The organism is Frankiales bacterium, from assembly GCA_016125335.1.
In the GTDB taxonomy this organism is placed as follows: Bacteria; Actinomycetota; Actinomycetes; order S36-B12; family CAIYMF01; genus Longivirga.
On the sequence record WGLY01000021.1, the window covers coordinates 1 to 113,133 of the forward strand.

Genomic DNA, 113,133 nt, shown 5'->3' on the forward strand with positions numbered 1-113,133 from the left:
CGCTCGCCGCGGAGGCTGTCGAGGTCCATCACGACGTGCAGCTCGGTCTGGGTGCGCGAGGCGTCGTAGACCAGCTCGCCCTCCTCGTCGCGGTCGCCGAGCACAAGAGCAGCCAGGGCATCGGCGCGGCAGGCACCGGAGGCGGCGTCCTCGTTCCCCGCCCGCAGCGCCTCGGCGCCGCCGCGCTGGGCGCGCAGCGACTTGCCCGCAGCCTCGATCGCGTCGAACACCGCGTCGATCACGGGCGCCTGGTGGGTCACGCCGAGGAACGCCAGCCCGTCACCCAGGGGCTGCCGGTACACGTCCCGCGTGGCCACAGCGCGGTTCGCGCGGGCTGTCGCGTCAGGGTCGTGCCGGGCGATGAGCTTGTCGAGGTGCTTCCGCAGCTCGGACGGTGTGAGGGTGCGGGCCTTGTTCAGCGCCGCGGCCTCGATGGTGGCCAGCACGTCGGGGTCGGTGATGTACCGGGCCTGGTCGACGAGGACGGCGCAGTGCCGCTCGGTGATCTCCCCCGCAGCCAGCGCCGCCCCGAACCCCGGGAAGATCTCCTTGAGCGCGCGGCCGCGGTCGATCTCCTTCGACGCGCCGTAGACGCTGTTGTGGGTGGCGTACGCGACCTCCTGCTCGGCCGCGGCGTCCGCGAACGACGCGTGCGCGCTCGTCGAGTCCGGGCACGCCTTGGCCGCGAACGCCGCCTGCGCCGCGAGCCGAAGTGACGCCAGCCGGGCCTCGAGCCGAGCCGCGACCGAGAGATAGTCGATCAGTTCGGCCGGCTCGGTGATCGCCTCGACGTCGATCCGCTCGAGCAGGATCAGGTCGGTGGCGTCGACGGGCTGGTCGATCAGCGGCAGCAGTGCACGGGGGTCTCCGGTCAGCCACGCGATCGGGTCGTGCACGTCCCAGTCCGGGTGGAAACCCAGCTCCACCGGACGGAAGCCCAGGGCGGTGTCCCGGTCGTCGACGGCGGTCATCGGGCACCTCCCACGGAGTCGGCTGGGGTTCGAACGAATGTAGGAATGCTACCGGGGGCCACCGACAGGCACAACCCCCAAACCCCAGCAATCCCAACGGATTTCGCCGTTCCGTCATCCACAGCCTGTGGACCGCGCCCCAGTGACGATCGGCAGGACGGAGCGGCGCTGCGGGACGTCGCGTCGACCACGGAAGCCGGCGCGGTTACGGTCACCGCGACGAGGGAGTGGGTCGAGTGGATCTGGCAGGGGCGCAGCGGGTGCTCGACGCAGCCGTCGCCCACGCGTCCGGGATCGGCGTGCGGGTGTCGGTCGCCGTCGTCGACGAGCGGGGGCACGAGGTGCTGTGCGCGCGCATGGACGGCGCGCCCTGGTTCACCCCGCACGTCGCGCGGACCAAGGCGCGCAGCTGCGTGGCGCTCGGCATGGACTCCGCCGACGTCGCGTCGCTCGACGCCGCCTACCCGGGGCTCGTGCGCCTGATCGAGGAGCAGGTCGGCCACGCCGTGACCGGGCTCGGCGGCGGTGTGCTCGTCACGACGACCGATGACGGCAGCGGCACCGTGCTCGGTGCGGTCGCCGCCAGCGGTGCCACTCCCGAGCAGGACGCCGAGGTGGCCCGCGCCGCAGCCGCCGCCTGGCTCACCCGACCCGCCTGAGCGCGGGGCCGGGCCCGGAGGGACGCGATGTCGCGCACCTCCGGGCGGCGGGTGCGGTCAGCGCCCGCGCGAGCGTCCGGCGGAGAAGTCGGCGGCGGACATCGTGCGGGTGGTCTCGGACCCGCGTCGGCCCGATGCGGGTCGACGGGTCGACGTCCGGTCGGCGCCCGAGCGGGCACCGGGCCGACGTCCCGGCTTGCTGCCCGAGCGCGGCGCGGTGCGGGGCGATGCGGGTCGCTGCGAGCGCGAGGGCTCGGACACGACCGGCGGCGCCACGAGCTCCACGCGCGGACCGGTGAGCGCGAGCAGCGTCTCGGACCCGGGCGCCACGTCCGTCACCGTGGGTGCGATCCGGGCGCGTCGGGTCATCGCCGTGACGTCGCGCCGCTCGGCGTGGGTCTGGAGGGTCACCACGACGCCGCTGGCACCGGCGCGCGCGGTGCGCCCCGAGCGGTGCAGGTACGCCTTGTGCTCCGTCGGCGGGTCGACGTGGACGACGAGCGCGACGTCGTCGACGTGGATGCCGCGGGCGGCCACGTCGGTCGCGACCAGCACGCGCACCGAGCCGTCGCGGAACTGGGCGAGGTTGCGGTCGCGCGCGTTCTGGCTCAGGTTCCCGTGCAGGTCCACGGCGGGCAGGCCGGCCTGGGTGAGGTCCTTCGCCAGCTTGCGGGCGCCGTGCTTCGTGCGCATGAACAGCACCGCCCGGCCGTGGCCGGAGGCCAGCTCGCGCACGACCGCCGGCTTGTCCGACGGCGTCACCGTGAGCACGTGGTGGTCGATGTCCGGCTCGGTGCGCGCGTCGTCGTCGACCGAGTGCGACACCGGCGTGGTGAGGTAGCGGCGCACGAGGACGTCGACCCCGTTGTCGAGGGTGGCGGAGAACAGCAGGCGCTGCCCGTCGCGGTCGGTCGTGTCGAGGATGCGGCGCACACAGGGCAGGAAGCCGAGGTCGGCCATGTGGTCGGCCTCGTCGAGCACCGTGACGGCGACGTCGCCGAGGTGCACGTGGCGCTGCCGCATGAGGTCCTCGAGCCGGCCGGGGCAGGCGATGACGATGTCCACGCCACGCGTGAGCGCGGTGACCTGCGGGCGCTGGCTCACCCCGCCGAAGATCGTCATCGTCGACAGGCCGGCGGCGGTCGCGAGCGGCGTGAGCGCCGTCTGCACCTGGGTGGCGAGCTCGCGGGTGGGGACCAGCACGAGGCCGCGCGGGCGGCCGGGCCGGGAGCGGGGACCCGACGCGAGGCGCGCCACCAGCGGGACGGCGAAGGCCAGCGTCTTGCCGCTGCCCGTGCGGCCGCGGCCGAGCACGTCGCGGCCGCCGAGGGAGTCGGGCAGGGTCGCGACCTGGATGGGGAAGGGGTCGGTGATGCCCTCGCTCGCCAGGGCGGCGACGAGGGTGGCGGGGACGCCCAGCGCGGCGAAGCCCGCGGCAGGGTCGATGCGGCCAGAGGCCATGGTGGTGTGCCTTTCGGAGTGTCTCGGCTCCGCCGGCGCCGGCGCGCAGTGTCACCACTGCCGTTCGCGGCTGCGCCGAGGCGGAGTCCTGGTGCGCGTCCCGTTCGGGGGCACCGCGTCCGGTCACTGCGCCGGAGGCTCGAAGCCGCGCGCCTGGTGCGCGCTCCTCGATAGTCGATGTTCGCCGAGGGCCCAGTGGTGCCCGTCAGCCGGCGACCCCGTCATCCTAGCCTGCTTCGCGGGCTCCTCCGACCAACGGCCCCGCGCACCCGGCTCGAGCAGGCCCGGTGCCGCCGGATGGGGTGAGCCGGCGCGACCTCAGCTGCGCTGTGGCGCGCGTCCGGGGCGCACGGCGAGAGCGGAGAGCACGCTCGCGTAGGTGAGCCAGCCGATCACCGCGCCGTCCGCGTCGGTGACGGCGGAACCCGTGGTGCCGGACGACGCGAGCACCTCGGCCGCGACGTGCAGCGGGGTGTCCGACGACACGACCGGGGCCTCCTCGAGGATCGCCGCGACGGTGAGGTCCTCGGCGTCCTCGTCCTCGGCGAGCGAGGCGGAGAGCGCGCTCGCGGTGACGACGCCGAGCACCACGCCGTCCTCGGAGGTGACCGGCAGGATCAGCCCGCCGGAGGCCAGGATCCGCTGAGCCGCGGCCTCGAGCGGCAGGTCGATCGGGATCGCGCGCGGCATGGGGCGCATGACCGACGCGACGGTGGGCAGCGGCGCGCCCGGTGGGGCGCCGCCGGGGCGGGAGAGATCGACGCCGCGCCGCACCAGCTTGGCGGTGTAGATGGTCTCCTTCATCAGCACGCGCGAGACACCGGTCGCGATCACGATCGCGAGCATCAGCGGCAGGATGAGGGTGTACTCGCCGGTGAGCTCGAACATGATGAGCACTGCCGTGATCGGCGCCCGCGCCGCGCCCGCGAACACCGCGCCCATGCCCACCAGGGCGTAGGCGGCCTGCGCACCGGCCTGGTCCGGGAAGATCATGTTGGCGATGTCGCCGTACGCCGAGCCCAGCATCGCGCCGATGAACAGCGAGGGCGCGAACACGCCGCCGGAGCCGCCGATGCTGATGGTGAGGCTCGTCGCGAGGATCTTCCCGAACATCAGGATGACGAGGAAGCCGAGGGCGTAGTAGCCCGCGACCCCCTTCTCCAGCACGGGATATCCGACGCCGTACATCTGCGGCAGCGCCAGCAGCAGCAGGCCGAGCAGCAGGCCGCCGACCGCGGGACGCGCCCACTCGGGCTTGCCCTTCCAGATGCGGTCCGCGACGTCCTCGAAGAGGTAGAGCACGCGGGTGAACAGCACGCCCATGCCCGCGGCGAGCACGCCGAGGAGCGCGAACAGCCCGTACTCGAGCGGCGACACGATCGTGAACGACGACAGCTCGAGGAACGGGTAGTTGCCGAAGGCGGCCCGGCCGATCACCGACGCCGTCACGGCGGCGAGCACGACGGCGCCGAACGCCGAGGCCGCGAAGTCCGCGAGGATGAGCTCGAGGGCGAAGAACACCCCGGCGACCGGGGTGTTGAACGTGGCGGCGATGCCGCCGGCGGCGCCGCACGCGACGAGGGTGCGCAGCCGCGACTCCGGCATCCGCACCAGGCGGCCGAGCGAGGAGCCGAGCGCCGAGCCGATCTGCACGATCGGCCCCTCGCGGCCGACCGAGCCGCCCGAGCCGATGGTGATCGCCGAGGCGAGGGCCTTGACGCCGGCGACCTTCGCCGGGATCCGGCCGCCGCGCTGGGCGACGGCGTACATGACCTCGGGGACGCCGTGCCCGCGCGCCTCGCGCGCGAACCGGTCGACGAGCGGGCCGTAGAGCAGACCGCCGACGACGGGGGCGAGGACCACGAAGTAGATGCCCAGCCACGGCACCCAGTGGTTGGCGACGCGGCCGGCGGCGGAGTAGTCGTCGGTGCCGGTGAACAGGCGCGTGGCCTGGAGGATCAGCCAGCGGAAGACCACCGCGCCGAGGCCGGCGCCGACGCCGACGACGACCGCGAGGGCGACGAGCCCGCCGGAGCTGCCGCGCAGCCACTTGGTGACCGATGTCCGCAGGCCCCCGGTCGGCATCCGGGGGACCAGCACGCTCGCCATGGGGACACTGCCTCGCATGTGTGTAGAGATACAACTGATGCAGAGTAGCACCGTTGTTAGGGTGTCCTTGTGACGCCCCCCTCCGCAGCCCGCCCGGACGACGAGGACCGTCGTGGCGACCGGTCCGCGCCCACCCCGCGCCAGCGCTCCGCGGCCGACGCGTCAGCGGTGCTGACGGCGTCGCGCGGGCTGCTCGGAGTGGTGGCCCGCTCGCTGGCGCCGGCGCTCGAGCAGGTGTCGCTCCCGCAGTTCCGCGCCCTCGTGGTGCTCTCGTCCCACGGCGAGCCCATGCGCAGCGGTGCGCTCGCCAGCGCGCTCGGAGTGCACCCGTCGACCTTCAGCCGCAACGCCGACCGGCTCGAGGCCGGCGGCTGGGTGCGCCGGGTCGAGAACCCGGACAGCCGCCGCGAGGTGCTCGTCGAGCTCACGCCCGAGGGGACGCACCTGGTGGACCTGGTCACGCGACGCCGGCGCACCGAGATCGCGGCGGTGCTGCGCAGGCTCGACGACGACGAGCGCCGGCTGGTGGTGGACGCCTTCGAGCTGTTCACGCGGGCCGCGGGCGAGCCGACGGTGGAGGAGCTCGCCGCCCTCGGCATGTGAGCGGCCGGGGGGCCGTCGTGCCGCCGGGGGGCCGTCGTGCCGCCGGGCGGTCAGACGACGACGGCCGCGGTGGGCGACGGCGTGGGGGTGGGCGACTTCCCGTTGCCCTTGCCCTTGCCGTTGCCGCCCGCGTTGCCCTTGCCGTTGCCGCTCGACGAGGCGCTCGGGCTCGGAGCCGGCGTGGTGCTCGGACCACCGCTGGGCGCCGCGCTCGGAGACGGGTCGGGGCTCGTGGTGGGACGGCCCCCCGACGGGCTCGGCAGGTCCGTCGGGACCGGCACATCGGTCGCGGTCGGGCCGGGCGGCCCGGCGGCGCCCGAGGGCACGGCGCCGGTCGGCGTCGGAGAGGTGCTGGCGGACGCCGACGGGGGCGGGAGGGCGATGCTGGACGGCCCGCCCGCCGAGGCGCCGCTCGTCCCGCTGCCGGAGGACCCCGCGCCGGACGAGCCGGCACCCGCCGAACCGCTGCCGAGGGTCGCCGGGACGACGGACACCGCGGCCGGAGGGGCCACGAAGGGATCGGGCGCCGAGGCGACCGCGAGGCTCACGGGCGCGGCCGCCACGGCCACCGCCGCCCCCGCCTGCACGACCACCGTGGCGCTCGGCGTCACCAGCGCGAGCGGGCCGGAGGCGAGCCAGGCCAGCGGACCCATCGCCAGGCGCAGCCGCGGCACCGAGACGGAGAGCATCGCCCGCACGACGACGGGGTCGAAGTGGGTGCCGGCGCACTCGCCGAGCTCGCGCAGCGCCTTCTCGCGCGACATCGGGCGCTTGTAGGAGCGCGGCGCCGTCATCACCTCGAAGGCGTCGGACACGGCGAGGATCCGTCCGCCGAGGGTGATCCGCTGGCCGCTGAGCCCGAGCGGATAGCCGGTGCCGTCCCACTTCTCGTGGTGCTCCCCCACCGCGCCGACCCACTCGCCGAGCCAGCCCGCGATCGGCGCGATGAGGCGCACGCCGGCGGTGGGGTGCGCGCGGACGGAGGTCCACTCGGCCGGGCTCAGGCCGCCCGGCTTGTTGAGGATGGATGCCGGCACCTCGATCTTGCCGACGTCGTGCAGCAGCGCCGCCCAGCGCAGCCGCTCGCGGTCCTCGGGGCGCAGGTGCAGCTGCTCGGCGATGAGGTCGGTGAACACGCGCACCCGCTCGCTGTGCCCGCGGGTGCGCGCGTCGTGGGCGCGCAGCGCGGCGACGAGCGCGAGGATCTCGCGGGCGGCGTCGATGCTGGAGTCGCCCACCACCGTCTCGCCGCGCTGCGCGCGCAGCACGATGTCGCGCAGCTTCTCCGTGTTCCCGGCGTCGCGGGCGACGGCGAAGCGCGACGGCGCGTCGCCGGGGAACGCCACGCTCATCTCGAGCAGCGCCGCCAGGGGAAGCAGGCGGCGCAGCGCGCGGTGCGCGGCGACCAGGGCCACCGTGGCCACGGCGAGCACGGTCACGAGCCGGAGCGCGACGTCCCACCCGGCCACCAGCGGCAGCCGCGTGACGAGCCACGACGCCGCGAACGACGCCGTCAGAGGGCCGACCACATAGGCGAGCCGGACCAGGCCGGCCACCACGGGCCGGCCCTTCCACCCCTCGTGCGCGCCTCGTGCGGCCACCTCGACCTGATCGGTGCCGGGCGGACGCCCCGGATCACCCGTCCGGGTGAGCGGCCGTGCCCGGCGCCCGGACCAGCTCGTCGCGGCGGTGCTCGAGCAGCCGCCGTTCGACGCCGTTGCCGGTCAGCGCGAGAGCCTCGTCGTAGGCCGACCGGGCCTCCGCGGTGCGCCCGAGCCGGGCCAGCAGGTCCGCCCGCACCGCCGGCACGAGGTGGTAGCCGGGCAGGTCGAGGGAGTCGACGAGGTCGAGCGCCGCCTGCGGGCCGTCGAGCTCACCCACGGCGACGGCCCGGTTGAGGGCCACCACCGGCGACGGCGCGAGCACGAGCAGGCGGTCGTAGAGGGCCACCACCTGCGCCCAGTCGGTGTCCTGGGCGCGGGCCGCGTCGCTGTGCACCGCGGCGATCGCCGCCTGCACCTGGTAGGGCCCGGGGGCGTTGCGGCGCAGGCACTCGCGCACCAGCGCCTGCCCCTCGGCCACGAGGGCGCGGTCCCACAGCGAGCGGTCCTGGTCGGGGAGCCGCACGAGCGAGCCGTCCGGCGCCGAGCGCGCCGGGCGGCGCGACTGGGCGAGCAGCATGAGCGCGAGCAGCCCGCGCACCTCGGGCTCGTCCGGCATGAGCGAGAGCAGCAGGCGGCCGAGGCGCACCGCCTCGTCGGCGAGGTCGGCGCGGTCGAGCCGGTCGCCCGTGCTCGCGACGTACCCCTCGTTGAACACGAGGTAGACGACGGCGAGCACGGAGGCGAGCCGGTCGGGCAGCTCGGCGTCCTCGGGCACGCGGTAGGGGATGTGCGCGTCGCGGATCTTGTTCTTGGCGCGCACGATGCGCTGGGCCATCGTCGGCTCCGGCACCAGGAACGCGTGCGCGATCTCGGGGGTCGCCAGGCCGGCGACGAGCTTGAGCGTCAGCGCCACCTGGGCGGGCTGGGCGAGGGCGGGGTGGCAGCAGGTGAACACCAGGCGCAGCACGTCGTCGTCGAGCACCTCGGCCTCCTCCGGCTCGCCGGTCGTGCCCGTGGCGCCCTGGAGCAGGGCGGCCTGACGGTGGCGCTGGTCGCGCGTGGCCTCGCGGCGCGCCCGGTCGATGGCACGCCGGCGCGCGGTGGTGACGATCCATCCCGTCGGGCTCGGGGGGACGCCGGTGCGCGGCCACGTCTCGAGCGCCACCGCGAACGCCTCCTGCACGGCCTCCTCGGCCAGGCCGATGTCGCCGACGAGGCGGGCGAGGGTGGCGACCGCGCGGCCGTAGTCCGCGCGGAAGACGCGCTCCACCTCGTCGGCGCTCGACATCGGCGTCGCGATCAGGCGATGCCCTGGAACGCGCGCACCTCGACGTCGCCGCGGCAGGCGATCGAGCCGCGGGCCGCCAAGGCGAGCGCGGCGTCCTCGTCGGGCGCCTCGACGATCCAGAAGCCGCCGATGTGCTCCTTGCCCTCGAGGTAGGGGCCGTCGGTGGTCACGACGCTGCCGCCCTTGGTGCGCACGACCTTGGCCGTGGTGTGCGGCTCGAGGCCGCCGGCGAACACCCACGCCCCCTCGGCCTGGAGCTCGTCGTTGAAGACGCCGGTCGCGGCGAAGGCGGCCTGCATCTCCTCCTCGGTCGCGTAGGGGCTGGTGCCGTCGTTGTGGACGGAGAGCAGGTACTGGGGCATCTGCGTGGTCCTCTCGCTGCGCAGGCCGGTCGTTCCGGCCTCTCGCTCAGTGCACGAACGCGTGCCGGCGCGATCGACATTTTCTCCGACGCCGGCCCCGGCGGTCAGGCCCAGGCGTGCTCGAACGGCCGCACCTCGATCGGGACGCCGATCGCGTGCGACATGCGCCGGCCCCACTCGAGCGCGGCGTCGAGGTCCGGGAGCTCGAGGATGGTGAGGCCGCCGACCTGCTCCTTGGCCTCGATGAACGGGCCGTCGGTGAGCAGCGGGTCGCCGTCGCGGTCGACCACGACCGTGGCCGACGACGGGTCGTGCAGGCCGCCGCTGAACACCCACACGCCGGCGTCCCTCATCTGCCGGTGCAGGGCGTCGACGTCGGCGAAGATCCGCGCGAGTCGCTCGTCGTCGGGGCGGACGGCGTCGGCCGGGTAGCAGACCGACATGAGGTAGTGGGGCATCGCGAGGTCCTCTCGTCGTGGCCGCGGGCGCAGCCTCTCACCCCCTGTACGAACGGCGGTGCCGCGGATCGACAGTGCGGTCGCCGGGGGACCGGCGCCGGACCTCAGGCGACCGTGGAGGTGCTCACGAGGTCGGCCTTGTCGCCGTTGAGGCGCACGTGCGCCTCGGCCGCCAGGCGCAGCGCCTGCACCGTGGCGACCACCGCCGCCGACGTCGCGCCCGATGGGCGGGTGACCACCCACACGTGGCGCGGCTCGGGCGCGTGGCGCAGCGGACGGACGACCAAGCCGCGGTGCACCGCGCCCAGGGCCAGCACGGGCACCAGCCCCACGCCGATGCCGGCCGCGACATAGGCCTGCGCGGCCGAGAACTCCACGGCGTGGGCGACGAACGTGGGCGAGAAGCCGGCCCGCCGGCACAGCTCGACGGTGTCGTCGCGGCAGAAGCCGTTGCCGCCCAGCGCCGCGACCCAGTCCTCGTGGGCGAGGTCGGTGAGCTCGACCGTCTCGTGGTCGGCCAGCGGGTGCCCGTCCGGCAGCATCGCGCGGTAGGGGTCGTCGAGCAGGTGCACGCGCACGAGGTCGTCGTCGGGCGCCTCCCGGACCCCGAACGGCTCGAGCACGAGCGCGACGTCGATGCGGCTCGAGCGCAGCGCCTCGTAGGCGTCCTCGGTCTCGCCGACCGTGGTGGCGACGTGCAGGCCGGGCCGGGTGCGGCGCAGGTGCGCCACGGCGGCGGGCAGCAGCGAGTCGCCGGCGGAGACGAACGACATCACGCGCACCCGGCCGGCGCGCCCGGCGCGCAGGTCCTCCATGGCGAGCTCGGCGTCCTCCACCGCGCGCAGCACCTGGGTGGCGTGCTCGGCGAGCAGGCGGCCGGCCTCGGTGGGCCGGATGCCGCGGCCGTTCTTCTCCAGCAGGGCCAGCCCGGTGTCGCGCTCGAGGGCGGAGACCTGCTGGCTCACCGACGACGGCGTGTAGCCGAGGCGGGTGGCGGCACCGGTGACGGACCCGGTGTCGACGACGGCGGCGAGGACCTGGAGGCGGCGGATGTCGAGCACCCCGTCATTGTTCACCATTCCTGAAGGGAAGTGAAGTGATTGTTGCTTGTCCTTTCATAGTTGAGCGCTCACCCTGGTATCGGGTCCCCGTCAGGGGGACCCTGGACCGAACGAAGGAAGTGAGTCGGATGGCTCCCCTCATCCTGCTGATCGTGCTCGTCGCCGTCGCCACCCTGGCGCCGTTCCTGGGCCGCGACACCTCGACCGGTGGCCACTACGAGGACTACCCGGACGAGCGCGGCTGGTGGCCGGCCGCCCCGGACGCGATGCCGCGGCCCCGCTACTGAGCGTGCCCGTCCCCGCAGCGCCGCTGCGGCCGCGCCCGACCGTGGCGTGCACCCTGCCGACCTGGCAGGGTGACCGCCCATGAGCGAGCAGGCCACGAGCACCCACGTCTACGGAGTCCGCTCCTCGGTGGCCCGGCTGCGCCGGGTGGCGGTGCGCCGCCCGCTCACCGGCGGGCCCGACGTCGTCGCGCAGTACGAGGCGGCGCACTGGCAGGCCCCCGACCTCGACGCCCTGGCCGCGCAGCACGCGGCGTTCGTCGCCACGCTGCGCGGCCTCGGCGCGGAGGTCGTCGAGCTCGACCCGGTGCCGGGGCTCCCGGACGCGGTGTTCGTCTACGACCCGGCGTTCGTGATCCCGTCCGGCACGGTGGCCTTCCGCTCGGCCAAGGCCGCGCGGGTGGGCGAGGCCGAGCACCTCGTGGCCGGCCTCGAGCTGGCCGGCGTCCCCACGGTGGGGCGCCTGGTGGGCGAGGCGACCGCCGACGCCGGCGACATGTTCTGGCTCGACGACGACACCGTCGCCATCGGCCGCAGCTACCGCACCAACGAGGCCGCGGTCGACCAGCTGCGCGGGATCCTCGCCGCCGACGGCGTCGGCGTCGAGGTGTTCGACGTCCCGCACGACCAGGGGCCGGAGTACTGCCTGCACCTGATGTCGCTCATCTCGCCCGTGCGCGAGGACCTCGCCGTCGTCTACGAGCGCCTCGCCCCGGTCGCCCTGCTGCGCGCCCTCTCGCGCCGCGGCATCGACTGGGTGCCGGTCGACGACGAGGAGTACGCCACCCTCGGCTGCAACGTGCTCGCCGTGGCGCCCGGCGTCGTCGTCATGGGCGAGCGCAACGTGCGCACGGCCGCGGCGCTGCGCGAGCGCGGCGTCGAGGTCCACACCTTCGACTCCGAGCAGAGCGACAAGGGCGAGGGCGGGCCCACGTGCATGACCCGCCCGATCCTGCGCGGCTGAGCGCTCGCCGCCCCGCGGTCAGACGGCGTCGTCCGGGTCGTCCGGCGCGTCGACCGGCTCGTCCATGACGTCGGCGAGGTGCGCCCGCGCACGGCGGTGCACCCACCAGCCCACGACCACCCCGGTGCCGTTGCCGGCCCAGTGCAGCGCGGACGGCGGGAACAGGCTCGCGGTGTAGAGCCGGAAGAACGCGAACACCGATCCGGCCAGGGCCGTGACCACTACGGTGGAGAGCACGGTGGTCCAGGCCGGGCCGCTGGTGCTGCGGTGCGCGTCGTGCATCTCCAGCGCCGGGCTGATGTGCCACACGCCGAACAGCAGCGACGTCACCACCACCGCCCACGCCGTGCCGGAGATCGAGGTGACGAGCGCGAGCATCACGCCACGGAACGCGAACTCCTCGATGAGCACCGTGCCGAAGGGGATGTCGAGCAGCACGCGACGGGCGGTGACCGCGCCGGCGACCTCGGTGACCCGGTCGTCGGCGAAGAGGTGGTGCAGCCGCGGGATGCTGCCCGCGATGCCGATCACGCTGCCGACGACGAGCACGATCCCCAGCGACCACAGGATGCCGGTGACCCAGGTGGATCGCCCGACGCCGAGGTCGGTCCACGATAGGGAGTGACGCCAGGCGATGACGGCCAGCCCGGCGGTGGTGACGATGCCGGTGACGACGTACGCCGTGCCCTCGACGCCGCGGGTGAGGGCCTGGAAGCCCATCATCGTGATGAGCACGCCCACGATGGCGCCCGGGACCCCGAGCACGAGGGTGCCGACGATGACGCCGGCGACGAGGGCGGTCGCGCCGAGAGAACGACTGATCGTCCTGACCATCGACCCACCCTTCGGCGCCCTCGATGGCCTACGGTCCCAGATGTCAGTCGTCGGCGTCGCACCGGGAGTCCCCATGGTCAGGCCGGACATCGTCGCACCGAGCCAGCAGGTGGCGCTCGGCGTCGCGTCGGGGGTGGTCCCCGGCACCTTCACCCGCTCGCTGTCCGAGCGCAGCTGGATGGACCAGGGGCTGATCACCGGCCTCGCGACCGGCACGCACTTCCTGCTCACCGTCGTGTCGCAGGACGCGATCGAGGCCGCCGGCACCGCGATGTCGACGGCGCTGCCGCTGCCCGAGTCGTGGTCGGACGACCAGCGCCAGAAGTTCGCCACGCTGCTGGTCGACCTCGCGGTGGTGCCGCTGGGGTTCGGGCTGGTCGCCGTCGTTGGGCTGCGGGCGCACGAGAGCACGCTGCGCAGCGCGCTGCGCCAGGCCGGGTGGCGGCTGGGCGTCACGGGGTTCGCCGCGTCGCTGCTCGCCGGCGCGATGTTCGTGACCCACGAGATCGACGACGCGATCGGCGCCGACGGCCGGCTCGAGCGGCTGCCGATCGCGGTGCCGGTCGGGCTCGCCACGGCAGCCGTGCTCGAGAGCATCCGCCAGCGCGAGACGCCGCCCGAGCACTTCGCCGACCCGGCGCGGTCCAACCCGCTGCTCGGTCTGGCCGCCGGGGCCGGTGTGGTGCTCGCGCTCGCCGGCCTCGCGGCCGGCGAGAACCTCCTCGCCCGCGAGCTGGGCTCGGTGGGCAGCCGGGTGCTCCCCGGCTCGGAGGCCACCTGGCGCCGGGCGGGCCACGCCGTCGCGCTGACCGGGCTCGTGGTGGGCACCCAGCAGCTGTGGAACCAGGCGATGCACCGCATCGAGAGCGGCACGTCGGCGTACGACCCCGGGATCGACGAGGAGGCGGCGGGGCTGTTCACCACCCCGTTCGTCAGCGGCAACCCCGAGAGCGCGGTGCCGTGGTCGACGCTGGGGCGCGAGGGCCGGCGGCACGTGATCACCTACGTGCGCCCCGAGCCCGTCGTGGACGGCCCGACCTTCCCGGGCGACGCCGTGCGACCCGAGCTCTCGATCAGGACCGTGATGCAGGAGGAGGCCGCGGCCACCCCGATCCAGATCTTCGTGGGGCTCGACAGCGCCCCCACGCCGCAGGAGCGCGTGGCCCTCGCGCTCGCCGAGATGGACCGCACCGACGCGTGGTCGCGCCGGCTCATCATGCTGGTCTCGCCCACCGGCACCGGCTACGTCAACTACGTCGCGACGGCGGCCACGCAGTACATGACGCGCGGCGACATGGCGTCGGTGACGCTGCAGTACTCCAAGCGGCCCTCGCCGCTCTCGCTGGGCAAGGTGGGCCAGGCCAAGGAGCAGAACCGCCTGCTGTGGCTGCGCGTGCTCGAGCGCATCCGCGGCATGGAGCCGGAGATGCGCCCGCGCGTGGTGGTGTTCGGCGAGTCGCTCGGCGCGCACACGAGCCAGGCCGCGTTCGAGGGCTGGGGCACCCTCGGTCCCGAGGCGCTCGGCATCGACCGCGCGCTGTGGATCGGCACGCCCGAGGCCAGCGGGTGGCGGCACGAGCTGGTGGGCCCGGACCGGCCCGACGTCGACAAGAGCATCGTCGCGGTGGTCAACGACTACGAGCAGTTCCTGGCGCTGGGCACCGCGCGCAACAAGGTGCGCTACGTGCTGCTCAGCCACGACAACGACGGCGTCACCAAGTTCGGCGTGCCGCTGCTGGCCCGTCGCCCGGACTGGCTCGGGCCCGAGCGCCCGCGGATGCAGGAGGTGGCCGGCCGCTCGCCGCGCGGCATCCCGTCGTCGATGCGCTGGCGCCCGGTGACCACGTTCTTCCAGCTGCTGGTGGACATGAAGAACGCCCAGCTGCCCGGCTCCTACAAGGCCTGGGCGCACGACTACCGGCCCGACCTGCCCGAGTTCGTGCGCGACGTGTTCGGCCTCGAGTGCAGCGACGAGCAGCTCGAGCGGATCAAGGCCGCGTGCCAGGAGCGCGAGGCCTACCGCGAGTCGATCTTCGACTGACGTCCCGGCTGCCGGCCGTCGCCGCGGTCAGCCGACGTCGACCACGCGGTGCTCGGCGGCGCTGGTCGCCACGGCGTCGAGCACGCGCAGCACGCCCAGGGCCTCGGCCGGGTCGACCGGCAGCGGCCCCTGCCCGCGCACGGCGGCGGCGAACGCGGGGTAGAAGAGGTCCCACCGGCCGCGCTCGGTGGGGATCGTCGTCACCTCGTTGCCGCGCACCACCCGGCCCCACGACGTCTGCGGCTCGCGGCCCCACAGGCTGCCCTCGGACGCCGGGGTGCGGCCCTGCCGCAGCGCCTCCTCCTGCCCGTCGACGCCGCCGACGACGTAGGCGCCCTCGGTGCCGAGCAGGCGCATCCGCCGGCTGGGGTCGCCGGACATGGTGTTGGCGTAGAGCTCGGAGCTGGTGCCGTCGGCGTGGGTGAGCAGCGCGACGACGTCGTCGTCCGCGGTGCTGGCCGAGCGGCGCGTGGCGATCTCGGCGTACACGCGCGTGACGGGGCCGAACAGCTGCACGGCCTGGTCGGCGAGGTGGGTCATGAGGTCGAGGCGCACTCCCCCGCCCTCCTCGGGCGGCAGCTCGGCCCGCCACCAGGCACGGGGTGCTCCCGGCGACCACCGCTCGAACCGGGACTCGAAGCGGTAGACGCGTCCGAGCGCGCCCTCGTCGAGGATGCGTCGCGCGGTGAGGAAGTCGGAGTCCCAGCGCCGGTTCTGGAAGGCGGTGAGGATGCGCCCGGCGTCCGCCGCCTTCGCGATGCTCGCGGCCGCGCTCGGGGCGTCGAGCGCGAGCGGCTTGTCGCACACCACGTGCAGTCCGAGGGCGAGAGCCTCGTCGGTAAGGCGGGTGTGGGTGCCGCTGGGCGAGGAGATCGCCACCGCCTCGGCGCCGGCGTCGGCCAGGGCGCGCAGGTCGTCGTAGGCCGCCAGCCCGGGGTGGTCGGCCTCGAGCTGGCCGCGGCGGTCGGCGTCGCGGGTGACGACGCCGACGAGCTCGAGCTCGGGCGCCGAGGCGATCAGCGGCGTGTGGAACACGCGGCCCCCCAGCCCGTACCCGACGACCCCGATGCGGACTGGCTCCACGGCTCCCCTCCCCGACTCGCTCCCGTGCCCGGTGTGACCGCTCCCACTCTGCCGCGCCGCGGGCCGGCGCGGAACGGGGATCTGTCGCATTCCGGTCGCGACCGGCCGGGCCGACGGGGTCGGCGGCGCGTCCGTCCGGCCCTGCCGCCGGGGTGGGCGACGCGTCCTTCGGGCCGGCGCGCCGCCACCGCGCGACGCCGGCGTCGGCCCTGGTGGGACGTCGTCGGACCGCCTGCCCGGGCGTGCAGGAGGGGCCTGCGGGGTCCGGTACCCTGTGCGGGCCGGTGACGGCGCCGACAGGCGCGGTTCCGGTGCCTGGAGGCGTCGCCTAGTCCGGTCGATGGCGCCCGCCTGCTAAGCGGGTTGGGGTCTCAAAGCCCCTCGCGGGTTCAAATCCCGCCGCCTCCGCGCTCACGAAGGGCAGGTCCGTGAGGGCCTGCCCTTCGGCGTCCCCGGGGCTCGCGAACGCCGCCGAACGCGATTTCCGGAACGCCCGAGGCTGCGGCTAGACTCCCCCACGGCCTTGTGGCCATGCGCCCGTAGCTCAATGGATAGAGCATCTGACTACGGATCAGAAGGTTAGAGGTTCGAGTCCTCTCGGGCGCGCGTTGTGAAGTCCCGGGACGTCCTTATCGGATGTCCCGGGACTTCCTTATGTGCCGGGGTAGCGGTACGGGCGCGGCTCGAGGGCCTCCCAGCCCCCAGCACGCCAGGCTGCGACCAGTTGCGACACCCGCGGCTGCGAGACGCCGTACAGGGCCGCGACCGCGCGCTGGGACTTGCCGGACAGGACCGCTTCGACGATCACCCGCTGCTTGGACACACGCCCAGACGCTGCCGATCAGCGATAACCAGGACGTGGGACACCCGATAAATAGGTCGTGAAACAGGGCACTCTCGGGCGCGCCATTGTGAAGTCCCGGGACGTCCTTATCGGATGTCCCGGGACTTCTCTGTTCCAGGAGCTCGCGACAGATGAGGTGAGGGGCGGAGCGATCAGGAGGTCGTGAGGCAGCGAAGGTTCGCGCGCCGACAGGGGCGACCGGATCGCGACGGGCTCCGCCTTCACGGCGTGCGTCGGAGCGGCGGGCGGCGGGACCATGGGGGCAGGGCGGGGACCGCCCGCAGGCGTCGTGCCCAGGGCGTGCCGAGCCCCGTCCGCGTGGCCGTCAGGCGGGAGGTCGCCATGTCCAGCGGCAGCGTTCCCTACGTTCCCCCGAGCGCTCCGACTCCGGAGCAGCGCGCGCACGAGCTGGCCCTCAAGAGGCTCAAGGCCAAGCGCGACTTCCAGGGCCACCTCGTGGTCTACGTGGTGGTGAACGCGTTCCTCACCCTCGTGTGGTGGTGGTCCGGCGCAGGCTACTTCTGGCCGGGCTGGGTCATGGCCGGGTGGGGCATCGCCATCGCGATCGGGTTCTGGGAGAACTTCGTGCGCCGTCCCATCACCGAGGCCGACGTCGAGCGGGAGATGCGCCGCGGCAACGTGGCCTGAGCCCTGGCGGCCGAGGGTTGCGGCTGTTCCCTCCGGCTCAAGTGAGGCGGGTGAAACCGGTCTGCGCCACGGGTCCGCGCAGCCGCTGGGTGACCGTGCCGGAGGCCAGGCTGGCGGCGAGGGTCTCGAACACGTCGTCGACGGCGTCGAGGTAGGCGTCGATGTCCTCGTCGGTGTGCGCGAACGACGCGTAGAAAGACCGTCCGGCGAGGAACCCGCGGTCGAGGAGCTCCTGGGTGAACAGGGTGGCCGTCGCCTGTGGCTCGTCGTGGAACGCCAGGTGCGACAACGGTGGGATCCCGCTGACGGAGACTCCGATCCCGGCCCGGGCGGCTGCATCGAGCCACCCCTGCTGGACGCGGTCGCCCAGCTCCGCCAGCCGGCGGCCGACGTCGAGCTGCCGGTGGAGCGTGAGCGTGGCGATCGCCGCGACCGGCCCCACGAGCTCGGTCCAGTAGGAGCTGCTCACGAAGGAGCGCTGGGCGGTCTCCATCACGCTCTCGACGCCGATGATCGCGGCCATGGGGAAGCCGTTGGCGAGGGCCTTCGCGAACACCGCGACGTCAGGATCGACGCCATAGGTCAGGTGCACACCGCCGGTGTTGAGCCGCAGACCGCTGGTCACCTCGTCGAACACCAGCACGGCCCCGGCACTGTGGGCGAGATCGCGCACACCTTCGAGGAAGCCGGGCTCCGGCGCGCTCCCGCGCACCGGCTCCATGACGACGGCAGCCAGCTCGCTCCCCCTCGAGCGCACGATCTCCTCGAGGTCCTCGAGCCGGTTGTACCGGAAGGGCACGGCCGTGCCCACGAGCTCCCGCGGGACGCCGAGGGGCTCGAGGCCCGGAAGGAGGTGGCCGTCGAGCTCCGCCGAGCCGGCGAGGTTGGCCGCGAGGTACCAGTCGTGCCAGCCGTGGTAGCCGCAGAAGGCGACCAGGGACCGGCCCGTCGCCGCCCGGGCCAGGCGGACCGCGACGGTCATCGCCTCGCCGCCCGTGCGTGCGTAGCGGACCATGTCCGCCCAGGGGTGCAGCTCGATGAGCAGCTCGGCCAGCTCGAGGTCCTCGGCGCAGTTGAGCGTGGTCATCGAGCCGCGGTCGACCGCCTGGTGCACGGCGGCGTCGACCTCGTCGTTGGCGAAGCCGAGCGTGCACGTGCCGATGCCGCTGGTGCTCATGTCGAGGAACTCGCGGCCGACCACGTCCCAGACCCGCGCGCCCTTCGCCCGCTGGTAGAAGCGCGGCCACTGGCCGGGGGCGAACTGCTCCGGCCGCTTGGACAGCAGCTGGGTCCCCCCGGGGACCAGCTCGAGGAGGCGCCGTTCGGCCCGCTCCAGTTCGTCGCTGCTGAGCGTGATCATCTACTACCCTCTCCACCGGCTGGGTGCCCGGGCTACAGTAGCGACGGGTTCCATTGATTGGAAGTGCCGTGCCAACTGTCGGCACGGGTGGATCTAGTCGAGGAAGAGCAGTCAGCATGGGCGCGAGCGAGAGCCAGAGTGGCGGCGCCATGTACCCCATCCGCGCGGTCGAGCGCGTGTGCGACATCCTCGACCTGCTGCAGACGGAGCCGGACGGGGTCTCGCTCGTCGACGTGACCGCAGCGACCGATCTGCCCAAGAGCTCGGCCTACCGCTACCTGTTGGCGCTCGAGGCCCGTCGCTACGCCGAGCGCGACGCCGAGACCGGGCTGTTCAGGCTGGGCCTGGCGTTCCGCCCGCAGCGCACCCGGCAGATGGAGCTGTTCCTCGAGCGGGCTCAGCCGGTGCTCGAGCAGCTGCGCGACCGGCTGAACGAGACGGTCAACATCGGGACGTTGGACGGCGGGCAGGTCGTGCACGTCGCCGTCGTCGAGTGCCAGCAGATGATGCGGCTGGCCGCCCGCGTCGGCGACCGTGGGCCGCTGCACGCCACCGCTCTCGGGAAGGTGATCGCCGCCGGCCTTCCGCAGGACAGGGTGCTCGCCATCCTTGCGGGCGAAGGGATGCCGTCGTTCACCCCGCGCACCATCACGACCCCCACGGCCTACCTGAGCGAGATCGCGAAGGTGACCGAGCAGGGGTTCGCGCTCGACGACCTGGAGGCGCAGTCGGACGGCAGGTGCGTCGCCGTGCCCCTGCGCGGCCTGCCCTTCCTCGCCGGCCTGAGCGTGAGCGCCCCGTCCAACCGGCTGTCCGAGGCTGCCGTCCCCGCGGTCGTCCGCCAGCTCCAGAAGACCGCCACCACCCTGGTCAAGAGCTACCAGGGCTTCCCCGCCTGATCATCGTCGTCTCGTCCCGGTCGGCCCCTCGGGCTTCTTGACCGGAGCGCCCGGTCGCGGCTACCGTCCACGATGTTTCATCTAGTGATGAGCGCTGTTCCATCTACTAGAACAGACTGGTCCTCGCAGCCGGCTCCCGGCACGGTGCCCGGGCCTCGAAGGGAGAGCCCCGCGTGGCTGACAGCCCCATCCGGAACCAGTCGGTGCTCCTGCGGGAGCGGGCCCTGCGCTCCATCCCCGGCGGGGTCAACTCGAACGTCCGGCTCTCGGCGCCGCAGGTGTTCTTCGACCGTGCGGCCGGGCCGCGGATGTGGGACGTCGACGGCAACGAGTACGTCGACTACGTCCTCGGCCAGGGGCCGTGCTTCCTCGGCCACGCCCACGCGGGGGTCGGTCGCGCGGTGGCCTCGGCCTGCGAGCGCGGCATGGTGTACGGCGCCCAGCACGAGCTCGAGGTGGACGCCGTCGAGCGCCTGCTCGCCGCGGTGGGGTGGGCCGATCAGGGACGCCTCGGGGCGACCGGGACCGAGTGCGTCCAGGCCGCACTCCGCGTGGCACGGGCGGCGACGGGGCGGACGCACTTCGTGCACTTCGAAGGTCACTACCACGGGTGGCTGGACAACGTGCTCATGGGTCTCGACGGCGGTCGGGCAGTCCCGGCCAGCGAGGGGCAGCTCGCCTCGAGCCTGGCCGAGTCCTACGTGCTGCCGTGGAACGACGCCGCGGCGCTGGAGCAGCTCCTCACCTCGGTGGGCGACACCGTCGCTGCGGTGATCATGGAGCCCGTCATGATCAACGCCGGGTCGATCGAGCCCCGTCCCGGCTACCTCGAGCGCGTGCGCGAGCTGTGCGACGCGCACGGAGTGGTCCTCGTCTTCGACGAGGTCATCACCGGCTTCCGGCTCGCGCGCGGCGGTGCCGCCGCGCGCTACGGCGTCACGCCGGACCTGGCCACCTACGGCAAGGCGATGGCGGGCGGCTGGCCGGTGGGCGCACTGCTGGGCCGTGCCGACCTGCTCGAGCCTCTGGGCACAGGGCGGGTGAACCACTCCGGCACCTTCAACGCGGCCGTCATGGCCGCGGCCGCGGTGGTGGCCACCCAGCAGGAGCTCGACCGGGAACCGCCCTACGAGCGCGTGGAGCAGTACGGCGCGGAGCTGATGAGCGGGCTGAGCAAGATCGGTGAGGCCCGCGGTCTCGACCTGCACGTGCAGGGCGTTCCGGCCGCGTTCCACGTGTCGTTCGGCTCGCCCGAGAGGGTGCACGACCTCCGCGAGCTGCAGAGCCTCGACCTGGTCCGTTACGCCGCGCTGGCGGACCGCCTGGCCGATCACGGGCTGTGGGTGGCCGGTCGCGGCATCTGGTACGTGTCAGCCGCTCATGGGCCGGACGAGCTGGCCGACACGCTGGAGCGATTCGACCAGGCGGTGGGGGCGGAGCGCCCGTGACCCACCGCGTCGGTGTCGTCGGCATGTGGCACGAGACGAACACCTTCTCCAACCGCCCGACGACGCTCGCGGACTACCGAGCCTTCGAGCTCGCGGCGGGAGAGGACCTGGCGTCGGCGAACTACGGCACGGGGACCGTCATCGGCGGCTTCTACGACGATCCGGACCTCGAGCTGGTCCCCGTCCTCTCGGCGGGCGCCTGGCCGTCAGGCCCCACGGAGTCCGAGGCGATCCACTACCTGCTTGACCGGGTCCGCGACGGACTGCGCGCCGCCGGGCCGCTGGACGGTCTGCTCGTCAACCTCCACGGAGCCATGGTCGCCTCCGGTGTCGAGGACGTCGAGGCTGCCACGCTCTCCGTCGTGCGCGACGTGGCGGGGGAGATCCCCGTGGGGGCGGTCCTCGACCTGCACGCGAACCCCTCGCCCGAGCTCGTGAGTTCCAGCGACGTGCTGGTGAGCTACGACACCTACCCGCACGTCGACATGCGGGAGCGCGGCGCCGAGGTGGCCGGGCTCATGACGGAGGTCCTGCGCGGTCGCCGTCTCCGCACGGGGCTGCGCAAGCTGCCGCTCCTCGTGTGCCCGCTCGCGCAGGCGACCTCCGACGGCCCCATGAGGCGGTTGCAGGAGGCTGCGACCGTCCGGGCCCGCGAGGCGGGCATCGCCCGCGTGTCCATCGTCGGCGGGTTCGGCTACAGCGACGTGGAGCGAGCGGGCATGAGCGTGCTCGCGGTCTACGACGAGGGATCCGAGGCAGCTGCGGACGACGTGCTGGACGCGACGGTGGCGGACATCGCCGCGCATGCGGAGGAGTTCGCCGTGGTGCGCGATGCACCCGCCGCGGCCGTCGCCCGGGCGCTCGAGTCCCACCGTCGGCCCGTCTTCCTGGCCGACGTCGCGGACAACATCGGCGGAGGGAGCCCCGGCGACGGCACGGCTCTGCTGCGCGAGCTGCTGCGCGCCGGTGCCACCGGGGCGGTCGTGACCCTGGCCGACCGGGAGGTCGCGCTCGAGGCGCACCGGCTCGGCGTGGGTGCGCGCATCGACACGGTGGTGGGCGGCAAGACCGACCGGCTCCACGGCGCGCCGGTCCGCGTCAGCGGCACCGTCGAACGGCTCACCGACGGCGCCTACCGGGCCGAGGGCTACTACATGGCGGGGCGCTCGTTCTCGATGGGCGCCACCGCCGTCCTGTCGGTGAGGGGCAACACCCTCGTCGTGACGGAGCGGGCGACCCCACCGTTCCACGCCGAGCAGCTCTCGTCCGTGGGGGTCGACGTGCGCAGAGCCTCCATCGTCGTGGTCAAGGGCGCCCTAGCCTGGCGCGGTGCGTACGAGGACGTCGCAGGCGAGGTCATCGAGGTCGCGACCCCGGGCATCTGCCCCGTGGACGTCTCGTCGCTGCCACGGCACGCGGTGCCGATGACGGTCTGACACGGGCACGGACAGGACTCGTGCGCGGGCCGGGGACGGACGGGAGCACTGTGGGCAGGGATCACTGGGAGCTGCGCTGCCGGGCGTGCGGCCGCACCCGCGCGCCGGGTCCGCTCCGGTACTCGTGCGAGACCTGCGGCGGCGAGCTGGTCGTCGACTACACGACCTCTCGCGTGGCCCCGGTGGAGGGCGTCTCGGGCATGTGGCGCTGGCGCGACCGGTTGCCCGTGCGCGACCCCGCACGTGCCGTCTCGCTCGGCGAGGGCGGGACGCCGCTCGTGCCCCTGGGCGACCGCGCGCGCTCGCTGCTGGGCGTCGAGTCCGCGGAGGTCAAGTGCGAGCACCTCAACCCCACAGGGTCGTTCAAGGACCGCATCGCCTCCGTGGGGGTGACGCTGGCCGTGGAGCGCGGCCTCGCCGGGCTGGCGGGGACGTCGTCCGGGAACGGCGGTGCGGCGGCCGCGGCGTACGCGGCCCGAGCAGGCCTCCCGCTCACCCTGTTCTCCCTGTCGGACGTCGCCCCGCAGAAGCTCCTGCAGATCCGCGCCCTCGGCGCGCGGGTGCTGCTCGTCGATGGCATCGGCCACGACGCCGGCTCCACCCGCACGGCCGCCCGTGCGGTCGCGGACCACGCCGCGCAGCACGGCGTGCTGCCCTTCCTGACGGGCGGCGCCTACTCGCCGGAGGCGATGGAGGGGGCCGCGACCATCGCGTACGAGATCGCCGAGGCGCGACCGTCCACCACGGTCGTCTACTGCCCGGTGGGCGGCGGGGGCCTGCTGTCGGCACTGGGTCGCGGGTTCCGCGCGGCTGCTGACGGCGTGCGCATCGTCGCCGTGCAGCCCAGCGGGTGCGCGACGCTGCGTCGCGCGCTCCACGGGGACTTCTCGGGGCTGCCGGGCCCGGTCACGACGCGGGTGTCCGGCCTGCAGGTCGCAGTGCTGTTCGACGGCCCCGGCGCCGCCGAGGCGGTCACCGGCTCGTCCGGCCACCTCACCGAGGTCGACGACGCCGACGTCGACGAGGCGCAGCGGCTGCTCGCACGCGAGGACGGGCTCCTGGTCGAGCCGGCCGGCGCCACGGCGCTCGCCGGCGCCCTGGCGGATGCCCGCGCCGGGCGCCTCGGCCCGGACGACCGCGTGGTGCTGGTCGCCACCGGCGCCGGCTGGAAGGACTCCGGCGCCCTCGAACGGTTGGTCGCGACGGACGGGGCGCCCGAGGTCACCGTGATCACGGCCCAGGACATCGAGGGAGTGCTGCGTGGACAGGTGTGAGGCCAGGTTCTCCCTGGACGGTCGCGTGGCGATCGTGACCGGTGGTGCCGGTCTCTACGGCCGCCACATCGCCCAGGCGCTCGCCGAGGCGGGTGCGCACGTCGTCCTGGCGGCCCGCGGCGTCGACGCCTGCGAGGCCGCGGCGGAGGAGCTGCGGTCGGCGGGCCTGTCCGCGACCGCCCACCCGCTCGACCTCACTCGCGAGGAGTCGGTCAGGGCCGTGCGCGACGACGTCCGGCGCGCCCACGGCCGCATCGACGTGCTGGTCAACAACGCGGTGGCGCGTGGTGGCGGGGACATGGACCACACGTCGCGGGAGCAGTGGGTCGCGACGTCGACGGTCAACTCCACCGGGCTGTTCCTCATGACCCGCGAGGTCGGAGAGGTGATGGTGGAGCAGCGCTCCGGCTCGATCATCAACATCGCGTCGATCTACGGCGTCGTCGGTCCCGACTTCTCGCTGTACGGCGACACCGGCATGACCAATCCCGCCTTCTACGCGTACGACAAGGGCGGGATGATCAGCTTCACCCGCTACCTGGCCATGTTCTACGCGCCGGCGGGAGTGCGGGTGAACTGCCTGAGCCCCGGAGGGCTGGCGACCCCGGACCAACCGGAGGAGTTCGTGCGGAACTACCAGCAGCGCGTGCCGCTGGGACGCCTCGCGGGCCCCGATGACATCAAGGGACCGGTGGTGTTCCTCGCCTCGGACGCGTCGGACTACGTGACGGGGGTCAACATCCCCGTCGACGGCGGGTGGACCGCGCACTGACGCGGTGCCCGGGCGCGGCTCTCAGGTCTCGGTCGCCACGGGCTCCCGCACGAGCTGCCATGCGCAGGTCGAGGCGGACTCCCGCAACGCTTCGGCCACGCACACGGCGGCGAGCCCGTCGTGGGCGTCGGCACGCGGGGCCTCCCGACCGTCGGCGACCCGCAGGAAGTGCTCGGCCTGGTCGCGGAACGCGGCGTCCCGCGCCTGCCCGTGATCCTCGACGCTCGGCGGTGCGGCGCCTCGCACGACCATCACCGTCCCGGTCCCGACGTCGACCGAGACCGATCCGCGGTCGCCCACGACCGTGAAGCTGCGGCGGCCGCGCGCCTGCACGTAGTCGAGGTGGACGGTCCCGGTGACGCCCGAGCGCAGGGACAGCACCGCGTCCACGACGTTGGGCGGCTGCGACAGCGGCAGGTCCCCGGCCTCGCGCGCGAGGGCGAAGCCGCCCTCGACCGGTCCGAGGAGCCACCGCAGGTAGTCCCACTCGTGGCTGTAGTCGAAGTACAGCCGGCCCTCCTCGGCGGTGCCGAAGCGGTTGCGGGCCACGACCAGGGTCTCGTACGCGCCGAGCATCGCCTGGAAGGACACCGGCTCACCGATCGCGCCGGAGGCGATGAGGCCGTGCGCCCGGCGCATGCAGCGGTAGGACCTGAGCACGTACCCCACGAGCAGGGGCACGCCCGCGTCCGACGCCGCCCGCACGATCCGCCCTGCCTCGGCCGAGGAAGCGGCCAGCGGCTTCTCGACCAGGACGGGGACGCCGGCCTCGCAGGCCGCAACCGTCGCTTCGGCGTGGAACCGGTCGGGCGAGGCCACGACGAGGCCGGTCAGGCCCCGGTCCAGGAGCGCCTCCAGCGAGGGGACCTGCTGCACCGCGACGCCGTCGTCCGGTGGCGACGGCACGGGGTCATAGGCGACCACGGACACGCCCTCGATGCTGGCGAACACCCGCGCGTGCCGACGACCGATGGAGCCGAGACCGGCGACGCCGATGGTCCGCTGCGGGACGGCGGTCATGTGACGAGCGGCGGGGGCAGCCCGCCGGCGTCGAAGGCGGCGACCGCCGTCCGCAGGTGCTCGGCGGCACCGGACAGCACCACCGACCCGTGGCCCGGCAGGAGCGTGTCCGGGTCGTGGCGGGACAGCCGGCGGATGCTCTCCCCGATCTGGACGGGACGGGAGTCGGGAGTCGAGAGAACCGCGACCCTGCCGCGCGAGAACACCAGGTCGCCGGTGAATGCGGCGCGGCCGCCGGGGCCGTGGAGGAGGTACACCAGGTGCCCGTCCGCGTGCCCCGGCGTCTCCAGGACCGTGATGACGAGCGACCCGACCGCGAGCTCGTCGCCGTCGGCCAGCACCTCGACCGGGGTGGGGGACAGACGGACTTCCGGCGGGTACGTCCCGGCGGCACGCGCGTCGCGCAGGCCCGAGGCCACCTCGTCGCCGTCGGCGAGCACGGCAGCCACCGCCTCCGACGCGCAGACCCGCGCGCCGAGAGCCTCCGCGAGGCCGAGCGCACCCGCCGCGTGGTCCGCGTGCGCGTGGGTCAGGAGGATGCGCGACACCGTGCCCGGCGCCACCCCCGCCGCGGCCACCCTGGCCGCGATGGCGGCCGTCTGCAGGCCGCAGCCGGCATCCACGAGGACGGCGTCGCCGCCATCAGCGACGAGGTAGACGTGCGAGTCGTGCGGGTCCGTCATGCCGAACCCGAGGGCGCCGCTGCCCACGAGGTGGACCTCGGGGAGGAGCCTCATGTCGCCGCGTAGGCGTCGGGCACGGGCGCGGGACGCATCCCGGGTCGGACGGGCTCGTGCCGGCCCGACAGCATCGACAGCTCGGCAGCCGCCAGGGTGGCGCAGACGTTGGCGCTGGCGGAGGCGTCGAACGGCCAAGCGGCGTGACCCTCGACGGCAGCGAGGAACGTCGAGATCTCCTCGTCGTAGACCCCCTCGAGGGCGTCGGCCCAGTCCGCGATGACGCGCTCGTCCTCGATGCCCCGAGCCGGCAGCCGGCGCTCGACCGAGCCGGCCAGCAGGTCGAAGGCGACGAAGCCGTCGTCGCCGGCCACCCAGCCCCGGCGCGCCACCTGCGGGGAGGCCATGAGGACCGTCAGCTGGCCTGTCACGCCGTCGCGGGTCAGCAGCTGCAGGCTGTAGGTGTCCTCCGCGTCCAGCTCCAGCGAGCCCCGCCGGTCGACACGGCCGGAGACCGACGAGAACGGACCGAAGACGCCGTGCAGGGCGATCAGCTCGAAGGCCACCATCTCCCGGGCCGGGGCCGTGGAGCGGTGCCGGGCGTAGTACTCCGCGCCCTCGCCCGGGTGCCAGCTGCGCTCGTCGACCGAGAGCACGTACCCGAACGCATGCACGCGGCCGAGCTCCTGCTCGACCACGCGGGACACCTCACGGACGACCGGATGGAACAGCAGGGTCGCCGACGGCGCCATCACGACGCCCGCGCGGTCCTGCGCGACCTGCACCTCGACCGGGTCGACCGGCCAGATGTCGGCCTCCGAGAAGACGTGCCGGCCGGTCTCGAGCGCCGTCCGGACGAGATCGGCGTGGCGGTCCGGGGGCGTCGACACGACGACGACGTGCGGGTCCCACGCCCATGCCGCCTCCGGCTCGGCGAACCCGAGCACGCCGAAGCGCTCCTGCGCCCGGGCCCGGCGGTCCTCACGCTCGTCGAGCAGACGGACCTCGACGCCCGCACGACCGTGCAGGTCGCGCATGCGCCGGGTCCCCATGGAGCCGCCGCCGATCTGCAGCACCCTCATCGATCCACCTCCCGGCCACCACCCGGTCTGCCGCGTGCGTGGCGCTCTGGTTGCCTAGTAGGTGAGCCAGCCGCCGTCGACCACGACGGTCTCGCCCGTGACGAAAGCAGCCGCGTCGGAGACGAGGAAGGCCACGACGGACGCCACGTCCTCCGGAGTCCCCCGACGGCCCAACGGCGTGTTGCGCACCCACCAGTCCGTCCGCAGAGGAGTGCCCGCCTCCGGCCGGGGTGGCACCGCCACGTCGATGTCGCCGGGAGCCACGCCCACGACTCGCAGGCCCAGCGGCGCGAGCTCGAAGGCGAGCCCCTTGGTGAGGCCCGACATCCCCGCCTTGGCGGCCACGTAGGCGGTCGCGTGGTGCTGCGCGGCGTACGCACCCACGGAGGAGACGTTGACGACCACGCCGGAGCCCCGCAGCGCCATGTCCCGGGCGGCCTCGCGTGCGCACCGGAAGGCCGCCTTCAGGTTGACGTCGACGACCCGGTCGAGGTGCTCGTCGGTGAAGTCCAGCAGCGGCCCGGTGGCTGCCGGGCCGGTCACGCCGGCGTTGTTCACGAGGATGTCGATCCGGCCGTGCCGCTCGATCGTGGTGGCGACGACTCGTCTGCACGCGTCGGCGCCGGCCAGATCGCCTCCCACGCCGGAGAGCGACCTCCCCGGCGCCTGGAGGCGCATGACGGACGACGACGCCTTCTCCTCGGTGCTCTGGGCGATCACGACGTCGGCACCGAGATCGGCCAGGTGCACCGAGATCGCCGCGCCGATGCCGGTGCCACCGCCGGTGACGAGCGCGGCGCGGCCCTCCAGCGGCCGGTCGCCCGTCACGCCGCTCACGCGGGCACTCCGGGCAGGTCGCGCGGGACGGGACCGAGCATCGCGATGCCGTCGCCGGCGACGACGCGCGCCGTGCGTCGCAGCATCATGACGGACGCAGGCTCCGGGCGCGGGTTCCTGACCTCGTGGACGAGTTCCGCACGGTCGTCGAGCACCTCAGCCACCAGCTGACCGGGCTGTACGACGTCCCCGGCCGTCACGCGGGTGACGCAGAGGCCGGCTACGGGGGTCGTGAGCGATGCGTCGACATCGCCGTCGTCCCCGGACAGCAACCGAGCCCCCGACGGTGGTGCGAGATGGTCAGGAGTCATGCCCAGCCACGACAGGAGGCGGGTGACACCACGGACGTAGACGTCGACGTCGGTTCCCACGAGCCCCCCGCCGCCGCTGCCCTCGACGTAGATGGACGGGACGCCGAGGCTCTCCGCCGCGGACATGCTGCGTCCCTCGCCCGAGCCCTCGTGCCGCCACAGCAGCGGCGCGTCGAACACCGCAGCCGCCTCCGCCGACCGTGGCGCTGTGGGGACGCCGTCGACGTAGCCGGCGAACACGGGCATCGAGTAGTGCAGCCCCGCGGAGTGCAGGTCCACCATCAGGTCCGCGCCGCGGATCACCTCGTGGGTCAGGTGGTGAGCGATGCGACTCGTCACCGTTCCCTGGGCGGAGCCAGGGAACACCCGGGCCAGGTTGGCGTCGTCCACCGGGCTGGTGCGTGTCTGAGCCTCGAAGGCGGGAGGGTTGCAGACGGGCACGACGCGCAGTGTGCCCGAGAGGCGTCCCTCGCCCGCGAGCCGCTCGGCGAGCGCGAGCACGCGCCGAGCCGCCACGACTCCTTCGAGCTCGTCGCCGTGGACGCCGCCGAGCACCGCCAGGACGGGTCCGGCGCCGCTGCCCACCTCGTGGAGCCCGACGCTCCAGCCGTCGCCGACGTCGAGGGCGCGTGCGGTCACGGCGCCGGGAGGGCCGTGGGCGCCAGCAGCCGCTCGCGCAGCTCTGCCCCTTGCTCGAGAAGCCGGGCGGCGTGACGACGGATGCCGTCGTCGGCGGGCGTCAGCGGGTGGCTGGTCGTCGCGTGGGCGATGACCCCGCGCTGCACGAGAGCCTCCTTCACGACCGCGAAGAACTGCGCGGAGAAGCTCGCGTCGGGCAGCGCGTGGAAGTACAGGTCCAGCAGCGACACCACAGCCGACTGGAGCTCGGAGGCACCAACCCAGTCGCCCGCCGAGGCTCGGCGGACCAGCTCGACGTGGAACTCCGGGAACACGTTGGCCAGTCCGGCGATGGTCCCGTCGTATCCGCCGAGCATCGCGGCGTCGATGCACTGCTCGCACCCGGAGTAGCGGACGAAGCCGGGCAGGTGGCGCGTCGCCTCGCTGATCATCCGGCCGCCGACCAGGTCGCCCGAGGAGTCCTTGACGCCCGCGACCATCCCGGCCTCTCCCAGGCGCCGCACCAGGGCCGCCCCGAGCACCGTGCCCACGCGTGTGGGCACCTCGTAGGCGACCACGGGAGTCGTGACCACCGATGCGACGGCGCCGAAGTGGCGGACCAGCTCCTCGGGCGACGGCCTCTCCCCTGCGGGGGCCGACACGAGCAGGGAGCCGGGCCTCAGCGCCGAGAGGTCCCGCGCGGCGTTCGCCGCGTCTGCCGTCCCATGGCTCGGGACGCCGAGCATCACGTGGGTCCGGTGCGCGTAGTGCTCGACGGCGTGGGCTGCGACCCGCGCGCGCTCGTCGGCCGACAGCCACAGCCACTCGCCCGACGAGCCCAGCACCAGGGCGCCGTCCACCCCCGCCTCGATCGCGAACTCGAGGAGCGAGCTCAGCGAGTCCAGGTCGACCCGGCCGTCGGGGAGCAGTGGCGTGACGAGCGGGACCATCACCCCCGAGGCCGGCAGCGGCACAGGTCGGTGCGCGTCGGGGGACGTGTGAAGTGCCATGGGCTCCGGTCCGTCTCGAGAAGTCCGTGGGTTGCCCCGTCATGGTTCCCCGGCGTGCGGTGATCCGGGTCATGCGTTCTGTGCACCGAAACGACGGTCTTACCTGATGGCACAACCCTCGCGCACGGCACTCGACGTGTCAACCATCGTGACGCGTCCGTAGTCCACGGATCCGCAGTCGAGGAAGCGCCGTCGTCGGACACGTCAGGTCACAGAAATGAAACTGCGGTGCCGACTGTTGACACGCGACCTCCTGCCGTCCAGACTCCCCTGAGTCATCGGGGGAGCGACCAGAGCCGGGTCTCGAGGACCGGTCGAAGGAGTGGTGTGAGCGTCACCGTCCAGCCCCTGCCTCCTCCGCCGGTGCGGCGCAGGCCTCTCCAAGGGCTGACCCGACGCGTGGATCGCATGAGCGAGCGGCGCTTCTCCTCCTTGATGTTCCTGCCGGCCGCGGTGCTGATCCTGCTCATCGCGGTTCCGCCGATCGCCTCGGTCTTCGGGATGAGCCTGTTCCGGATCGAGCTGCTCAAGGACGGCCCGACCCGGTTCGTGGGCACGGGCAACATCGGTCGGATGCTCGCCGACACGAACTTCACGGCGTCCATCCCGCGCACGATCCTGTTCGCCGTCGCGGCGACGGCGATCACGGTGCCGCTGGCGCTGGCGACCGCGATGCTGCTGAACCGGGCCAAGCGGTGGGGCGCCCCGCTCGCGGTCGCCCTGCTGCTCCCGTGGGCCATCGCCCCGATCGTCACGGGGTTCTTCTGGCGGTTCATGTTCCAGCCGAGCTTCGGCATCGTCACCGACATCCTGCGCGGACTCGGACTGGTCCACGGACCGGTCCCGTGGCTGGAGGACCCGGGCAAGGCGTTCGTGATCGCGGTGCTCGCCACGGCCTGGCGCTCCGCGCCGCTGCTGGCACTGATCATCCTGTCGTCGCTGAAGTCGATCCCCAGCGCGCTCTACCGCGCGGCGACGATGGACGGCGCCACACCCGGACAGGCCTTCCGGGCGGTCACCCTGCCCGCGATCCGCCCGACCCTCATGATCGCCACGATCCTGCAGATCATCATCTCGCTTCAGGTCTTCGACCTGCTGTTCCAGCTCACGCGGGGCGGCCCCGGGCTCGAGACGACGACGATCGCCTACTACATCTACAACTCGGCCTTCAACAACCTCAGCCTCGGCTACTCGGCCATGCTCGCGCTGTTCCTGATGGTCGTGATCATCGCGTTCAGCCTGGCTGCCGCCTACCTCGGCCGGCGCCGGACCCCGCGGCCCGTGTTCACCGATGACGACCTCGACCGACTCGTCCTCGACCCCAGCGCCGTCGCGCAGCGACCGGGTCGCGCGGCAGACGGATCAGCCGAGCGAGCCGAGCGTCCTCGGCGGCGGCGCCAGCTCCCCCGTGGCGTGCGTCGGGTCGTGGGAGGCGTCCTCGTCGCCCTGCTGATCCTCTGGTCGGTCGGCCCGACTCTGTGGATCATCATCGCGAGCCTGCAGCCGGAGTCTGCGGTGACGTCGATCCCGTTGCGCCTCACGGCGAACCTCGACCTGCACCACTTCGCCGACATCTTCTCGAGCCCGGAGTGGCAGGGCTCGTTGAGAGTGAGCCTGGTGGTGACCGTCGCCACGACCGTCATCACGCTGGTACTCGCCGGGATGGCCGCCTACCCGCTCGCTCGTCTGCGGGTGCCGGGCAAGTCCATCGCGATCGGCGCGCTGATGTTCACGTACACGGTGCCGGCGATGGTCCTGATGATCCCGCTGCTGTTCGTCTACAACGGGATCGGCCTGACCGACACCATCCAGGGCCTCGTGATCGCCAACGTGGCGTTCTCGCTGCCCCTCGCCATCTGGCTGCTCAAGTCGATCTTCGAGAACGTCCCCGCGGCGCTCGAGTCGTCCGCCCGCATGGACGGATGTTCGCGGCTCGGCACGCTCGTCCGCGTCACGATCCCGTCCGCTGCGTCGGGCATCGCGGCGACGGGCCTCCTGCTCCTCATCAGCGTCTGGAACGAGTTCCTGTTCGCTGTGGTGCTCGGGAACCACGGTGCGGTCACCATCACGCGACGCATCGGCTACATCAACTCGCCGACGGGGATCGGGGGCGACCCCCCGTACACCTACCAGGCAGCCGCAGGAGTTGTGGCGGTCCTGCCCGTGGTGATCCTCGTGATGATCTTCCATCGGCGAATCAGCTCCGGTCTGACCGAGAGCTACCTGAAGGGCTAAGCCCTCCACCTCGCGTCCTCAAGCCCGCAACACACATCGAAGGGTGTTCACAAGGTGACCACAAACGGGATCTTCCCCTCTGACCCCAACGGCATCACGGGGGCGAGCATCAGCCGCCGCAACATGCTGAAGCTCAGCGGATTCCTCGCGATCGCCGGGACCGCGGCGCTCGCCGGCTGCAGCACCGGGAGCACGACCACGGACGCGAGCTCAGCGGCGACGGGGTCCGTCGACCCGTCCAGCTTCAAGGGCATCACCCTCAACGTCGGCTGCAACCCCACCGACGTACAGGCGGCACAGGCGGCCGGCAAGCTCTGGGCCGACAAGTACGGCGTCACGGTCAACGCCCAGGTGATCCCGTACGCCGAGCGGGCGACCGACTACGCGACGATGATCGTGTCGAAGGACCCGCACTACGACGTGCTCTTCGGGTCCGTGGACTTCGTCTCGAACTTCGGCGACAAGATCTACCTCGACCTCGGCGACCTGGGCGGCGCCACCAGCGACCTCCTCCCGGCCGCGCTGGGGCAGCTGTCCAAGGGGGGCAAGCTCTACGCGGCGCCGCTCTTCGCCGACATGGAGTTCTTCATCTACAACAAGAAGCTCTGGAGCGCAGCCGGTCTCGACCCCACGAAGGTCCCGACCACATGGGACGAGTTGTTCGCCCTCGCGCCGCAGCTGCTCAGCACGGGCAAGGACGCCAACGCGACGCCGTGGACGTCCATCGGCGTCCCCTACTGGATCTCCTTCTACAACTCGCTGGGTGGCCAGCTCTTCAACGAGGACAAGACCGAGCTGCTCTTCGACAACGACCAGGCCCTCCAGACCTGGAAGACCGTCGAGAAGGGCTTCCAGACCAAGTTCTTCGGTGCCGCGGGTGCGACCGCCGGCGGCGACGCCGACTCGCAGATCCTCTTCAACCAGGGGCTCGCGGCGTCGGAGATCAACACCGTCGGCTTCTGGGCCCAGACGCAGAGCACGGACCCGCAGTACAAGGTGTCGATCAGCAAGGACGACGTCGGCGTCATGGTCATGCCCGGGATCAACGCGGGCACGAGCGGCAGCATCATCGTGTCCGAGGGCTTCGGCGTGAACAAGTTCGGCAAGAACCAGGACGCCGCGCTGGCGTTCGTGAAGTACATGTGTGGCCCCGAGTTCCAGAAGCAGCTCGTGCTCGGCCAGGCCGGCACGGTGCTCCCGCCGGCGAGCATCTCGGTGGGCAGCGACCCGCAGGTCAAGGACGCGTTCCCGATCGCTCCGCTGCTCGCGGAGCAGGCGAAGGCCCAGCTCACCTGGCCGGGCAACGCCCCGTACAACTGGAACGCGCCGTTCCTCCTCGGCATCACAAACCTGTTCAAGGGCACGTGGACCGCGGAGCAGGCGCACTCGGAGACGGTCAAGGCGGTGCAGCAGCTGATCGTCCAGTACCTGGCGGCCTGAGACGGGTCGGCCGGCCGGCCGAGACCGCGCAACTGTGACGGAGTGGTTGGATGCAGCACGGGATCGGCATCGTCGGCTCGGGGTTCATGGGTCGCACGTGGGCACAGGTGGCCCGGTCCGGCGACGGCACGCCAGTGCGTGCCGTCGCCGGCGGCCGCCGCGCCGTCGCGCTCGCGCAGGACTTCGACATCGACCTCGAGCCGTCCGTCGATGCGCTCCTCGCGCGTGAGGACATCGACGTCGTTGTCATCACGTCCCCACCCAACGCGCACAGGGACCAGACGGCCGCTGCGGCAGCCGCCGGCAAGCACGTCCTGGTGGAGAAGCCGATGGCCCGTGACTCGGCGGAGTGCCGGGCCATGGTGGAGGCGTGCGAGCGCGCCGGGACACAGCTCGCGGTGGTCTCCCAGCACCGCTTCCGCAACTCGCCGATGGCCGCCAAGCGGCTGATCGACGACGGCGCCATCGGCGAGGTCCGCATGGTCCGGGTGACCGGGCTCGACGCCTGGTGGGACATGTCGGAGACGCAGGACGAGTGGAAGCTCGACCACCAGCAGATGCGCTGCTACGCGGACTGGGGTGCGCACGGCTGCGACGTGCTCCGGTGGTTCGTGGGGTCCGAGCCCACCATGGCCTACGCGCAGTACCACACCTTCTCGGACTCCCCTCCGCCCGGTCAGAGCGTGATGGCGACGTACCGGTTCGCGAACGACGTGATGGCCAGCGTCTGGATGAGCTACGAGGTGCCCGAGCCGCGGCTCGGGTCGGCGCTCCAGCTCCTGGTCTGCGGATCCCGCGGCATGGTGGACGTCGACGCCTACGGGGCGGTTCGGCTCGGCACGGACGGAGGGTGGACCACCGTCTACGAGCAGCCGCCGTTCGACCCACTCGACCCCACCAGCGCGGGACGGCTCGAGGCCTATCGTCGGGAGCTCGACGACCTCGTCCGCGCGGTCGAGACCGGGCAGCCGCCGCTCGTCAACGGGCGAGAGGGACTCGCCACCCAACGGATGCTGGACGCGGTCGAGTCCTGCGCTGCGACGGGGCTGCCGGTCAGCCTCAGTGAGGAGGGCTGACCGTGTCTTCGGTGCACCTGGACAAGGTGGTCAAGAAGTACGGCCGCGTGACGGTCCTGGACGAGCTGTCCTTGGACCTGCCGGATGGCAACTTCGTGACTCTGCTGGGTCCCTCGGGCTGCGGCAAGACGACGACGCTCGGCCTGATCGCCGGCCTGGATCAGCCGGATTCAGGGCGGATCCTGCTCGGCGACCGCGACATCACGCGGACGCCGCCGAACGAGCGCGGAATGGCCATCGTCTTCCAGAACTACGCGCTGTACCCCCACATGAGCGTGTTCGGGAACATGGCGTTCTCGCTCAAGCTCCAGCGCTACGCCAAGGACGTGATCCAGCGCCGGGTGAAGGACGTCGCCGGCATGCTGGCGATCGACTCCCTGCTGGACCGCAAGCCGGGCCAGCTCTCCGGGGGCCAGCAGCAGCGGGTGGCACTCGGTCGAGCCATGGTGAAGGAGCCCGACGTCTTCCTGCTGGACGAGCCTTTCAGCAACCTCGACGCGGCTCTCCGGTCGCGGATGCGCACCGAGGTGAAGAGGCTGCACCTGAGCCTGGGCACGACGACCATCTTCGTGACGCACGACCAGGAGGAGGCGATGGCCCTCTCCGACCTGATCGCCGTCATGTCGGAGGGCCAGGTCGTCCAGTACGGGCCCCAGCAGGAGATCTACAACCGGCCGGCCAACACGTACGTGGCCACGTTCATCGGCAAGCCGCGCATGAGCCTGATCGAGGGCACCCTCGAGCGGCACGCCGACGACGTCGTGTTCGTGGCTCCGGACCTCCGCCTGTCCCTCGGGACGGCGCAGGCGATCGGGCTGCAGGACGGGGAGTGGCTGCGGGTGATCGCCGGCTTCCGGGCGGAGCACGTGTCCATCGGCCAGGGCAGCAGCGAGTCGGGTCACACCTTCAAGGCGCAGGTGGAGCTGATGGAGCCGACCGGATCGGACACCTTCGTCGAGCTCGGTGTCGGCGGGGCGACAGTGACCGCGCGGGTGGAGCCCGATCTGCCGGTGGTGATCGGCGATCGCGTCGAGGCCGAGGTGCGGCCCGGTCGGGTGCACCTGTTCGACGCGGTGTCCGGGCGGCGGATCGCGACGTGACGACTCCGCAGGGACGTCCGCGGGTGCTCGTCTACGACCCCATCCGCGAGGTGCCGTGGGACTACGACACGGAGCGGGACCTGCTCGACGGGCGTGGCGTGGACCTCGTCGTCCCCGACGGTGACCGGGCCGACGACGAGCAGCTCGGGCTGGCCGACGTCCTCGTGGTGTCCGAACCCCTTCCCGTCGAGGTGATGGACCGGCTCGACAGGTGTGTGGGCATCCTCTGCTACCGGGTGGGCATGGACAACGTGGACCTCGAGGCCGCGGCGGCCCGGGGACTGCCGGTGACGAACATCGCCGGGTACTGCACCGACGAGGTCTCCGACCACGCCGTGCTCCTGCTCCTCGCGTCCTTCCGGCGGCTCGTGCCCTTCGCCACCGAGGCGTCGGTGGGCAACTGGGACGTGTACCAGCGCCAGGACCTCTTCGAGATCCGCAGGCTGCGCGGTCGCACGGTCGGCGTCGTGGGAGTGGGACGGATCGGCAGCCAGGTCGCCGCGAAGGTCGCGGCCTTCGGCGCGACCGTGGTCGGGCACGACCCGTTCCTGGACGCATCCCCGGTCGAGGGCATGGCGATGCTCGACCTGGACCAGCTGCTCGGGCGCAGCGACGTCGTCATCCTGTGCAGCGCCCTCACCGGCTCGTCGCGCCACCTGCTCGACGCCGACCGCATCCAGCGGATGAAGCCCGGCGCCACCCTCGTCAACGTCGCCCGTGGGGGGCTCGTCGACGAGAGCGCACTGGCCGCCGCACTCCGTTCGGGCCACGTGGGCGCGGTCGCACTCGACGTGCGTGAGACCGAGCCGCCCGACCGTGAGCACGACCCCCTGCTGGGCCTGCCCAACGTCCTGCTGACGCAGCACCTCGCGGCGACCTCGCGCGAGTCCCACGCCGACCTGCACGCGTTCGCCGCCCGCCGCTGCCTCGAGCTCCTCGCTGAGGCCGGCAGGGTGCCTCCCGAGGAGCCCATGGCATGAGGGTCGGTCTGATCCTGCCCCAGGGCTGGTTCGGCGAGTTCGCGGGCTGGGACCCGGTCCGGGCCTACGACCGCGTCGTGGAGATCGCGCACCTCGCCGAGCAGCGCGGCTTCGACTCCCTGTGGACCGGTGAGCACGTGCTCACCAAGTGGGGTGGCGAGCAGACGCTGCTCGAGTGCATGACCCTCACGGCGGCGCTGGCTCCCCAGGTCCATCGGATCGGGCTCGGTTTCACCGTGCTGAACACGACCTTCCGCAACCCGGCCCTCACGGCCAAGATGGCCTCGACCCTGGACGTCGTGAGCGGTGGCCGACTCACCCTCGGTCTGGGAGCGGGCTTCCGCCAGGACGAGTTCGAGGCCTTCGGGTATCCCTTCCTCCCGACCAGGGAGCGGCTCCGGATGCTCGGGGAGCATCTCGAGATCATCACGCGGATGGTGGACCGGCGGGAGCCGCCGGTCTCGTTCGACGGCCAGTACGCCCGCGTCGCGGGCGCGGTCAACAACCCGAGGTCTGTGCGCTCGCCCCGCATCCCGATCCTCATCGGGGGGCACGGGCCCGAGATCACGTTCCGGCTCGCGGCCAGGTACTGCGACGAGATCAACCTGGACGTGCTGCCGGCGCAGACCGAGTCGGCTCTTGCGGTGCTGCGCGAGCGGTGCCACGAGATCGACCGGGACCCCAGGTCGCTCGCGGCGTCGATCAGCGTGCCGCCGAGCCTGGACTGGGCCGGCCTGAGGTCGACCGGGGGTCAGCGCATGATGCGTCCGGACGAGATCTCCTTCGCCGACGCCGAGCGAGCGTCCTCGCTGCCGCGCCGCGCCGAGGCTTTCGCCCTGTGGCGGGAGCTGGGGCTGTCTCGCGTGATCACGGGCGTGCCGGGGTTGGCCACCACGGACGAGACCCTCGACGAGCTCGTGGAGGACTGCATCGAGGCGGGCCTCGAGCTGGGACCGGCCGGGAGCGCCGGATGATCGAGCTGGTCGGTTCGGATGTCGTCTTCCGCAACCCCCGGCCCGAGCTCGTGGCTGTCGGAGCCTGGCATCCCTCCCTCGTCCGCCTGGGCGCGTCGTCCTGGCTCTGCTCCTTCGACCTCGGCCAGGCACCCGAGAGCCACGACTACGCGACGCACGTGAGCCGCTCGGACGACGACGGCCGCACCTGGTCGGACCCCCTTCGGCTCGTGCCGCCGGAGCCCGCTCCCCGCGCCACCCACTCGATCCGGGTCGGCCGCCTCTCCGACGGCCGGCTCCTGGGCGTCGGTCCGCGCTTCCTGCGTGCGGACGCGGACCGAGGCCTCATCAACCACCCTGGCCTGGGCTACACCGAGATGGAGCTGGTGCTCACGTCCAGCGAGGACGAAGGGCGGACCTGGAGCGTGCCGCGTGTCATCGCGCCGGCGCTGCCGGGACCGTTCGAGACCTGTCACGCCCCGCTGGAGCTCGCGTCGGGCAGGATCCTGTGGCCGACCTCGACGTGGATGCGCTGGGACGGCACTTCGCCCGGGGGCATGCGCGCGGTTGCTCTGCTCTCCGACGACGGCGGGGTCAGCTGGCCGGATCACCTCGAGGTCGTCGACCAGTGGGACCGCGGCGTCGTCTCCTGGGAGCAGTCGATGGTCGAGCTCGACGACGGGAGGCTGCTCGCGCTGGTGTGGTCGGTCCAGGTCCAGGACGGCAGCACGCTGCCCACCACGGCTGTGATGACCGGGCCCGGGGACGCGCGCTTCGGCGACCCTGTCGCGACGGGCATCCACGCGCAGACTGCGAAGGTCGCCTCGCTGGGCGGCTCGACCGTCCTGGCGGTGTACCGCCGGCACGACGAACCGGGCCTGTGGGCGTCGGTCGCTCGCGTAGGTCCGCAGGGAGGCGGCTGGGAGACGCTGTCGTCCTCGCTCCTCTGGAACGGTGCCGGCTCCGGCATGGGGGGGAGCGCCTCGGTCGGCGAGGAGCTCAGTGCTCTGAAGTTCGGCTATCCGAGCGTCGTCGTCGAGCCCGAGCGTGCGGACGGATCGCGGTCGGTCGCGGTCGCCTTCTGGTGCGAGGAAGGCGGTCCCACCGGCATCCGCCTCCTGCGTCTGCGCGTGTCACTGCCCCAAGAAAGGGAGGACTGATGGAGCTCCTGCGCCTGGGCCCTGCCGGCTCCGAGCGCCCCGCGGCCCGGGTCGGCGGGACTCTGTACGACCTCAGCACCCTGACCGACGACATCGACGGCCCGTTCCTGGCGGACCACGGCATCGCACGGGCACGGGATGCCGTCGCCGCGGGCGCGCTGGCGGTGATGGACGACCCCGGAGACGGTTCGGGCCTGCGTGTGGGGCCTCCGGTCGTGCGTCCTGGCTCGCTCGTGTGCGTCGGCATGAACTACCGGGCGCACGCGGCCGAGACGGGCGCGACGCCACCCGAGGTGCCTGTCATCTTCTTCAAGGCCCCCAACACGCTGGTCGGCCCCTACGACGACGTGCGGATCCCGCGCGGCAGCACCGAGACGGACTGGGAGGTGGAGCTCGCCTTCGTGGTGGGCAGCCGCGCTCGCTACCTCGACTCCCCCGACGCGGCGCTCTCCTGCATCGCAGGTCTCGCTGTCGCCAACGACGTGTCCGAGCGCGCGTTCCAGCTCCGCGAGTCCGGCGGGCAGTGGTCGAAGGGGAAGAGCTGCGAGACGTTCAACCCGTTGGGCCCGTGGCTCGTGCCGATCGACGAGATAGAGGACCCCTCCGCCCTTCGCCTCCGCTCGTTCGTGAACGGTGAGGCGCGGCAGGACTCCAGCACCGCGGACATGATCTTCGACGTCCCGTTCCTGCTGTGGCACATCAGTCAGTACATGGTTCTCGAACCGGGCGACATCGTGAGCACGGGAACTCCCGAGGGTGTCGCTCTCTCCGGCCGCTTCCCCTACCTGAGGCCCGGTGACGTGATGGAGCTGAGCATCGACGGGCTCGGTGCCCAGCGCCAGACGTGTCGTACCTGGGACTGGGACGCCGCAGCACCGGGCGCCACGCCCCCCGGTCCGTGACACAGGAGGAGAGCTTCGTGCGCAAGGAACCCGTCGTCGGCACCGGCGTGCCGACCAGCCACCTCCCCTTCTCGCCGGCGGTGCGAGCCGGTGCGCTCGTGTTCGTCTCCGGCCAGGCGTCCGTCGACGACGAGGGCCGCCTCGTGCCGGACGACTTCGCCGGCGAGATGCGCCGCTCCATCGAGAATCTCCGTCGCGTCCTCGAGGGCGCCGGACTGAGCCTGCACGACGTGGCGCAGGTCCGCGCCTACGTGGACGACCCCGCGGACCTCCCCACGTTCAACTCGGTCTACCGGGAGTACTTCGACCAGCCCCTCCCGGCCCGCACGACGCTGATCGGATGTCTCGGCGGCGTCGTCAAGTTCGAGATCGACGCGATCGCAGTCGACCCCGCCTGACGAGTGTCCGGAGGCTGCTGGTGACCACGAGCCCGGGCCGGGCGGCGCAGCGGGACCTGGCACGGCTCGCCCCGCGCTCTGCGGTGATCGACGACCCGTCGCTCATGCTGTCCTACGCCCGGGACCGCGCCGAGGGCGCCGCAGCCGGAGCGCCCCTGGCCGTGGTGCTGGCCGGTGACGCGGAGGACGCGGCCGCCGTCCTGAGCTGGGCGAGCGATCGCGGCGTACCGGTGGTGCCTCGCGGCGCCGGCTCAGGCCTCAGCGGTGGCGCCAACGGCGTCGACGGCGCGGTCACGCTCGTCCTCGACCGCCTCACGGCCGTCGACGAAGCCGACCCGGAGACGCTGACGGTGCGCGCCCAGGCCGGAGCGCTGACGGGCGACGTGAAGGCCGCCGCAGCCAGGAGGGGCCTGTACTACCCGCCCGATCCGGCCAGCGCGGCGTTCTGCACCATCGGCGGGAACATCGCGACCAACGCCGGTGGCCTGTGCTGCCTCAAGTACGGCGTCACCGGCGACTGGGTGCAGCACATCGACGCGCTCCTGATCGACGGCTCGCCGCTGCGGGTCGGCCGCAGGGCGAGGAAGGACGTGGCCGGATACGACCTGCGCGGGCTGCTGATCGGATCGGAGGGCACGCTGGCCGTGACGACCGCCGCCACCCTCCGTCTCCGTCCCGCCTCCGCGGTTCCGCTCACGATGGTCGCCACCTTCGCGAGCCTCGACACGGCGGCCTCCGCGGTCGCCGGGATCACGACCTGCGGGGCCGTTCCGTCGATGCTCGAGATCCTCGACTCGGTGACGCTCCGGGCCGTCGAGGAGATGGAGCCCATGGGGCTCGACCCGGGCACGGCCGCGCTTCTCGTGATCCAGTCGGACGCGAACGACGCCGAGGCGGAGCTCTCCCTCGTGCGTCGAGCCTGCGAGACGGCGGGCGCGGACTACGCGGCCGTCGCATCGGACCGCCTGGAGGCGGACATGCTGCTGCACGTCCGTCGACAGGCCTACCCGGCGCTGGAACGTCAGGGGCGCACGCTTCTCGACGATGTCTCGGTGCCGGTCCCTGCCGTGGCTGCGCTGCTCCGCGGCGTGCATGAGACCGCCAGGAGGCACGACGTCCGGATCGGCACGTTCGGCCACGCCGGCGACGGAAACCTGCACCCGACGATCGTGATCCCTCGCGGCGACGCAGCGGCCGGGAGCCGCGCCGAGAAGGCGTTCGCCGAGATCCTCGACATCGCCCTGCGGCTCGACGGCACGGTGACCGGGGAGCACGGTGTCGGCTCGCTCAAGGTGCCGTGGCTGCACCACTCCCTCGGCCCGGTCGAGCGACGCCTGCAGGCGCAGGTCAAGCAGGCCTTCGACCCCCAGGGCCTTCTCAACCCCGGGCGCGCCATCCTCGCGGGCACCACCGCGGCGTCGGCCTGACCGGCTGGGCACCGGTCAGGTGCCGGCGCCCACCGGGGTCTCGCGCTGCCAGACGACGCGCTGCGGGAAGGGGATCTCGATGCCCTCGGCGTCGAAGCGCCTCTTGATGCGCTCGCGCAGCGCGCGGGCCACGGCCCACTGGGCCAGCGGCGCGGTCTTGAGCACCACCCGGACGTCGATGCCGTCGGAGCCGAGGCTCTCGATCCCCCACACCTCGGGCTCCTCGAGGATGAGCGCCTCGAAGTCCGCGGTGGCGCGCAGCTCGTTCGCCTCCTCGAGGAGCACCTCCTTCACCCGGCTGATGTCCTCGCCGTAGGCGACGGAGACGTCGAGCACCGTGCGTGCCCAGTTCTGGCTCTTGTTGCCCACGCGGGTGAGCTCGCCGTTGCGCACGAACCAGACCGTGCCGTTGACGTCGCGCAGCCGGGTGACCCGCAGGGTGACGGCCTCGACGGTGCCGCTCGCGCCGCCGATGTCGATCACGTCGCCCACGCCGTACTGGTCCTCGAAGAGCATGAACATCCCGGCGATGAAGTCGCTCACCAGGCTCTGGGCGCCGAAGCCCAGCGCGATGCCGGCGATGCCGGCGCCGGCGATGATGGGGCCGATGTCGTAGCCCAGCTCGGCGAGCAGGATCACGAACACGATCGCGAACACGACGGCGGTCGTGAGGCTGCGCAGGACCGATCCGAGCGTGTGGGCGCGCTGCTTCCGCCGCTCGAGGGTCGCGTCGTAGGCCACCTGCTCCTCCGGGCTGCGACCGATGGTGAGCGCCTGCGGCAGCATCCCGGTCGCGGCGCGGTCCACGACCTTGGTGATCAGCCGGAAGAGCAGCCAGCGCACGACGAAGCCGACGAGCACGATGAACAGGATCGACAGCGGTCGCGCCACGATCCAGTCGAGCGTCGTGGCCAGCCAGTCCTTGCCGGTGGCGTCGTACACCCAGTTGCAGACGGTGGAGCTCGGGTCGCAGGGGTTCGCAGCAGTCGTGATCATCGCTCCAGGCTACGAAGGGCGGCCGCCTCCGACGAGGACCCGGTGGCGGCCGCGTGGCGCATCCCTCGTCGCCGGCAGCCGCCCCTGGGCCGTCGCCGCCGGCCGGTGATCGCACCGGAGCCGCACCCTTGACCGCTGCGTCGTCCCGCCCCTAGCCTCAAGTGGTTCAACCAGTCAGCCACCGTGCTCGACGTGGGCTCCGGCAGGGGCACGAGGGAAGGCGCGCGCATGCAGAAGGCGTTCCAGCCCGTGCGCGTGCCGCTGCCCGACCAGATCCGCGACCACCTGCGAGGGCTCATCGCCGACGGCGAGCTCGGCCCCGGCGACGCGCTCCCCTCGGAGCGCGAGCTGGCCGCGAGGCTCGGGGTGTCGCGGCACTCGCTGCGCCAGGCGCTCGCCTCGCTCGCCGCGATCGGGCTGGTCGAGACCCGGCACGGCTCCGGCGTCTACCTCACCGCCAGCCCCTCGGACGACACCGTCACCCGCTTCGCCGACGTGCTGTTCACGGTCAACACCTCGATCGGCGACGCGCTCGAGGCCCGCCTGGCCTTCGAGCCGTCGGCCACCAGGCTGGCTGCCGAGCGGCGCACCGACGACGACCTCGAGCTGCTCACGGCGGCCCTCGACGTGCAGCACGACCTCAGCGCCGGCGACGCGGCGTCGAGCGAGGCGTCGTCGTTCCACCACCAGCTCGCCCGCACCACGGGCAACCCCGTCTTCGCCGGCCTGCTCCGCTCGGTCACCACGGGCCCGCGCAACGTCTCGCTGCTCGCGGCCCACACCCACGACGGGCCGGCCCGCTGGCACCGCGAGCACGTCGCGATCCTCGACGCCGTCCGCCGCGGCAACGGCGCGCGGGCGCAGCGGCTGATGGCCTCCCACCTCGAGCAGATGCTCGCGGTGGCACGGTCCCTCGAGTCCACCCACTGATAGCCCCCGGATCCAGGAGGACGGCGTTGGCCCAGGTGCGCACCGGCGAGCCGCTGCGCCCCCACGCGCCGTCGGGCGGTGGCGAGGGAGCGCGCGACCTCGTGCTCGTGCCGGGGCTCAACAACTCGGCGGGCGTGTGGGACGACGTCGTGAGCCACCTGCCGTCGCACCTCGCCGCCCGGGCCGTCGACTGCCCGCCGCTCGACGACATCGACGCGATCGCCGCCGCGCTGCTCGAGGAGCTACCGGACCGCTTCGTGGCCGTGGGCCACTCCTTCGGCGGCTACGTCGTGGTCGCGATGCTCGCGCTCGCACCGGAGCGGCTCGAGGCCGTCGCCCTGGTGTGCTCCGGCGGGTACGCCGACACCCCGGCCCAGGCGCAGGCGCGGCTGACGACCGCCGAGGCCGCGCGCACGGGCGACTACATCGCCATGGCGACTGCCCGCGCCGACCTGCTCTACCACCCGGACAACGCCGACGACGCGGTGCTCGCCGCGAAGCGGCGTCGCGGCGTCGAGGAGTACGGCGTCGAGCGCTACGTGGCGCACCTCGCCGCCTGCGCCAGCCGCCCCGATCGCGAGCAGCTCCTCCTCGACACAGACGTGCCGCTGCTGCTCGTCGCAGCCGACGGCGACCAGGTGGTGCCCCCCGGCCCGCGCCGCGAGGCCGCCGCCCGCGCGGGTGCCGCGTTCGCGCTGGTGCCCGGCGCAGGCCACATGCTGCCGGCCGAGCAGCCGGCCGCGCTGGCCGGGGAGCTCGCCGCCTGGCTCGCGGCCACCCCGGCGTCCCGCCCCTCCCTGCACGAGGAGACCGCATGACACGTCCGCTGCCCGCCCACGAGATCACCGGCTCCGGCGACATCACCGTCTTCCTGCTGCACGGCGCCTACGGCGACGGCAGGTACTTCGCCGACACGCGGGACCGGCTCGTCGCGCGTGGCCGCCGTGTCGTGGTCTGGCACTGCCCCGGCTACGGCGGCAGCCCCGGCATCGACTCCCCCTCGATCGAGTCCTTCGGCGAGGTCGCGGCGGAGCTCGTGGCGGCGACCGGCGGCGAGCGCAACGTGCTGCTGGGGCACTCCATGGGCGGGCTCATCGCACCGCGCGCCGCGCTGCTCGTGCACGACCGCGTCGACGCGCTGGTGCTCTCGTCGACCTCGGCCGGGCTCAACACCCGCACGCCCGAGGAGCGCGCCGCCTTCATCGCCGAGCGGGTCGACCCGATCACCGCAGGCCAATCCGTGGGCGAGTACGCCCCCGCGCTGCTCGCCACGATGATCGGCCCAGAATCGAGCGGACCGCTCGTCGATCGTGTGATGGACGTCGTGTGCGAGATGAGCACCGAGACCTTCAAGGTCTCGATGACCGCCATCACCGAGTACGTCGACGGGGTCGAGACGCTGCGCGCGCAGACCGTGCCCGCACTGGCCATCGCCGGCGAGCACGACCCGGCGTGCCCGCCGGACGGCATGCAGTTCATCGCCGAGCAGCTGCCGGACGCCGAGTACGCCGAGATCGCCGGCGTCGGCCACTACGGCTTCGCCGAGCGGCCGGAGGAGTACCACGGGCTGGTCGAGGACTTCCTCGCCCGCAGGCTCGGCGTCTGACGTCACCGCACCACCGAGGGAATCGAGGAGCCGATGTTCGAGATGGCCGACGCGCTGATCATCACGGTGCCCAAGGAGGACGACACCGACAACCCCTACCTGCGCGGGCCGTTCCGGCCGCAGCGCAACGAGTTCGCGGTGTCGGGCGACGAGATGACCGTCATCGGCGCGATCCCGACCGACCTCGACGGCGTCTACATCCGCAACACGCACAACCAGGCCCAGGCGCCGCTGGGGATCTACCACCCCTTCGACGGCGACGGGATGCTGCACGCCATGCGGTTCCGCGACGGGACGTGCGAGTACCGCAACAAGTTCGTGCGCACCACCGGCTTCCTCGCCGAGCAGGGGGCCGGCGGGCGGTCGCTGTGGCCGGGCCTGCTCCAGCCGGGCCAGTACCAGCGGCGCGGCTGGGGCGCGATGGGCTCGATGAAGGACAACGCCGGCACCGACGTCATCGCCCACGCCGGCGCCCTCATCGCGTCGATGTCGCAGGGCAGCGAGCCGTGGAGCCTGAGCCCGGCCACGCTGGAGACGACCGGCGTCAAGCAGTGGGGCTGCCTCGTGCCCGACGGCGTCTCGTCGCACTACAAGGTCGACGCCGCGACCGGGGAGATGATCTTCTTCAACTACCCGGAGAAGGCGCCGTTCATGAACTACGGCGTCGTGAACAAGGCCGACAACCTCGTGCACTACGTACCGATCGAGCTGCCCGGGGCGCGCTGGCCGCACGACCTGGGCATGACCGAGCACTACTCCGTGCTCCACGACCTCCCGCTCTTCTTCAACCCCGAGGGGCTGCGGCAGGGGGTGCGCAGGATCGAGTTCCACCCCGAGCTGCCGGCCCGCTTCGGGGTGATCCCGCGTTACGGCACCGACGCCGACGTGCGCTGGTTCGAGGCCGAGCCCTGCTTCGTGATGCACCTCGGCAACTGCTTCGAGGACGGCGACTGGGTCGTGCAGGACGGCTGCATCTGGGACCACCCGGTGCACCCGCCGGTGGGCGCGGCCGACGACGTCATCGCGCGGATCGCCCGTCAGCTCGACAAGCACACCACGCACACCCACCTGCACCGCTGGATGTTCAACATGGCGACCGGCGAGGTGCGCGAGCTCGACCTCGACGACGAGGTGACGGAGTTCCCCATCGTCAGCAACGACTTCGTGGGCCGCAGCTACCGCTACAGCTACAACAGCCTGTTCATGCCGGGCCACTGGCTGATGACCGGCGTCAAGAAGTACGACGTCCGCACCGGCGAGATGACCCGCTACGAGTACGGCGAGCAGCGGTACGGCTCCGAGGTCTGCGTCGCGCTGCGGGAGGGCTTCGCCTCCGAGGACGACGGCTACGTCATCACCTTCGTCACCGACATGGCCCAGGACCGCTCCGAGTGCCTGGTGCTCGACGCGCGCGACATCGCGGCCGGCCCGATCTGCACGATCGTGCTCCCGGAGCGCATCTCGGCGGGCACCCACGCCTGCTGGGTGGAGGGCGACCGCATGGAGGGCGAGCACCGCTCGCCGCAGGCCCTGGCGAAGGTGGCCGAGCTGACCCGGTGACCGGCGGCCGCCGTCCACTGTCGCAGGCCCGCTGCCTGTGGTAGGACGGCCGGAGACGCCCTGGTGGTGACGGCGCCGCAGGGCGGTTCGACGCGACACCCACCCGGAGGCTGGACATGGACCCGAAGAAGACAGCGGTCGTGCTCGTCGAGTTCCAGAACGACTTCACCAGCGAGGGCGGCGCCCTGCACGACGCCGTCAAGGACTCGATGGCAGCCACGGAGATGATCAAGCACACGCAGGAGGCGGTGGCCGCGGCCCGCGACGCCGGGGCGACCATCATCCACGCGCCCATCCAGTTCGCCGAGGGCTACGGCGAGATCACCGCGCACCCCTACGGGATCCTCAAGGGCGTCGTCGACACCAACGCGTTCGTGAAGGGCAGCTGGGGGGCCGCGTTCGTCGAGGAGGTGTCCCCGGAGCCGGGCGACATCGTGCTCGAGGGCAAGCGCGGGCTCGACGCCTTCGCGAGCACCAACCTCGACTTCATCCTGCGCAGCAAGGGCGTGGAGACCGTCGCCCTGGGCGGCTTCCTCACCAACTGCTGCGTGGAGTCGACGATGCGCTCGGCGTACGAGAAGGGGTTCGAGGTCATCACGCTCACCGACTGCGTCGGCGCCACCAGCGCCGAGGAGCACGCCAACGCGATCACCTACGACTACCCGATGTTCTCCAAGCCGATGACGGCCGCGGAGTTCTCCTCTGTGCTCGAGGGCTCCGCCGCCGAGGACCGGTCCAGCGCCTACTGACCGCAGATCACCCGCGTCGACCGGTGCGCCTCCTCTTCCCGGGAGGTCGCCCGGCGCGGTGTGTGCCGCACGGGATGACGCGCCGTCACATGGTCGCTGACGCCGCGCGGTCGATGGCGGCTGCCGTGCGGACGATCTCCTGCCGGGCGTCATCGAGACCCGGGCCGAGGTCCGCCTCGACCGACGCGAGCACCCCGAGGAAGAGCTCGCCGGCGGCACGGTGCGCGGCCCGTCCGGCGTCGGTGAGCGCGAGCCGGTAGGAGCGGGCGTCGGCGGGGTCCGGCTCGCGCGTCACGTGGCCGCGCTGCTCGAAGCGGCGCACGTAGCTGGAGACGGTGGTCAGCGGCGCGGCCATCCACTGCGCGAGCCAGCTCGGCGAGCGTGGGGCCGCGACGAGCAGCGAGTAGACCGCGAACTCGTCCGCGCTCAGCCCGCTCTCCCGCAGGGAGCCGTCGAGGAGCCGGTACGCGCGGCGCGAGAGCAGCCACACCTCGAACAGCACGTTGGACGGGACTGCGGGGATGGCGTCGGAAGGCACTTGCGGAGTCTACTGCGAGTTCGTAGTATCCCTGCCATGAAACTACGAACTCGTACTAATGGTGGGACGTCCCGGACCGCGGTCGCCGCCGTGGTGGCGGCGGCGCTCTGGCTCGTGATGAGCGGGTGGATGTTCGCGACCCACGCCTGGGGCTCGCTGCCCGCGGTCGTCGACGGCTGCGGCAGCCCGGCGCCGGACGTGCGCTTCGCCCCGGACGCCGACGCCGTGGCCGCGTTCATGGCGGGCTGCCGCTCGGCGGGCTCCGCGGCGTACCTGCACCTGCAGGTGCTGGACCTGCTGTTCCCGAGCGTCACGGCGGCGTTCCTCGTCGCCGCTCTTCTCCTTCTCACCCGTCGTCGTCGGTCGTTGCGGTGGCTCGTCGTCCTCCCCCTCCTCGTGGCGGTCGGCGACTACGTCGAGAACGTCGGCGCCTGGGCGCTCCTGGCCGGCGGCGACCCGACGTGGGCCTACCGGCTCGTCCAGCTCGGCTCGGCGGTCAAGAACGTCCTGTCGTGGGCCTCGTGGCTCGCGCTGATCGTCCTCGTGGTCGCGAGCATCGGGGCGGCCCGGCGTCACCGTCGGCGTCCACGTGCCCAGAGCATGGGCCGGTCGACGTCGTCGGGTGCAGAGGCGCACGACCCGGCCGCGGCAGAACTGATCGGCAGTGGTCCCGGCGCGAGCAGGACGGGATCGATCGTGGGGCTCAGGGACAGGTGACGGGGCGAGACGACGATCGCGGTCGTCGCCGATGTCGGAGGACCGGTCGACGGGAGGAGCCCGAGCAGGTTGACTGAAGGGCGACCGCACGTGACTCCCAACTCCTTGCGAGGCGACGACGGTGTCTCCCGAACCGCTCCTGTCCGACGACCCCACCTGGTACAAGGACGCAGTCATCTACCAGCTGCACGTGAAGGCGTTCGCGGACTCGAACGGTGACGGGATAGGCGACTTCGGCGGGCTCACGAGCCGGCTGGACTACCTCCAGGACCTCGGGGTCACGGCGGTGTGGCTGCTGCCGTTCTACCCCTCGCCCCTGCGCGACGACGGCTACGACATCGCCGACTACGAGGGCGTGCACGAGAGCTACGGCGACATGCGCGCCTTCCGGCGCTTCCTCGACCAGGCCCACGCGCGCGGCCTGCGCGTGATCACCGAGCTGGTCATCAACCACACGTCCGACGAGCACGCCTGGTTCCAGCGAGCCCGCAACGCCCCGCGCGGCAGCGCGCACCGCGACTTCTACGTGTGGAGCGACACGCCCGAGAAGTACGCCGACGCGCGCATCATCTTCAAGGACTTCGAGACGTCGAACTGGACGTGGGACCCGGTCGCGGGGCAGTACTACTGGCACCGCTTCTACTCCCACCAGCCGGACCTCAACTTCGAGAGCCCCGCCGTGCGGCGGGCGGTGATCCGGCTGCTCGACAAGTGGTTCGCCATGGGGGTCGACGGCGTGCGCCTCGACGCGATCCCGTACCTCTACGAGGAGGACGGCACCAACTGCGAGAACCTCCCCAAGACCCACGAGTTCCTGCGGATGCTGCGGGCGCACGTGGACGCCCACCACCCCAACCGCATGCTGCTCGCCGAGGCCAACCAGTGGCCGGAGGACGCCGTCGCGTACTTCGGCGACGGCGACGAGTGCCACATGGCCTTCCACTTCCCGCTGATGCCTCGGCTCTACATGGCCCTGCGCCGGGAGGACCGTCACCCGATCGTCGACATCCTCGAGCAGACGCCGGAGATCCCGGGCACGGCCCAGTGGGCGACGTTCCTGCGCAACCACGACGAGCTCACGCTCGAGATGGTCACCGACGAGGAACGCGACTACATGTACCGCACGTACGCGCACGACCCGCGGATGCGCATCAACCTGGGCATCCGCCGCCGGCTGGCGCCGCTGCTCCAGGGCGACCGTCGCAAGATCGAGCTGCTGAACGCGGTGCTGTTCTCCCTCCCCGGCACTCCCGTCATGTACTACGGCGACGAGATCGGCATGGGCGACAACGTCTACCTCGGCGACCGCGACGGCGTGCGCACGCCGATGCAGTGGAGCTCGGACCGCAACGCCGGCTTCTCGCAGGCGAACCCGCAGCGGCTCTACCTGCCGGTGATCATCGACCCGGACTACCACTACGAGACGGTCAACGTCGAGGCGCTGCGCGGCAACGCGAACTCGTTGTGGTGGTGGATGCACCGGCTCATCTCGCTGCGCACGAGCCACCGCGCGTTCGGCCACGGGGGCCTGCGCTTCCTCACGCCGGACAACCCGAAGGTGCTCGCCTTCCTGCGCACCCCGAGCGAGCCCGGCGACGGCGACACCCTCCTCGTCGTGGCGAACCTGTCGCGCTACGCGCAGGCGGCCGAGCTCGATCTCGGGGACCTGGCGGGCGCCACCCCCGTGGAGCTGTTCGGCCACACCCCGTTCGCCCCCGTGACCGAGCGCCCCTACGCCGTCACGCTGGCGCCCTACGGGTTCTACTGGTTCCGGCTCGTGCCCCAGCCGACGTCGGAGGGCGCGGCCTCGCCGTCCGAGGCGCCCCTCGTGACGATGGACGACGACCCCCTGGCCCGCCGTGCGGCGTCGGGGATCGGCCGTGCGCTGGCGGCCTGGCTGCCGCAGCGCCGGTGGTTCCACGGCAAGGCGCGCGTGGTGCGCTCGGTGAGCGTGCTCGACGCCGTGCCCCTCGACGGCCGTCGGCCCCTGTCCGGCACGCTGCTCGTGGTGGAGGTCGACTTCAGCGAGGGCGACCCGGAGACCTACTGCGTGCCCGTCGCGGTGCTGCCCGCCGACGGCGGCCACGAGGTGGCCGAGGGCAACCTCATCGCGCGGGTGCGTCGCAGCGACGGGCGCGAGGGCCTGCTCGTCGACGCGCTCGGCGAGACCGAGACGCCGTCGTCGCTCGTGCGGCTGGTGGTGCGCCAGTCCGAGCGCAAGGGACGCGCCGGCCGGGTGCGGGGCTGGAGCGTGCCGGACGTGCGCGACTGGCCGGCCGAGGAGGAGCCCGACACCAAGGTGCTGCGCGGCGAGCAGTCCAACACCTCGATCCGCGTGGGCGACCGGGCCATCCTCAAGCTGTACCGGCGGCTCGACGACGGGACCAGCCCCGAGCTCGAGGTGGGCCGCCACCTTCAGCGGGTGGGCTACGCCGGGGGCGCGGGCCTGCTCGGCTCGGTCGAGTACGTGCGTCCGCGCGGCGAGCCCGTGACCCTCGCCGCCATGCACGAGTTCGTGGCCAACGACGGCGACGCCTGGCAGTGGGTGCTCGAGCGGCTCAACCTCTACGCCGAGCAGGTCCTGGCCCTGCCCGACACACCGCCGCGCGTGCCGGCGGACCCGCTCTCGTCCACGCCGGCCCCGCTGCCGGAGGAGATGGTCGACCTGCTGGCCCCGTGGGCCGCCTCGGCCGACCAGATCGGACGCCGCACCGCGGAGATGCACGAGGCGCTCGCCCGGGGCGACGACCCCGCCTTCCGCCCCGAGCCCTTCACCACCCTCTACCAGCGCTCGCTGTACCAGAGCATCCTCGGCGAGACCCGGGCCACCCTGCGGATGCTGCGATCCCCGCGGGCGCGGCTGGACGAGGAGCAGGCCCAGCTCGTCGCCGCGCTGCCGGAGGACCGGCTGCTCGACCGTCTCGACCAGCTGCGCGCGCGGCGGCTGCACGTGTCGCGCGTGCGGCACCACGGCGACTTCCACCTCGGCCAGATGCTCTGGACCGGGCGCGACTTCGTCATCATCGACTTCGAGGGCGAGCCGTCGCGGTCCGTCGGTGAGCGGCGCATCAAGCGATCCCCGCTGCGCGATGTGGCCGGCATGCTGCGCAGCTTCGACTACGCCGCCAACGTCGGCATGCGCGACCAGGTGGAGCGGCTCGGCTTCGCCTCGCCCGCCGCGGCCGAGGCGCGGCTCGGCCCGTGGGCCCGCGCGTGGTCGGCGTGGATGAGCGCGTCGTTCCTGTCCTCCTACCTCGACGCCGTGGCGGGGCAGCCGTTCGTGCCGGAGGACACGGCCGAGCTGCGCCTGCTGCTCGACGCGTTCATGCTCGAGAAGACCTGCTACGAGGTGCGCTACGAGCTGGGCAACCGGCCGGACTGGGTCGGCATCCCGCTGCGCGCGCTGCACGAGCTGGTGGAGGCGTTCCCCGCGACCGCGTCCGAGGGCTGACCGGGGCCGTCGTCCGGGCTGCTCAGTCGACGCTGCGCAGGCGCCGCACCGTCGGCGGCCGCTGCCATGGCCGTCCCGGGTCGTGCGGCCGTGCGCCGTCGAGGCGGAACAGCGGCGCGAGCTCGGTCAGGTCCAGGACGTGCCGCACGGCGTCCGACGGGTTGAGCAGCGCCAGCCGTCCGGAGCGCTGCTCGGTCTCGCCGAGCATGATGACGAGGAACGTGAGCCCCACCGCGCCCATGAACCGCACGCCCTCGAGGTCGACGACCGCGTCGCGGCAGGCGCTGGCACGGAAGTCCTCGACGATGCGGTCGAGCTCGCGGCGACGCATGATGTCGATGTCGCCCCAGATCCAGACCCGGAACTCGGCCGGGGCCGGGCCCTGCCACTGTGCGCGGCTGCCCAGGCGGACGACGTCGAGCGCCGGGATCCCGCCGGTGTCGCCAGTGGTCCCGCCGATGCGGGTCGGATCGTCAGCAGCCATCCCGGCTCCTCGTTCGAAGGGGAGGCCGGCTGCTTGACCGCGTCCACTGTCCGTCACCGGACGGGCCGGGCGCAACCCCCTGCGGCGTCGCGCCGCGGGTGCGAGGCGCCTGCGCCGCACGGGATCCAGGTTTGCGTCGGGGTCGTCGGGGCACGGCGACGTCCGCCGAGGACGGAGGACGGAGGACGGAGGACGTGTCATGTCGGTCAACGACCTTCCTGGCGACGCCTGGGTGCAGGGCCTCGAGCTGCCGAGCGGATCCGGCCCCTACCTGGTCAGGGCGCTGACGGGACCGCGGCAGCGGCCCGCTTCGCGGCCTTCGCGCTCGACATGTCCGACGACGTCACGGTCGCGGAGCGCGTCGACCGCCTTGCGCTGCGTGCTCGGGACGCCATCCCGGGCTGCGAGGTCGTCGGGGTGAGCGTGGCACGCCGCGGCCTGCTCGAGACCCGGGCCGCCACCGGCGACCTGGCCCGCGAGCTCGACGCCTGCCAGCACCTCGCCGGCGAGGGACCGTGCCTGGACGCCTTCTACTCGGAGGGCGTCTACCGGACCGGTGACCTGTGGGCCGACGAGCGCTGGCCGCGCTTCTCGCTGCTGACGCGCGACCTCGACGTCCGGTCCATGCTCTCCTACCGGCTCTTCACCGAGGCCGACTCGCTGGGATCGCTCAACGTGTACTCGAGCCGGCAGCACGCCTTCAGCGACGAGGCCATGGTGCTTGGCGCGATCTTCGCGGCCCATGCGGCTGTGGCGCTCGCCCGTGCGCAGGAGCACGAGGAGGCGGAGAACCTCCAGCGTGCGCTGGAGAGCAACCGCATGATCGGTACCGCGGTCGGCATCCTCATGGCCACCCAGCGGCTCAGCGCGGAGGACGCGCTCGAGCGACTCAGCCGGGCCAGCCAGCGCACCAACACCAAGCTGAAGGTGCTGGCCGAGCAGGTGGTGCTGACCGGTCGCCTGCCGGAGTGAGCGGTCGACGGGCGCGTCAGGCCAGGCCGCGGCCCGGCACGAGCACCACACGCCACCCATCGGGGTCGGGCACGGTCACCGCTCCGACGCCGTCCCAGTACGGGTTCTCGGCGGGCACCGCGTGGTGCCCCAGCTCTGCGAGGCGTCGGGCCGCAGCGCGCACCGCTTCTGCCGTGCCGAGGTAGAGCACGAGGAGGTGCTCCGCGCTCGGCACGTCGCCGGGGCTGCCGTCGACGTGGTGTGTGAACTCGAGGTGGTAGGGCGTCCCGGGCAGCCCGACGAAGACGCCGTCGTAGCCGGCGTGCCCCTCGAACCCGCCGAGCCAGCGCAGCCCGAGGCCGTCGACGTAGAACGCGACCACCGCCTCGAGCCGGTCGGTGGGACGCGCGATGCGCACCTGGTGCGCCGCGAGCCCCTCCGGCCACGACGGCCCCTGCGCGGCGTCGGATCCCGACACGTCCCTCGCTCCTCCCCGGTCGCTCCCGTGGTCCGGGGCGGCTGCTCCATCCTGACCGGCGCGTCAACCGAGAAGGCGGCCCGCGGACCCGGCGGCCGGCGCGGGAGGGGCGGCGCACACAATGGCCGGGTGATGCGCGTGACCGGCACGGCCCAGCGCGAGGCGTGGCTGGCCCGTCGGCTGCCTCCGGTGGAGCGGGTGCGGCCGGACGTGTGGTCGGTGCCGGTGCCGATCCCCAACAACCCGTTGCGCTACACGCTCTGCTACGTGCTCATGACCGCGGCCGGCCCGGTCGTCGTCGACCCGGGGTGGGACACCGCGGAGGGCTGGGACTCGCTGCTCGCCGGGCTCGGCGAGGTAGGGGTGGAGCTCGCCGACGTCGTGGGGGTCGCGCTCACGCACGTTCACCCGGACCACCACGGCCTCACCGCGCGGGTGCGCGACGCCTCCGGCGCCTGGGTGGCCATGCACCGGCTCGAGGTGACGACGATGCCCTCGCGCGACCAGCTGACCGAGCAGGCGATCGCGCACGACCAGGAGTGGCTCGTCCGCTGCGGGCTGCCCGAGGACCTGCGCGCCGAGCTCGGCTGGCGTCCCGACACGTTCGCGCAGTTCGTGGCGATGGCGCAGCCCGACGTGCTGCTCGAGGACGCCGGGCACCTGCCAGGCGACGCGGGCCGGTTCCGCGCGGTGTGGACGCCGGGGCACACCCCGGGGCACCTGTGCTTCCACGACACCGTGGAGGACGTGCTGCTCACCGGCGACCACGTGCTGCCGCGCATCAGCCCGAACGTGGGGCTCCAGCCGCACGACCTCGAGCCGCCGCTCTCGGCGTACCTGCGCTCGCTGGAGGCGATGACCGCCTACCGCTCGGCGGAGGTGCTGCCCGCCCACGAGTACCGGTTCCTGGGCGTCGACCACCGCGCGCACGCGCTCGTGACGCACCACCACGAGCGCTGCCAGGAGATCCACGACGTGATCTCGGCAAGCCCGGGCAGCACCGCGTGGGAGGTCGCCGAGCGGATCTCGTGGTCCGGTGGCTGGTCGCGCGTGACCGGCTTCATGCGGCGCGCCGCGGTCGCCGAGACCGGGGCGCACCTCGAGCACCTGCGCGAGACCGGACGGGCCACGGTGGCCGGCGCCCCCGTGCAGCGCTGGAGCGCGCTGCCCTGACGAGGTGCCGGCTCAGACCTTGGTCTTGCGGCCGCCGAAGAGCCGCTCGACCAGCGAGGGCTTGGGCGGGCAGACGCAGCGCTGCGACTTCGGGACGCCGCGCATCACCTGGTCGACGTGCTGGCCGCACCCGCTCCAGGACGGCTTTCCGCAGGAACGGCAGGTGACTCGCGTGCACACAGGGGACTCCCGAAGGTCAGGGACGGTTCCGGACGACATACCCCAGGGGGTATAGGTTCAGAGTAGCGCACGTCGGCAGGTGCGCCACACCGGGCCGGCACAGCAGGGATCGGAGGACTCATGAGCGTCGTACGCCGGATCGCGCTGCCCGTCGAGGCCGACGGCAGCCTCGGACGTCGCTGGGGCCGCGCGCGGCTCGTCGCGGTCGCCAGCGTGGAGGACGGCGGGATCGCCGCCTGGAGCGTCCACGACGTCGGGTGGGACACCGCCCACGACGAGGGGACCGAGGGCTCCCACCACGCACGCGTGGCCGGGTTCCTGCGCGAGCACGGCGTCGACACGGTCGCCGTCGACCACGTGGGCGAGGGCATGGCCCGCATGCTCGCGACGATGGGCGTCGCCGTGGTGCCGGTGGCGACCGGTGACGCCCGCGCAGCAGCGATCGAAGCGGCCGCGCGCACGTGAGCGCGAGGGCTCAGCCGCCCAGCGCGAGAGCCAGCCGTCGCAGCGCGGTCGTCACCGTGTGGGGCGGTGCGCCGCCCCATCCCACGACGACGGAGGGCGGCTGCGAGAACCCGGGCGCGCTGTAGGACGCGAGCCCCTCGATCGCGACGTCGCGAGCCGCCGCCCGCGCCACGGCAGCCTCCTCCTCGTCGCCGGGTGCGAGCCGCACCACGGAGTGCAGCCCGGCAGCCAGTCCGATCACCTCGACGGCCGGGGCGTGCCGGTCGAGCGCGGCGACGAACGACTCGCGGCGCCGGGCGTAGGCCAGCCGCGAACGACGGACGTGCCGGTCGTAGCGGCCCGACACGAGCAGGCGCGCGAGTGCCAGCTGGTCGATCACCGGGGTCTCGCGCGCGAGCAGCTCGCGCTGCGCGACGACGTCGTCCACCAGGGACGGCGGCAGCGCGAGCCACGCGAGGCGCACCGCCGGCGCGAGCGTCTTGCTGGCCGTCCCGGCATGCACGACCACGTCGGGAGCCAGCGGCTGCAAGGCGCCGACCGCCCTGCGGTCGTAGCGGAACTCCGCGTCGTAGTCGTCCTCGATCACGACGGCGCCGGAGTCCCGTGCCCAGCCGACGAGCTCGAGACGTCGGTCCGGTGAGAGCGCCCAGCCGAGGGGGAACTGGTGCGCGGGGGTGAGCACCACGGCGCCCGCGGCGCCGAGGGCCGAGACCCGCGCACCCTCCTCGTCCACCTCCACGGCGTCCAGGCGGAGCCCCGCGTCCGAGAGCACGGCCCGGTGCCGCTGGTGGCCGTACGCCTCGACGCCGGCCGCGCGGACGCCGCGGGCCCGCAGGGCCCGGCCCAGCAGCCAGAGCGCCTCGGCGTAGCCGGAGCAGACCACCACGCAGGCCGGGTCGGTGCGCACCCCGCGGGCCCGGCCGAGGTACTCCGCGAGCGCCGTGCGCAGCTCGACCCGGCCGCGCGCGTCGCCGTAGCCGAGCGCCTCCGACGGGAGCTGTGCCAGCACCTCGCGCACGGCTGTCGCCCACGCGGTGCGCGGGAAGCCGCTGACGTCGGGACGACCGGGCCGCAGGTCGTACGCGGGGCCGCGCGCCTGCGCTGCCGAGTCGACCCGGGCGGCGCGCGCCGCGGGCGGCACCGCGGCCACGCGGGTGGCCGACCCCTGCCGCGACTCGAGCCACCCCTCGGCGACGAGCTGGCCGTAGGCGTCCGCGACGGTGTTGCGCGCCACCTGCAGGTCGCGCGCCAGGGCCCGGCTCGGCGGCAGCACGACCCCGGGCACCAGCCGGCCGTCGCGGACGGCGGACCGCAGGGAGTCCTCGAGGGAGCGGCGCAGGTGGGTCCGGTCCACCTCGAGGTGCAGGTCGACCCCCGAAGTGGCCCAGTCGGATGCCATGGGATTGGACCCTAGTCCTGGTCCACCACCCGCGTAGCGTCGTCGTCGTGACCACAGACACCCTCGTCCAGATCCCGGTGCGCCTCGACGTGGAGGCGGCGGCGCCGACCTTCCTCAAGGCCATGTCCCGCCTCGATGCGGCAGCCGTGCACGAGCTCGACCGCGCGGGCATCGAGCCCGGTCTGCGCGAGCTCGTCCGGCTGCGCGCCTCGCAGCTCAACGGCTGCGCCTACTGCGTGGACACGCACGCACGCGACGCAGCGGCCGTCGGCGAGCCGGAGCAGCGGATCCGCGCCGTGGCGGTCTGGCGCGAGGCGCCGTTCTTCACCGCTCGCGAGCGGGCCGCCCTGGCGCTCACCGACGCCGTGACCCGGCTCTCCGAGACCCACGTGCCCGACGACGTGCACGCCGAGGCGGCCGCCCACTTCACGGACGAGGAGCTGGCCGCGCTGCTCACGCTCGTGGTGACGATCAACGCGTGGAACGCGCTCTCGCTCGCCTCGCGCTCGTGGGCGCCGCAGCGTAGGTGGTGACGCCCCGGCGGGGTGAGCGCGCGGCGGCAGCGCGGGGTCCGCGGCCTCAGTGCAGGTGCGCGAGCAGGTCGTAGACCACGAACGCAGGCCACAGGATGGCCTCGACGATGGCCCAGAGGTGCAGCCAGAACCCGTCGGCGTTCTGCCAGTAGTACACCAGCGCTCCGATGAGCCCGAGCCCGTACACCGCGCCCGCGCCGCCCGCGCCGGCGCTCGTCGTCCTCGACGTCGTGCCCATGACGGCTCCCTCCCGAGGTCGGCTCCAGCCTCGCACCGCCCGTGCGCCGGTGTCGCGGGCGCTACGACGCGAGGGAGCCCCGCGGCCGGCGGCCACGGGGCTCCCTCGGTGCTGTCGTGCGGTGACTCAGCGGACGTCGAAGCGGTCGAGCATCATGACCTTGTCCCAGGCGGCGACGAAGTCGTGCACGAACTTCTGCTGCGCGTCGTCGCTCGCGTACACCTCGGCCAGCGCCCGCAGCACGGAGTGGGAGCCGAACACGAGGTCGACGCGCGTCGCCGTCCACGTGCTGGCGCCGGTGGCGCGGTCGGTGCCCTGGTACGTCTCGCCGGCCTCGGTCGTGGGCGCCCATGTGGTGCCCATGTCGAGGAGGTTCACGAAGAAGTCGTTCGTGAGGACGCCGGGGCGCGAGGTGAGCACGCCGTGCGCGGAGCCGTCGTAGTTGGCCCCCAGCACGCGCAGGCCGCCGACGAGCACGGTCATCTCCGGCGCGGTCAGGGTGAGCAGCTGCGCCTTGTCGACGAGCAGGTGCTCCGCCGGACGGTCGTGACCCTTGCCGACGTAGTTGCGGAAGCCGTCCGCGGTCGGCTCGAGCACGGCGAAGGACTCGACGTCGGTGTCCTCCTGCGTCGCGTCGGTGCGGCCCGGCGTGAACGGGACGGTCACCTCGACGCCGGCGTCGCGGGCGGCCTTCTCGACCGCGGCGGCACCGCCGAGCACGATGAGGTCGGCCAGCGAGATCCGCTTGCCGCCTGCCTGCGCGTCGTTGAACTCCCGCTGCACGCCCTCGAGGGTGCGCAGCACCTCGGCGAGCTGGGCCGGGTTGTTGACGTCCCAGCCGCTCTGCGGCGCGAGCCGGATGCGCGCGCCGTTGGCTCCGCCGCGCTTGTCGGTGCCGCGGAAGGTCGACGCCGAGGCCCACGCGGTGGCGACCAGCTGCTGCACGGACAGGCCGGAGGCGAGCACCGCCGCCTTGAGCGCCGCGACGTCGGCGTCCTCGACGAGCTCGTGGTCGACCGCGGGGACCGGGTCCTGCCACAGCTGCGGCTCGGCCGGGACGAGCGGGCCGAGGTAGCGGGTGACGGGGCCCATGTCGCGGTGGGTCAACTTGAACCAGGCCTTGGCGAAGGCGAGCGCGAACTCCTGCGGGTTCTCGTGGAAGCGGCGCGAGATCGGCTCGTAGGCCGGGTCCATGCGCAGGGCGAGGTCGGTGGTGAGCATCACCGGTGCGTGCCGCTGCGACGGGTCGTGCGCGTCGGGGACGGCGGTCGCGGCCGCGGGGTCGGTGGGGATCCACTGCTGGGCGCCCGCGGGGCTGGTGCTCAGCTGCCACTCGTAGCCGAACAGCGTGTCGAAGAAGCTGTTGTCCCAGCTGATCGGCGTCGGGGTCCACGCGCCCTCGAGGCCGCTGGTGACGGCGTCGCCGCCCACGCCCGTGCCGTAGGTGTTCTTCCAGCCCAGGCCCATCTCCTCGATCGGCGCGCCCTCGGGCTCGCGGCCGACGTACTGGAGCGGGTTCACCGCGCCGTGCGTCTTGCCGAAGGTGTGGCCGCCGGCGATGAGGGCGACGGTCTCCTCATCGTTCATCGCCATCCGCGCGAAGGTCTCGCGGATGTCGCGCGCTGCCGCGATCGGGTCCGGGTTGCCGTTGGGGCCCTCGGGGTTGACGTAGATGAGGCCCATCTGGACCGCGCCGAGCGGGTTGTCGAGCTGGCGGTCGCCGGTGTAGCGGGCGTCGCCGAGCCACTCGGCCTCCGAGCCCCAGTTGACCTGCTCCGGCTCCCAGACGTCGGCACGGCCGCCGCCGAAGCCGAAGGTCTCGAAGCCCATCGACTCGAGCGCCACGTTGCCGGCCAGCACCATGAGGTCGGCCCACGACAGGCTCTTGCCGTACTTCTTCTTGACCGGCCACAGCACCCGGCGCGCCTTGTCGAGGTTGGCGTTGTCCGGCCAGCTGTTGAGGGGGGCGAAGCGCTGCTGGCCCGCGCCCGCGCCGCCGCGGCCGTCGGAGATGCGGTAGGTGCCGGCGCTGTGCCAGGCCATGCGGATGAACAGCGGGCCGTAGTGGCCGTAGTCGGCCGGCCACCAGTCCTGCGAGGTCGTCATGACGGCCTCGATGTCGCTCTTGACGGCGGCGAGGTCGAGCGAGGCGAACGCCTCGCGGTAGTCGAAGCCCTCGCCCATGGGGTCGCTCTTGGGCGAGTTGGCCGCCAGCACGGTTACGTCGACGGCGTCGGGCCACCAGTCGCGGTTGGTGGTGCCGCCCGGCGAGTGCACGACGGGGCACCGGCCCGTGCTCGCGGTCTCCTCGTTCATCTCGCCGACGACGGCGTCAGGCATCTCGGACACGGGGTGTTCCTTCCGGTTCTCGGGGCGGTCGGGTCAGGTGGTCGCGGAGGCGCAGCCGGGGCACAGGCCCCAGTAGACGACCTCCGCCTCGTCGATCAGGTAGCCACGGTCGTTGGACGCCGTGAGGCACGGGGTGTCGCCCACCGCGCAGTCGACGTCCTCGATCGCGCCGCACGAGCGGCACACGACGTGGTGGTGGTTGTCGGAGACGCGGGACTCGTAGCGGGGCACCGAGCCGGCCGGCTCGATGCGGCGGACGAGCCCGGCCGAGGTCAGCACGCGCAGGACGTCGTACACCGCCTGCGTCGAGACCTCGCCGCCCGCGCGCGCGGCCCCGATGATGGTGTCGGTGTCGGCGTGCGGGTGGTCGTGCACCGCGGCCAGGACGGCCACCCGCGGGCGGGTGACGCGCAGGTCGGCGCCGCGCAGCAGCTGCTCGACCTCCGACGTCGTGGGCACGCTCCGAGCCTCGCGCAAGATCTGGAACGAGTCAAGAAAAGGCTCGGGACGGCGTCGGCATACGGACGCCGCGGGACGCTGCCGACGGTCGCGTCAGCGCGCGTCCTCGTGCAGGACGTCCGCGCGCCGCGCCGGCGCGTGGTGCTCCACCGGGCGCAGCGCCGGCGGGCGCAGCAGCTCCTGGACCGGCCGCGACCACCACGGCGTCCGCTCCCCCGGGCCCTCGAGGACCGGGGCGTCGAGCCCGCCGATCGCGGCGACCGACCGGGCGACGACGGCGGTCAGGTCGGCGCGGGCCGCCGCGGCGCGGCGGGGCCATTCCTCCCACGTGGAGACGAGGGTCGCGGCGTCCACCCACACCAGGGCGGCGCGGGGGACCTCCTCGCGCAGCGGCGTGGCCGGCACGCCGTCGGGCAGCAGCACGAGCACCCGGCGGCGCGGGCCGCGCGACATCACTCGGGCGGGCACCGCAGCCCGGAACCACGGCCCGGGCCCGGTCGGGTAGGCGTACAGCCGCCCGATGCGCAGCTCCCGCGCGTTCATGCGGCCTCCCGCCGGTCGGCACACCCTGCGACCGTGGCATCGGCGTCCGCGCGCGCCGGTGTTGAGGACTGCGGGCCGGGGTCACCCGGGCGGACGCGTCCCCCGAGCGGCCGTCGACGTCCGGCCGCGCCGCGCGTCCCTCCCCCGCGGGCGCCGTGCGGCGCCCTAGCGTTCCCTCGACGCCGGTGGACGCGCGGACCGCCGGGGCGGAGGTGCGGACAGTGGCGCGACAGACGAGCGCGGACATCGAGGCGGGCACCACGCTCGACGAGCACGAGCGGGCCGAGCTGAAGAACCCTGGCTACGAGCTGTTCGTGGCGGCGCTCTCGGTGCTGTCGATCGTGAACCTCGGGCTCATCTACGTCGTGCGGAACGAGTCCCTGGACTACATCCTCATGGCGGTCAACCTCGTGCTGTCCGTGGTGCTGTTCTTCGACTTCCTGGTGCGGTTCTTCACGGCGGAGTCCAAGGCGGCCTACTTCTGGCGCGGCTTCGGCTGGGCCGACCTCCTGGCGAGCCTGCCCCTCGCCCAGCTCAAGGTGCTGCGGGTGTTCCGGCTCGCGCGCGTGTACCGCCTGCTCAAGGAGTACGGCGCGCGCAACGTCGCGAGGTCGCTGCTCGTCGACCGCGCGGGCAGCGCGCTCTACACGCTGCTGCTCATCGCGATCCTGGTGCTCGAGTTCGGCAGCCTCGGGATGCTCGGGATCGAGGGCGAGGTGCCCGACGGCAACATCCGCACGGCGTCGGACGCCCTCTGGTACGTCATCGTCACGATCTCGACCGTCGGCTACGGCGACCGCTTCCCCGTCACGAACGCCGGACGGGTGCTCGGCGCGCTCATCATCGTCGTGGGGGTCGGCATCTTCGGCACGCTCACCGGCTACCTGGCCAACATCTTCCTCGCCCCATCCCGGGGCTCCGACGAGCCGGAGGCGGCCGGCCCCGACGACGCGGCGGCCGACGCCGGCGACCACCCGGCCGACGACATCGACGTCGCGCTGGCCCGGCTGTCCCGGCTCGACGCGCTGCGCACCAGCGGGCTGCTCACCGAGGACGAGGCCCGTGCCACCAAGGAGCGCATCCTGGCCGGGGCGCCGGGGGCGGACGGGCCCGCGGCGCCGGAGTAGGCGGCTCCCCGGCCGAGCGTCGGCGCGCCGCGGCCTTTCGGGTGACGTCCGGGACCCGGACGCCTCGTACCCTCGGTGGGATGTCCGTCTTCGGTTCGCGGCGCCAGCGCGTGCTGGCCGGCTACATCGCGGCAGCCGTCATCGCGACCGTCGTCGTGATGGCGGCCACGAGCTATGCGAGCCAGCAGGCCGGGATCAACGAGGCGGTCAACGCCGCCAAGGACCGCACCCTGCTCTACGCCGACGTCCTCTCGGACAAGATCCCCGCCGACCTGTCCAGCCGTGATGCGACCCGTCGCACGGCCGCCGACGTCGCCCTCGACGCCGTCGTGCGCGACTTCGTGAAGTCGGCCAAGGACGTCATCCGGGTCAAGATCTGGACCCCGGACGGCACGATCGTCTACTCGGACAAGCGCGAGCTGTGGGGGCGCCAGTTCGCGCTCGAGCCGGACGAGGCCGACGTCCTGCTGACCGGGAGCGTCGAGGCCTCGGCGAGCGACCCCACCAAGCCGGAGAACATCTTCGAGCAGGACCAGGGCCGGGTGCTCCAGGTGTACGCGCCCATGCGCGCGACGGCGGCCGGCGACCTGCTCTTCGAGGTCTACTACCACGACGACAGCATCTCCACGGCGGCCCACCGCATCTGGACCGAGTTCGCCCCGATCCTGCTCGGCGGCCTGCTGCTGCTCGCGGCGGTCAACCTGCCGCTGGCGTGGCGGCTGGCGCAGCGCGCGCAGCGCGACCAGGAGGAGAAGGCCGAGCTGCTCCAGGCCGCGGTCGACGCCTCGGAGATGGAGCGCAGCCGCATCGCGGGCGACCTGCACGACGGCGTGGTGCAGGACCTCTCGGGCATCACCTACACGCTCGACGCCGTCGCCGACCGGCTCGGCACCGAGGGCTCGCCCCACGCGGCCGTCGTGGCCGAGTCGGCCGCGCACACGCGGTCCGCCGTCAGCGCCCTGCGCTCCCTCCTGATCGAGATCTACCCCCCGAACCTGCGCGAGGAGGGGCTGCCCAACGCGCTGGGCGGGCTGCTCGCCTCGGTGCGCTCCCGCGGCGTGGCGGCCCGGCTGGACGTGGCGCCGGGCCTCGAGTGCGCGCCAGCGTGCGAGTCGCTGGTGTTCCGCGCGGCCCAGGAGGCCCTCCGCAACGTGGTCACCCACGCGGAGGCCTCCCACGTGGTGGTCTCGCTGCGGCGGGAGGGCGAGCACGCGGTGCTCACCGTCGCCGACGACGGCCGCGGGGTCGCCGTCGACGAGTGGCGCCGTCCGCCGCCGGGGCACCTGGGCCTACGCTTCCTCTCGGACCTGGTCGAACGTGCCGGTGGGCACCTCGACCTGACTCCCGGTGATCACGGGGGCGCGGTGTTCACCGTGTCGGTCCCGATGGAGGTGGGCGTGTGAGCGAGCCGACGACGACCAGCACCGCTGCGGCGGCCGGAGCCACGATCACGCCGCCCGACCCGTTGCGGGTGATGCTCGTCGACGACCACCCGGTGGTGCGCTCGGGCCTGTCGGCCCTGCTCGACGCCTTCGGCGACATCACGGTGGTCGGCGCGCTGGCCGACGGCCGCGAGGCGGTGGAGCGCTACTCCGAGCTCGCCCCCGACGTCGTGCTCATGGACCTGTCCATGCCGGGCATGGACGGCATCGAGGCCACTGCGCAGATCTGCCGGGCCGACCCGTCGGCGCGGGTGGTCGTGCTCACCAGCTTCGGGGAGCGCCGCCGCATCGTGGCCGCCCTGGACGCCGGTGCCTGCGGCTACCTGCTCAAGGACAGCGGCCGCGAGGACGTCGTGTCCGCCGTCCACGCAGCCGCGGCCGGGGGCTCGCCGATCGACCCGCGCGTGGCCTCCGTCCTGCTCGCCGAGCGGCACGAGTCGCGCGGGGCGACGGGCAGCACGATGTCGGCCCGCGAGCTCGAGGTGCTGCGGCTCGTCGCGGAGGGCCGCATCAACAAGGACATCGCGCGCGAGCTCGGCATCGCCGAGAAGACGGTCAAGACGCACCTCACCCGCATCTACGAGCGCATCGGCGTCCAGGACCGCACGCAGGCCGCCATCTGGGCCGAGCGCAGCGGGCTGTTCAAGAGCTGACGCGCCAGGCTGCCTCCGGCCGGCAGCCGCTCGGACGGCGGCGAGGGCTCTGCGGGTGCGCTCCACCAACGGCCGGCGCCCCGGCCCGGTGGTGCTCGCCACCGGCACCTGCATCGGCGCGGCGGGATCCTGGTCTTGAGATCCTGATCTTCGGGATCCGTTGCAGCCCAACGTGATCCGTGTCTCTGTACGTCATGTGAGTGACGAGCGGGCGTTGGTTCTCCAGAACCTCTCCGCGCGCGCCCGATCACCTCGGCATGCTCACCCCGACACCTGCGTCCGACGGGACCGCGACGATCCAGCGCGGTCCGGGCCGGCTCTCCCCCCGGAGCCGTCTGGTCACGAGGTGGGCGGCCCGTCCGGTGGTCCGGGCGCTCGCGGGGGCAGGCGCCGTCCTGCTCGCCGCGGGACTCCTCCCCTCGGACGCCGGAGCCGTGGCGGCGCGACCGACGCCTGCCGCCACGACGGCCGTGTCGGTGCACGTCGTGCACCGCACGGCCCGGGCCCTGTCGGTGTCCGTCGTGGTGGCGGGCCGCGGGACCGGGTCGACCCGGGCCCGGGGCCTCGTGGCCGTGGCGCGCGTGACCGCCCGCAGCTCGGCCACCGCGGTGGCGACCCTCCACGACGGCGAGGACACCGCCCGCGCGACGCGCACCTCGTACGGCGCTGCCACCGTGGTCTCGCGCGTGACGGTGACCTCGCGCACCTCGCGCACCACGGCGCTGCGCACGGCGCGCTCGCGCGCCCGGGTCGCCTCGGTGGCCACCGCCGACCAGGCCGCCACCTCCCGGGCCCGCGTGTCCGCCTCGACCGCGGCCCGCGCGGTGCTCGCCGGCCGCCGCGCGCACGGGCACCCGAAGCCGTCGCCCACGCCGACCCCCACGCCGACCCCGACGCCGACCCCGACCCCGACGCCGACCCCCACGCCCACGCCGACGCCGACCCCGACGCCGACGCCGACGCCGACGCCCACGCCGACCCCCACGCCCACGCCGACGCCGACGCCCACGCCCACGCCGACCCCCACGCCCACGCCGACGCCGACCCCGACGCCCACGCCCACGCCGACGCCCACCCCGACCCCGGACCCGTCGGCGCTGCCCGTCGGCAACCTGCCGGGCTGGACCCAGGTGTTCGCCGACGACTTCACCCGCGACGCCGCGCTCGGCTCGTTCCTCTCGGTCTACGGAACGCGCTGGGGCGCCTACCCGTCGCCGTGGCCGGACACCTCCGGCAACGGCCGCTACGACCCGGCGCGCACGCTCTCGGTGTCGAACGGCGACCTCGACATCTACCTGCACACCGAGAACGGCGTCCACTACGTGTCGGCGCCCACCCCCAAGCTGCCGACGATGACCTACGGCCGCTACTCGATCCGGTTCCAGTCCGACCAGGTCCCGGGCTACAAGACGGCGTGGCTGCTGTGGCCCGACGACGACCTGTGGCCGGCGCACGGCGAGATCGACTTCCCCGAGGGCAACCTCGACCGCACGATCTCGGCCTTCGCCCACTGGGCCACCTCCAGCGGCGGCCAGGACGCCTTCTCCACCAGCGCCACCTACGTGCCCTGGCACACGGCCACCGTCGAGTGGACCCCCGGCCGGATCCGCTTCTACCTCGACGACGTTCTCATCGGCACCAGCACCCGGCTCGTGCCCTCCACCCCCATGCACTGGGTGATCCAGTCCGAGACGCAGCTCTCCGGCGGGGCACCCTCGAACACTGCGGCCGGCCACATCCGGATCGACTGGGTGGCGGCCTGGGCCTACACCCCGTGAGCGACGTCCCGCACCCGCTCCCCCGCCCGGCGGACCGCGTCGTCCACCGGACGGGGCCGCGTGCGGCCCCTCACAGGCCCCGCGCGCCGCACGACCGGACCGTCCGCAAGGCGGCCGGGGTGTTCAGGCCCCGCGGACCCGTGTCGATGAACCGGGCATGAGCGCCTCCACCACGAGATCCCGACGCCGGGTCGCCCCCGTCGCGCTCGCGCTGCTGGCCGTGAGCGCCCTGGTCCTCGCCCCGGACGCCTCGGCGTCGGCCCCGGCCTCGGCGCCGCGCGCGCTCGCCGCGCCGCACGCCGTGGTCGCCGCGGTAAGCCGCGGCTACACCGCGCACCCCAGCGGCGTGGCGCCCCCGAGCACCAACCCGCGCGGCTGGGTGAAGGTGTGGGGCGACGACTTCGTGCGGCGCACCGTGACCCGCGCCTGGGACAAGTACGCCGGCAGCCCGGGCAGCTACTCGAACGGCCGGTGGTCGCCCTCGCACGTGCAGAGCCACAACGGGATGCTCATCCTCGCCGGCTACCGGGAGAACGGGGTCTTCGTCACCGGCGGCGCCTCGGCCACGCGCGCGAGCACCCTGCGCTACGGCAAGTACCTCGTGCGCATGCGCGCCGACAAGGGCGTCGGCGTCGGCTACGTCGCGCTGCTGTGGCCGTCCTCGGGCTGGCCGCCGGAGGTCGACTTCGCCGAGGACGGCGGCCACGACCGCTCCACCACGAGCGGCACCGCCCACTTCGGGTCGACGAACCAGCAGGTGCAGCGGATCCTGCGGCGCGACTTCAGCAAGTGGCACACCGTCGGGGTGGAGTGGACGCCGACCAGCCTCAAGTACACGATCGACGGCAAGGTGTGGGCGACCATGCGCGGTGCGACCGTGCCGCACCAGCCGATGCACCTCGCGATCCAGAGCGCGGCGCTGCGCTGCACCTCGTGGTCGGCGTGCGTGTCCTCCGCGACGCCGAGCCACGTGAACATCTACGTCGACTGGGTCGTGGTCTACCGCCGCGCCTGACACCGCGTTCCGCCCGGGGCTCGCGCCAGCGGCCGGGTGCTCAGCCGGCGACGACGCGCACGCGGCCCACTGCGTCGTCGACCGCCCCGCGCACCCAGCCGTGCGGGGTGGCCGCGGTGCGCTGGAGGAAGTGCAGCGTCGCGGCGGTGACCTCCTCGCCCGGCATGAGGTTGGGGATCCCCGGCGGGTAGGCGGCCACGCTGTCGGCCGACACCCGGCCCACCGCGGCAGAGGCCGCGACCACCTCCGAGGGCGCGAACCAGGCGTCGCGCACGGACATCCGCCGGGGCCCGGGGTCCGGGAGCTCGATGTGCTCGCGCGTCGCGCCCCCGTCGCGCGGCAGGGCCAGGAGGGCGTCGGCGAACGCGTCGACGTCGTGGGCCGCCCCGGCGCCCACGATCGCCACGATGACGTCGTCGGTCGACATCTCCACGTGGTGCCCGAGCTCGCGGAACAGCAGGGCGCGGGCCTCGTGGCCGCTGATGCCGCCGCTGCGGGTGTCGATCACCACGTGCAGGGGGTCGAGCGCCACGACATCCGGGAATGCGAGCATCGCGGGTCCCGCGTCGCGGAACCGGCCGTCGGCGGCGATGCGCGCGCGCAACCGCGCCACGGCATCGAGGCTGCGGCCCACGGCCGCCTCGCCCGACGACGCGAGCCGGCGGCGGGCGAGGTCGAGCGAGCCGAGCAGCAGCGAGCACTCCGACGTCGACTGGAGCGCGCGGAAGGCGCGCTCCACGAGGGGCTCGAGGCGCTGCGCCCACGGGCCGTGGCCGAGGTGGAGCAGCGCGGTCTGGCTCAGCGACCCGCCGAGCTTGTGCATCGACGCGATGGCGAGGTCGGCGCCGAGCCGCACGGCGTTGGACGGGAGCTCCGGGTGGAAGCCGAGGTGCGCCCCCCAGGCCTCGTCGACGACGAGCGCCGCGTCGTGCGCGTGCGCCACCTCGGCGAGGCGGGCGACGTCGGAGCACGAGCCGAAGTACGACGGCGACACGACGTAGACCGCCACGGCCCCGGGGTGCGCGCGCAGGGCGGCCTCGACCGTGCCGGCGCTGACGCCGTGCGCGATGCCGAGGACGTGGTCGACGTCCGGCGCGACGAACTCGGCCACGAGCCCGGAGAGCATGAGCCCGTCGACGACCGACGAGTGGACGCTGCGCTGCGCGACGACGGTGCCGCCCCCGCCTCCGGCGAGGCCGGCCACGGCCAGGCAGGCGGTCTGGTTCCCCTGGCTGGATCCGTTGGCGAGGAACCACGTGCGGGACGCGCCCCAGGCCTCGGCGGCGAGGGCGAGGCTGCGCTGCATCGGGTTGTCCGGGCCGTGGTCGATGCCGTCGACCGAGGGCTGCACGTCGAGCGCGAGCGGGTCGTCGGCGAGCCACCGCGCGAGCATCGGCTGCGCGTCGTGGTCGCCCTGGTGGCCCGGCGTCGTGAAGCGCGCGCGGCCCTGGTCGGCGAACGCGCGGACGGCGTCGGCGTAGGGCGAGGAGTCCTGTCGGTCGGCCGGGATGGCGGTCATGGCCCTGATCCTGTCGTGCCGCGGCCCGGGGCGGGCCTTGTGGTGGCCGCCCCGGCGTCCCAGGATCGGCGCATGGCCATCCCCGCCGTGCGGCTCAACCACGCCGTGCTGTTCGTGTCCGACCTCGAGCGGGCGCTCGCGTTCTACGTCGCGGCGTTCGGCATGGAGGTGGTCGCGCGCGAGCCGCGCGCCGCCGCCGCCTTCCTGCGGCTGCCGCGCTCCGGCAACCACCACGACCTCGGGCTCTTCGGCCTCGGCCCGGACGCGCCGCCGCGCGGGCGCGGCGTGGGCCTCTACCACCTCGCGTGGCAGGTGGACACGCTCGACGAGCTGGCGGCTGCGCAGGCGACCCTCGCGGAGCTCGGCGCGCTGGTCGGCCAGTCCAGCCACGGTGCGACCAAGAGCCTCTACGGCACCGACCCGGACGGCAACGAGTTCGAGGTCATGTGGATGCTCCCCCGCGCCGAGTGGGGCCGGTACGCCGACAGCGCCCCGGTCGAGCGGCTCGACCTCGCCGGCGACCTCGCCCGCTGGAGCGGTGTCGCGACCGCGGACGAGCTGCGCCCGCTGCCGCGGGACTGACTCCGACGGCGCGGCTCGGACACGGCCAGGTCACAACCAGGTCGCGGTCGGGCCCTGGCCCGCTGCTGCGGTGGCGCCCCGCACGGCCTCGTGCCACGGTCGTGAGGGGATGCTTCCCGCGTCCTCGGCCGACCCCGGGACATCGGGGTCGCCGCGCGCTACTCTCGGGCGTGGGAGCGCTCCATCGGGTCACGCTCCGAGACCAATTTGTAATCGCTTGCAGGCCCGAAACTTGTGTGAAACCTCTTGCTTACAGGGGTGTCACGGGCAAGGATGCGAAACGCTTACAGCTTCCGGGGCTTCAGCCACCCGGATGATCAACCGGCTCGAGGGAGACAGAATGTCCGTTCCCGTCCGTCGCCGCACGGCCGCCGTCATCGGCGGCGTCGCGGCAGCGCTGCTGCTCGCCGCGTGCGGCAGCAGCACCGACACCGGTAGCAGCTCGCCGGCGGCGAGCTCCACCAACACCGATCCCGCGTGCGCCTCGTACTCCTCGTACGGCTCGTACCCGGGCACCTCGGTCACCGTGTTCACCTCGATCCTGCCGCCCGAGCAGCAGAAGTTCGAGCAGGCCTGGGCCCAGTTCGAGAAGTGCACGGGCATCACGGTGAAGTACGAGGGCAGCGACCAGTTCGAGGCGCAGCTCCCGGTCCGCATCCAGGGCGGCAACGCTCCTGACATCGCGTTCATCCCGCAGCCCGGTCTGCTCGCCAAGCTGGTGCAGCAGGGCGGCCCCGTCGCGGCGCCCGACGCCGTGGCGCAGAACGTCGACAAGTACTGGAACCCGGCGTGGAAGAACTACGCCACGGTCGACGGCACCTTCTACGGCGCCCCGCTCGGCTCCAACATGAAGTCGCTCGTGTGGTACTCGCCGAAGTTCTTCGCCTCCAAGGGCTACACCGTCCCCACCACGTGGGACGACCTGTTCAAGCTCTCGGACAAGATGGCTGCTGACGGCGTCAAGCCGTGGTGCGGCGGCATCGAGTCCGGCGGCGCCACCGGCTGGCCGGCCACCGACTGGCTCGAGCAGGTCGTGCTCCGCCAGCAGGGCGGCGACGTCTACGACAAGTGGGTCTCGCACGAGGTCAAGTTCGACTCGCCCGAGATCACCCAGGCGATGGACACCGTCGCGGGCTGGATGAAGAACCCGAAGTACGTCAACGCGGGCTTCGGCGACGTCAAGACGATCGCGACGACGGCGTTCCAGGACGCCGGCAAGCCGATCCTCACCAACAAGTGCGGCATGCTGCAGCAGGCGTCCTTCTACGCGGCCCAGTGGCCGTCGTTCAAGAAGAACGTGGACATCTCGGAGAACGGCGACATCTTCGCCTTCTACCTGCCGCAGATCAGCGACTCGATCCCCACGCCGATCGTCGGCGGTGGCGAGTTCGTGACCGCGTTCGCCAACCGTCCTGAGGTCCAGGCCTTCCAGACGTTCCTCTCGTCGCCGGAGTTCGCCTCCGAGAAGGTCAAGCTCGGTGGCTGGGTCTCCGCCAACAGCGGCGTCGACCTGTCGCTGTACCAGGACCCGATCTCGAAGCTGTCGGCTCAGTACCTCACCAAGACCGACGCCACCTTCCGGTTCGACGCGTCCGACCTCATGCCCGCCGCCGTCGGCGCCGGTGCTGAGTGGAAGCAGCTGACCGCGTGGTTCGCCACCGACCAGTCGACGCAGACGACCCTGCAGAACATCGACGCCGCCTGGCCGTCGAGCTGACACTGGATCGATCCCGTCACGCTCGTTGAGTGACGGAGCACGTCAGAAGTGACACGGCCGGGGTCCGGGAGTAGTAGAAACACTCCCGGACCCCGGCTCGCTCTACCCGGAACCCGTCGACCCGGGTGGGGACTCGACCGGCTTTGCCTGCGGAACGTGTCGAGAGGGTGGTTGTCAGCGTGAGAAGCATCAAGGCCGGCGAGCTCGTCGTCGGTATCGTGCTCGCGTTCTGCGGGCTGCTGCTGTTCTACCTCAGCGCAGAGATCGTCGTGAAAGAGCTCGGCAAGGCGTCGCTCGCCGCCGGCTGGATCTGCTTCTTCTTCGGCGTCCTGCTCATCCTGTTCTACCTCGGCAGCGCCGCTCGGGGGCGCCTGCAGACGTGGATGGCCCGCCTGGTCTTCCTGGGCCCGGCCCTGATCCTGGTGACCGTCGGCCTCGTGGTGCCGGCGGTCCTCACCACGATCGGCAGCTTCCAGGACTCCAACGGCAAGAAGTTCGTGGGCCTGACCAACTACGTGTGGACGTTCACGACCCCGGACAACTGGGTGTTCCTGCGCAACACCGCGCTGTGGATCATCATCACGCCGATCTTCTCGACGGTGCTCGGCTTCATGCTCGCCCTGCTCATGGACCGCATGCGCCGCGAGTCGCTGCCGAAGTCGCTCATCTTCATGCCGATGGCGATCTCCTTCGTCGGCGCCTCGATCATCTGGGGCCTGGTCTACGAGTACCGCGACCCGGCCGTGACCGACCAGCAGGTGGGCCTGCTCAGCGCCATCGTGATCAAGCTCGGCTGGTCCGATCCGCCCAACTGGCTGCTGTGGCAGCCCTGGAACAACTTCCTGCTCATGGTGATCATGATCTGGATCCAGACCGGGTTCGCCCTGGTGGTGCTCTCGGCCGCGATCAAGGCGATCCCGACGGACGTGACCGAGGCCGCCATGCTCGACGGCGCCACCGGCTGGAAGCTGCTCACCCGCGTCACCGTCCCGATGATCCGCGGCACGCTCGTCGTGGTGCTCACCACGATCGCGATCGGGGTGCTCAAAGTCTTCGACATCGTCTACACGATGACCAACGGCAACTTCGGCACGCAGGTCCTCGCGAACGAGATGTACGCCCAGTCGTTCGTGCAGTTCGACAAGGGCCGAGGCAGCGCCCTCGCCGTGGTGCTGTTCCTGGCGGTGACCCCGCTCATCGTCTACAACGTCGTGCAGCTTCGAAGGGAGCAGCAGATCCGATGAGCGTCGAGACTGCCGGCGTCGCCGGCGAGTTCGAGGAAGCAGTCGCGAAGGCCGCCGGCCCGGACAACCGCGAGGGCATGTCCTCGGCCATGCGCCGCAACCTGTCCAGCCCCTGGGCCACGGCCTTCGTCATCGTCGTCACGATCCTGTGGACGATCCCGACCTTCGGCCTGCTCGTCACCTCGCTCCGCCCGTCGGAGTACGCGAGCGACTCCGGCTGGTGGACGGCCTTCATCCCGCCGTTCCACTTCACCGCCGACAACTACTCGCAGGTGATCAGCGGCGGCAACACCATCCCGCAGGGCATCTGGCCCTACTTCATCAACTCGTTCGTGATCTCGATCCCGGCGGCGATCGTGCCGCTCGCGGTCGCGCTCATGGCCGCCTACGGCCTCGCGTGGGTGAAGTTCCGGGGCAGCAACGCGGTCTTCCTGCTGATCTTCGCGCTGCAGATCGTCCCGCTGCAGATGGCGCTGCTGCCGCTGCTGACCCTGTTCAACAAGGGCTGGGGGTTCATCCCGCCGGTCAAGCAGATGGTGCAGAGCATCCCGCTCATCGGCCACGACCTGTGGCCGCAGGGCGGTGTGTCCTTCGTGCCGCTGTGGCTCGCGCACACGATGTTCGCGCTGCCGCTGGCGGTGTTCCTCCTGCACAACTTCATCGCCCAGCTGCCGAAGGACCTGTTCGAGGCGGCCCGTGTCGACGGCGCGAGCCACTTCCTCATCTTCCGCCGGCTCGTGCTGCCGCTGTCGCTGCCCGCCATCGCGTCGTTCGCGATCTTCCAGTTCCTCTGGGTGTGGAACGACCTGCTGGTCGCCCTCACCTTCGCGGGAGGCACGGTCGACACGGCACCGATCACGGTCTACCTGGCCAACATCAAGGGCCGGTACGGCTCCGAGCTGCACCTGGTGACGGCAGGTGCGTTCATCGCGATCATCGTCCCGCTGATCGTGTTCTTCGCCCTCCAGCGGTTCTTCGTCCGCGGCCTGCTCGCAGGCTCGGTCAAGGGCTGACGCCGACCGCTCGCCACGAGGCCCGCGCACCGTTCCGGTGCGCGGGCCTCGTGCCTGTCCGGCTCAGCCGGCGGTGCGACGGTGGAACGGCCGGCTCGGGTAGCCGGTGTCGAAGTGCTGGTAGTCGACCGTGCTCGAGATGTCCTGCCAGATCCAGCCCTCGCGCGTGAAGGCCCGCCACACGACGCCGCCCCGCAGGATCATGCCGGGCCCGGGCCGGCGCGCGGCGTGCGCGGCGCTGGGCATCCAGCAGCCGCAGCGCGGGTCGCGCCAGGGGTTCTCGAGCGGGTTGACGTCCACCGCCCGCCCGTTGGCGTGCGGGGACGCCGTCGACGGCGCGTTGGCCTGGCCGGCCGAGCGGCAGTTGTAGGCCGAGGTGTTGTCGTCGCGCATCGAGGCGTTGTCGTCGCCGTGGTAGTACTCCACCGGCCGCATCCGTCGGATGGGGAAGCGCGCGTCGAACAGCTCGGTGAACACCGCGGCGACGCTGCTCGCGACGTCGGCGTTGACGACGAGCACGCCGCGGTGCGGCCGGCCGTCGAAGCCCCAGAAGCCCACCTCCACGCGGCGCAGCTGCGCGCGGGTGACCGGGCACCCGGGGCGGGCCATGCCGGCGGCGACGATGCGGGCCCACTGGGCGGCGCCCACGGGCCGGACGACGGCGTCCGCGCGCGGCACGGCACCGGGGCGGCTCGTCGGCGTGGCGCCCGGGGGCACGGAGGGCGCGATCACGCCGGAGGCGGAGGAGTGCGCGGCGACCGAGGTCGTGGCCGGCGAGGTGACCGGGACCGGGGTGCTGCCCGAGCCGGCGGCGGTCGGGCCGCCCGACCCACCGGAGCATCCGGTCAGCACGACGGCGACGGCCGCGGCGACGGCCGCCCCCCGCAGGACCGGAGCGCGCACCGGCCCAGGCTACGGGCAGCCGGGGCGGCGTCGGGCCAGGCGCCTCAGTCGCCCGGCGAGGCCACCGGGCGCAGCCGGAACATCCGCGGCGCCAGCCCGTCGCGGCGGCCGAGGTAGTCGGCGTAGCCCGGGTACTCCGCGACGAACGCCGGGAACAGCCGCTCGAAGGTCGCGTCGTCGACCAGCTCAGCCCGCACGTGCAGGTGCTCGGGGCCGATGTCGACGACGGCCTGCGGGTGGGCCAGCAGGTTCGCCGTCCAGCCGGGGTGCTTGGGCTGGCCGAAGTTGGTGCCGAGCAGCATGACGTCGTCACCGTCGCGCACGTAGACCAGCGGCGAGCTGCGCGGGGCGCCGCTGCGGGCGCCCGTGGTGTGCAGCACGAGGATGGGGATGCCGTACACCGCGGCCATCACCCGGCCGTCGCGCCAGCTGCGGATTCGCGGGTCGATCACCGGGCCGACCCGGCGGTAGACCCGGGCGAAGCCGGCCGTGCGACCGAGGCGGCGCATCACCGCGGTGAAGGGGTTGGCCCGCACCCGCTCCTCGTGCAGCGCGATGCGGGCCAGGCGGGCGGCGAGGGCCCGCTGCGCGTCGTCCTGCCCACCCGGTTCCGTCACGCCGCGAGGCTAGCCAACGCGGGGCGGTCCGTCCCGCCGGTCGCAGCACCGGGCGGGGTGTCCGCGGGATTCCCCGCCAGGGCTGTCGATTCCGCGTCACCCTGTGCGTCGTGGGGGTGCGGGGGACCACGACGAAGGGCAGGAGGCCCGGCATGAGCACCAAGTACATGTTCCTCATCTACGGCGACGAGGCCGCGATGGCCGACGCCACCCCCGAGCAGTGGGACGAGATGCTCAAGGCCCACAACGAGTGGGGGCACGCGGTGGAGGCGGCGGGCGCCACGATCCTGGGCGGCGACGCGCTCGCCGCGTCGAGCATGGCCACGACCGTCCGGCGCGGCAGCGGGGCGCCCGTGGTGACCGACGGGCCCTTCGCGGAGACCAAGGAGGCGCTCGGCGGCTTCTACCTCGTCGAGTGCGCCGACCTCGACCAGGCGCTCTCGCTGGCCTCGACGCTGCCGGCGCACACCGTCGAGGTGCGTCCCGTCGTCCCCACCGGCTGAGCGCGGGACCGCCGGAGCGTGACCGTCCCGCCGGACGCCGTCGTCGCCGCCGTCGAGCGGGCGCACCGCACGGAGTGGGGGCTCGTCCTCGCCACCGTCGCGCGCCTGCTCGACGGCGACCTCGCCACGGCCGAGGAGTGCACCCAGGAGGCGTTCGAGGCCGCGCTGCGCACCTGGGGCGAGCGCGGCCTGCCCGCCCGGCCCGGCGCGTGGCTCACCACCACGGCCCGCAGGAGGGCGCTGGACCGGGTGCGCCGCGAGGCCGCGCTGCGGGCGCGCTACCCGGACCTGGCCCGGCAGGAGGCCGCCGACGACCCGGCGGCGCAGGAGGACGACGTGGACCTCGACGACCGGCTGCGGCTGGTGTTCACCTGCTGCCACCCGGCGCTGGCGCCCGAGGCGCGCGCCGCCCTGACGCTGCGCCTGGTCTGCGGCCTGACCACGGCCGAGATCGCCCGCGCGTTCCTCGTGCCCGAGCCCACCCTGGCCGCCCGGATCACGCGGGCGAAGAAGAAGATCGCGACCGCCGCCATCCCCTACCGCGTGCCCGGGGCCGACGAGCTGCCCGAGCGGCTCGACGCCGTGCTCACCGTGATCCACGTCGTCTTCACCGCCGGGTACGCCACGCCCGGCCCGGCGCTGGTGCGCCCGGACCTCGTCGGTCGCGGCCTGGACCTCGCGCGGGTGCTCGCGGTGCTGCTGCCGCACGAGCCCGAGGCCCTCGGCCTGCTGGCGCTGCTCGAGCTCACCGACGCCCGGCGGGCCGCCCGCGTGGACGCCTCCGGCGCGCTGGTGCTGCTCGAGGACCAGGACCGGGGGCGGTGGGACCGGGCCGCGATCGAGCGCGGTGACGCCGTGCTCGCGCGTGCCTTCGGCACCTGCCTGCGCACCGGCGCGGAGCCGGGACGCTTCCTGCTCCAGGCCGCGATCGCCGGGGCGCACGACGAGGCGCGTACGTGGGCCGGCACCGACTGGCCCGGCATCGTGCTGCTCTACGACCGGCTGCTCGGGGCGTGGCCCAGCCCCGTGGTGGAGGTCAACCGGGCGGTGGCCGTGGCCTTCGCCCGCGGGCCCGAGGCGGGCCTGGCCCTGCTCGAGCCCCTGCGCGGGCGCGAGGAGCTGCGGACCTGGCACTACCTGCCGGCCGCCCGCGCGGACCTGCTGCGCCGGCTCGGCCGGGCCGAGGAGGCCGCGGCGGCCTACCGCGAGGCGCTCGGGCTCGTGGACGACGGCGCGGAGCGCCGGTTCCTGCTCGCGCGCCTGGCCGAGGTGAACGGGCCGGGGCCCGCCCGGGGCGAGCCGGGCGTCGGCGGCGGATGAGGCGGCGCAGCCGGGCCAGCAGACCCGGGCGCCGCGGCGGCCGGCCCGCACCGGCGGGCACGGGGCGGCGCGGCGTGCGCGCGGCGCGCTCCACGACGGCCAGGAACACCTCGGCCGGCACGGCCGCGCCCTCGCGGCGCACGGCGTCGGCCCGCACCGCGAGCGGCCGGTCCAGCCGGGCCCAGCTGGGCCGGTGGCCGGCGTCCCACGCCCCGGCCCCGAGCGGGAACCAGGCGCGGTCGCCGTCGTGGTCGCGGCTGGAGAGCATGAGGCCCACGAGGGTGGCGGCGTCGTCGGCGTCGTGTCCGATCACCAGCAGCGGCCGGTCCTTGCCGGTGCGCGGGTCCTCCTCGTAGGGCACCCAGGTCCACACGACCTCGCCCGGGTCGGCGTCGCCGTCGCGGCGCGGGGCGTACTCCGGGCGCAGCCGGCCGGTGAAGTCCCACGCGCCGCCCCGCCCGGGCATCTCGGTCACCGGCGCAGCCTAGGGCCGCAGGCCGCGGCGGCCGGCGAACCGGCGGTGACGCGCGGGCGAGCGGCGGGGGGCGGATCGGCGAGCAGTGAGCGACGTCTCGTCGTGTCGCGCCGTGGCACGGCGGCGCATGGGGCATCCTGGGACCTGGTCGTGCCGCGGCCGCAGACAGGTGCGGGGCCCCTCGATGTATGAGATCGAGGGGCCCCGCGGCACGTCCACCGGCTGTGCGGCCGGGTTGCCCCGGGCCGCGCGAGCCGATGTCCGTGCATGCCGTGCGCTCGTCGGTCGCGGCGACTCGCTCGCGGTCTCCCGCTCGCTCCGTCGCGGCCGGTCCCCGGAGGGACCTGCCGGACCGCCGTACGCATCGGCGGCCGCCGTGCTCGTCCGCCGGACCCCGTCCGCCGCCCGGTCGCCCGGGACGTCGTCCGTGGGACCACCTCCGGGGAGGAGGGCCCCTGCCCCCGCTGCTCCGAGGAGCTGCGGGGCGGTCCGCCGATCGTTCTCGGCGTGGCCTCGCGCCCGGTCTCGGACCCGGTGGCCGGCGACCGGTCGCCCGGTCTCCGTCCTCCGTCGGAGTCGCCTCCGTCGGTCCGCCCGTCTCGCTCGGCGTGGGCGTAGTTCTAGTCCCGCATTCGCCCACGGCACAAGGGGTTTCGCGGAAGTTTTTCCGCGGGGGCGTGGGACCCCCCGCGATGCACAGGATGTGCACAGCTTGTCCTCCGGCGAGGCGCCGTCGTCCCCATGTTGTCCCCAGGTGCGTGCACAGAGGCCGGCCTCACCTGGCGTCGGGGCGTGGTCCGAAAACCGCCACTCGGGGTGCGCGGTCCGGACCGGTCGGACGGGGTGCGCCGCACGCGCCGATGCGGTTGGGTGGAGGGGCTCCCACCCGCCTCCGGAGGCCGCCATGAGCCTGGAACGCCGCGTCGCCGTCGATCCCTACGACTACCTGCCCCCCGTGCCGTCCTTCACCGTGACGAGCGAGGACGTCGCCACCGGCGAGCCCCTGCCGATGGAGCACGTCCACGACTCCGCCGGCGGCGCGAACCGCTCGCCCCAGCTGTCGTGGAGCGACGTGCCCGACGGCACGCAGAGCTTCGTGGTCACGTGCTTCGACCCGGACGCGCCCACGCCGTCCGGGTTCTGGCACTGGTGCGCGGTCGACCTCCCCGGCGACACCCGCTCGCTCGCGCGGGGCGCCGGCGCGTCGGACGCCGACCTGCCCGGCGGCTTCCACGTGCGCACCGACTTCGGCGCGGCGGCCTACGGCGGCGCGGCGCCGCCGCAGGGCGACATGCCGCACCGCTACTTCTTCGTGGTGCACGCCGTCGACGTGCCCAGCCTCGGCGTCGACGCGTCGGTCTCCCCGACCGTCGTCAGCTTCCACCTCGCGTTCCACACGCTGGGCCGGGCGACGATCACCCCGACGTTCGCGCACTGACCCCCGCCGCGCCCACGGGCGCCAGCGCCGCTGCCGCGGCGTCGAGCGCGTCGGACGCCGCGTGCCGCACGTGGCTGGGCGGGAGCTGCTCGGCGTAGAGCGTGAGCTCGACCACCTCGAGCGCGCGGAGGACGTCCGGGTCGCTGCTGTGACGACGCACCCCGGCGATCCCGTCGCCCGGGCCGAGCGTGCGGCCGGCGGCCTCGAGCGCGGCGCGGTAGCGGCCGAACGCGGGCAGCGGGTCGACGGTCGGCGAGCGGGGCGGAGCCGCACGGCGGGCCCGGGCGACCTGGCGGCGCCGGCGCATCGGCAGCGCCAGCAGCGCGACCACCGCGGCGACGAGGCCGAGCACGAGCGCGAGGTTGCGGCGGCCGGTGTCGCTCGACCACAGCGACCGCCACAGCGCGACGAGCCGGCCCACCGGGCCCAGCGACTCGGTGGGGTCGGCCAGGGCCGACCCGGCGGTCGGGTCCGAGGTCACCCAGCCGTCGCCGGGCACCCACACCTCGACCCAGGCGTGGGCGTCGGAGGCGAGCAGGGTGAGCCGGTCGGGGGAGTCCTGGTGCCCGGCCGAGGCGGCGTAGCCCGTGGCCAGCCGGGCCGGGATCCCCAGCGACCGCAGCAGGATCGCCTCCGCGGCGGCGAAGTGCTCGCAGAACCCGGCGCGCGAGCCGAACAGCAGGAAGTCCACGGCGTCCTGGCCCTCGGGCGGAAGCGGCGCGTCGAGCTGGTAGCGCACGTGGGTGCGCAGCCACCGCTCGACCGCCTGCACCTGCTGCACGCGGTCGTCGAGTCCGGCCGTCACGGACTGCGCGAGCTGCACCGTGCGCCGCGTGGTCGTGGGGTCCAGCTGGGTCCAGGCCGGGTCCGCGAGGTCCGGCCCGGTCCCCGCCGCGCTCAGGCTGTCGACGTCCGTGCGCGGCACAGCGGTGACCGTGTAGGGCGCCACCGCGGCGTCGAGGGAGAAGCCGTTCGTCGACAGCTGCACCAGCGACGTCGCCCCGCGCACGGACAGCGGCGGCCCCGGCGCGATCACGCCGACGTCGCCGACCGGCTGCACGTCGTAGCTGCGTGCGCCGCCCGCTCCGAGGCCGGCGTCGCTGGGGTCCGGCGGCAGGGCGATGGCCTGCCCGGGGGCGGCGCCGAACGACGCCTGCACCGGCCGGGCGTACCACGTGCCGTCCGCGACGACGTCGAGCGTGAGCGCGCGCCACAGGCCCTCGGTGCCCGGCGGGACCTCGAACGCCGGGGTGTCGGGCAGGTGGCCGCGCGCCCCCAGGCTCAGGGCCCCGGTGAAGTAGGTCGGGGTCACCTGGGCCGCCTGCTCGGCGGCGGTCTGCGCGCCCAGCGACGGACCGAGCCCGGGGCCGAGCAGGGGCGCGCCGAGCGCGGGCGCGGCGCCCAGCGGCAGGACGAGGTAGGCGACGAGGCCGAGCAGCACCGCCGCGGCGGAGGGGCCCACCAGCGAGTCCGGGACCGGCCGCGGGGGCGCACCGGGCACCGGCGGGTCCGGCTGGAGCGCCTCTCGCGCCGCGACGCCGGCCCCGGCGAGCACCGCGGCCGCGGTGAGGACGGTGGGCACCACCACGTCCGGGCCGGGGGCGAGCCCCGCCGCGGTGAGGATCATGAGCGGGCCGATGCCCAGCGCCACCAGGGCGTCGCGGCGGGTCCGCGCGGCCAGCAGCTGCGCCAGCGCCGTGGCGCACACCATCGTGGCCGCGCCCGCCGCCGGACGGCCGCCGTCCACCTGGTGCACGGCGGTCACGAGGCCGCCCACGACGGCGACGGCGGCGAGCAGCGGGCGCACCCAGCGGTAGCGCTCCCGCGGGAGGCCGAGCACCAGCACGAGGAACCACAGGCAGGTGAGCCCGGCGCCCCAGGCGAGCGCGCGGACCGGCTCGAGCATGCCGGCGAGCCCGAGGCCGAGCAGCCCGGACAGCAGCGAGGCCAGCGTCGCGACGGCCAGCCGGCGGGAGACGCCGACGACGACGGGCGGGTCGGGCACCACGGCGGGCCTCGGCGGGGCCTCCACCACCACGACGTCGACGCCGGAGGCCGCGGCCGAGGCGTCCCACCCCGGCCCGGCCAGGCCCGGCGAGCCCACGACGACCAGGCGCCCGTCGGTCGCGGCGAGCAGCGCCTCCTGCTCGGCGGGCGAGTCGTAGCGGTGGGTGGGCTCGGCGTCCGCGGTCCAGGCGAGCACGGCAGCGGGCCGGGTGGCGGTGAGCTTCTCGACCCCGCGCGAGGACACCAGGTGCACCTCGGCGCCCTCGCGCACCGCGCGCAGCGCGATCCCTGCGGCCCGGGCGAGCACGGCGTCGGCCGCCTCGGGCGTGGGATGGGCGGGGCCGGCCAGCACGACGAGCGAGGTGCGCTCGAAGGACTCGCGGTCGACCACCACGGGCGCCCCGCGCCGCACGGTGGAGCGCCAGTGCACCCGTGAGCCGTCGCCGGAGGTCCACGACCGCAGCGCGTGGATGTCCGGCCCCGTGCGTCCGACCGTGAGCCGGCCGTGGTCGCCGTCGCCGGCGACCGGGACCGGCTCGACCCGCACGTGCTCGTCGATCCCGGCGGCCACCGTGCGGGCGAGCGGGTAGACGTCGCCGTGCACCCGGCGCACGAGGCCGAACGGCGCGAAGGTCCAGCCGATGACGGCGCGCTCGGTGTGGGTGCCGCGCCGGTCGGGCCGCAGGTCGACCGGCACCGTGCGGGACTCGCCCGGGGCCAGCGGGTCGACGAGCAGGTCGAGCACGAGCGAGTCGCCGCCGGTGAGCAGCCGGAGGCGGTGCTGCGGGACGCGCCGGGAGCCGGCGCGCAGCACGAGCCGGGCCCGGGTGGGCTCGCCGGCCACCTCGCGCTCGGGCAGCAGCAGCGCGGTGTCGACGTGCGGCAGCACCGGCGAGGCGACCCACGACACGACGAGACCGGCGTAGGCCAGGCACGAGATGAGGTACATCCACACGTCGCCGCGGGCGTAGCCGAGCAGGGCCAGGGCCGTGGCCGCCGCGAGCAGCCACGTGCCGGCGCGGGTGAGGGACCGGCGGCTGCGGCAGCGGGTGGCCGCCGTCATGGCTCAGGCGCCGAGGGGGACGGGGACGCGGGCCAGGATGTCGTCGAGGGCGTCGCCGGGATCGCCGCCGGCACCGATGACGCGGTGCGCCAGCGCCGCGCGGGCGATCGCCTGGAGGTCCTCCGGCACGAGGAACTCGCGGCCGTGGACGACGGCCCAGGCCTGCGCGGTCCGCACGAACGAGATGGCCGCGCGCGAGCTCGCGCCGTGGGCCACCCGCGGGTGCTCGCGGGTCGCCCGCACCAGGGCGAGGGCGTACGCCGACACCACGGGCGCGACGTACACCGCGCGCACCGCGGAGCAGCAGGCGCGCCAGGTGGCGACGTCGATGACGGGCGGGAGGTCGGTGACCGTGGCGTGGTGGACCTGGTCCCGCAGCACGCGCAGCTCGTCGGCCTCGGAGAGCGGCTCGAGGGTGACCCGCAGCGCGAACCGGTCGAGCTGGCCCTCGGGCAGGGGGTAGGCGCCGTGCTGCTCGAGCGGGTTCTGCGTGGCGATCACGGTGAACGGCGTCGGCAACGGGTGGCTGACGCCGTCGACGGTGACCGTGCCCTCCTCCATCGCCTCGAGGAACGCGGCCTGCGTGCGCGGCGGCGTGCGGTTGAGCTCGTCCACGAGCAGCACGTGGGAGAAGACCGGGCCGGGCACGAACGTGAACGACTGGCTCACCTGGTTCCACACCGAGGAGCCCGTGACGTCCGAGGGCAGCAGGTCCGGGGCGCCCTGCACCCGGCGGAAGTCGGCGGCCACGGAGCGGGCGAACGCGTGCGCCAGCGTGGTCTTGCCGTTGCCCGGCGTGTCCTCGATGAGGACGTGGCCGCCGGAGAGGAACGCGGCGGCCAGCATCCGCACGGCCAGCGGCTGGCCGCGCACGACCTCGGACACGTTGTCGACCAGGCGCGAGGCGAGGGCCGTCACGGCCGCAGGGCTCAGCGCCTGCGGGAGGGTGTCGGCGGTCACCGGGTGGCCTTCCGTCAGGGGACGTCCCCGCTGACATCGACCCGATCCGGCCGGATCTTGAGCGCGGCAGCCGCTCGCGCGGCCGGCGTCGTCCCAGGTCAGGCCGCCGGCGCGGTCACAGCCCGGGGTAGGTCAGGCCGATCTGGCGGCGCACCTCGTCGAGGGTCTCGAGGATCGCGACCGTCTCGTCGAGCGGCATGACCGGCGACTCGGCCAGCCCGGCGCGCAGGCACCGGCCCACCTCGGCGGCCTCGAACCGCAGGCCGTTGCCCTCGACGGGGATGTCGATCTCCTCCACGACGCCGTCGCGCCGGCCGTCGCGCAGGGTCACGCGCACGGGCGCCGGCCGGTAGAACGTCGAGAGCACGTCGATGCGCCCGTCGCGGCCGTTGATCGTGGCGAAGCACGCCGAGCGGGTGCGCAGCGACGTCGTGAGCACGGCGTGGGCGCCGCCGTCGTGCCGCAGCACCATCGACGTGGTGGCGTCGACACCGGTGAAGGCCGGGTCGCTCACCGCGGTGACGGTCGTGGGCGTGCCGAGCAGCATCGAGGCGAACGACACCGGGTAGATGCCGAGGTCGAGCAGCGCGCCGCCGCCGAGCTCCGGGGCGAACAGCCGGAACTCGGGGTCGTCCTCGAACCACTGGCCGTGGTCGGCCGTGAGCAGCACCACCTCGCCGATGCGGCCGGAGGCCACGATGTCGCGCACGGCGGCGACGTGCGGCAGGAACCGCGTCCACATCGCCTCCATCAGGAACGTGCCGCGCGCGCGGGCGGCGTCCACGAGCGAGCGCGCCTGCGCCGCGTCCATCGTGAACGGCTTCTCCAGCAGCACGGCCTTGCCGGCCTCGATCGCCAGCATCGCGGCGTCGTGGTGCATCGGGTGGGGCGTGGCGACGTAGACGACGTCGACGTCCTCGTCGGCGACCAGGTCGGCGTACGACGCGTGCTGGTGGGCGACGCCGAAGCGCTCGGCGAACGCGGCGTGCGCGCCCGCGTGGCGGGCGCCGACGGCCACCACCTCGTGGTCGGGCAGCAGGACGAGGTCCTCGCAGAAGGACGTGGCGATGCCGCCCGCGCCGAGGATGCCCCAGCGCACGGGCCGGTCGTCGGGGATCGGTGTGCTCATGCGGCCATCCAACCCCGGCGACGGGTGCGGCGTCAGCCCGGGACGTCGTGCGCGAGGAGGTGCACGAGCGTGGCGCTCTCCGGCACGTGCACCGGCATCGGCAGCCCGACGTGGCCGAGCAGCGCGCCCTCGACGTCCGCACCCTGCTCCACCCACGGGGGGACGCGCTTGCCCGGCGACCACATCGCCCCCGGCAGCGGCACCCGCTCCACCCGGTAGCGGCGTGCGGGGTCGAGGCCGGGCAGCCGCACGGGGACGGGGGTGGTGGCGTCGGTGGAGCCGAGCTGGGCGTAGCAGAACAGCGCCTCCGAGCGGTCGTGGGCGACGACGCCGTGCACGAGGGCCGAAGGGTCCGGGTGGTCGGCGCGCACGACCCGGCCGCCGTGCAGCAGCGGCCGGAACCGCTTGTGCACGTCGATCACCGCGGCGACCCCGGCGCGGTCCTCGGCCGAGGCGGAGGCGAGGTCCCACTCGAACCCGAGGTGCCCGAAGAGCGCCGTCGCGGCGCGGAAGGGCAGCACGTGCGTGCGCGCGGTGGTGTGCGACCAGGCCGACCCGACGTGCGCGCCCATGAGCTCGGGCGGCAGCAGGTAGGTGAAGGTGCGCTGGATCCGCGCGCGCTCGAGCGGGTCGTTGCAGTCCGACGTCCAGAACCGGTCCGTGCGTGCCGCGATGCCCAGGTCGACCCGGCCGCCGCCCGAGGCGCACGACTCGATCTCCACCCCCGGGTGCCGCCGGCGCAGCTCGTCGAGCAGGGCGTAGAGGGCGAGGGTCTGCGCGTGGACGCCGGCGGCGCCGTGCGCGTCGCCCGGGGAGACGAGGTCGCGGTTCATGTCCCACTTGAGGTAGCCGATCGCGTGCTCGGACAGCAGCGCGTCGAGCCGCTCGAGCAGGTACGCCGACACCTCCGGGCGGGCGAGGTCCAGCACCAGCTGGTGGCGTCCGAGCACGGGCTCCTGCCCGGCCACGCCGAGCACCCAGTTGGGGTGGGCGCGGAACAGGTCGCTGTCCGGGTTGACCATCTCCGGCTCCACCCAGAGCCCGAACTCCAGGCCCAGCCCGGTGACGTGGTCGACGAGGGGGCCGAGGCCGTCCGGGAAGGAGCGCTCGTCGACGTACCAGTCGCCCAGCGACGAGGTGTCGTCGTCGCGGCCCCGGAACCAGCCGTCGTCGAGCACGAACCGCTCGACGCCGACCTCGGCCGCGACGTCGGCCAGCGCGCGGAGCCGCTCGAGGTCGTGCTGGAAGTAGACGGCCTCCCAGGTGTTGAGCAGCACCTTGCGCGGCGTGCGCGGGTGCGTGGGCCGGGCCCGCACGTGGGCGTGGAACGCGTCGCTGATCCCGCCCAGGCCGTCGGGGGAGTACGCCGCGAGCACCGGGGGCGCGTCGTAGGTCGCCCCGGGGGCCAGCCGGACCTCGCCGGGCAGCAGCAGCTCGGCCACGGACAGCGTGCGCCGGCCGTCGGGCAGCCCCTCGGCCCGCACGGCGTGGTCGCCGCTCCACGCCAGGTGCGCCGCCCACACCTCGCCGGACTGCTCGCGGAACGCCGGCGTGCCCACCAGGAGCGTGGGCGCCGACTCGTGCGACGTGCGGCCCCGGCGGCTCTCGAGCACGACGGCGCCGCGGCCGAGGGTGGTGCGCTGCTCCTGCCCCTCCTTCGCCCAGCGGCCGGTGAGCGAGAGCACCTCGACCGCCCGCGCGGGCACCGGCAGCACGGGGGCGAGCCCGGCGACCACGAGCACGTCGTCGCCCTCGTTGCGCACGGAGCAGGTCACCGCGAGCACGCCGTGGGCGTCGAGCGAGACCTCCAGGTCCACCGCGACGCCCGCGGCGGGGTCCGAGCCGGACCAGCGCAGCGACGCGCCGCCGGCCTCGCTCGACGTGCGCACCAGCCGCGGGGCGAACCCGGTGCCGTCCGGCCGGTGGGCGTCCAGGCCGCCGCCCGCGGACCAGCCGCGCGAGCGCTCGGGCAGCAGCGACAGCGGCGGGACGTCGTCGAGCCCGCCCTGGGGCACGGCCGTGCCGCCCGGGTCGAGCAGGTCGAGCGCGGCGCCCTCGGGCAGCGGCGCGCCCCAGTGCAGCACCTGGGGCACGGCGTCGTCGTGGGTGAGCACCACCACCGCGCCGGGGCTGCGCAGGACGGCGTGGGGCGTGGGCGAGGTGGGCCGGGAGGTCACGGAGGACGACTCTGCCGCACGCCGTCGCCGGGTGGCGACGGGTGCGGCAGAGGTTCGTGCGGTGCTGCGGGTCAGACGCGGAACGGCTGGATGCCGTCGGCCGGCACGGTGCCCAGGCGGCCCGCCTGGAAGTCCTCGAAGGCCTGCATCAGCTCGCGCTGGGTGTTCATGACGAACGGGCCCATCCAGGCCACCGGCTCGCGGATCGGCTGCCCGCCGAGGAGCACCACCTCGAGGGCCGGGGCGTTGCCGTCCTGCGCGGAGTCGGCCGCGAGGGTGAGGCTGCCGCCGTCGCCGAGCACGGCCAGCTGCCCGGTGCGGACCGGCCGGCGCTCCTCGCCGACCGTGCCGCGCCCGGAGAGCACGTAGGCGAGCGCGTTGAAGTCGCGCCGCCACGGGATCGTCATCGACGCCCCCGGGCTCACGGTGGCGTGCACCATCGTCATCGGGGTGTACGTGGATCCCGGACCGGCGTGGCCGCCGAGCTCGCCCGCGATCACCCGGAGCAGGGCGCCGCCGTCGTCGCTGGTGAGCAGGGCGACCTGCGAGGCCCGCAGGTCCTGGTAGCGCGGGTCGTTCCACTTCGCGGCCCGGGGCAGGTTGACCCACAGCTGGAGGCCGTGGAACAGCCCGCCGGCGACCACGAGGGCCTCGGGCGGGGTCTCGATGTGGAGCAGGCCGCTGCCGGCGGTCATCCACTGCGTGTCGCCGTCGCTGATGACGCCGCCGCCGCCGTGCGAGTCCTGGTGGATGAACGCGCCGTCGATGATGTAGGTGACCGTCTCGAACCCGCGGTGGGGGTGCCAGGGCGTGCCCTTGGGCTCGCCGGCGGCGTACTCCACCTCGCCCATCTGGTCCATCATGATGAACGGGTCGAGCAGCGACTGGTCGACTCCCGCGAACGCCCGGCGCACCGGGAAGCCCTCGCCCTCGAGGCCGCTCGGCGCGGTCGTCACGCTGCGGACCGGACGCGGCGCGGCCAGCCCGGGATCGGGCCGCCTCACCCGCGGCAGCACGGTGATGTCGTCGACGGTGACCGCCGGCATGGCTCCTCCTGGGGTCGGGCGGGACGTGCGGAACAGGTAGTTCAATGCTCAACTATTGTCCCGCATTCCCCGTTTCTACAGCAGGGTGGCCGTCACCGTGATGTCGGGGACGCCGGCGAGCGCCTTGCTCACGGGGCAGCCGGCCTTGGCGGCGGCCGCGGCCTCCGCGAATGACTCCTGCGTCGCGCCCGGCACGGTGCCGTCGACGGTGAGCCGGACGGCCACGATGGCGAGCCCGGTGTCGTTACGGCCGAGCTCGACCTCGGCGCTCACCGACAGGCTCGTGGGGGGCGTGCCGGCCTGGGTGAGGCCGTTGGACAGCGACATCGCGTAGCAGGCCGAGTGCGCGGCCGCGATGAGCTCCTCCGGGCTGGTCATGCCGTCCGGCTCGCCCGCTCGGCTGGGGAAGGTGACCGGGAACTCGCCGGCGTTGCTCGAGTCGAGGGTGACCACCCCCGAGCCGGTCTGCAGCTCACCGGTCCACCGGGTGGTCGCGTCACGAACGGGCATGGCTCCTCCTCGACATGGGATGCTGGCGCTCGCCCCAACCCTCGACCCTGCCGGGATGTTCCGCACCCGCTGGGCCGAGGCGGCCGGCCGGTCCGCCCGCGCGGCGGCACCGCCCGTCCGGGGGCTCAGGCACGGGGGCCCGTGTGTCGACAGGACGGTCATGAGCGAGGAGACGCTCGGCGGCCCCGAGGGGCGCCGGCCCCGCCGGGCCTGGAACGTGCGCGTCCTGGCCATCGGCGCCGGCATGGTCGTCGTCGCCGCCCTCGGCGTCCGGTTCCCCGACGTCGTGCCCACCACGTTCCTGTGGGTGGGGGTGGTCGCGGCCGCCGCGTTCGCCACCCCCCGGGCCACGGCAGGGCTCGCCGTGCTCGGGCTCGCCCTCGCGCTGGCCGCAGGCCTCGCGACCGACCAGGGCCCGCTGACCACGTTCTGGCTGCGGCTGGTGGCGTGGCTCGCGGTGTCCGCCGTGGCGGTGGGCCTGGCCCGGGCGCGCACCCGCCGCGAGGCGCACCTGTGGGACCTCGCCACCAGCGACCCGCTCACCGGGCTGGCCAACCGGCGGCTGCTGCTCGAGCGGCTCGAGGCCCAGCTCTCCGTGCGCGGCCGCACCGAGGACGCCGCCGTCCTCTACCTCGACCTCGACCGGTTCAAGCAGGTCAACGACACGCGCGGGCACGACGTCGGCGACGCCGTGCTCGTGGAGGTCGCGGCCCGGCTCCGCTGGGCCGTGCGCCGCGAGGACACCGTGGCGCGGCTCGGTGGCGACGAGTTCGTCGTCGCGTGCGCCGCGATCGAGGGCGAGCCGGGGGTCGAGCACCTCGCCCGGCGGATCACCGAGTCGCTCCAGGAGCCGATCGCCGTGCGCGGCGCGCCGGCGACCGTGGGCGTGACGATCGGGGTGCTGCTCGTGGCGCCGGACGAGCGCCCCGACGCCGAATCGGCGCTGCACGCCGCGGACACCCTGCTCCTCGAGGCCAAGGCCCGGTCCGGCACGGGGGTGCGGCTGCTCCAGGCGCGTTACCGTCCCGCCGGGCTGCCCGGGCGCACGAGCAGCGTCGACCCGGCCGCCTCCGCCTGACGCCCCGCTGAGCGAACCGGGTCGCGCCGACCCGCCCGGGTGATCGGACGGGGGGCGGACGCCGGGCCGCGGGCGTGCCAGGATGGCCGACGGCGCGACGTCGGACGGTCGTGCCGCCGACCAGCTGCACGGACGCTCCGGGGAGACGATCACGTGACCTTCAGCCGTCGGGCGCGCATCGCACGCGCCACGGTCCTGCTCACCGCCGCCGGGATCGCCGCGGCCACCCTGCCGGGGGCCACGGCGCAAGCCGTGGTCGACACCCCGCAGTTCGGCTACATCGAGTGCTCCACGGGGGACGCGACGACCTGCGACCAGGTGCTCTGGTCCGGCCCCGCGACCGGATCGAGCCCCGCGCCGGTCGCGCTCACGCCCACCTCCGGGCACTACCAGACCTACAGCTACGACATGACCGAGTCCGGCGACACCTGGGTCGTCGGCCTGCGCCACGGCCCCGTCGTCGACGACGGCTTCGACTCCACCACGGGCCTCGTGCTGGTGCACCGCGGCAGCGGGCCCGGCCACCCCGTCACGAGCCGGGTGCTGAGCACCTCGTGGGAGGCCAACCCGGTGATCCGCCGCTCGGACGGCAAGTTCGTGTGGTGGCTCAGCGGCGGGGTGCTGCACAAGTTCACGGCGTCCTACGACGAGACCACCGGCGCCATCTCGGGCACCGCGTCCACCATGGCCGCCCCGGCGCTGGCCGGCGGCCCGCTGGAGATCGCCACCCGTCTCGCCGTGTCGCCCGGCGGTCTGCACGCCGCGGTGCTGTTCCACAACGACACCGTCGACGGCTCCGGCGCGGTGACCAACCACCGCGACCGCGTCGTGGCGGCGTACCTGCTCACGCAGGCGGGTGCCACCCAGCCCTACTTCCAGAAGACCTACGACACCAGCGGCTCGGACAAGACCGCCCCGCTGAGCAACACGTTCACGTTCACCGACGAGACCACGCTGCTCTACGACGAGTACCAGTTCGCCGCGGGCAGCTCGCCCACGGCGGTGTCCGCCGTCAGCGCGACGATCCCGTCGTCCGGGCCGCGCACCTCGGCCACCACGGCGGTGCCGGCGCTCGACGACTACTACGACGTGCACGCCATGGGCAGCGGCCCGGTCACCTACTGGGCCTGGAAGGACACCGCCGGCTCGCCGCTGACGTCCACCGCCGGCTCCACCACCGACCTGGGCACGGCGCCCACGCCGCTGTCGGGCCCCCGCGACAACGGCGACACCAGCTACCGGTACGTCCCGACGTCGTCCACGCCGGCGCCGATGCCGTCGGCGGCCAACCGCGCCACGGCCCACGCGCACCTCGTGCTCTCCGCCAAGCGTGTGCTGTCCGGCAAGCGCCCGGCCTTCTGGGGCTACAACCTCTACCTCCAGCCGGCCGTGGGCTCGACCTACAGCGACGCCTACGCCGACGAGGTCGACGCCGGCACCCTGCACTGGCAGGCGGTGGGCACGCAGTTCGTCGGGTCGCAGGCCACCTCGGGCTCCGGTGCCTTCCAGGCCGGCTCGGCCACCTACCTCGGCTACACGCCGACGCTCTCGCGCAACACCTACGTGTGGTGGAGCTACTCGGGCGACTACCTCACCCGGCCCGGGTCCTCGGCCAAGTCGCTCGTGGTCGTGGTGCCGCGGATGGGCCTGAGCGTGAAGTCCAGCGGCATCCGCCACATCGTCTACGGCCACGTGGCACGCCGGTACGGCGGCGTCACGCTCTACCGCGTGCGCGGGTCGTCGCTGCAGAAGATCGCGACCGCGAAGATCACCGCGCAGGGCGACTTCAGCTTCGGCAGCCGGGTGCTCTACCGCGGGACCTACAAGGTGATCTCCGCCGGCGACAAGTACTGGGCCCAGGCGGCCGCCCGCACCACGATCTGACCCTGAGCGGCCGCCCGGGTGGACGGCGCGCCGGGACCCCCCACGTGAGGGTGTCGTCGGCATGCGGGTCGTGGCACCATCCGCCGTGGTCCCGCACCCCGCGGGACGCCCACGACACGGGGGACCGCATGACCCACCCGCGCCCGCGCCGCCGCGCCGCGCTCGCCGCCACACTCGCCGCCGGCCTCGGCCTCGCCCTGCTCTCCGCCGCGCCCGTCCAGGCGCTCGGCGCCGGTCCGTACGTCGTCTACGTCGACGCGACGGACGGCTCGATGCACGTCGGCGACCCGGACGCGACCGAGACCCAGCCCGTCTCGACCGGGGGCTTCGTCTCCGGGCAGCTCGACGCCTCCTCCGACGGCAGCGTCGTGGCGGTCGTGGGCGCGTCGGGGCCGCCGAGCGCGCCGTACTACGACATGGCGCACGGGCTCGTGGTGTCCGACTCCGGTGCCACGCAGGTGCTCGCCTCGATCGTGGACGCCAACCCCGTGGTGGCCCCGGACGGCTCGAGCGTGTGGTTCGTCAGCGAGGGCGACGTCTACCGCTGGGACCGCAGCACCTCGGCGATCACGCGCCTCACGCTCAACGCGCCGCTGGCCCCGGCCACCGGCGCCGAGCTGCTCACCTGGTTCGCGGTCTCCCCGAGCGCCAGCTCGGTCGCCGGCGTGTTCGTGACGGCCTCGGGCAGCACCATCCAGAAGTCGCGCCTCGAGGTCGACTCGCTCGCGACGGCCAACCCCGGCGCCCCGGACTGGACGGTGTCCTACGACACCGCCTCGGGTGTGCAGGAGCTGCTGCCCGAGCGGCCGGTGTTCAGCGACGACAGCACGCTCTACTTCCCGATCTGCAACGTCGCCGGCACCCCGTCGTGCGAGGAGTGGAGCTGGTCGTACGTCGACACCTCCTCGAGCGGGAACGTGCCGGCCGCGGCGTCCGGCGACCTCGACAACGCCTACCAGCTGCGCCTGCTCGACGGCACCTGGTGGGCCTGGACCGACAGCGGCAGCAGCTCGGTGGCGCAGACGTCGTCCAACCTCGTGGCGTGGACCACGAACGTGCTCACGCGCACCGACGGCAACCACACGACGCAGTACACCCCCGTGTCCGCGGCGCCCGCCACGTTCTCCGCGCACCAGGCCTCCTCTCCCACGGCGACCTCGAAGGCGGTGATGCTGTTCTCCACCGGTGTGGTCAAGACCGGCGGCCAGGCGGTGTTCTCGGCCTACGGCGCCTACCTCAAGGCCGTCGGCGGGCAGACCCTGGCCGACGCACCGCAGGTGATCGAGCGCGGCGCCGTGCAGTGGTCGCAGGACGGCGGCCGGACGTGGCACCCGTGGATCGTCACCAGCGGCGCGACGACCGTGCCCTGGCCGGGCGAGCCGTGGCCGGGCAACGGCAAGACCTTCAAGCTCGGGCGCAACACGTGGTTCCGCTTCTCGGTCATCCCGGACGTGCTCGTGGGCAAGTCGAGCACCTCGCCGCGGCTGGTGAAGGTCAGCCCCACGCTGCGCACCCGGGTCGCCCGCTACGGCGGGAGCACCACGGTGTCCGGCGTCGCCGGGCGCCGCTACGGCACCGCAGCGCTCTACAAGGGCACGCACAAGGTGGCCACGGCGAAGATCAGCGCGAAGGGCGCGTTCAGCTTCGGCCGGCGGTACCTGTCCTCGGGCAACTACCAGGTGCGGATCCTGCCCGACGCGTCGTGGACCAAGGCGTCCGGCACGGTCCGGGTCTGACGCGCGGCGGTCAGACCAGCGGGTCGATCGTGTCGCCCCCGCTGGTCTCGCCGTGCTCGGAGCACCGGGCGGTCCAGCCCGTGGGCACCACCTGCACCACCATGCGACGCCGGCACTGCGTGCAGTAGCGGGGCGGCTCGAGCACGAGCGCGGCGTCGCAGGCGAGGTGGTCGCCCGCGCCGCGGTCCTCGCCGCAGCGCGCGCAGTACTCGACGATCCCGGGCATGCCTGCCGTCACAGCGTGGCGTTGAGGGCCTTGACCGGCATGGACAGCTCGTCGAGCAGGGCGAGGTCGTCGCCCGCCGGGCGGCCCAGCGTGGTGAGGTAGTTGCCCACGATCACCGCGTTGATCCCGCCGAGCAGCCCGTCGCGCGTGCCGAGGTCGCCGAGGGTGATCTCGCGGCCTCCGGCATAGCGCAGGATCGTGCGCGGCAGTGCCAGGCGGAACGCCGCGATGGTGCGCAGCGCGTCGGTGGCCGGCATCACCGGCTGGTCGCCGAACGGCGTCCCGGGGCGCGGGTTGAGGAAGTTCAGCGGCACCTCGTGCGGGCCCAGCGCGGCGAGCTGCGCGGCGAACTCGGCGCGCTGCTCGAGGGTCTCGCCCATCCCCACGATGCCGCCGCAGCACACCTCGAGCCCGGCGTCGCGGACCATCTCGAGGGTCGACCAGCGCTGCTCCCACGAGTGCGTGGTGACCACCTGCGGGAAGTACGAGCGGGCGGTCTCGAGGTTGTGGTTGTAGCGGTGCACGCCCATGTCGGCGAGGTCGTCGACCTGCTCCTGGGTGAGCATCCCGAGCGAGGCGGCGACGTTGATGTCGACCGCGGCGCGGATCGCCGCGACCCCCTCGCGCATCTGGGCCATGAGCCGCTCGTCCGGGCCGCGCACCGCGGCCACGATGCAGAACTCCGACGCCCCGGTCTCCGCGGTCTGCACGGCTGCGCGCACCAGCGACGGGATGTCGAGCCAGGCCGAGCGCACGGGGGAGGAGAACAGCCCGGACTGCGAGCAGAAGTGGCAGTCCTCGGGGCAGCCGCCGGTCTTGAGCGAGACGATCCCCTCGACCTCCACCTCCGGCCCGCACCAGCGCATGCGCACCTCGTGCGCGACCTCGAGGAGCTCGGGCAGGGCGTCGTCGGGCAGGCGCAGCACGGCGAGGACGTCGGCCTCCTCGAGCCCGAGGCCCTGGTCGAGGACGCGGTCGCGGGCCCGCTCGAGCACGGCGTAGTGGCCGGCCGCCTCCTCGAGGTCCTCGGTCGGCTGGGTCGCGGTCATCGGGCGTCCTCCTGTGGGTCGTGCCTGCGTCGGAAGTCTCGCGCATCGAAGGCGCCGCCGAGGGCCGGCTCGAGCCCCTCGCGCGCCGCGCGCAGGAAGCCCGCGGCGTCCAGCGCCCCGGCGCCCTCGGCCACGGCGCCGGACAGCGGGCGGGCCGCGAGGGTCTCGAGGTCGCGCAGGTTGCAGCGCGCCGCGAGGTCGGGCTCGCGCGGCCAGGCGCCGATCACGACGCCGGCCAGCCGCAGCCCGCGGTGGGCCATCGCCTCGAGGGTGAGCGCCGTCTGGTTGAGGGTGCCGAGCGCGGGGTGGACGACGACCAGCACGGGGGCGTCGAGCGCCCGGGCCCAGTCGGCGATGGTGGCGCCGTCGTCGTCGTAGCGCACGAGGAGCCCGCCGGCGCCCTCGACGAGCACGAGGTCGCGGCCGGCCGCGAGCCCCCGCACGGCCGCGGCGGACTCGCCGACGTCGAGCGCCGGGCGGCTGGCGCGCCGCGCGGCGGTGGCGGGGGCGAGCGGGTCGGGGTAGCGGGCGTGCTCGTGGAGGTCGTCGACGCCGGCGAGCCGGCGCACCACCTCGAGGTCGCCGGGCTCGCCGGGGGCGACCCCGGTCTGGCCCGGCTTGACCACGGCGACGCGCGAGCCGCGGTCGCGGGCGAGGGCGGCCACCGCCGCGGTGACGACGGTCTTGCCGACGTCGGTGCCCGTGCCGCTCACCACGAGGACGCTCACGACGCCGGTCCCGTCGCGGAGGCGGCCGCGCGGACCTCGGCGAGCACCTCGCCCACGCGGGCGACGTCGTCGTCGCGCAGGTCCGCCCGCGCCGTGAGGCGCAGGCGCGAGCGGCCGTCGGGCACCGACGGGGGCCGGAAGCAGCCCACGCGCACGCCGCGCTCGAGGCACGCGGCGGCAGCCGCGACGGCGGGCCCCGGCTCGCCGACGAGCAGCGAGGTCACCGCCGCGTTCGGCTCGGACGCCGTCCAGCCGCCGGCCCGGGCCGCCCGGGCCAGCTCGTGGGCCCGCGCGCGGGCGCGCTCGGGCAGATCCGGCTCGGCGCGCAGCACGTCGAGCGCCGCGTGGGCCGCGCCGACGGCCGCTGGGGCCAGCCCGGTGTCGAAGATGAAGGGACGGGCGGCGTCCACGACGTGGTCGACCACCTCGCGGGCGCCGAGCACCGCGCCGCCCTGCGAGCCCAGGGCCTTGGACAGGGTGGCCGTCACCACCACGCCGGGGCGCCCGGCCAGGCCGGCCGCGGCGACCGCGCCGCGGCCCGCGTCGCCCACCACCCCGATGCCGTGCGCCTCGTCCACCACGAGGAGAGCGCCGTGGCGCTCGCAGATCTCCGCGAGGGCGGCCAGCGGGGCGAGCGCGCCGTCGACGGAGAACACCGCGTCGGTGACGACGACGGCCTCGCCGCCGCGGCGGCGCCCGGCGAGTGCGGCCTCGACCGCGGCCGGCGTGCACGTCGGGGTGACCACGACGTCGGCGCGCGAGAGGCGGCAGGCGTCGATGATCGACGCGTGGTTCTGGGCGTCGCTCACCACGAGGTCGCCGGGACCGGCCAGCGTGGTGATCGCGGCGAGGTTCGCGAGGTAGCCGCTGGAGAGCACCAGGCCGGCGTCGGCGCCCACGTGCGCGGCGAGGGCGTCCTCGAGGTCGTGGTGGGCGCGGGTGGAGCCGGTGACCAGCCGCGAGCCGGTCGACCCGCCGCCCCAGCGCCGGGCCGCGCGCACGGCGCCCTCGACCACGCGGGGGTCGCGGGCCAGCCCGAGGTAGTCGTTGCTCGCGAGGTCGAGCACCGCCTCGTCGTGCTCGCGCGGCGCGAGCCGGCGGCGCAGCCCCGCCTCGGTGCGCGCCACCGCCGCGCGGCGCAGCAGCTCCAGCGGGTCGGGCCGCTCCCCGGTGCCGTCGTGGCCGGAGGCCTGCTCGGTGCCCGCCGTCATCCGACGACCTCGCGGACGCACCGGTCGACGACGCCCACGAGGGTCTCGAGGTCGTCGTCGCCGATCGCCAGGGGCGGCATGAGCACGACGACGTCGCCGAGCGGACGGATGAGCACGCCGCGCTCGCGGGCGCGCTGGCACACCTCGAACCCGGTGCGCTCGCGCACGCTGCGCACCTCGATGCCGGTCATCGTTCCGATGCGCCGCACCTCGAGCACGCCGTCGTACGCCGCGAGCCCGGCGGTGAGCTCGCCGATGCGCTCGCCGATACGGGCGGCGCGGGCCACCGTGCCGCGCTCGGCCATGAGGTCGAGGCTGGCGATGGCCGCGGCGGCGCACAGCGGGTTGGCGGTGTAGCTGTGGCCGTGGAAGAACGTGCGCCCGCTGTCGGGGGTGCCGAGGAACGCGGCGTAGACCTCCTCGGTGGACAGCACGGCCGACAGCGGCAGGTAGCCGCCGGTGACGCCCTTGCCCAGGGTGAGCAGGTCCGGCACGACGCCCGCGTGCTCGACCGCCCACATCAGGCCGGTGCGCCCGAGCCCCGCGGCGACCTCGTCGGCGACGAGGTAGGCGCCGTGCTCGTCGGCGAGCTCGCGCATGCCGCGCAGGAACGCGGCGTCGTGCGTGAGCATCCCGGCCGCGGCCTGCACCATCGGCTCGACGACGATCGCGCACACGCGCCGGCCGTGCTCGGCGAGCAGCGCGCGCGCCTCGGCCAGCACCTCCTCCGCTCGCTGCGCCGGCGTCTGGCCCTCGGCGCGGATGCCGGGGCTGGAGACCATCACCGTGTCGAGCAGGATCGGCCGGTAGGTGTGGTGGAACAGCTCGATGCCGCCGACGCTCACCGCGCCGAGCGTGTCGCCGTGGTAGCCCTCGGCCACGTGGAGGTAGAGCGGCCGGTCCTCGCCGTACTGCGCCTTCGCCTGGAAGGCCATCTTGATCGCGGCCTCCACCGCGCTCGCGCCGTCGCCGGCGTAGAACACGCGCGAGAGCCGGCGGCGCTCGTCGCCCGGCGCGGTGGCGAGCAGCTTCTCGGCCAGCTCGATGCCGGGCTCGTGGGTGAGGCCGAGGAAGGTCGAGTGGGCCAGCCGGTCGAGCTGGCGGCGGATCGCGTCGTCGATCTCGGGCACCCGGTGGCCGTGCACGTTGACCCACAGCGAGGAGCAGCCGTCGATGTAGCGGGTGCCGTCGGAGTCGACGAGATGGACGCCCTCGCCGCGCTCGATGACCAGCGGGCGGTCGTAGGCCCACAGGGAGTGCTGGGTGAACGGGTGCCAGACGCTGGCCAGGTCGCGCGCGACGAGGTCCTCGGTGGTCATGGCCTCGATCCTGGCAGCCCCTGCGACCGCCGGGGTGCTCGGGTCAGACCACGCCGTAGAGCCGGTCGCCGGCGTCGCCGAGGCCCGGGACGATGTAGCCCTTGTCGTTGAGGCGCTCGTCGAGCCCGGCCGTGACCACGGTGACGTCGACGGAGCGGCCCTCGAACGCCGCCCGCAGCCGCTCGATGCCCTCGGGCGCGGCCAGCAGGCAGATCGCCGTGACGTCCGTGGCGCCGCGGCCGAGCAGCAGGTTGATCGCGTCCACGAGCGTGCCGCCCGTGGCGAGCATCGGGTCGAGGGCGAACACCTGGCGCCCGGAGATGTCGGCGGGCATGCGGTCGGCGTATGTCGACACCTCGAGGGTCTCCTCGTTGCGCACCATGCCGAGGAACCCGACCTCGGCCGTGGGCAGCAGGCGGACCATGCCGTCGAGCATGCCGAGGCCGGCGCGCAGGATCGGGACGACGAGCGGCCGGGGGTCGGCCAGCCGCACGCCCATGGCCGGGGCCACCGGCGTCGACACAGCGACCCGCTCGACCCGGATGCCGCGCGTGGCCTCGTAGGCGAGCAGGGTGACCAGCTCGTCGGCCAGGCGCCGGAAGGTGGGCGAGTCGGTGCGCGCGTCGCGCAGCGCGGTGAGCTTGTGGGCGACGAGCGGGTGGTCGGCGACGTGCACGCGGAGGCTGTCGGGCATGGGCCGAAGGGTAGGCCGTCGCGCTGCCGCATGGGACCCGTGCGGACGTCCGGCTGATTCGTCGCCCCTCGGGGGAGCGCGTCTGTCAGGCTGTGGGCGCGGTACCGCCGGTCCCGCGTGGGTGGCGTGCGAGGAGGCGACGTGGACGACGCATCGGTCGACTTCGCCGTCGCCGCCTGGCGCGAGGACGGCCTGTGGCAGGTCGTCGTGCTCCCGCCGCGTGCGGGCGACTCGCTCGACGCCCTCGTGGCCGCGCTGCGCGCCCAGCAGGGCGAGGGCGGCGTGCTCGGGATGGTGTCGGTGGCCGAGGAGTTCTTCCTCCTCGTGCGCGTGCTCGGCGAGGAGGTGCGCCTGCTGCTCTCGGACCTCTACGCGGCCGAGGAGTGGCCGATCGGCACCGACGCGCTGGACCGCCTGGGCATCCCGTCGCCGGACGACGACGACAGCGACGACCTCCAGCCCGCCGGCGACCTGCGCATCGTGGAGGACTTCGGGGTCGGTCCCGTCGACATCGAGCTGCTGCTCGACGACGACGACATGTGGCCCGACGAGCAGCTGGCCTCGATCGCCGCACGGGTCGGCTTCGGCGAGCAGTTCGACGCGGCGCTCGAGCAGCTGCCCGACTGAGCCGCTGCGGCTGGGATGATCGCCCGGTGCAGCCGCGACCCGAGGACGTCGAGGCGATGCGCCACGCGCTCGACGAGGCCCGCCGGGCCCTCGATCTCGGCGAGGTCCCGATCGGGGCCGTCGTCCTCGACGCGACGGGCGCGGTGATCGGGGTCGGGCGCAACGAGCGCGAGGCCTCGCACGACCCCACTGCGCATGCCGAGGTGGTGGCGCTGCGCGCCGCCGCGGCGGCGCTGGGCACCTGGCGGCTCGACGGCGCGACACTCGCGGTGACCCTCGAGCCCTGCCCCATGTGCGCCGGCGCCGCCTGGCTCTCCCGGGTGGCCCGGGTGGTGTTCGGCGCCTGGAACGAGGAGTACGGCGCCGCCGGGTCGCTGTGGGACGTCCTGCGCGACGGGCGGCTCAACCACCGTCCGGAGGTGGTGTCCGGCGTGCTGGCACCGGAGTGCGCCGGGCTGCTCTCCGACTTCTTCGCCCGGCGCCGCGACGCCGACTGACGACCGCCGTACGGCCGGCCGTGCGCCCCCGCAGGCCGTCACGGCGATTTTCGACTCCGGCCGCGCACCTTGTACCCTCCTCGGCGGTGGCGTGTCCGAGCGGCCGAAGGAGCACGCCTCGAAAGCGTGTGAGGGGAAACTCTCCGTGGGTTCAAATCCCACCGCCACCGCCGCTGGAAACGACAGGGACCCCCGGGCGCTCGTTCCGGGGGTCCCTGTCGTATCCAGCACGTGGATGCACGGGGATTTGGGAGGAGCGCCGAGGGGGCCGCAGGCCGTCCCGGCGCGACGGCTCCCACCGCCACCGCCGCTGGAAACGACAGGGACCCTCGGGCGCTCGTTCCGGGGGTCCCTGTCGTATCCAGCAGGTGGATGCTCGGGGCCTGGGAGGAGCCCGAGGTGCCGCGGTTCAGACGGGGAGGGGCAGCCACGGGAGCACGGCGCCCGGCTGGCTGCCGCCGGGGGGAACGATGACGAAGCCCTCGGCCGTGGCCAGGCCGCGGAGCATGCCCGGTCCGAGGTGTCGGGCGGCCACCGCGCCGTGAGGGCCGCGGTGGGCGAGCACCATGCGGGTGGCATGCGGAGGCGCGAGGAACGCGGCCTCACTGGTGATCGTGCCCAGACGGGGGGCAGGGCGGTTGAGCAGCCGGGCGATCACGGGTTCTGCCAGCGTCAGCAGCGCAGCGATCGCCGCCTGGGGGTTCCCGGGAAGGCCGACGAGGTGCCGGTGCCCGGGGAGGGCTGCCAGCAGCATCGGGTGCCCCGGGCGTACGGCGACCGAGTCGACGACGAGCTGCGCGCCGGTCCGGTCCAGGGCTGCGTGCACGTGGTCGACGGGGCCGGCCGCCGTGCCTCCCGTCGTGATGACGAGATCGGTGCACGCGCCGAGGAAGGAGTCGACGAGCGCTTGCCGGTCGTCGCGCACGTGTGTCACCCGGCGCACGTCGACGCCGAGCCGGCGGAGCCACCCGGGCAGCTGCGGACCCAGCGAGTCGCGGACCCTCCCCTCGCGTGCCGGGCCGGCGTCGAGCAGCTCGTCGCCGAGGACGAGCAGCGTGCAGGTGGGACGCCGTACGACGGTGAGGGCGTCGGCGCCCGCGGCTGCGGCGAGCCCGACATGGCCGGGCCCCAGCACGGTTCCGGCATGGAGCAGCGCCTCGCCCTCGAGCGCCTCCTCGCCCGCGGGCCGGATGTGGCGGCCGGCAGGGTCGTCGCCGGAGGTGAGGACGCCGTCGACGACGGTGCCGTCCTCGCTGCGGACCACGCCGGTGGCGCCCGCCGGGAGTCGCGCCCCTGTGGCGATCGCGAGGGCCGTTCCGGGGCGCACGGGAGGACCGCTCTGTCCCGCGAGCACCCGGCCGACGACGAGCCAGGGCCCGTCACCGCTGGTGGCCCAGCCGTCCATCGCCGACGCGGTGAAGGCCGGGAGCGGGGTGCCGGCCACGACATCGACGCCCAGCGTGCGTCCGTCGGCCGCCCCGAGAGGGACGGTCTCCAGGGGCAGCGGGCGGCCCGACCGGTAGGCCAGGTCGCGCGCCACGTCCCACGCCGGGCTGACGGCTCGGCCCGCCGTCACGGCCGGTGCGGCGCTCATCGGCGGGTGAGCCGCACGTGCCACTCGTCGGGCCCTTCCTGCTCGAGGTGCACCAGGAACGCGTCGGGCTCGCGCTCCTCGAGCTCGCGCAGCAGCGGGACGGGCTCGTGAGGAGCGACCAGCACCAGCGACCCGCCCACGCCGACGCCGCTCAGGGCGCCGAGGATCGCGGGATGGCGGACGGCGGGCGGGATCTGCCGCACGTCGAGCCTCGGCGCCTCGGCGTCGCCGTGCCCGCAGGTGCAGTGACCGCCGCACCCGCCGGTGGCCGCCTCGACCTCGAGGTGGGAAGGAGCAGGACGAGGGGTGAGCGGCATGGGTCCTCCAGAGGGTGCGACGGGTCGAGGGTGGGGTGGTCTCCCGGAACGAGTCACGAGGGCTTGGGTGCTCCCGGACGCACATAGCGGATCCAGGTGAGCGCGATGCAGGCGAGCGCGAACACCACGCCGAGGTAGAAGAAGTTGGTCACGGTCGAGACGGCGAGGCCGATGCCGAAGAAGAACGGGCCGTAGGCGGCGATCGCAGAGGTCCATCCGATCACTCCGCCGGCCTGTCGCCGCTCGAAGATCATCGGCATCTGCTTGAAGGTGGAGGCGTTGCCGATGCCGGTGAAGAAGAAGATGGCGATCATCCCGTAGAGGAAGCCCTGGAAGTCGGACTGCAACGCGTCGGCGCCCTGGCTGGGGTCCGGCGTTACGTGCTGGATCGTGAACAGCAGTGACGCGAGGATGCCGATCCCGGACACGAGCGTCCACCGGGCACCGCCGAAGCGATCGGTCAGCGGGGCGAACGCCACCCGCGCTCCGGCGCCCACGAGCGGGCCGAGGAACGCGAACTTGAGCGGGGTGGGGATCGCGTAGCCGGAGACGAGCGCGTGGGTGGAGCCGTCGGCCGCCGTCGCGACGATGGCGGCGTTGCCGGCGCCGTAGAGGTTCTTGATGAGCAGGCCGAACTGCGCGGACAGCCCGGAGAACGTGCCGAACGTCATGATGTAGAGCGCCGTCATGAACCAGGTGTCGACGTTGCCGAAGATGTCCATCTGCTGCCGGAAGTTGGCGCGCACCGGGACGCTGCGCAGCGTCGTCCAGGCCAGGACCGCAGCGACGATGACGAACGGGACGTAGACGTACGCGGCGTTCTGGTACCAGGCGTCGACTGTGGTGCCCTTGGCCGCGTCGTGGAACTTCTGCGACGCGCCGAGGAAGCCGACCATGCCGAGGCCGATGACCCAGGGCGTGACGAACTGGACGATGGAGACCCCGAAGTTGCCGATGCCCGCCTGCAGGCCGAGTGCTGTGCCTTGCTTGCTGCGGGGGAAGAAGTACGACGTGCTGGGCATGAACCCGGAGAACGCGCCGCCGCCGACCCCGGCGAGGAACGCCAGGATCATGAATGTCGTGTAGCTGGTGGACGGGTTCTGCACGGCCATGCCCCAGCCGACCAGCGGGATGAGCAGCAGGACCGTTGTCAGTGTGATCAGCCTGCGCGTCCCCAGGATCGGGGGCAGCCACATCCAGACGAGGCGCAGCGTTCCCCCGGCGAGGCCGGGCATCGCCGCGAGCCAGTAGAGCTGGTTCTTGTCGAGCTTGAAGCCCAGCCCGGTGAGCTGCGGGGCCAGGGCGCTGGCGAGGTACCACGTGCAGAAGGCCAGGGTGAGCGACCCCGTGGTGATCCAGAGGGTGCGCCAGGCCAGGCCGGAGTTCCAGGTCTCGCCGTTCTCCGGGTCCCAGTCGGTGAGCCACTCGCCGCCCTTGCGGCTCGAGGCTGTCGTGGTGGTCATGATGGCGCGGTCCTCATCTCGTGGGAGGTTCAGCGGCTCGACGCGGTGTCGAGGGCTCGGCGGGGCTGCTCGAACTCGTGGGCGAGCTCGGGCGAGGACTGGTGGAGCATGTGCACGACCGTGAGGTGCATCCAGACCGAGCACGCGAGGGTCAGAAGGAACAGGACGCCGAACAACGCGGTCGGCAGACCTGTCCAAGCCACGGCGTAGCCGAACACGGGGAGCAGGAAGAAGCCGCCCAGACCGCCGAGCATCCCGACCAGGCCGCCGACGGCGCCCACGTCGTGCGGGAAGTACTCGGGGATGTGCTTGTAGACGGCGGCCTTGCCGATGCCCATCGAGCAACCGAGCACCACGACGAAGAACGTGAACCCCATGAGGCCCAGGTGCCACGGCAGGATCTCGGCGGTTCCGTCGGCGGACCGGGATGGCGCGACGTCCACGGTGATGTAGCCGGACGGCATCATGAGCACGCCCGTCGAGACCAGCATGAGCCCGAACGTCCAGTACATGATGCGGCGGGCGCCGACCTTGTCCGACAGCCAGCCGCCCACAGGTCGCAGCAGCGAGGCGGGGAAGATGAACAGCGCAGTCAGCAGGCCGGCCTGCCACAGCTCGACGCCGTAGTTGGTCTCGAAGTACTTCGGCAGCGCCGATGCCAGCGCGACGTAGGCCCCGAAGACGGCGACGTAGTAGAGGCTGAACCGCCACACGCGCAGGTGCCTGAGGGGCAGGAGCATCACGCGCACCGGCACGCTCCGGCCGGGCCGCCGGTCGTGGCGCGGGGTCACCAGCCACAGCGCGAGCGCCATCACGAGCAGGGCGACCGCGTAGATGACGGGGACGAGCCGCCAGCCGCCCGAGATGACGCCGAAGTAGGTCGCGCCCGCGGTCCCCGCGATGATCGCCGGACCGATCAGCTTGGTGACCGACGCGCCGACGTTGCCCGCACCGAACACCCCGAGGGCGAACCCCTGCTGGGAGCGCGGGAACCACGCGCTGTTCCAGGCGATGCCGTTGGAGAACGAGTTGCCCGCGAAGCCGATGAGGAAGGCGAGGACGAACAGGGCCACCGGGCTGTGGGTCCCGGCCAGCAGGAAGGTCGGCACCGCAGCCATCACGAGCATGGCCGCCATGACGATCCGTCCGCCCCAGCGGTCGGCCAGGATGCCGGTGCCGAGCCTCCAGATGGCGCCGTTGAGCACCGGCAGCGCGGTCAGCCAGTAGAACGCCGTGTCCGAGAGCCCGAACTCCTTCTGGATCGGGATGCCGAGGATCCCGAACTGCATCCACACCGCGAACATGAGGGTGAACGCGAGGGTGGACGTGACCAGCACGCGGTAGCGCCCCCGCGCCGGCTCCTCGTCCGCCGGGCCCGTCCGGTCGGCCGCCCCCGCCGGGATCCCGGCGACGTCGGGCCGACCCGCAAGGTCCTGGCCGCTGATGGTGGTCACGGGGATCTCCTCGACGGTGTTATTTACTAGTCGCCACGGAACATAGTGGTTCGCTCGGGGACGGTGTCCACTGTTGCCGCGGATATTTCTCGTGACCTGGGCCACATAAGGACGCTCTATCCAGCGTGGATCGACGGTGTACGCTCGCGGCGCGGTGATTGATCCGCTCGATCGGATAAATAACAGGAGGGGTTGTGCTTCGCAGTCGTCGCGGGTCCGTCCCCGACTCCACAGGCCCGGATCGGCTGGTGCACGACCTGCTGCGCGGGTCCGACGAGGCGATGTCCGTCGCGCAGATCGTCTCGGCCACCGGCCTGCACGCCAACACGGTGCGGGCGCACCTGGCCCTGCTCCAGGACATGGGGCAGGTCGAGTCGGTTCCCGAGCGGCGCGCGACGCCGGGCCGCCCGCGCCTGCTGTACCGGGCGAGCGCGGGGCCGGTCGAGGATCCGTACCGCGTGCTGGCCGCCGAGCTCGCCGCAGCCACCGCCGCGACCAGCGAGGAGCGATCGGGCGACACGCCTGGTGTCGCGGCCGGACGCCGCCTGGCGCGGGCCCAGCGCCGGAAGGCGGACGCACCCGGGGAGGTCGACCCCGAGCGGTCCGTGGCGATGGCGGTCGAGGGCCTCGACGTCCTCGGGTTCGAGACGACGACCGACCCGCTCGGCGACCGGCTCTACCTGTCGGTGTGCCCGTTCCTCGAGATGGCCAAGGAGGACCGGGCGATCTGCCGGCTGCACCGCGAGATGCTCGACGGGTTCTTCTCCGAGCTGGGCAGCGGGGTGTCGGTGCGACGGCTCGACATCTTCGTCAAGGGCGACCTGTGCGTGGCCCATCTCGCGCGCCCCGACCTCCGACCGGCACCGGCACCGCTCAGGACCTCCGAGGATGAGGAGACATCGTGACCACGCCCCGGCTCGACGACCCGGTCGTCGACGGCCTCATCAGCGCCCGCTCGTTCCTGTCGCGCAGTGACGTGTCGAGCGACAAGCGCGCCGTGTTCCACGTGGGCGGGCGCGAGGGCGACGTCTTCTACCGCGACCGCTGGAGCCACGACAAGGTCGTCCGCAGCACGCACGGGGTGAACTGCACGGGGTCGTGCTCGTGGAAGGTGTACGTCAAGGACGGCATCATCACCTGGGAGACGCAGCAGACCGACTACCCCAGCGTCGGCGCGGACTCGCCCGAGTACGAGCCCCGCGGCTGCCCGCGCGGCGCGGCGTTCTCCTGGTACACGTACTCGCCGACGCGCGTGCGGTACCCCTACGTGCGAGGCATGCTGCTCGACCTCTACCGCGCCGCCAAGAGCGACACCGGTGGCGACGCCGTCGAGGCATGGAAGCGGGTCGTCTCGGACCCGGAGGCACGTCGCGCCTACCAGCGCGCCCGCGGCAAGGGCGGCCTCGTCCGCACCACGTGGGACGAGGCGCTGGAGATCGTGGCGGCCGCGCAGGTGCACACCATCGAGAGCTACGGCCCCGACCGGGTGGCCGGCTTCTCCCCGATCCCGGCCATGTCGATGGCCTCGCACGCGTCCGGCGCCCGCTACACCTCGCTCATCGGCGGCACGATGCTGTCGTTCTACGACTGGTACTGCGACCTGCCGATCGCCTCGCCGCAGATCTGGGGCGACCAGACCGATGTGCCGGAGTCGGCGGACTGGTGGAACGCGTCGTTCCTCATCATGTGGGGCTCCAACATCCCCACGACCCGCACTCCCGACGCCCACTTCATGACCGAGGCCCGCTACAAGGGCATGAAGGTCGTCACCGTCAGCCCCGACTACGCCGACAACACGAAGTTCGCCGACGAGTGGCTGCCCGCGGCCCCGGGGACCGACGGCGCCCTGGCTATGGCGATGGGCCACGTGATCCTGCGCGAGTTCTACGTCGACCGGCAGGCGCCGATGTTCCTCGACTACGCCAAGCGCTACACCGATCTCCCCTTCCTGGTGTCGCTCCGCGAGCACGACGGCGCGTGGGTGCCGGACCGATTCGTGATGGCGTCCGACCTCGGCCACGACGTCGAGGCTGCGGAGTGGAAGCCGGCACTGATCGACGAGCGCACGGGCGAGCCCGTGGTGCCGCAGGGCTCGTTGGGGTTCCGGCACACCGAGTCCGGCATGGGACGGTGGAACCTCGACCTGCAGGGCGTCGAGCCGCAGCTGTCGATGCACGGTGCCGGCAGCGGGAGCGTGGAGGTGGACCTTCCTCGCTTCGACGTGGGTGACCACGGATCCGAGCGCGACGGGGCGATCCGGCGCGGCGTCCCGGTGCGGCGGCTCGGCGACCTGACCGTCACGACCGTCTACGACCTCCTGCTCGCCCAGTACGGCGTCGGCCGCCCGGGCCTCCCGGGCACGTGGGCCGCCGGCTACGACGACGCCGAGAGCCCGTACACCCCGGCGTGGCAGGAGGAGATCACCTCCGTGCCCGCCGCCACCGTCGAGCGCGTCGCGCGGCAGTTCGCGCAGAACGCCGAGGACTCCGGCGGCCGTTCCATGATCACCCTCGGTGCCGGCACCAACCACTGGTACCACTCCGACACCATCTACCGCGCCATCGTGTCCCTGGTCCTCCTCACGGGGTGCCAGGGCAAGAACGGCGGTGGCTGGGCCCACTACGTCGGTCAGGAGAAGGCCCGCCCGTTCACGGGCTGGGCGCAGCTCGCGTTCGGCGCCGACTGGTCGCGTCCTCCGCGGCAGATGGCGGGGACGTCGTACTGGTACCTGCACACGGACCAGTGGCGCTACGACGCGTTCGGTGCCGACGACGTCGCGAGCACGCTCGGCACCGGACGGTTCCGCGGGCAGGCCTTCGCCGACACCCTCGCCCAGGCGGTCCGGATGGGCTGGACCCCGTCCTACCCCACGTTCGACCGGAACCCGATCGACCTCGCCCGCGAGGCCGAGGAGTCCGGATCCACGATCGCGGAGCACGTCGTCGAGCAGCTGCGGTCCGGCGACCTGCGCTTCTCCGTGGAGGACCCCGACGCCGAGGCGAACTGGCCGCGGGTGCTCACCGTGTGGCGCGCGAACCTGCTCGGGTCGTCCGGGAAGGGCAACGAGTACTTCCTCAAGCACCTGCTCGGGACCGACGGGGCTGTCGACGCCGCTCAGACACCGGAAGGCCTGCGCCCGCAGGAGGTGGTCTGGCGGGACGAGGCGCCCGAGGGCAAGCTCGACCTCCTCGTGTCGCTCGACTTCCGCATGACGAGCACGGGTCTGTTCAGCGACGTGCTGCTCCCCGCAGCGACCTGGTACGAGAAGTACGACATCGCCTCCACCGACATGCACCCCTACGTGCACGCCTTCAGCGCGGCGATCCAGCCGCCGTGGCAGACACGCAGCGACTACGACGCCTTCCAGCAGATGGCCGAGGTCTTCTCCCGCCTTGCGGGCCCTCGGCTCGGCACGGTCAAGGACGTCGTCGCGCTGCCGCTCCAGCACGACACCCCCACCGAGACGGCCCAGCCCGGCGGTCGCGCGCTCGACTGGTCGAAGGGCGAGTGCGAGCCGCTCCCGGGGCGGACGATGCCCAGCCTCGTGGTGGTCGAGCGCGACTACGGCGCCATCGCGGCCAAGATGGCCTCGCTCGGCCCGAACGTCGAGTCCCTGGGCACCGTCGTCAAGGGCGTCACGCTCAAGCAGCAGAGCACGGTCGACCGGCTCCGCGCCGTCAACGGAGTGGTGCGCGGCGGCGTCGCCGACGGACGCCCGCGACTGGCCACGGCCGAGCAGGCGTGCGAGGCGATCCTGAGCCTCTCCGGGGTGTCCTACGGGGAGATCGCGGTGGCCGGCTTCGAGTTCCTGGAGCGTCGCACCGGTCAGCCCATGGCTGACCTCGCGCGCGAGCACGAGGGCAAGATCATCAGCTTCGCGGACACGCAGAGCAGGCCTCAGCCGGTCATCACGTCGTGGGAGTGGTCGGGGAGCGAGCACGGCGGACGCCGGTACTCGCCGTTCGTCATCAACGTCGAGCGGCTCAAGCCGTGGCACACGATCACCGGCCGGCAGCACTTCTTCCTCGACCACGACTGGATGACCGAGGTGGGCGAGCAGCTGCCCACGTACCGCCCGCCGCTCAACCTGCACGCTCTCGCCGGCTACCCGCGCCTCGGCGACGTCGACGAGGCGGGGGTCGTCGTCCGCTACCTCACCCCCCACTCCAAGTGGTCGATCCACTCGGAGTACCAGGACAACCTGTTCATGCTCGCGCTCTCGCGCGGAGGCCCGGACATCTGGATGAGCCGTGAGGACGCCGAGAAGATCGGTGTCAAGGACAACGAGTGGATCGAGGCGCACAACCGCAACGGCGTCGTCGTCGCCCGCGCCGTCGTCTCGCACCGCATGCCCGAGGGCACCGTGTTCATGTACCACGCCAAGGACCGCACCGTCGGCGTCCCCCGCGTCGAGCGCACGGGCAAGCGCGGTGGCATCCACAACTCCCTCACGCGACTGCTCATGAAGCCGACGCACCTCATCGGCGGCTACGGCCAGCTCTCGTACGGGTTCAACTACTACGGCCCCACCGGCAACCAGCGCGACGAGGTGACGGTCATCCGCCGCCGGTCGCAGGAGGTGCAGTACTGATGACGCGCGTGATGGCCCAGGTGGGCATGGTGATGAACCTCGACAAGTGCATCGGGTGCCACACCTGCTCGGTGACGTGCAAGCAGACGTGGACCAACAGGCGCGGCGTCGAGTACGTGTGGTTCAACAACGTGGAGACCCGGCCCGGGCTCGGCTACCCCCGCCGTTACGAGGACCAGGAGCAGTGGAAGGGCGGATGGGAGCGCACTCGGCGCGGCAAGCTCCGCCTGCGGGGCGGCAGCCGCTGGCAGCGGCTGGCCACCATCTTCAGCAATCCCAAGCTGCCCGGGCTCGACGACTACTACGAGCCCTGGACCTACGACTACGACACGCTCATCTCCGCGCCCCCGATGGACACGATGCCGGTGGCCCGGCCCAAGTCGATGATCACCGGCAAGGACATGGAGATCACCTGGGGGGCCAACTGGGACGACGATCTCGGTGGCACACACGAGCGCGGTCACGAGGACCCGATGCTCAAGGGCATCACCGACCAGGTGTCCTTCGATTTCGAGAAGGCCTTCATGTTCTACCTGCCGCGCATCTGCGAGCACTGCCTCAATCCGGCGTGCGTGGCGTCATGTCCGTCGGGCGCGATGTACAAGCGGAGCGAGGACGGCATCGTGCTCGTGGACCAGGACCGCTGCCGCGGCTGGCGCATGTGCGTGAGCGGGTGCCCGTACAAGAAGGTCTACTTCAACCACCGCACCGGCAAGGCCGAGAAGTGCACGTTCTGCTACCCCCGCCTCGAAGTGGGCCAGCCGACCGTGTGCGCGGAGACCTGCGTCGGCCGGCTGCGCTACATCGGCCTGTTCCTGTACGACGCCGACAGGGTGCTCGAAGCCGCGTCGGTCGAGGACGAGAAGGATCTCTACGAGGCGCAGCTCGACGTCCTGCTCGACCCGGAGGACCCGGCCGTCGTCGAGCAGGCGCGACGGGACGGGGTCCCTGAGGACTGGATCGTCGCGGCGCAGAAGTCGCCGGTCTACACGCTCGCGAAGAAGTACCGCCTCGCCCTGCCGCTGCACCCGGAGTACCGCACCATGCCCATGGTCTGGTACATCCCGCCGCTCTCACCGCTCGTCGATGCCCTCGTCAACAGCGGGCACGACGGTGAGGAGATCGGGAACCTGTTCGGCGCCATCGAGGCGATGCGCATCCCCATCGGCTACCTCGCCAACCTCCTCACCGCCGGCGACACCGCTGTCGTCGACGGCGTGCTGCGGCGGCTGGCCGCCATGCGCTCCTACATGCGCGACATCAACCTCGGCCGCGATCCCGACGAGTCGATCCCGGCCCGCGTGGGACTGACCGGCGAGGACCTCTACGACCTCTACCGCCTGCTGGCCATCGCGAAGTACGAGCAGCGCTACGTCATCCCCGCGGCGCACCAGGAGGCGGCCGACGCGCTGGAGGAGACGGGCTGCTCCCTCGACTTCGAGGGCGGCCCGGGGATCGGTCAGCTCACGCCGGTCGGCGAGGTCAGGCCGGTCCCGGTGTCGATCGAGAGCTTCCACGTCGCCAAGAAGCGCGCGCTCGCGGACAGCCACGCGCAGCTGAAGCAGGACGGGAGCGACCTGTGACCGCCCACGACTCCTTCCTGCAGGCCGGCGAGACGTCCGTGCGTCGGCTCCTCGCGGTGTGCTCCATGCTGCTCGCCTACCCCGACGATCGCAGCGTCCAGCGTCTCCCCCTCGTCGAGGGCAGCCTGGAGGGGCTCCCGGCCGACGCGCGCGAGCCGTTGCGGCGGTTCGTCTCCTGGCTCGCGGGGCTCGGCGCCAGGCCGGCCCAGGAGCACTACGTCGAGATCTTCGACCGCCGCCGCAAGGCCTGCCTGTACCTGACCTACTTCCTCAACGGCGACACCCGGCGTCGTGGGATGGCCCTGGTGGAGTTCAAGGAGCTGTACCAGGCGGCCGGGTACGACCTCGGCCCCGAGGAGCTGCCGGACTTCCTGCCGGTGGTCCTCGAGTTCGGAGCAGTCGCCGACGTGGCCGTCGCCCTCGAGCTGCTCGCCTCTCACCGCTCGGGACTGGAGCTGCTCTCCGCCGCACTCGAGCGGTTCGGCTCCCCCTACGCCGACGTCGTCGACGCGCTCCTCGTCGTCGTCCCGCCCGCCGTCGAGGGCCCGAGCGCGGCAGAGCTGGCCGAGATGGGGCCGCCCGCCGAGCAGGTCGGGCTGGCTCCGTTCGTGCCACTCGAGTCGCTGAAGGTGGGTGGTCGCGCATGAGCTCGTTCCCGACCCTGTTCTGGGTCGCGCTGCCCTACGCGTCGTTCATCGCGTTCCTGGTCGGCATGTACTGGCGCTACCACTACGACGCCTACGGGTGGACCACGCGCTCGTCGCAGATGTACGAGTCACGGCTGCTGCGCATCGGCAGCCCGCTGTTCCACGTCGGCATCCTCATGGCGCTGGCGGGCCACGTGGTCGGGCTGCTCGTCCCCGAGGCCTGGACGACGGCCCTCGGCGTGTCGGAGCAGGCCTACCACGTCGGAGCAGTCGCGATGGGCGTCGTCGCCGCCGCGATGGTCGTGACCGGACTCGCGATCCTGATCTACCGCCGGCGGACGCAGGCACGCGTGTTCGGTGTCACCACGCGCATGGACAAGCTCATGTACGTGCTGCTCGCCGGGGTGGTTCTGCTCGGCGTCTTCAACACCGTGGGCGTCAACCTGCTGGACATCGGCGGCGGCCACCCCGGCGGTTACAACTACCGCGAGAGCGTCGCGGTCTGGTTCCGCAGCATCGTGTTCCTCAACCCCCAGCCCGACCTCATGGCCGAGGCCCCGTGGAGCTTCCAGCTCCATGCCGTGCTCGCGATGGTGCTGTTCGCCGTCGTTCCGTTCACGCGGCTGGTGCACATCTTCAGCGTGCCGGTCGGGTACGTGGCCCGTCCGTACATCGTCTACCGCAGCCGCGACCCGAGGAACCAGGGCAACCGCGACCCGCGCCGCGGCTGGGAGCCGGTACGCCGGCCGTAGTCGTGCGCGAGCTGCCCGGGAGGCACCCGAACCGCGCGCGCCGGGCGGCCTGGCTGATCCGCACGGGGTGGGCGCCGCTGCTGTGGATCGCCGCGGCCGCAGCGGCGCTGCTGCACGACCTGCTGGCCGGGGGAGACGGGTGGCTGCCGGTCCACCTGGCGCTGCTCGGAGCCGTGAGCAACGTGATCGTCGTGTGGTCCGCGCACTTCGCCAACGCCGTGCTGCGCACCCGGGACGACGGTCATGCGGGACAGGCGCGACGCCTCGTGGCGCTCAACGCGGGGGTCCTGACCGTCGTCGCCGGGGAGGTGCAGGACGTGCTCCCCGTCCTCGTCGCCGGGGCGGTCCTCGTCGCCCTCGCGGTGCTCGCGCATGCGTGGTGGCTGCTGGCGCGCCTCCGTCGCTCGCTGCCGGCGCGATTCTCCCGCGTCGTGCGCTACTACGTCGCTGCCGCGGCCATGCTCGTCGTCGGGATCTGCCTCGGCGTGGCTCTGGAGGCAGGCGCGGGAGGCGATGCGTGGGCTCCGCGCCTCCTCGTCGCGCACCTCACGCTGAACGTGGTCGGATGGGTGTCGCTCACCGTCGTGGGCACGTTGGTGACCCTGTGGCCGACCATGCTGCGGACTCCGATGGGCGACGGGAGCGAGACGGTCGCGTTCGCGGCCCTGCCCCTCCTGGTGATGGCGGTGACGACGTCGGCGCTCGGCGCGCTGCTCGGCCGGCATGTGGTGTCGTCCCTGGGCGACCTCGCCTTCCTCGTCGTCCTCGTCGCAGTTGGACGGCCGCTCGTGCGCCAGGCCAGGAGCAAGCCCCCTCGGGAGCTCGGCGCCCTGTCCGTGCTCGCAGGATGCCTCTGGTTCGTGGCCGGCATCCCGATCCTCGCGTGGGCGGAGCTCCGCGCAGGTTCCTGGGAGTCGGTCGCGGACACGATCGGCTCCGTCGTCCTCCCGATGCTGGTGCTGGGATTCGCGGTCCAGACGGTGATCGGCGCCCTGACCTACCTGGTGCCGGTGATGCTCGGCGGGGGTCCGGATGCCGTGCGACGGTCGATCGTGCGCGTGCAGCGCGGCGGACGCGTCCGGCTCGTGATGGGCAACGCCGCCCTGGTCGGCGCCGTCGTCCTGCCCCGCGCGGACGCCCGCGCGCTCTGCCTCGCAGCGTGCGTCGTCGTCCTGCTCCTCGACGTCGGAGTCCTCGCGCTCGGCGCCGTGTCGGCCCGCACGCGCGCAGCGGTGCCGTGAGCGGCGGCCCGCCCTCTGGCATCTGCCCGCGCGGGATCGTCGACGTGCGCCATGGCGCCGCGGGCGTCAGGGCACGCCCTACGCAGGCATCAGAAGGGTGGGAGTTCCGGGGGACCACTGCGTCCGTGGGCGTCGCCGACGTCGTCGTCGGCGGGTGCGTCGGGGTCGTGCCCCGGTAGCGCGGCACCGGCCACGGCCGGGGCACCGACGGGCGGGGCGCCGACGCGCGAGGCAGCGCCTGGTGGTGGTTCGAGAACGGGCTGGGCGGGGATGCGGATGCGTTGCCGCCATCGGATGGCCCAGGTTCCGGACCCGTCGGGGGCGCTGTCCTCGATGGTGGCGTGCCCGGCGGTCTTCACCTGGTGGCAGCGGGAGCACAGGCCGCCGCAGTTGGCGGTGTCGCTCGCGCCCTGGGGGAACGAGAGCGCGTGGTCCATCTCCTGTGCGCGGCGGGTGCAGCCCGGGCGGCGGCAGACCGGGTCGCGGTGCAGCACGTGCTCACGCAGCGGACCGGGGAGGTACTGGCGGGTGCCGTAGTCCAGCAGGTGCCCGTCGACCGGATCGACGACCAGCCGGCGCCAGTGCTCGGCGACGGCGGCGACCTCGCGCGCGATGGGTGCGGGGATCGGGGTGCCGTTGAGGAGGGCCAGGCCGTCGCGCTCGCCGCGCAGGGTGTCGAGGTCCATCACGACGTGCAGCTCGGTCTGGGTGCGCGA

The 113,133-nt window shown here is 73.4% G+C and carries 99 protein-coding genes, 3 tRNA genes and 2 pseudogenes; 57 read left to right on the forward strand and 47 right to left on the reverse strand.

Annotated features, from left to right (window positions below; genetic code table 11):
* The coding region (locus GC157_12130) for a DUF222 domain-containing protein (protein MBI1378215.1) at positions 1–971 on the reverse strand (971 nt) is incomplete at its 3' end.
* A gap of 227 nt (positions 972–1,198) precedes the next feature.
* Between GC157_12130 and GC157_12135 the strand changes: the two genes are divergently transcribed.
* Positions 1,199–1,630, forward strand: coding sequence for a heme-binding protein (locus GC157_12135; GenBank protein ID MBI1378216.1), 432 nt, complete (start codon positions 1,199–1,201; stop codon positions 1,628–1,630).
* 57 nt (positions 1,631–1,687) lie between these two features.
* Here the strand turns inward: GC157_12135 and GC157_12140 are convergent, their stop codons facing one another.
* The gene (locus GC157_12140) at positions 1,688–3,091 is read right to left on the reverse strand and encodes a DEAD/DEAH box helicase (GenBank protein ID MBI1378217.1); all 1,404 of its coding nucleotides are present in this window, start codon (positions 3,089–3,091) and stop codon (positions 1,688–1,690) included.
* 318 nt (positions 3,092–3,409) lie between these two features.
* Positions 3,410–5,200 (reverse strand): CBS domain-containing protein, encoded by a 1,791-nt coding sequence (locus GC157_12145; protein ID MBI1378218.1) that lies wholly within the window; start codon positions 5,198–5,200, stop codon positions 3,410–3,412.
* Positions 5,201–5,269: 69 nt separating this feature from the next.
* On the opposite strand from GC157_12145, the pseudogene GC157_12150 reads away from it, so the two are divergent.
* Positions 5,270–6,580, forward strand: a pseudogene (locus GC157_12150) (MarR family transcriptional regulator).
* On the opposite strand, the gene GC157_12155 reads toward GC157_12150, so the two are convergent.
* The 5 genes from GC157_12155 to GC157_12175 all read right to left on the reverse strand — a co-directional run bounded on the left by GC157_12155 (position 5,854) and on the right by GC157_12175 (position 10,594).
* Positions 5,854–7,404: an HD domain-containing protein gene (locus GC157_12155; GenBank protein MBI1378219.1), complete on the reverse strand. Its 1,551-nt coding sequence runs from the start codon at positions 7,402–7,404 to the stop codon at positions 5,854–5,856. The pseudogene GC157_12150 and the gene GC157_12155 sit on opposite strands and share 727 nt — an antisense overlap.
* A 34-nt stretch (positions 7,405–7,438) precedes the next feature.
* Complete coding sequence (locus tag GC157_12160; protein ID MBI1378220.1) at positions 7,439–8,695, reverse strand: RNA polymerase sigma factor; 1,257 nt, start codon at positions 8,693–8,695, stop codon at positions 7,439–7,441.
* 11 nt (positions 8,696–8,706) lie between these two features.
* On the reverse strand, positions 8,707–9,057 hold the full coding sequence (locus GC157_12165) for a hypothetical protein (protein ID MBI1378221.1): 351 nt from the start codon (positions 9,055–9,057) through the stop codon (positions 8,707–8,709).
* 104 nt (positions 9,058–9,161) lie between these two features.
* Entirely contained in the window at positions 9,162–9,515 is a 354-nt protein-coding gene (locus GC157_12170; GenBank protein MBI1378222.1) for a hypothetical protein, read from the reverse strand.
* A 104-nt stretch (positions 9,516–9,619) separates the two neighbouring features.
* On the reverse strand, positions 9,620–10,594 hold the full coding sequence (locus GC157_12175; protein MBI1378223.1) for a LysR family transcriptional regulator: 975 nt from the start codon (positions 10,592–10,594) through the stop codon (positions 9,620–9,622).
* A gap of 348 nt (positions 10,595–10,942) precedes the next feature.
* Here GC157_12175 and GC157_12180 point away from each other — a divergent pair, with 348 nt between their 5' ends.
* Entirely contained in the window at positions 10,943–11,824 is an 882-nt protein-coding gene (locus tag GC157_12180; protein MBI1378224.1) for an amidinotransferase, read from the forward strand.
* 18 nt (positions 11,825–11,842) lie between these two features.
* Here GC157_12180 and GC157_12185 read toward each other — a convergent pair whose 3' ends face one another.
* The gene (locus GC157_12185) at positions 11,843–12,589 is read right to left on the reverse strand and encodes a CPBP family intramembrane metalloprotease (protein ID MBI1378225.1); all 747 of its coding nucleotides are present in this window, start codon (positions 12,587–12,589) and stop codon (positions 11,843–11,845) included.
* Between GC157_12185 and GC157_12190 the strand changes: the two genes are divergently transcribed.
* The gene (locus tag GC157_12190; protein MBI1378226.1) at positions 12,552–14,699 is read left to right on the forward strand and encodes a hypothetical protein; all 2,148 of its coding nucleotides are present in this window, start codon (positions 12,552–12,554) and stop codon (positions 14,697–14,699) included. The two genes, GC157_12185 and GC157_12190, sit on opposite strands and share 38 nt — an antisense overlap.
* Positions 14,700–14,726: 27 nt before the next feature.
* On the opposite strand, the gene GC157_12195 is transcribed toward GC157_12190, so the two are convergent.
* Complete coding sequence (locus tag GC157_12195; GenBank protein ID MBI1378227.1) at positions 14,727–15,872, reverse strand: gfo/Idh/MocA family oxidoreductase; 1,146 nt, start codon at positions 15,870–15,872, stop codon at positions 14,727–14,729.
* Positions 15,873–16,099: 227 nt separating this feature from the next.
* On the opposite strand from GC157_12195, the gene GC157_12200 reads away from it, so the two are divergent.
* Positions 16,100–16,190, forward strand: a tRNA-Ser gene (locus GC157_12200).
* 125 nt (positions 16,191–16,315) lie between these two features.
* Positions 16,316–16,388: transfer RNA gene (locus tag GC157_12205), tRNA-Arg, on the forward strand.
* 46 nt (positions 16,389–16,434) lie between these two features.
* Here GC157_12205 and GC157_12210 read toward each other — a convergent pair.
* Positions 16,435–16,605: a helix-turn-helix domain-containing protein gene (locus GC157_12210; protein ID MBI1378228.1), complete on the reverse strand. Its 171-nt coding sequence runs from the start codon at positions 16,603–16,605 to the stop codon at positions 16,435–16,437.
* 363 nt (positions 16,606–16,968) lie between these two features.
* Here GC157_12210 and GC157_12215 point away from each other — a divergent pair, with 363 nt between their 5' ends.
* Positions 16,969–17,274 carry a hypothetical protein gene (locus tag GC157_12215; protein MBI1378229.1) on the forward strand — a complete coding sequence of 102 codons (306 nt, stop codon included), beginning with the start codon at positions 16,969–16,971 and terminating at the stop codon, positions 17,272–17,274.
* Between the two features lie 37 nt (positions 17,275–17,311).
* On the opposite strand, the gene GC157_12220 is transcribed toward GC157_12215, so the two are convergent.
* Positions 17,312–18,634, reverse strand: coding sequence for an aminotransferase class III-fold pyridoxal phosphate-dependent enzyme (locus GC157_12220; protein ID MBI1378230.1), 1,323 nt, complete (start codon positions 18,632–18,634; stop codon positions 17,312–17,314).
* A 116-nt stretch (positions 18,635–18,750) separates the two neighbouring features.
* Here GC157_12220 and GC157_12225 point away from each other — a divergent pair, with 116 nt between their 5' ends.
* The 5 genes from GC157_12225 (at position 18,751) to GC157_12245 (ending at position 24,463) form a co-directional block, all read left to right on the forward strand.
* Complete coding sequence (locus GC157_12225) at positions 18,751–19,533, forward strand: helix-turn-helix domain-containing protein (GenBank protein ID MBI1378231.1); 783 nt, start codon at positions 18,751–18,753, stop codon at positions 19,531–19,533.
* 188 nt (positions 19,534–19,721) lie between these two features.
* On the forward strand, positions 19,722–20,981 hold the full coding sequence (locus GC157_12230) for an aminotransferase class III-fold pyridoxal phosphate-dependent enzyme (protein ID MBI1378232.1): 1,260 nt from the start codon (positions 19,722–19,724) through the stop codon (positions 20,979–20,981).
* A complete protein-coding gene (locus GC157_12235; GenBank protein MBI1378233.1) occupies positions 20,978–22,417 on the forward strand; it encodes a hypothetical protein in 1,440 nt (479 codons plus the stop codon). Before GC157_12230 ends, GC157_12235 begins: the two co-directional genes overlap by 4 nt.
* Before the next feature lie 50 nt (positions 22,418–22,467).
* Entirely contained in the window at positions 22,468–23,691 is a 1,224-nt protein-coding gene (locus tag GC157_12240; protein ID MBI1378234.1) for a pyridoxal-phosphate dependent enzyme, read from the forward strand.
* Complete coding sequence (locus tag GC157_12245) at positions 23,678–24,463, forward strand: SDR family oxidoreductase (GenBank protein ID MBI1378235.1); 786 nt, start codon at positions 23,678–23,680, stop codon at positions 24,461–24,463. The genes GC157_12240 and GC157_12245 overlap by 14 nt, the downstream gene beginning before the upstream one ends.
* 21 nt (positions 24,464–24,484) lie before the next feature.
* Here the strand turns inward: GC157_12245 and GC157_12250 are convergent, their stop codons facing one another.
* Genes GC157_12250 through GC157_12275 form a run of 6 tightly spaced genes read right to left on the reverse strand, consistent with a single transcriptional unit; the run spans position 24,485 to position 30,018 of the window.
* Complete coding sequence (locus tag GC157_12250; GenBank protein ID MBI1378236.1) at positions 24,485–25,483, reverse strand: hypothetical protein; 999 nt, start codon at positions 25,481–25,483, stop codon at positions 24,485–24,487.
* Positions 25,480–26,220 (reverse strand): MBL fold metallo-hydrolase, encoded by a 741-nt coding sequence (locus GC157_12255; GenBank protein ID MBI1378237.1) that lies wholly within the window; start codon positions 26,218–26,220, stop codon positions 25,480–25,482. The genes GC157_12250 and GC157_12255 overlap by 4 nt, the downstream gene beginning before the upstream one ends.
* Positions 26,217–27,242, reverse strand: coding sequence for a hypothetical protein (locus GC157_12260; protein ID MBI1378238.1), 1,026 nt, complete (start codon positions 27,240–27,242; stop codon positions 26,217–26,219). The genes GC157_12255 and GC157_12260 overlap by 4 nt, the downstream gene beginning before the upstream one ends.
* A 54-nt stretch (positions 27,243–27,296) precedes the next feature.
* Complete coding sequence (locus GC157_12265; protein ID MBI1378239.1) at positions 27,297–28,079, reverse strand: glucose 1-dehydrogenase; 783 nt, start codon at positions 28,077–28,079, stop codon at positions 27,297–27,299.
* Positions 28,076–29,029 (reverse strand): hypothetical protein, encoded by a 954-nt coding sequence (locus GC157_12270; GenBank protein MBI1378240.1) that lies wholly within the window; start codon positions 29,027–29,029, stop codon positions 28,076–28,078. The genes GC157_12265 and GC157_12270 overlap by 4 nt, the downstream gene beginning before the upstream one ends.
* Positions 29,026–30,018, reverse strand: a complete 993-nt coding sequence (locus tag GC157_12275; protein MBI1378241.1) for a dihydrodipicolinate synthase family protein — start codon at positions 30,016–30,018, stop codon at positions 29,026–29,028. Before GC157_12275 ends, GC157_12270 begins: the two co-directional genes overlap by 4 nt.
* 408 nt (positions 30,019–30,426) lie before the next feature.
* Between GC157_12275 and GC157_12280 the strand changes: the two genes are divergently transcribed.
* Genes GC157_12280 through GC157_12325 form a run of 10 tightly spaced genes read left to right on the forward strand, consistent with a single transcriptional unit; the run spans position 30,427 to position 41,689 of the window.
* Positions 30,427–32,253, forward strand: a complete 1,827-nt coding sequence (locus GC157_12280) for an ABC transporter permease subunit (GenBank protein MBI1378242.1) — start codon at positions 30,427–30,429, stop codon at positions 32,251–32,253.
* A gap of 54 nt (positions 32,254–32,307) precedes the next feature.
* Complete coding sequence (locus GC157_12285) at positions 32,308–33,693, forward strand: extracellular solute-binding protein (GenBank protein MBI1378243.1); 1,386 nt, start codon at positions 32,308–32,310, stop codon at positions 33,691–33,693.
* Positions 33,694–33,743: 50 nt separating this feature from the next.
* Positions 33,744–34,769 (forward strand): hypothetical protein, encoded by a 1,026-nt coding sequence (locus GC157_12290; protein MBI1378244.1) that lies wholly within the window; start codon positions 33,744–33,746, stop codon positions 34,767–34,769.
* Positions 34,770–34,771: 2 nt separating this feature from the next.
* A complete protein-coding gene (locus GC157_12295) occupies positions 34,772–35,869 on the forward strand; it encodes an ATP-binding cassette domain-containing protein (protein ID MBI1378245.1) in 1,098 nt (365 codons plus the stop codon).
* Positions 35,866–36,849, forward strand: a complete 984-nt coding sequence (locus tag GC157_12300; GenBank protein ID MBI1378246.1) for a C-terminal binding protein — start codon at positions 35,866–35,868, stop codon at positions 36,847–36,849. The genes GC157_12295 and GC157_12300 overlap by 4 nt, the downstream gene beginning before the upstream one ends.
* Positions 36,846–37,823, forward strand: a complete 978-nt coding sequence (locus GC157_12305) for an LLM class flavin-dependent oxidoreductase (GenBank protein MBI1378247.1) — start codon at positions 36,846–36,848, stop codon at positions 37,821–37,823. The genes GC157_12300 and GC157_12305 overlap by 4 nt, the downstream gene beginning before the upstream one ends.
* Positions 37,820–38,962, forward strand: a complete 1,143-nt coding sequence (locus tag GC157_12310) for a hypothetical protein (GenBank protein MBI1378248.1) — start codon at positions 37,820–37,822, stop codon at positions 38,960–38,962. The genes GC157_12305 and GC157_12310 overlap by 4 nt, the downstream gene beginning before the upstream one ends.
* The gene (locus GC157_12315; GenBank protein MBI1378249.1) at positions 38,962–39,864 is read left to right on the forward strand and encodes an FAA hydrolase family protein; all 903 of its coding nucleotides are present in this window, start codon (positions 38,962–38,964) and stop codon (positions 39,862–39,864) included. The genes GC157_12310 and GC157_12315 overlap by 1 nt, the downstream gene beginning before the upstream one ends.
* 17 nt (positions 39,865–39,881) lie before the next feature.
* Positions 39,882–40,262, forward strand: a complete 381-nt coding sequence (locus GC157_12320) for a RidA family protein (GenBank protein ID MBI1378250.1) — start codon at positions 39,882–39,884, stop codon at positions 40,260–40,262.
* Complete coding sequence (locus GC157_12325) at positions 40,205–41,689, forward strand: FAD-binding protein (protein MBI1378251.1); 1,485 nt, start codon at positions 40,205–40,207, stop codon at positions 41,687–41,689. Before GC157_12320 ends, GC157_12325 begins: the two co-directional genes overlap by 58 nt.
* A 15-nt stretch (positions 41,690–41,704) precedes the next feature.
* Here the strand turns inward: GC157_12325 and GC157_12330 are convergent, their stop codons facing one another.
* Positions 41,705–42,685: a mechanosensitive ion channel gene (locus tag GC157_12330; protein MBI1378252.1), complete on the reverse strand. Its 981-nt coding sequence runs from the start codon at positions 42,683–42,685 to the stop codon at positions 41,705–41,707.
* A 228-nt stretch (positions 42,686–42,913) separates the two neighbouring features.
* On the opposite strand from GC157_12330, the gene GC157_12335 reads away from it, so the two are divergent.
* The 5 genes from GC157_12335 to GC157_12355 all read left to right on the forward strand — a co-directional run bounded on the left by GC157_12335 (position 42,914) and on the right by GC157_12355 (position 47,530).
* The gene (locus tag GC157_12335; GenBank protein MBI1378253.1) at positions 42,914–43,615 is read left to right on the forward strand and encodes an FCD domain-containing protein; all 702 of its coding nucleotides are present in this window, start codon (positions 42,914–42,916) and stop codon (positions 43,613–43,615) included.
* A complete protein-coding gene (locus GC157_12340) occupies positions 43,486–44,433 on the forward strand; it encodes an alpha/beta fold hydrolase (protein ID MBI1378254.1) in 948 nt (315 codons plus the stop codon). Before GC157_12335 ends, GC157_12340 begins: the two co-directional genes overlap by 130 nt.
* Complete coding sequence (locus GC157_12345) at positions 44,430–45,221, forward strand: alpha/beta fold hydrolase (GenBank protein MBI1378255.1); 792 nt, start codon at positions 44,430–44,432, stop codon at positions 45,219–45,221. Before GC157_12340 ends, GC157_12345 begins: the two co-directional genes overlap by 4 nt.
* A gap of 33 nt (positions 45,222–45,254) precedes the next feature.
* A complete protein-coding gene (locus GC157_12350) occupies positions 45,255–46,781 on the forward strand; it encodes a carotenoid oxygenase (protein ID MBI1378256.1) in 1,527 nt (508 codons plus the stop codon).
* Between the two features lie 116 nt (positions 46,782–46,897).
* Positions 46,898–47,530, forward strand: a complete 633-nt coding sequence (locus GC157_12355) for an isochorismatase family protein (GenBank protein ID MBI1378257.1) — start codon at positions 46,898–46,900, stop codon at positions 47,528–47,530.
* Between the two features lie 85 nt (positions 47,531–47,615).
* On the opposite strand, the gene GC157_12360 is transcribed toward GC157_12355, so the two are convergent.
* A complete protein-coding gene (locus GC157_12360) occupies positions 47,616–48,068 on the reverse strand; it encodes a winged helix DNA-binding protein (GenBank protein MBI1378258.1) in 453 nt (150 codons plus the stop codon).
* A gap of 36 nt (positions 48,069–48,104) precedes the next feature.
* Between GC157_12360 and GC157_12365 the strand changes: the two genes are divergently transcribed.
* Positions 48,105–48,785 (forward strand): hypothetical protein, encoded by a 681-nt coding sequence (locus GC157_12365; GenBank protein ID MBI1378259.1) that lies wholly within the window; start codon positions 48,105–48,107, stop codon positions 48,783–48,785.
* 121 nt (positions 48,786–48,906) lie between these two features.
* Positions 48,907–52,236 carry a maltose alpha-D-glucosyltransferase gene (treS, locus tag GC157_12370; protein MBI1378260.1) on the forward strand — a complete coding sequence of 1,110 codons (3,330 nt, stop codon included), beginning with the start codon at positions 48,907–48,909 and terminating at the stop codon, positions 52,234–52,236.
* A gap of 22 nt (positions 52,237–52,258) precedes the next feature.
* Here treS and GC157_12375 read toward each other — a convergent pair whose 3' ends face one another.
* A complete protein-coding gene (locus tag GC157_12375) occupies positions 52,259–52,921 on the reverse strand; it encodes an STAS domain-containing protein (protein MBI1378261.1) in 663 nt (220 codons plus the stop codon).
* Between the two features lie 129 nt (positions 52,922–53,050).
* Between GC157_12375 and GC157_12380 the strand changes: the two genes are divergently transcribed.
* On the forward strand, positions 53,051–53,692 hold the full coding sequence (locus GC157_12380) for an ANTAR domain-containing protein (GenBank protein ID MBI1378262.1): 642 nt from the start codon (positions 53,051–53,053) through the stop codon (positions 53,690–53,692).
* Between the two features lie 16 nt (positions 53,693–53,708).
* On the opposite strand, the gene GC157_12385 is transcribed toward GC157_12380, so the two are convergent.
* Positions 53,709–54,149 (reverse strand): VOC family protein, encoded by a 441-nt coding sequence (locus GC157_12385; GenBank protein MBI1378263.1) that lies wholly within the window; start codon positions 54,147–54,149, stop codon positions 53,709–53,711.
* Positions 54,150–54,281: 132 nt separating this feature from the next.
* Here GC157_12385 and GC157_12390 point away from each other — a divergent pair, with 132 nt between their 5' ends.
* Both GC157_12390 and GC157_12395 read left to right on the forward strand, forming a co-directional pair.
* Positions 54,282–55,322 carry an MBL fold metallo-hydrolase gene (locus GC157_12390; protein ID MBI1378264.1) on the forward strand — a complete coding sequence of 347 codons (1,041 nt, stop codon included), beginning with the start codon at positions 54,282–54,284 and terminating at the stop codon, positions 55,320–55,322.
* 300 nt (positions 55,323–55,622) lie between these two features.
* Positions 55,623–55,967 carry a hypothetical protein gene (locus GC157_12395; GenBank protein MBI1378265.1) on the forward strand — a complete coding sequence of 115 codons (345 nt, stop codon included), beginning with the start codon at positions 55,623–55,625 and terminating at the stop codon, positions 55,965–55,967.
* Positions 55,968–55,977: 10 nt separating this feature from the next.
* Here the strand turns inward: GC157_12395 and GC157_12400 are convergent, their stop codons facing one another.
* Positions 55,978–57,366 carry an aminotransferase class I/II-fold pyridoxal phosphate-dependent enzyme gene (locus GC157_12400; protein ID MBI1378266.1) on the reverse strand — a complete coding sequence of 463 codons (1,389 nt, stop codon included), beginning with the start codon at positions 57,364–57,366 and terminating at the stop codon, positions 55,978–55,980.
* On the opposite strand from GC157_12400, the gene GC157_12405 reads away from it, so the two are divergent.
* Entirely contained in the window at positions 57,360–57,899 is a 540-nt protein-coding gene (locus GC157_12405) for a carboxymuconolactone decarboxylase family protein (protein ID MBI1378267.1), read from the forward strand. The two genes, GC157_12400 and GC157_12405, sit on opposite strands and share 7 nt — an antisense overlap.
* A gap of 46 nt (positions 57,900–57,945) precedes the next feature.
* On the opposite strand, the gene GC157_12410 is transcribed toward GC157_12405, so the two are convergent.
* From GC157_12410 to GC157_12425, 4 genes are all read right to left on the reverse strand, one after another.
* Positions 57,946–58,137, reverse strand: coding sequence for a hypothetical protein (locus GC157_12410; GenBank protein ID MBI1378268.1), 192 nt, complete (start codon positions 58,135–58,137; stop codon positions 57,946–57,948).
* Positions 58,138–58,263: 126 nt separating this feature from the next.
* A complete protein-coding gene (gene katG / locus GC157_12415) occupies positions 58,264–60,486 on the reverse strand; it encodes a catalase/peroxidase HPI (protein MBI1378269.1) in 2,223 nt (740 codons plus the stop codon).
* 33 nt (positions 60,487–60,519) lie between these two features.
* Complete coding sequence (locus tag GC157_12420; GenBank protein MBI1378270.1) at positions 60,520–60,945, reverse strand: transcriptional repressor; 426 nt, start codon at positions 60,943–60,945, stop codon at positions 60,520–60,522.
* Positions 60,946–61,038: 93 nt separating this feature from the next.
* Positions 61,039–61,488: a hypothetical protein gene (locus GC157_12425; protein ID MBI1378271.1), complete on the reverse strand. Its 450-nt coding sequence runs from the start codon at positions 61,486–61,488 to the stop codon at positions 61,039–61,041.
* 245 nt (positions 61,489–61,733) lie between these two features.
* Between GC157_12425 and GC157_12430 the strand changes: the two genes are divergently transcribed.
* From GC157_12430 to GC157_12450, 5 genes are all read left to right on the forward strand, one after another.
* On the forward strand, positions 61,734–62,615 hold the full coding sequence (locus GC157_12430; protein MBI1378272.1) for an ion transporter: 882 nt from the start codon (positions 61,734–61,736) through the stop codon (positions 62,613–62,615).
* An 80-nt stretch (positions 62,616–62,695) separates the two neighbouring features.
* Positions 62,696–64,018 carry a hypothetical protein gene (locus tag GC157_12435; protein MBI1378273.1) on the forward strand — a complete coding sequence of 441 codons (1,323 nt, stop codon included), beginning with the start codon at positions 62,696–62,698 and terminating at the stop codon, positions 64,016–64,018.
* Positions 64,015–64,710: a response regulator gene (locus GC157_12440; protein ID MBI1378274.1), complete on the forward strand. Its 696-nt coding sequence runs from the start codon at positions 64,015–64,017 to the stop codon at positions 64,708–64,710. The genes GC157_12435 and GC157_12440 overlap by 4 nt, the downstream gene beginning before the upstream one ends.
* Before the next feature lie 257 nt (positions 64,711–64,967).
* Positions 64,968–66,488 (forward strand): family 16 glycosylhydrolase, encoded by a 1,521-nt coding sequence (locus GC157_12445; GenBank protein MBI1378275.1) that lies wholly within the window; start codon positions 64,968–64,970, stop codon positions 66,486–66,488.
* 157 nt (positions 66,489–66,645) lie between these two features.
* Entirely contained in the window at positions 66,646–67,503 is an 858-nt protein-coding gene (locus GC157_12450; protein ID MBI1378276.1) for a family 16 glycosylhydrolase, read from the forward strand.
* 40 nt (positions 67,504–67,543) lie between these two features.
* Here GC157_12450 and GC157_12455 read toward each other — a convergent pair whose 3' ends face one another.
* Positions 67,544–69,022, reverse strand: a complete 1,479-nt coding sequence (locus GC157_12455; GenBank protein ID MBI1378277.1) for an amino acid decarboxylase — start codon at positions 69,020–69,022, stop codon at positions 67,544–67,546.
* A gap of 72 nt (positions 69,023–69,094) precedes the next feature.
* Between GC157_12455 and GC157_12460 the strand changes: the two genes are divergently transcribed.
* The 4 genes from GC157_12460 (at position 69,095) to GC157_12475 (ending at position 73,578) form a co-directional block, all read left to right on the forward strand.
* Positions 69,095–69,604 (forward strand): VOC family protein, encoded by a 510-nt coding sequence (locus GC157_12460; GenBank protein MBI1378278.1) that lies wholly within the window; start codon positions 69,095–69,097, stop codon positions 69,602–69,604.
* Positions 69,605–69,944: 340 nt separating this feature from the next.
* A complete protein-coding gene (locus GC157_12465) occupies positions 69,945–71,321 on the forward strand; it encodes an extracellular solute-binding protein (protein ID MBI1378279.1) in 1,377 nt (458 codons plus the stop codon).
* 383 nt (positions 71,322–71,704) lie between these two features.
* Positions 71,705–72,565 carry an ABC transporter permease subunit gene (locus GC157_12470; GenBank protein MBI1378280.1) on the forward strand — a complete coding sequence of 287 codons (861 nt, stop codon included), beginning with the start codon at positions 71,705–71,707 and terminating at the stop codon, positions 72,563–72,565.
* A gap of 77 nt (positions 72,566–72,642) precedes the next feature.
* On the forward strand, positions 72,643–73,578 hold the full coding sequence (locus GC157_12475) for an ABC transporter permease subunit (GenBank protein MBI1378281.1): 936 nt from the start codon (positions 72,643–72,645) through the stop codon (positions 73,576–73,578).
* Between the two features lie 63 nt (positions 73,579–73,641).
* Here GC157_12475 and GC157_12480 read toward each other — a convergent pair whose 3' ends face one another.
* Both GC157_12480 and GC157_12485 read right to left on the reverse strand, forming a co-directional pair.
* On the reverse strand, positions 73,642–74,481 hold the full coding sequence (locus GC157_12480) for a M15 family peptidase (GenBank protein MBI1378282.1): 840 nt from the start codon (positions 74,479–74,481) through the stop codon (positions 73,642–73,644).
* A 44-nt stretch (positions 74,482–74,525) separates the two neighbouring features.
* The gene (locus GC157_12485) at positions 74,526–75,098 is read right to left on the reverse strand and encodes a nitroreductase family deazaflavin-dependent oxidoreductase (protein MBI1378283.1); all 573 of its coding nucleotides are present in this window, start codon (positions 75,096–75,098) and stop codon (positions 74,526–74,528) included.
* A 152-nt stretch (positions 75,099–75,250) separates the two neighbouring features.
* On the opposite strand from GC157_12485, the gene GC157_12490 reads away from it, so the two are divergent.
* The gene (locus GC157_12490; protein ID MBI1378284.1) at positions 75,251–75,601 is read left to right on the forward strand and encodes a hypothetical protein; all 351 of its coding nucleotides are present in this window, start codon (positions 75,251–75,253) and stop codon (positions 75,599–75,601) included.
* 18 nt (positions 75,602–75,619) lie between these two features.
* A complete protein-coding gene (locus GC157_12495) occupies positions 75,620–76,921 on the forward strand; it encodes a sigma-70 family RNA polymerase sigma factor (GenBank protein ID MBI1378285.1) in 1,302 nt (433 codons plus the stop codon).
* A gap of 118 nt (positions 76,922–77,039) precedes the next feature.
* Here the strand turns inward: GC157_12495 and GC157_12500 are convergent.
* Positions 77,040–77,387 (reverse strand): annotated as a pseudogene (locus GC157_12500) (hypothetical protein).
* Positions 77,388–78,300: 913 nt separating this feature from the next.
* Between GC157_12500 and GC157_12505 the strand changes: the two are divergent.
* On the forward strand, positions 78,301–78,834 hold the full coding sequence (locus GC157_12505; GenBank protein ID MBI1378286.1) for a YbhB/YbcL family Raf kinase inhibitor-like protein: 534 nt from the start codon (positions 78,301–78,303) through the stop codon (positions 78,832–78,834).
* On the opposite strand, the gene GC157_12510 is transcribed toward GC157_12505, so the two are convergent.
* The 6 genes from GC157_12510 to GC157_12535 all read right to left on the reverse strand — a co-directional run bounded on the left by GC157_12510 (position 78,812) and on the right by GC157_12535 (position 87,726).
* Positions 78,812–81,904: a DUF58 domain-containing protein gene (locus tag GC157_12510; protein MBI1378287.1), complete on the reverse strand. Its 3,093-nt coding sequence runs from the start codon at positions 81,902–81,904 to the stop codon at positions 78,812–78,814. The two genes, GC157_12505 and GC157_12510, sit on opposite strands and share 23 nt — an antisense overlap.
* Positions 81,905–81,907: 3 nt before the next feature.
* Complete coding sequence (locus tag GC157_12515; protein MBI1378288.1) at positions 81,908–82,864, reverse strand: AAA domain-containing protein; 957 nt, start codon at positions 82,862–82,864, stop codon at positions 81,908–81,910.
* A 115-nt stretch (positions 82,865–82,979) separates the two neighbouring features.
* Positions 82,980–83,993, reverse strand: a complete 1,014-nt coding sequence (locus tag GC157_12520) for a gfo/Idh/MocA family oxidoreductase (protein MBI1378289.1) — start codon at positions 83,991–83,993, stop codon at positions 82,980–82,982.
* Positions 83,994–84,025: 32 nt separating this feature from the next.
* The gene (locus tag GC157_12525; GenBank protein MBI1378290.1) at positions 84,026–86,131 is read right to left on the reverse strand and encodes an alpha-galactosidase; all 2,106 of its coding nucleotides are present in this window, start codon (positions 86,129–86,131) and stop codon (positions 84,026–84,028) included.
* Between the two features lie 110 nt (positions 86,132–86,241).
* Complete coding sequence (locus GC157_12530; protein MBI1378291.1) at positions 86,242–87,216, reverse strand: pirin family protein; 975 nt, start codon at positions 87,214–87,216, stop codon at positions 86,242–86,244.
* 75 nt (positions 87,217–87,291) lie between these two features.
* The gene (locus tag GC157_12535; GenBank protein MBI1378292.1) at positions 87,292–87,726 is read right to left on the reverse strand and encodes an OsmC family peroxiredoxin; all 435 of its coding nucleotides are present in this window, start codon (positions 87,724–87,726) and stop codon (positions 87,292–87,294) included.
* Between the two features lie 364 nt (positions 87,727–88,090).
* Between GC157_12535 and GC157_12540 the strand changes: the two genes are divergently transcribed.
* From GC157_12540 to GC157_12550, 3 genes are all read left to right on the forward strand, one after another.
* Positions 88,091–88,804: a diguanylate cyclase gene (locus tag GC157_12540; GenBank protein MBI1378293.1), complete on the forward strand. Its 714-nt coding sequence runs from the start codon at positions 88,091–88,093 to the stop codon at positions 88,802–88,804.
* Positions 88,805–88,957: 153 nt separating this feature from the next.
* A complete protein-coding gene (locus GC157_12545; GenBank protein MBI1378294.1) occupies positions 88,958–90,688 on the forward strand; it encodes a hypothetical protein in 1,731 nt (576 codons plus the stop codon).
* Positions 90,689–90,816: 128 nt separating this feature from the next.
* On the forward strand, positions 90,817–92,424 hold the full coding sequence (locus tag GC157_12550) for a hypothetical protein (protein MBI1378295.1): 1,608 nt from the start codon (positions 90,817–90,819) through the stop codon (positions 92,422–92,424).
* A gap of 10 nt (positions 92,425–92,434) precedes the next feature.
* On the opposite strand, the gene GC157_12555 is transcribed toward GC157_12550, so the two are convergent.
* Genes GC157_12555 through GC157_12580 form a run of 6 tightly spaced genes read right to left on the reverse strand, consistent with a single transcriptional unit; the run spans position 92,435 to position 97,651 of the window.
* On the reverse strand, positions 92,435–92,650 hold the full coding sequence (locus GC157_12555) for a hypothetical protein (GenBank protein MBI1378296.1): 216 nt from the start codon (positions 92,648–92,650) through the stop codon (positions 92,435–92,437).
* A gap of 8 nt (positions 92,651–92,658) precedes the next feature.
* Positions 92,659–93,699 carry a biotin synthase BioB gene (bioB, locus tag GC157_12560; protein MBI1378297.1) on the reverse strand — a complete coding sequence of 347 codons (1,041 nt, stop codon included), beginning with the start codon at positions 93,697–93,699 and terminating at the stop codon, positions 92,659–92,661.
* A complete protein-coding gene (gene bioD / locus GC157_12565) occupies positions 93,696–94,427 on the reverse strand; it encodes an ATP-dependent dethiobiotin synthetase BioD (GenBank protein ID MBI1378298.1) in 732 nt (243 codons plus the stop codon). The genes bioB and bioD overlap by 4 nt, the downstream gene beginning before the upstream one ends.
* A complete protein-coding gene (locus tag GC157_12570) occupies positions 94,424–95,638 on the reverse strand; it encodes an aminotransferase class I/II-fold pyridoxal phosphate-dependent enzyme (protein ID MBI1378299.1) in 1,215 nt (404 codons plus the stop codon). The genes bioD and GC157_12570 overlap by 4 nt, the downstream gene beginning before the upstream one ends.
* Entirely contained in the window at positions 95,635–96,957 is a 1,323-nt protein-coding gene (gene bioA, locus GC157_12575; protein ID MBI1378300.1) for an adenosylmethionine--8-amino-7-oxononanoate transaminase, read from the reverse strand. Before bioA ends, GC157_12570 begins: the two co-directional genes overlap by 4 nt.
* 43 nt (positions 96,958–97,000) lie before the next feature.
* Positions 97,001–97,651 carry a uracil phosphoribosyltransferase gene (locus tag GC157_12580; GenBank protein MBI1378301.1) on the reverse strand — a complete coding sequence of 217 codons (651 nt, stop codon included), beginning with the start codon at positions 97,649–97,651 and terminating at the stop codon, positions 97,001–97,003.
* A 141-nt stretch (positions 97,652–97,792) separates the two neighbouring features.
* Here GC157_12580 and GC157_12585 point away from each other — a divergent pair, with 141 nt between their 5' ends.
* The 3 genes from GC157_12585 (at position 97,793) to GC157_12595 (ending at position 98,945) form a co-directional block, all read left to right on the forward strand.
* Positions 97,793–98,278, forward strand: coding sequence for a hypothetical protein (locus GC157_12585; GenBank protein MBI1378302.1), 486 nt, complete (start codon positions 97,793–97,795; stop codon positions 98,276–98,278).
* Between the two features lie 56 nt (positions 98,279–98,334).
* Complete coding sequence (locus tag GC157_12590) at positions 98,335–98,775, forward strand: nucleoside deaminase (protein ID MBI1378303.1); 441 nt, start codon at positions 98,335–98,337, stop codon at positions 98,773–98,775.
* 85 nt (positions 98,776–98,860) lie between these two features.
* Positions 98,861–98,945: transfer RNA gene (locus GC157_12595), tRNA-Ser, on the forward strand.
* 239 nt (positions 98,946–99,184) lie between these two features.
* On the opposite strand, the gene GC157_12600 is transcribed toward GC157_12595, so the two are convergent.
* The 4 genes from GC157_12600 to GC157_12615 are packed head-to-tail and all read right to left on the reverse strand — an operon-like array spanning position 99,185 to position 103,453.
* The gene (locus GC157_12600; GenBank protein MBI1378304.1) at positions 99,185–100,369 is read right to left on the reverse strand and encodes a molybdopterin molybdenumtransferase MoeA; all 1,185 of its coding nucleotides are present in this window, start codon (positions 100,367–100,369) and stop codon (positions 99,185–99,187) included.
* A complete protein-coding gene (locus GC157_12605; protein ID MBI1378305.1) occupies positions 100,366–100,686 on the reverse strand; it encodes a DUF2249 domain-containing protein in 321 nt (106 codons plus the stop codon). Before GC157_12605 ends, GC157_12600 begins: the two co-directional genes overlap by 4 nt.
* A 53-nt stretch (positions 100,687–100,739) precedes the next feature.
* The gene (locus tag GC157_12610; protein MBI1378306.1) at positions 100,740–102,149 is read right to left on the reverse strand and encodes an MFS transporter; all 1,410 of its coding nucleotides are present in this window, start codon (positions 102,147–102,149) and stop codon (positions 100,740–100,742) included.
* Positions 102,150–102,178: 29 nt separating this feature from the next.
* Positions 102,179–103,453, reverse strand: a complete 1,275-nt coding sequence (locus GC157_12615) for an MFS transporter (GenBank protein ID MBI1378307.1) — start codon at positions 103,451–103,453, stop codon at positions 102,179–102,181.
* A gap of 398 nt (positions 103,454–103,851) precedes the next feature.
* Here GC157_12615 and GC157_12620 point away from each other — a divergent pair, with 398 nt between their 5' ends.
* From GC157_12620 to GC157_12645, 6 genes are read left to right on the forward strand one after another with little or no spacing between them, the layout of a single operon-like run.
* Positions 103,852–104,508, forward strand: coding sequence for a helix-turn-helix domain-containing protein (locus GC157_12620; GenBank protein ID MBI1378308.1), 657 nt, complete (start codon positions 103,852–103,854; stop codon positions 104,506–104,508).
* Positions 104,502–108,194, forward strand: coding sequence for a nitrate reductase subunit alpha (locus tag GC157_12625; protein MBI1378309.1), 3,693 nt, complete (start codon positions 104,502–104,504; stop codon positions 108,192–108,194). The genes GC157_12620 and GC157_12625 overlap by 7 nt, the downstream gene beginning before the upstream one ends.
* Complete coding sequence (narH, locus tag GC157_12630) at positions 108,194–109,777, forward strand: nitrate reductase subunit beta (protein ID MBI1378310.1); 1,584 nt, start codon at positions 108,194–108,196, stop codon at positions 109,775–109,777. The genes GC157_12625 and narH overlap by 1 nt, the downstream gene beginning before the upstream one ends.
* Positions 109,774–110,424, forward strand: a complete 651-nt coding sequence (gene narJ, locus GC157_12635; protein MBI1378311.1) for a nitrate reductase molybdenum cofactor assembly chaperone — start codon at positions 109,774–109,776, stop codon at positions 110,422–110,424. Before narH ends, narJ begins: the two co-directional genes overlap by 4 nt.
* Positions 110,421–111,176 carry a respiratory nitrate reductase subunit gamma gene (gene narI, locus GC157_12640; protein MBI1378312.1) on the forward strand — a complete coding sequence of 252 codons (756 nt, stop codon included), beginning with the start codon at positions 110,421–110,423 and terminating at the stop codon, positions 111,174–111,176. The genes narJ and narI overlap by 4 nt, the downstream gene beginning before the upstream one ends.
* A gap of 2 nt (positions 111,177–111,178) precedes the next feature.
* Positions 111,179–112,417 (forward strand): hypothetical protein, encoded by a 1,239-nt coding sequence (locus tag GC157_12645; protein ID MBI1378313.1) that lies wholly within the window; start codon positions 111,179–111,181, stop codon positions 112,415–112,417.
* Positions 112,418–113,133: the final 716 nt, after the last annotated feature.

Bases quoted from the DNA above. Each gene is read 5' to 3' on its own strand.
- GC157_12140 (MBI1378217.1), bottom strand. From the start codon at position 3,091: ATGGCCTCTGGCCGCATCGACCCTGCCGCGGGCTTCGCCGCGCTGGGC.
- GC157_12145 (MBI1378218.1), bottom strand. From the start codon at position 5,200: ATGGCGAGCGTGCTGGTCCCCCGGATGCCGACCGGGGGCCTGCGGACA.
- GC157_12160 (MBI1378220.1), bottom strand. From the start codon at position 8,695: ATGTCGAGCGCCGACGAGGTGGAGCGCGTCTTCCGCGCGGACTACGGC.
- GC157_12165 (MBI1378221.1), bottom strand. From the start codon at position 9,057: ATGCCCCAGTACCTGCTCTCCGTCCACAACGACGGCACCAGCCCCTAC.
- GC157_12170 (MBI1378222.1), bottom strand. From the start codon at position 9,515: ATGCCCCACTACCTCATGTCGGTCTGCTACCCGGCCGACGCCGTCCGC.
- GC157_12175 (MBI1378223.1), bottom strand. From the start codon at position 10,594: ATGGTGAACAATGACGGGGTGCTCGACATCCGCCGCCTCCAGGTCCTC.
- GC157_12180 (MBI1378224.1), top strand. From the start codon at position 10,943: ATGAGCGAGCAGGCCACGAGCACCCACGTCTACGGAGTCCGCTCCTCG.
- GC157_12190 (MBI1378226.1), top strand. From the start codon at position 12,552: ATGAGCACGCCCACGATGGCGCCCGGGACCCCGAGCACGAGGGTGCCG.
- GC157_12195 (MBI1378227.1), bottom strand. From the start codon at position 15,872: ATGCGACAGATCCCCGTTCCGCGCCGGCCCGCGGCGCGGCAGAGTGGG.
- GC157_12215 (MBI1378229.1), top strand. From the start codon at position 16,969: ATGTCCAGCGGCAGCGTTCCCTACGTTCCCCCGAGCGCTCCGACTCCG.
- GC157_12220 (MBI1378230.1), bottom strand. From the start codon at position 18,634: ATGATCACGCTCAGCAGCGACGAACTGGAGCGGGCCGAACGGCGCCTC.
- GC157_12225 (MBI1378231.1), top strand. From the start codon at position 18,751: ATGGGCGCGAGCGAGAGCCAGAGTGGCGGCGCCATGTACCCCATCCGC.
- GC157_12250 (MBI1378236.1), bottom strand. From the start codon at position 25,483: ATGACCGCCGTCCCGCAGCGGACCATCGGCGTCGCCGGTCTCGGCTCC.
- GC157_12255 (MBI1378237.1), bottom strand. From the start codon at position 26,220: ATGAGGCTCCTCCCCGAGGTCCACCTCGTGGGCAGCGGCGCCCTCGGG.
- GC157_12260 (MBI1378238.1), bottom strand. From the start codon at position 27,242: ATGAGGGTGCTGCAGATCGGCGGCGGCTCCATGGGGACCCGGCGCATG.
- GC157_12275 (MBI1378241.1), bottom strand. From the start codon at position 30,018: ATGGCACTTCACACGTCCCCCGACGCGCACCGACCTGTGCCGCTGCCG.
- GC157_12280 (MBI1378242.1), top strand. From the start codon at position 30,427: ATGAGCGAGCGGCGCTTCTCCTCCTTGATGTTCCTGCCGGCCGCGGTG.
- GC157_12290 (MBI1378244.1), top strand. From the start codon at position 33,744: ATGCAGCACGGGATCGGCATCGTCGGCTCGGGGTTCATGGGTCGCACG.
- GC157_12305 (MBI1378247.1), top strand. From the start codon at position 36,846: ATGAGGGTCGGTCTGATCCTGCCCCAGGGCTGGTTCGGCGAGTTCGCG.
- GC157_12310 (MBI1378248.1), top strand. From the start codon at position 37,820: ATGATCGAGCTGGTCGGTTCGGATGTCGTCTTCCGCAACCCCCGGCCC.
- GC157_12315 (MBI1378249.1), top strand. From the start codon at position 38,962: ATGGAGCTCCTGCGCCTGGGCCCTGCCGGCTCCGAGCGCCCCGCGGCC.
- GC157_12325 (MBI1378251.1), top strand. From the start codon at position 40,205: ATGTCTCGGCGGCGTCGTCAAGTTCGAGATCGACGCGATCGCAGTCGA.
- GC157_12330 (MBI1378252.1), bottom strand. From the start codon at position 42,685: ATGATCACGACTGCTGCGAACCCCTGCGACCCGAGCTCCACCGTCTGC.
- GC157_12335 (MBI1378253.1), top strand. From the start codon at position 42,914: ATGCAGAAGGCGTTCCAGCCCGTGCGCGTGCCGCTGCCCGACCAGATC.
- GC157_12345 (MBI1378255.1), top strand. From the start codon at position 44,430: ATGACACGTCCGCTGCCCGCCCACGAGATCACCGGCTCCGGCGACATC.
- GC157_12350 (MBI1378256.1), top strand. From the start codon at position 45,255: ATGTTCGAGATGGCCGACGCGCTGATCATCACGGTGCCCAAGGAGGAC.
- GC157_12355 (MBI1378257.1), top strand. From the start codon at position 46,898: ATGGACCCGAAGAAGACAGCGGTCGTGCTCGTCGAGTTCCAGAACGAC.
- GC157_12365 (MBI1378259.1), top strand. From the start codon at position 48,105: ATGAAACTACGAACTCGTACTAATGGTGGGACGTCCCGGACCGCGGTC.
- GC157_12375 (MBI1378261.1), bottom strand. From the start codon at position 52,921: ATGACACGTCCTCCGTCCTCCGTCCTCCGTCCTCGGCGGACGTCGCCG.
- GC157_12380 (MBI1378262.1), top strand. From the start codon at position 53,051: ATGTCCGACGACGTCACGGTCGCGGAGCGCGTCGACCGCCTTGCGCTG.
- GC157_12390 (MBI1378264.1), top strand. From the start codon at position 54,282: ATGCGCGTGACCGGCACGGCCCAGCGCGAGGCGTGGCTGGCCCGTCGG.
- GC157_12395 (MBI1378265.1), top strand. From the start codon at position 55,623: ATGAGCGTCGTACGCCGGATCGCGCTGCCCGTCGAGGCCGACGGCAGC.
- GC157_12405 (MBI1378267.1), top strand. From the start codon at position 57,360: ATGCCATGGGATTGGACCCTAGTCCTGGTCCACCACCCGCGTAGCGTC.
- GC157_12400 (MBI1378266.1), bottom strand. From the start codon at position 57,366: ATGGCATCCGACTGGGCCACTTCGGGGGTCGACCTGCACCTCGAGGTG.
- GC157_12410 (MBI1378268.1), bottom strand. From the start codon at position 58,137: ATGGGCACGACGTCGAGGACGACGAGCGCCGGCGCGGGCGGCGCGGGC.
- GC157_12425 (MBI1378271.1), bottom strand. From the start codon at position 61,488: ATGAACGCGCGGGAGCTGCGCATCGGGCGGCTGTACGCCTACCCGACC.
- GC157_12435 (MBI1378273.1), top strand. From the start codon at position 62,696: ATGTCCGTCTTCGGTTCGCGGCGCCAGCGCGTGCTGGCCGGCTACATC.
- GC157_12445 (MBI1378275.1), top strand. From the start codon at position 64,968: ATGCTCACCCCGACACCTGCGTCCGACGGGACCGCGACGATCCAGCGC.
- GC157_12450 (MBI1378276.1), top strand. From the start codon at position 66,646: ATGAGCGCCTCCACCACGAGATCCCGACGCCGGGTCGCCCCCGTCGCG.
- GC157_12455 (MBI1378277.1), bottom strand. From the start codon at position 69,022: ATGACCGCCATCCCGGCCGACCGACAGGACTCCTCGCCCTACGCCGAC.
- GC157_12460 (MBI1378278.1), top strand. From the start codon at position 69,095: ATGGCCATCCCCGCCGTGCGGCTCAACCACGCCGTGCTGTTCGTGTCC.
- GC157_12465 (MBI1378279.1), top strand. From the start codon at position 69,945: ATGTCCGTTCCCGTCCGTCGCCGCACGGCCGCCGTCATCGGCGGCGTC.
- GC157_12470 (MBI1378280.1), top strand. From the start codon at position 71,705: ATGGCCCGCCTGGTCTTCCTGGGCCCGGCCCTGATCCTGGTGACCGTC.
- GC157_12475 (MBI1378281.1), top strand. From the start codon at position 72,643: ATGTCCTCGGCCATGCGCCGCAACCTGTCCAGCCCCTGGGCCACGGCC.
- GC157_12490 (MBI1378284.1), top strand. From the start codon at position 75,251: ATGAGCACCAAGTACATGTTCCTCATCTACGGCGACGAGGCCGCGATG.
- GC157_12505 (MBI1378286.1), top strand. From the start codon at position 78,301: ATGAGCCTGGAACGCCGCGTCGCCGTCGATCCCTACGACTACCTGCCC.
- GC157_12510 (MBI1378287.1), bottom strand. From the start codon at position 81,904: ATGACGGCGGCCACCCGCTGCCGCAGCCGCCGGTCCCTCACCCGCGCC.
- GC157_12520 (MBI1378289.1), bottom strand. From the start codon at position 83,993: ATGAGCACACCGATCCCCGACGACCGGCCCGTGCGCTGGGGCATCCTC.
- GC157_12530 (MBI1378291.1), bottom strand. From the start codon at position 87,216: ATGCCGGCGGTCACCGTCGACGACATCACCGTGCTGCCGCGGGTGAGG.
- GC157_12535 (MBI1378292.1), bottom strand. From the start codon at position 87,726: ATGCCCGTTCGTGACGCGACCACCCGGTGGACCGGTGAGCTGCAGACC.
- GC157_12550 (MBI1378295.1), top strand. From the start codon at position 90,817: ATGACCCACCCGCGCCCGCGCCGCCGCGCCGCGCTCGCCGCCACACTC.
- GC157_12555 (MBI1378296.1), bottom strand. From the start codon at position 92,650: ATGCCCGGGATCGTCGAGTACTGCGCGCGCTGCGGCGAGGACCGCGGC.
- bioB (MBI1378297.1), bottom strand. From the start codon at position 93,699: ATGACCGCGACCCAGCCGACCGAGGACCTCGAGGAGGCGGCCGGCCAC.
- GC157_12570 (MBI1378299.1), bottom strand. From the start codon at position 95,638: ATGACGGCGGGCACCGAGCAGGCCTCCGGCCACGACGGCACCGGGGAG.
- bioA (MBI1378300.1), bottom strand. From the start codon at position 96,957: ATGACCACCGAGGACCTCGTCGCGCGCGACCTGGCCAGCGTCTGGCAC.
- GC157_12580 (MBI1378301.1), bottom strand. From the start codon at position 97,651: ATGCCCGACAGCCTCCGCGTGCACGTCGCCGACCACCCGCTCGTCGCC.
- GC157_12590 (MBI1378303.1), top strand. From the start codon at position 98,335: ATGCGCCACGCGCTCGACGAGGCCCGCCGGGCCCTCGATCTCGGCGAG.
- GC157_12600 (MBI1378304.1), bottom strand. From the start codon at position 100,369: ATGAGCGCCGCACCGGCCGTGACGGCGGGCCGAGCCGTCAGCCCGGCG.
- GC157_12605 (MBI1378305.1), bottom strand. From the start codon at position 100,686: ATGCCGCTCACCCCTCGTCCTGCTCCTTCCCACCTCGAGGTCGAGGCG.
- GC157_12610 (MBI1378306.1), bottom strand. From the start codon at position 102,149: ATGACCACCACGACAGCCTCGAGCCGCAAGGGCGGCGAGTGGCTCACC.
- GC157_12615 (MBI1378307.1), bottom strand. From the start codon at position 103,453: ATGTTCGCGGTGTGGATGCAGTTCGGGATCCTCGGCATCCCGATCCAG.
- narH (MBI1378310.1), top strand. From the start codon at position 108,194: ATGACGCGCGTGATGGCCCAGGTGGGCATGGTGATGAACCTCGACAAG.
- narI (MBI1378312.1), top strand. From the start codon at position 110,421: ATGAGCTCGTTCCCGACCCTGTTCTGGGTCGCGCTGCCCTACGCGTCG.